Consider the following 115,343-nt stretch of genomic DNA (forward strand, 5'->3'; position numbering starts at 1 on the left):
ATAAAGATGGCAATAAGATTGGTGAGGGCATCGTCAATGATCAAGGTGTCGCTGAAATTACGCCAACTATGCCATTACCTGAAGGTAATATCACAGCCAAAGCAACGGATAATGCTGAAACACCGAATACGTCTGATGCTTCTGACCCAGTTAAATCGAAAGATACAACACCACCAACTAAACCAGTAATCCAAACTGATTTATCTGGCAAAGGTGGTACGAAAGATCCTATTATAGTAAACGCTGAACCAGGTTCTACAGTCGAATTATTTGATAAAGATGGAAACAAAATTGGTGAGGGCATCGCCAATGATCAAGGTGTCGCTGAAATCACACCAACTATGCCATTACCTGAAGGTAATATCACGGCGAAAGCAACGGATAATGCAGAATCACCGAACACGTCGGACGCTTCTGACCCAATCAAGGCGACAGATACAACGGCACCGGTTAAACCTGTTATCACAACTGATTTAACAGGCCAAGCTCATATGACACCAATCATTTCAGTAAACGCTGAACCAGGTTCTAAAGTAGAAATCTTCGATAAAGATGGCAATAAGATTGGTGAAGGTGTTGCTAATGATCAAGGTGTGGCTGAAATCACGCCAACAACACCATTACCTGAAGGTAATATCACAGCGAAAGCGACGGATAATGCGGAAACGCCAAATACGTCTGATGCTTCGGATCCAGTTAAATCGAAAGATACAACACCACCAACTAAACCAGTAATCCAAACTGATTTATCTGGCAAAGGTGGTACGAAAGATCCTATTATAGTAAACGCTGAACCAGGTTCTACAGTCGAATTATTTGATAAAGATGGAAACAAAATTGGTGAGGGCATCGCCAATGATCAAGGTGTCGCTGAAATCACACCAACTATGCCATTACCTGAAGGTAATATCACGGCGAAAGCGACGGATAATGCAGAAACACCGAATACGTCTGACGCTTCTGACCCAATCAAGGTGACAGATACAACAGCGCCGGCTAAACCTGTCATCACAACTGATTTAACTGGTAAAGCTCATATGACACCAATCATTTCAGTAAACGCTGACCCTGGAACTAAAGTTGAAATCTTCGATAAAGATGGCAATAAGATTGGTGAAGGTATCGCAAATGATCAAGGCGTAGCTGAAATCACACCAACAAAACCATTACCTGAAGGTAATATCACAGCCAAAGCAACGGATAATGCGGAAACGCCAAATACGTCTGATGCTTCTGAACCTGTCAAAGCGAAAGATACAACACCACCAACTAAGCCTGTGATTCAAACAGATTTAACTGATAAAGGTGGTACGAAAGATCCAATCGTTGTAAAAGCTGACCCTGGATCTAAAGTTGAAATCTTCGATAAAGATGGTAATAAGATTGGTAAAGGCATCGCTAATGATCGAGGTGTTGCTGAAATCACACCAACTATTCCATTACCTGAGGGTAATATCACAGCGAAAGCGACGGATAATGCGGAAACGCCAAATACGTCTGACGCTTCTGAACCAGTCAAATCGAAAGATACAACGCCGCCTACTAAACCTGTGATTCAAACAGATTTAACTGGTAAAGGTGGCACGATAGATCCAATTGTTGTAAAAGCTGACCCTGGATCTAAAGTTGAAATCTTCGATAAAGATGGTAATAAGATTGGTGAAGGTATCGCAAATGATCAAGGCGTAGCTGAAATCACACCAACAAAACCATTACCTGAAGGTAATATCACTGCTAAAGCGACAGATAATGCTGAAACGCCGAATACATCTGATGCTTCTGAACCTGTCAAATCGAAAGATACAACACCGCCAACTAAACCTGTGATTCAAACAGACTTAACAGGTAAAGGTGGTATGAAAGATCCAATCGTTGTAAAAGCTGACCCTGGAACTAAAGTTGAAATCTTCGATAAAGACGGAAACAAAATTGGTGAAGGTATCGCAAATGATCAAGGTGTCGCTGAAATCACGCCAACAAAACCATTACCTGAAGGTAATATTACAGCGAAAGCAACGGATAATGCGGAAACACCGAATACATCTGATGCTTCTGAACCTGTCAAATCAAAAGATACAACACCGCCAACTAAACCTGTGATTCAAACAGACTTATCAGGTAAAGGTGGTACGAAAGATCCAATTTCAGTGACTACTGACCCTGAAACTAAAGTTGAAATCTTCGATAAAGATGGCAATAAGATTGGTGAAGGTATCGCAAATGATCAAGGCGTAGCTGAAATCACACCAACAAAACCATTACCTGAAGGTAATATCACTGCTAAAGCGACAGATAATGCTGAAACGCCGAATACATCTGATGCTTCTGAACCTGTCAAATCGAAAGATACAACGCCGCCTACTAAACCTGTGATTCAAACAGACTTATCAGGTAAAGGTGGTACGAAAGATCCAATCGTTGTAAAAGCTGACCCTGGAACTAAAGTTGAAATCTTCGATAAAGATGGCAACAAGATTGGTGAAGGCGTCGCTAATAATCAAGGTATCGCTAAAATTACACCGACAAAACCATTACCTGAAGGTAATATCACGGCTAAAGCGACAGATAATGCGGAAACGCCAAATACGTCTGACGCTTCTGAACCAGTCAAATCGAAAGATACAACGCCGCCTACTAAACCTGTGATTCAAACAGATTTAACTGGTAAAGGTGGCACGAAAGATCCAATCGTTGTAAAAGCTGACTCTGGAACTAAAGTTGAAATCTTCGATAAAGATGGCAATAAGATTGGTGAAGGTATCGCAAATGATCAAGGCGTAGCTGAAATTACACCAACAAAACCATTACCTGAAGGTAATATCACGGCTAAAGCGACAGATAATGCTGAAACGCCGAATACATCTGATGCTTCTGAACCAGTCAAATCGAAAGATACAACGCCGCCTACTAAACCTGTGATTCAAACAGATTTAACTGGTAAAGGTGGCACGAAAGATCCAATCGTTGTAAAAGCTGATCCAGGATCTAAAATAGGATTATTCGATAAAGATGGTAATAAGATTGGTGAAGGCATCGCTAATGATCAAGGCGTAGCTGAAATTACACCAACAAAACCATTACCTGAAGGTAATATCACAGCCAAAGCAACGGATAACGCGGAAACACCAAATACGTCTGATGCTTCTGAACCTGTCAAATCGAAAGATACAACACAATCAACTAAACCTGATACTCAAACAGACTTAACTGGTAAAGCTAGTACAAAAGATCCAATTATAATAATATCTAAACCAGGCTATAAAGTAGAAATTTTCGATAAAGATGGTAACAAGGTTGGAGAAGGGATCGCAAATGATCAAGGTATTGTTGAAATTATACCAACAGCACCATTACCTGAAAACAAATATACAGCGAAAGTAACGGGTAAAGCAGAATCACCGATTGCTTCAGATAATTCAAAACTTAAGTTACAATCAAATCCTACTGATATGATTAATAACAAAGCTAAAGATGTAGATAAAAACATGCCTGGCTATGGTGATAATCCGATAAATATTTCACCTGATAAAAGTATTACCATTCCACAAATTGGTGATGGAAAACTGCCTAAAAACACAAAATTCGAAATACCTGGAGCAACAGTACAAAGTAAGTGGGATATAAAAATAAATTCTAAAACTGGTGCGTTATCAGTTACACCTCCAGCAAATGTAATTTCAGGTACTAAGCAAACTATTCCTGTTAAAGTTACTTATCCAGATGGTTCTACAGAAATAGTAAATGTTAAAATAATTGTTAATTCAAAAGAAAGTGGACATGACATGTCAAATTCTAGAAAGACAGAAAATAAAGATTCTGTTCAAACAATTAAATCTCATGAACTTATAGAACCTCATAATCAAAACAAATTGTCTAATAACAAACTAGAAAGTGCTTTAAAAGACACTTCAATAGGCAATGAACAAAATAAAATCACTAAAAATAAAGAAATGAATAATGAAAATGTTTCAAAAACAGAAGTTCTACCTAATACTGGTGAACAACCAATTGAAAACACAACTTTATTCGGTACTTTATTTGCAAGTGTCGGCGCATTATTCTTATTTGGTCGTCGTAAAGATAAAAAAGAAGAGAATTAATAATATATAATGTGTTAAAAAAATCTCCCATTCCTAAAATAATTTTAAGGATTGGGAGATTTTTTCAGTATTAAAAGTTATAATACTTATCTGTTTTAATCATTAATTTTGCCTTTTCTATACATTGACTTTGCAATGTAACCGAATGGTACATTTGATATTGTTGTAAGTAGTTTTAAGAAATATGTTGTAATAAAGATTTCAAATACTACACTATTTGGTAGGTTGCCATAAAATGCAATTAACACAAATATTGCTGTATCAATTATAGAACTGACAATAGTACTACCATATGCTCTTATATAGAATGTTTTATCTGATGAGAACTTATTCTTAATTAAATTAAATAAAAGTACATCTAAATGTTGTCCAATAACATAAGCGATTATTGAACCTAATGCAATTCTAGGTACAATATTAAAAATAGTTTCCAGCGCTTTTTGTGAAACATCATCTTGAGCTGGTATGAATGTTAGCGAACATTGAAGTAAAATAACCATGACGATAACTGATGAAAATCCAAGCCAAACTGCTTTTTTAGCTTGTTTTCTACCATATATATCATTTAATATATCTGTTGCAAGATAAATTGATGCGAACATTACATTTCCAAGTGTTGCACTAACTGAAAATAGTTCTACTGTTTTAATAACCTGTATATTTGCTATAATAGTACCTATAGCAACCCAAACAAACAGGCCAGTTTTTCCAAAGAAACGGTATAGGACTAACATCAATATAAATGTGATGAAGAATGTACCGATTCCTATTAATTCATTATACATAACTTTGTTCCTCCTAAATTTTGATATTGCGGGTGTTTAGAAACCGCGATAATCGAACTTATTTATTATACGGCTCAAAGTTATAAAAATCAACAAGCTTTATCGTAAACAATTCGTATTATGAATGGTATAATAACGGTCTAGTAAGGGAGTGACACTTATTTTAGCTCAAGAAGAAAAAGTAGCAATCAAACAAATAGATCATTTAATGGAAACATACTGCAAAGGGTGTTTACTTAAAACGCATTATAGAGAAACTCAAGGAAAACACCAAGCACATCAATATTGTATATCTGAATGTTCTGTAGGTATACGAATTAAACAACTAGGCAACAAATTGCAATAAGGAGGATATTATGGAAATTGTTAGAGTTGAACCAACACCAAGTCCTAACACTATGAAAATCGTTTTATCATTTAAAAAGGAAGACAGATCTTCAAACACTTATACAGAAGTTAATGATCATAATCCTGAATTCATTAACCGTATATTAAATTTAGAAGGGATTAAATCTGTATTCCATGTAATGGATTTTATTGCCGTGGATAAACGTCCTAAAGAAAATTGGGATACTTTACTAAAAGATGTAACAACTGCAATATCTGGATCAGATCAGGATTCAGACTCAAATAACAATCAAGTAAATGAACATTTTGGTGAAGTAAAAGCAGAAGTCTTAAAATTTAAAGGAATTCCTTACCAAATTAAATTAACAACTCAAGAACAAGAAAAGAGAAAACAATTACCAGAGATTTATATCGATAGTATGTTGAAAGCTACTAAAGACACTGATAATGTTGTATTTTTGAGAAAATGGGAAGATTTAGGCGTTCGTTATGGAGAAGTTGAAGAAGTTCTTGAAACAGTACAAGAAGAATTACTAGCATTATATCCTAAAGCAATTTTAGATGAGCTAGTTGAAGAAGCTTTAACAAGTGATATTACAATTCCTGAAAAACAATTTGTTCATGTCGATAAAGAAACTTTTGAACAAGAGCAAGATTGGAAAGTAAAATTAAGAATGTTAAACGATTTTCCAACTCCTACAGAAGAGGATTATCCATTATTGGAAGTAGCATTACATGATGAGAAACCTCAAGTACGAAGAATGGCGATCGTTTTATTAGGAATGATAGAGCAAAAAGAAACATTACCTTATCTATATGAAGGTATGAAAGATAAAGTTGTTTCTGTAAGAAGAACTGCTGGAGATTGTTTAAGTGACTTAGGTTATAAAGAAGCTTTACCCGTTATGATCGAAGCACTTGAAGATCCTCAAAAAATTGTAAGATGGCGTGCAGCTATGTTTATTTTTGATGAAGGCGATGAAACAGCTTTAGAAGCTTTAAAAAACAGACAAGATGATCCAGCATTTGACGTTAAACTACAAGTTCAAATGGCAATTGAAAGAATTGAAAATGGTGAAGCTGCTTTAGGATCTGTGTGGAAACAAATGGCGAATAGAAAGAGAGAGGAATAATATTATGAATGCATACGAACAATATATGAAAGAATTAGCTCAACCGATGAGAACAGAATTAACAGGACAAGGTTTCGAAAGTTTAGAAACACCTGATGCAGTTAAAGATTTTATGGATAATGTAGATCAAAATGAAACAACGTTTATTGTAGTTAACTCAGTATGTGGTTGTGCGGCAGGTTTAGCTCGTCCGGCAGCTGTCACAGTAGCTCAGCAAAATGATAAGAAACCTGCTAGAACAGCTACTGTATTTGCTGGTCAAGATAAAGAAGCAACAGAAACGATGAGAGCATATATTGCTCAAGTACCATCAAGTCCATCTATGGCTTTATTTAAAGGTAAAGAGCTTAAATACTTTATGCCACGTGAACATATTGAAGGAAGAGATATCCAAGAGATTTGCATGGATATTAAAGACGCTTTTGATGAATACTGTGACTAACGTTAGATTAACAACTGCAGTTAAAGTTAATGCACCTCTCTACAATCAAGTAGAAGATGCATTTGCTATATTATCTAAATTAGAATTTGTGAATGAAGTTAAAACTATCAAACGAAATAAACTAACAATTAAGCAATTATTTCAAAATGATACTACACCGGTCATAGTTTTTGAAAGTAATGGGCCAAAATTATATTTTTCACCGGATACTCCTATTTATTTTCATTTAGATACTGTAAAAGTTAAATTACACATGTTGAAACAAAATAAACAACCTATACTTATAGAAATGCTGAATGATATAACAAGTAATTTATCAACTTTTAATTTCATAGATGGAACAATGGGGTTAGGAAGAGATAGTTACATGACATTGAAGATTTTTAAGCAAGCAAATATATATGCAATAGAGCAAAATCCTCTTATATATTTCGTTATTTCAGAAGGCATGAAAAATTATCTAGAACCAGAAGAATATGAACGCATTCATTTTATAAATGATGATTACAACAATTGGGTTAAGCAAAACACTAAATTAGTAGATGTACTTTATTTAGATCACATGTTTGAACAAACGTTAGTCGAAAACGATAGAATGGGTGAATTGTCTCGAATGACAGATGTAATTCAAAATATAAAACCTATTGAAGATTATAAATATTTAATAGTAAAGGCACATTATAAAAGTCATATCTTTAAAAAATTAAAAGTCACACAATGTTTACGAAAAAGTTCTAAAACACATTATGGACTAAGTACAAAATCAAAATAAAAAATAAAAATTCACCCAATCCGAAAATAAGTCTAACGGATTGGGTGATTTTAGTTAAGAAAGGGATTTAAGTCCCAAGTTCTTTTGCCCCTTTTAAGTACTATTCAGTAATGCACATACTAATCATATAGCTTAATAATAAGAATAACCCTATAACAGCGAATATTTCATTCATTGAAATAGCCTCCTTTGAATTGTGATCTCTTCGTTAATTTAATTCTATTATACATAATTTCAGTGAAAGATTCTATCTTTTATCGATATCATTTTCTATTATATCAGTAGTAAAATATAACGTTTTTCGTTAATATAGATAAGGAAGAATAAAGAAAAAGAGGTGCTCAAATGAATAACTTTGATAAAGCGTATCATGATTTATGTAACAAAGTATTAAACGAAGGTAAAAGTAAAGACGATAGAACTGGTACGGGTACTATTTCTATATTTGGCCACCAAATGAGATTTGACTTGTCTGAAGGATTCCCTCTATTAACAACAAAGAAGGTATCTTTTAAATTAATCGCTACCGAACTTTTATGGTTTATTAAAGGTGATACTAATATAAGATACTTATTGCAATATAAAAATAACATTTGGAATGAATGGGCTTTCAAAAAATGGATTGAAAGTGAAGAATATAATGGCCCTGATATGAATGATTTTGGTCGTCGTGCTTTAGTTGATGACAAGTTTAACGATCAATATAAAGAACAATTAGCTATTTTTAAAAATAAAATACTTAACGACGATGATTTTATGCAAAAATATGGTAACTTAGGTAACGTTTACGGTAAACAATGGAGAGATTGGAAAGATCAAGATGGTCAACGCTTTGATCAACTTAAGACATTAATTGAAAATATTAAGCAAAATCCAAATTCTCGTAGACATATTATTTCTGCATGGAATCCAACTGAAATTGATACAATGGCTTTACCACCGTGTCACACGTTATTCCAATTTTATGTTAAAGATGGAAAATTAAGCTGTCAGTTATATCAAAGAAGTGCGGATATCTTTTTAGGAGTACCATTCAATATTGCTAGCTATAGTTTATTAACACATTTAATTGCTAAAGAATGTAACCTAGAAGTAGGGGAGTTTGTTCATACTTTTGGAGATGCTCACATCTATAAAAATCATATCGAAGCAATTGAAGAGCAACTTTCTAGAGATTCATATTCTGCACCTAAACTTAAAATTAATACTGATAAGTCATTATTCGATATTGAATATGAAGATTTAGAAATAGTAGATTATCAATCACATCCAAGTATTAAAGCACCAATTGCAGTTTAAGAAGGAGTAAATACAATGAAATCAATTATAGTATGTCATGATCAAAACAGAGTAATAGGTTTAGATAATAAAATGCCATGGCATTTACCAAATGATTTAAAAAGAGTAAAGGCATTAACAACGGGTAATACTATTGTGATGGGAAGAAAAACATTTGAATCATTAGCTAGACCACTACCAAATAGAAGAAATGTCGTATTAACTTCAAATCGATCTTTTGAACATGAAGGCGTAGATGTCATTCATTCCTTAGATGAAATTGATCATTTAGATGGACATATATTTATATTTGGAGGACAAGGTCTATACGAGCAAATGATGGATCGCGTCGACGATATGTATATAACTGTTATTGAAGATAAATTCCAAGGTGATGCCTTTTTCCCACCATACGAATTTAAAGATTGGACAGTTATTTCATCTGAAGCAGGTACATTAGATGAAAAAAACACATTACCTCACACATATATGCATTTGGAAAGGAAATAATAGTATGTTAAGAACAGCTAAAACATTTGGCTATATCATTGGATATGCAGCGCTAGTTACGTCACAGTTAAATAAAGTTAAGAAGAAAAAAGTGCTAGTTGATGATATACAAACTCAAGATGAAATGGTTTATTTATATGCTAGAAAATGGGCAACAAGAATTTTGAAATCAGCAGGCGTTCAAACTCATATTACTGGTAACACAAATTCACTAGACGAACCCGTGTTATATATTTCAAATCACGAAGGAAACTTTGATATTCCAGTATTAATTAATCATTTACCACAACCATTTGGTTTTATTTCAAAAAAAGAAGTAGAAAATATTCCATTTTTAAAACCATGGATGGAAGAGATGAATTGTATTTATTTAGATCGCTCAAATAGAAGAGCAAGTTTACAAATGATTAAAGATGGTATAAATAAATTAAAAGAACAACATTCACTGCTAATTTTTCCAGAAGGAAGTCGAAGTAAAGGTGGAGAAATGCAAGAATTTAAAGCAGGATCATTTAAATTGGCGAAATCTGCAAAAGTTAAAATTGTGCCAATCGCAATATATGGAACATCTAATATAATGGAAGCACAAGACTCAAAGAAAATCGTTCCCGGAGATGTTTACGTGCATATTTTAGACCCGATTGATCCTTCAATCTTTGAAGACAAAACAATGCAAGAAGTCAGCCAATATGTTCAAGGGGAAATTAGTAATACTGTTCAATCATTAAAGGAGAATCATTATGTCAAAAATTAAAATCGTCGTTGATTCAACAACTGACTTATCAGCAGATTATCTTAAGGAAAACAATATAACAGTTGTGCCATTAAATATACTTATCGATGGCGTTACTTATGAAGATCAAACTGAAATGAGTTCAACAGAATTCCTTGAAAAAATGAGAGAAGCTAAAAAACTACCGAAAACGAGTCAACCTGCAATTGGTAAAATAGTAGAGACATATGACGAATTAGGTAAAGATGGTTCGGACATTATTAGTATTCATATGACTTCAGAGTTATCTGGAACATTCAGTGCAGCACAGCAAGCAGCACAAATGACTGATAGCAAAGTTACAGTTATTGATAGTAAATTCATTTCTTTAGCTTATGGCTTCCAAATTGAAGAAGTAGTTAAAATGATTAATGAAGGAAAAAATATTGAAGAAATTGTTGAACAACTTGAAGTTATTAAAAATAATTTAAGGTTATTTGTTGTTATAGGTAATATTGACAACCTAATTAAAGGTGGCAGAATTGGGAAAGCTAAAGGGCTTATTGGTTCACTTATGAATATTAAACCAATTGGTGAAGTAATTAACGGAAAAATAGAAATGATGCATAATGCTAGAACTCAAAATGCTGTCATTAAATACCTTATGAAAGAACTTGATGTATTTTTAGAAAAGAAAGAAATCATTAAAATAGGTATAGCAGATGCAAATGCAGAACAACTAGTGAATAAACTTATGAAATCAATTAAAGAAAAGAAAAATATTCAAAAGTTTGATACTGCAGTAACAACACCTGTCGTTTCAACACATACAGGTGAAGGCGCTATAGGCGTGTTCTTTTATGGAAAATAAAAATTGGATGAATCATCGGGCATGGTTTTTTGCTTTTGTTATTCTTATTATTTTAATACTTACAGCCACGGTATATATATTCGTATCTATATCAGATGATAGTAACCATCCAAATAATAATTCTGAAAAAATCGACAAAGATTTCACGATTTCTTTTAGTAATTCTGAACTTGAATCATTAATGAATGCTTCAATTAAAAAGTATAATATTCAATCGAAAATCACAAAAAAATCTTTGTCATTTGATACAAGTACTAAAATATTGGGAAAAGACATTGATATCACCCTTAAAACAAAACCAGTAAAGTTAAATAATGAAACGATAAAATTTGAAATAAAAGCTATTGATATAGGTAAACTGAACATTTCAAACCCATTTGTACTATCACAAATAAAAAAACATAGCGATCTTCCACCATATATTCAAGTAAATCCTAAAGATGAGTCTGTCTATCTCTCTTTAGATCAATTAGATATTGATAACGTTGAATCTATACAAATTCAAACATTAGATATTTCAGCTAAAAAATGGTATTTTGATATTAAGCTAAAGTAATTAATCATCAAAGGAGGTACAACTATGGCATATGCAACATTAGCTGGGGGATGTTTTTGGTGTTTAGTGAAACCATTCAATGAATTTCCTGGCATTATAGAAGTTACTTCTGGTTATAGTGGGGGACATACCGAGAATCCTACTTATGAAGAAGTTTGTACAAATCAAACTGGACATGTAGAAGCAGTTCAAATTGAATATGATGAAGAAGACACAGATTTTGAATCTATTCTTAATATATACTTTAAAACATTTGATCCAACTGATAATAGAGGGCAGTTTTTCGATAGAGGAGAAAGCTACGAACCAGTTATTTTCTATCATGATGAAGATCAAAAAGAAACTGCAATAAATAAAATCAATCAATTAAATGAACAACAAATTTTTGATAAACCCGTCATTACACCAGTTAAACCTTATAAGAATTTTTATCCGGCGGAAGAGCACCATCAAGATTATTATTTAAAAAATCCTGCACATTACCAAGGATATCAACAAGGTTCTGGACGTAAAGCATTTATAGAAAAATATTGGGGGCGCTAAAATGCTAAAAAAAAATAAAGATGACTTAAATGAAATGGAATTTTTAGTTACACAACAAAATGGAACTGAACCACCATTTCAAAATGAATATTGGAACCACTTTGATAAAGGGATTTATATTGATAAATTATCAGGTAAACCTTTATTTACTTCAGAAGAGAAATTTGAATCTGATTGCGGTTGGCCAAGTTTCTCAAAAGCATTAGATGATCAAGAAGTTATAGAACTTGTAGATAAAACTCATGGTATGATAAGAACTGAAGTACGCTCTGAAGATTCTGATAGCCATTTAGGGCATGTCTTTAATGATGGTCCAAAAGAAACAGGTGGTTTGAGATATTGTATTAATTCAGCTGCTGTGCAATTTATACCATACGATAAGTTAGAAGAATTAGGGTATGGAGAATTAGTAAATCATTTTAATAACTAGAGGAGAAGATACTTATGTTTAAAAAATTATTTGGCGGTAACAAATCTAAAGATACAAATGTTGAAGTATATGCACCAATCACAGGAGAATATGTAGCTATTGAAGACATTCCAGATCCTGTTTTTGCTCAAAAAATGATGGGTGAAGGTTTTGGTATTAAACCTTCAGAAGGTGTTGTAGTAGCACCTTTCGACGGCGAAATTGTTAATGTATTTAAACCTTCAAATCATGCAGTAGGTATTAAAGCTTCTAATGGTTTAGAAGTTCTCATACACGTTGGTCTAGAAACTGTACAATTAGGTGGAGAAGGCTTCGAAGCACTTGTAAACACTGGCGACGTAGTAAGTAAAGGTGATGAATTGTTGAAATTTGACATCGAAACGATTGAAGCTAAAGTTAAATCTGTTATTAGTCCTGTTATCATTACAAATACTGATGATGCAGAAAATATTAACATTGAATCATTAGAAAGTTTAGTTAAAGGTGAAACTAAAGCTATTGATGTGAAAATGAAATAAATGAAACAATATTCATTCTATCAATATGCTCTAACGAAACGTAATGAAAATAGTGAAATCGGAAAATTAGCTGATTTAATTTTCCAAGATTTATCATTCCCAAAGTTTACAAATGATTATCATACACTTTCTGACTATTTAGAAACAGAAGCTATGTTTACTCAGCCAATGAGTGTTTTCGATGATTTATTTGATTCATATGAAGAATGGTTGAAATTTTAAATGTTTAACACTTTGGTGTCGAGTGCACCAAAGTGTTTTTCTTTGTATGAATTAACTGTTAAAATAAATTATATTTGACAAGAAAGTTGTGAGTAAATGAAACCATTTAAAAATAAGCAAAAGCAAGAAATTACAATGCCACTATATAAATTACTAATTATATTATTTGTTACTGTACTATTAACATCTGTAGTGACATTCGCCTCTTATAAATTCGGATTAAATTTTGGTAATGACAAACAAAAAAGTCTTAATAAAATTGAAGAAGCATATGAACAAATCGATGAAGACTATTATAAAGACGTTGATGATGATAAATTAACACAAGGTGCCATCGATGGTATGATTAAATCGCTTGATGATCCTTATAGTGAATACATATCTGCTAAAGAAACGACATCTTACAACGAAGAAATCTCAGGTGATTTTGTTGGTATAGGAGCAGAAATGGAAGTACATAAAGGTTTTGTAAGAATTACAAGTCCAATGAAAGGTTCACCTGCAGAAAAAGCAGGTGTACAACCACTAGATATCGTTACAAAAGTTGACCATAAATCTATCAAAAATAAATCATTAAATGAAATTGTTGAAAAAGTACGTGGTAAAAAAGGCACAACTGTCACATTAACTATTAAAAGAGAAGGAAAAGAACCTTTTGATGTAGATATTAAACGAGATAAAATTCATGTTACTAGTGTTGACTATACTAAAAAGAAAGATACTGGCGTAATTGCCATTTCTAAGTTCCAAAATAAAACAACTAAAGAATTAAAATCAGCCCTAAAACAAGCTAAAAAAGATAACGTAAAACACATTGTACTAGATTTAAGAAATAATCCAGGCGGGTTATTAGATGAAGTTGTTACAAGTGTTAATTTATTTGTAGATAAAGGTAAACCAGTTATTTATTTAGAAACTAAAGGTGACAAACCTCAAGCAGTGGAAACTGAAAATAAAAAAATGTCAGGAATTGACGATATGGATTACTCTGTATTAGTGAATAAAGGATCCGCAAGCGCTGCAGAAATATTCGCAGGAGCTTTACAAGATTACAAAATTGCAGACGTCCTAGGCACTACAACTTTTGGTAAAGGGATTGGACAAGTCCATAAGGAATTTAACGATTCAAGTATACTTAAATATACGAACATGAGATGGTTAACACCTAATAAATCATATATCCATAAAAAAGGGATTAAACCTGATAAAAAAATCTCTGCACCAAAATATGAAGAGATAGAAATCATCGATCCAAGTAAAACTTATCAAAAAGGTGATAATTCAAAAGAGATTAAATCAATTAAGATTGGTTTGAAAGCATTAGGGTATAATATTAGCAATGAAAATGGAAAATTCGATAATGAACTAGAAAGTAACGTAAAAGCATTCCAAAATGATCATAAATTAGAATCAAATGGTATCTTTACAGACGACACTACTAAGAAATTCATAGAATTATTACGTAAAAAAATACGTAGTGAAGATAAACAATTAGATGAAGCTATTCAATACATTCATAAGTAGATGGAGGTAAGTAAAAATGAGAACAGCAACACGAGCAGATATACTTCACATAAATAAACTTACAGAGATGGCTAAATCTATTATGTTAGCTGATCAAAATCCACAATGGGATCATCGATATCCTATAGAAAAAGATTTCTATGACGATATTGATAAAGGGCATCTTTATTTACATGAAGTGAATGATGAAATAGTAGGTTACATTTGCATTAATCAAGTACAAGCAGAATGGTATCAACAATTTGATTGGCCAGTAAGCACTGAAAATGCACTTGTTATACACAGAATGGCAACGAATCCTGAGTATAAAGGAATTGCACAAATAATGATGCAATTCGCTCTTGATTATGCTTCAAAAAATGAGCTATCAATCGTGTTAACGGACACTTTTTCACTAAATAAAAGAGCACAAAAATTGTTTCATAAATTTGATTTTATAAAAATGGGTGAATATGAAACAGATGAATTTCCATTTGATAAAAATGCACCATTTTATGCTTATTATAAATTGATAGAAAATGAGGAGAAATAAATAATGAAGAAAATAGCTTTTACCGGTGGCGGTACGATTGGACATGTAGCTGTAAACTTAGCACTTATACCTGAAGCAAAAAAACGTAACATTGAAACGATCTATATAGGTTCCAAAAATGGTATAGAAAGAGAAATGATTACGAATTCTGCAAAACACACTAAATATATTGCTATATCAAGTGGTAAACTTCGAAGATATTTATCTTTTGAAAATTTAAAAGATGTTTTTAAAGTTATGAAAGGTGTATTAGATGCTCGAAAGGTTTTAAAAAAAGAAAAACCTGATCTCGTTTTTTCAAAAGGTGGTTTCGTAAGTGTACCAGTCATTATGGCTGCAAAATCATTGAAAATACCAACAATTATTCATGAATCTGATGTTACACCAGGCTTAGCTAATAAAATTGCTATGAAATTTGCAACAAGAATGTATACAACATTTGAAGAAACATTAAAATATGTCCCTTCTGATAAATCTGATTATATCGGTGCCATTATTAGAGAAGATTTAAGAGATGGCTCTACAGAAGAAGGCTATAAATTAACAGGATTTGATTCGAAACTTCCCGTTCTCTTAATTATGGGTGGTAGTTTAGGTTCAAAAGCACTTAATAAAGCAATTAGAGAAAATCTTGAATATTTAACTAAAAAATATCAAATTATACATTTAACAGGTAAAGGTCATCTTGATGAAACAATCAATAATGAAAATTATGTTCAATATGAATTTGTTTCCAATGAACTGATGCACTTTTATGCTATTACAGATACTGTTATTAGTAGAGCAGGAGCAAATGCAATTTATGAATTCGCAACCTTAAAATTACCAATGTTATTAATACCCCTTGGATTAGATCAATCTCGAGGTGACCAAATTGATAACGCTAAGATTTTCGAGAAAAAAGGCTATGCTAAAGTATTACAAGAAAAAGATGTTAATCAATCAAATTTAGTAAGGCAATTAGACAAATTAGAAAACGAAAGAGATGACATTATTGACAAAATGTCTCATTTCAAAGAAAGTTATACTAAAGAAACATTATTTAATAAAATAGAAGAAGACTTAAAGTAAGGGGGATATCGAATGAGCCAAGCTAATCGTACATTATTAATACTTATTTTCAGTTTGATTTTTGGTGTTATAGCTTTCTTTCATGAATCAAGACTAGGTAAGTGGATTGATAATGAAGTTTATAATTTTATATATTCAACAGAAAGTTTTATCACAACTTCTATTATGCTTGGTTTTACAAAATTAGGGGAAGTTTGGGCAATGATAGCTCTATCCTTGATAGTAATTTGCTACTTGAAATTAAAAAAATATAACATAGAGACATTATTTTTTGCAATTACAATGATATTATCAGGTACTTTAAATCCACTTCTTAAAAATATATTCGATAGAGAAAGACCAACTTTATTGAGACTTATAGATATTTCTGGATTTAGCTTTCCAAGCGGACATGCCATGGGATCTACCGCCTTTTTTGGATCATTGATTTATGTTCTATATAGAATATCCAACAAAACAATGAAACCATATTTAATAGGATTGTGCCTCGTATGTATAGCAATGATCTCTTCATCTCGTGTATATTTAGGCGTACATTATCCAACTGACATCATTGCAGGTATAATTGGTGGCGTTATTTGTATTCTATTAACTCAAAGCATGTTAAGAACTAAGTTATAAAATAGTCTTGAAGATTGAACCACATAAGAAAAAAACACCCAAGTGATTTGGACAGAATCACTTGGGTGTTTTACTTTTATGGGCATAAAAGGGGGTTATAGAAAATGTTCAATCCATACTTAGAGGGGGAACTCTTTTAGTTGATTGATAATCATTTTCAATTACTATTATAACTAAATGAGAATGAATGTCAATTAGTTATTTAAAATTTATACTATTTTAAATGATAAAATAGTTCTGCTCATATATAATGAACTTATTAAACATGAAAATGTTACCTTCTAAATAGAGGGGGAACTCTTTTAGTTGATTGATAATCATTTTCAATTACTATTATACCCAATTGAGAATGATTGTCAATTAAATAGAAAAATTTTTATAAATTATTACGAGGTGCAGTTATGAAAAAAATACTCATCATAGAAGATGAACAAAATTTAGCTAGATTTATCGAATTAGAACTTAAGCATGAAGATTATGAAGTAGAAATATGTAATGATGGAGAAAGTGGTCTTAAGCAAGCTTTATCTGAAGATTATAATTGTATTCTTCTTGATCTCATGTTGCCAAAAATGAATGGATTAGAAGTATGCAGACGTGTTCGTCGTGAAAAAGAAACACCTATTATTATGATTACGGCAAAAGGTGACACTTACGATAAAGTTATCGGGCTTGATTATGGAGCGGATGACTATATTGTTAAACCTTTTGATATAGAAGAATTATTAGCAAGAATTCGTGTGATTATTAGAAGAAACGTAAACACAGAAGATGTGAGTCACACAATAACAGTAAATGATTTAACTATTGATAAAAATGCATTTTCAGTTTCAATTCAAGGTGAAAATGTGGATTTAACAAAAACTGAATACGAATTATTATTATTACTTGCTCAAAATCAAAATTTCGTTCTACAGAGAGAACAAATATTAAATCACGTTTGGGGTTATGAATCTGAAGTTGAAACGAATGTCGTGGATGTGTATATTCGTTATTTACGAAATAAACTTAAACCGTACAAAAAAGAAAACATCATCGAAACGGTTAGAGGAGTGGGATATGTGATTAGATCATGAAACAGCAATCATTAAAAACAAAATGGATGATGCTCACCACGACAATAACCTTTATAATATTCGCTTTATTTAGTATGTTCATTATTTATTTCATAAGCTTATATTTAAAAGATCAAGAAACTAGTGTAGCTACAAGAAGTGCATATGACACAGTTAATTTATTGAAGACTAAAACATTAGGTCAAATAACTTCAAATGATATAAACGCTACAATTACTGATAATCAAAAAATAGTACTTTATGATAAATTTGGCAAACCTATTTTCGAAGAAACACATAATAACAATTTAGACTATACACCGAAATTCGAAAAAGTAAGCCACCATAAACTTTATGAAACGAGCAAAGATAATAGATCTTATATTGTCATTTATACGCCAGTAAACACAAGCTATTTCAGTGGCTATGAAGCTATAATTCATCCACTCGATAATTACAATGCTATTATTAAATTCATGATTATTTTGGCTACAATATTTGGGTTTATTGCTTTATTGTTAATTGCGATTATTAGTTATATATTCTCGACACAAATCACTAAACCAATCACGATTTTATCCGATAAAATGAAGCAAATACGTCGTGATGGCTTCCAAGAAAAACTAGAAGTTCCAACTAACTACGAAGAAACTGATGATATGATTCATACTTTTAACAATATGATGGAACAACTTGAAGTTTCTTTTAATCAGCAAAAGCAATTTGTTGAAGATGCATCTCATGAATTGAGAACACCACTTCAAATTATTCAAGGACATTTAAATCTTATTCAAAGATGGGGTAAGAATAATCCTGAAGTATTAGAAGAGTCTTTAGATATTTCGATTGAAGAAATGACGCGTATTACAAAACTAGTAGAAGAATTACTTTTATTATCAAAAGATGCCCGTTCTAGTACGGGTGATGAAATAGATATTGTAGATATAAATTATGAAATTCGCTCAAGAATTAAATCATTAAAAACATTACATCCAGACTATACATTTAACTTTGAGTCAAATTTCAAAGCAATTAGGATGAATATTAATCGATTTCATTTTGAACAGATGTTATTGATATTTATAGATAACGCTATGAAATATGACACAAAAAATAAAAACATCGAGATTAACACAAATCTTAAAAATAGAAATATCACAATTGATATAATTGACCACGGAATGGGTATACCTAAAAAGGACCTAGATTTTATATTTGATCGGTTTTATCGAGTTGATAAATCACGTTCACGAAAAGAAGGTGGGAATGGCTTAGGACTATCAATTGCTAAGAAATTAGTCAATTTTTATGATGGTACTGTGAAAGTAGATAGTGTCGTAAATGAATACACTAAAATCTCAGTTGTATTTAAAGAATCTTTTATAAATAAATAAGTGTGTTTAATGTCAAATTAGCCTTTAACTCAATACTGTTAAGTGCTAAAATGGAAATGTAAACGGTTTATAATTTTCTTGGAGGGTGGAACATGAAGAATGATAATCATGTCGAAGCACCTGTAAGATTTGGAACTAACTTAGGGTTAATGTTAGAAATGTATGATAATTACGTTAATGATCCAGAGTCAGTACCAGAAGACTTGCAAGTGTTATTCGATGAATTAACTAGTAACAACACAGGCGCTGGCCTACAATCAAGTACTGGGGTGGACAACTCAAGTGTGAAACGTGTAATGCGTTTAATTGATAATATCAGACAGTATGGACATTTAACTGCCGATATTTATCCAGTATACCGTCCAGAAAGAAAAAACGTACCTAAATTAACACATCAAGACTTTGGACTATCAAAAGAAACGCTTGAAAAACTTCCATCTGTAATCGTATCAGATCATTTTGATGGTGAATTTAATAATGCATATGAAGCAATTGAATATATGACTTCATGTTACCAAGGTCCTATAGCTTTTGAATATACACATATCAATAATAATGAAGAACGTGTATGGCTAAAAAGATATATAGAATCAACTAAAACTATTGAAATTACTAAAGAAGAAAAACTTGAATTATTAAAAAGCTTAGCCGAAGTAGAAGGCTTTGAAAAATATATCCATAAAAATTTCGTAGGTGCAAAACGCTTTTCTATTGAAGGCGTGGACACATTAGTACCTATGTTACAACGTGTTTTAAAACGTACAAATGCTGCAAACATACCAAATATCCAAATTGGTATGGCTCATAGAGGTAGATTAAATGTACTAACACATGTGTTAGAGAAACCATATGAAATGATGATTTCTGAATTTATGCATAAAAATCCTTTAATCTTCTTACCTAAAGATGGTTCATTAGAAATTACTGCTGGTTGGACTGGGGATGTTAAGTATCACCTTGGTGGTACTAAAACAACAAGCAAGTATGGAATTGAACAATCTATTACGTTAGCAAACAACCCAAGTCATCTTGAAATCGTTTCTCCAGTTGTACTTGGTAAAGCAAGAGCAAACCAAGATACTACAATCGATGCTGGTAGACCTAGTCAAGATGTAAACAAATCACTAGCTGTATTAATACATGGTGATGCTGCTTTCCCTGGTCAAGGTATTAATTTCGAATCAATGAACTTAAGTAATTTAGATGGATATACAACAGGTGGTTCATTACACATTATCACTAATAATAGAATTGGTTTTACGACTGAAGCAACAGATGGTCGTTCAACTACTTATTCTACTGATGTGGCTAAAGGTTATGATTTACCGATTATCCATGTAAATGCTGATGATGTTGAAGCAACTGTTAAAGCTATTGAAATGGCTATGGACTTCAGAGAAAAATTCAACAAAGATTTTGTAATCGACTTAGTTGGATACAGAAGATATGGCCATAATGAAATGGATGAACCATCCATCACAAATCCAATGATGTATAAAGCAATTAAAGAACATCCTTCTATTGAGTTGTTATACGGAAGAAAACTTGTCGAAGATGGTATCATTTCTGAAGATGAAATGAATCAAATATTTGATGATGTTTCTAAGAGACTAAGAACTGCACACGATAAAATAGATAAAGATGCACAAATGGATAATCCGGAAATGACTTTACCTGACAAAATTAGTGAAGGTCAAGACTATAAGCTTCAAAATGCTACTTTTGAAGAATTAAAAGCTATCAATGAAGCTATGTTTGATTATCCAGAAGATTTCACAGTGTTCAAAAAATTAAATAAAGTATTAGATAGACGCCGTGAACCTTTCGAAAAAGATGGCTTAGTAGATTGGGCACATGCTGAACAATTAGCGTTTGCAACAATTTTACAAAATGGAACACCAATTCGTTTAACGGGTCAAGACTCTGAACGTGGTACATTTGCTCAAAGACATGCAGTGTTACATGATGAAAATGACGGAAAATTATTTATACCACTTCATCACGTGCCAAACGGTCAAGCATCATTTGATATCCATAACTCTCCATTATCAGAAGCAGCAGTCGTAGGTTTCGAATATGGTTATAACGTAGATCATCCACAATCATTTAATATTTGGGAAGCTCAATACGGAGACTTTGCAAATATGGCACAAATGATTTTCGATAACTTTATGGCTAATAGTAATGCTAAGTGGGGTGAGAAGAGTGGTTTAGCGCTATTCTTGCCACATAGTAATGAAGGACAAGGACCTGAGCACTCATCAGCAAGATTAGAAAGATTCTTACAACTAGCTGGTGAGAACAACATGACAATTGCTAACTTAACGAGTGCTTCAAACTATTATCATTTATTAAGAAGACACGCTAAATATTTAAATACTGACAAAATGAGACCATTAGTTTTAATGTCACCTAAGAGCTTGTTACGTAATAAAATTGTTTCAAGACCAATTGAAGAATTTACTAAAGGACAATTTGAGCCTATTTTAGTAGAACCTTTCAAAAAAACTAAAGTTAAAAAAGTTATAATCTCATCAGGTAAAATGTTTATTGACTTAAAAACAGAATTGCAAAAAAATCCTAACGATGAACTTTGTTTAATTGCTTTAGAACAACTTTATCCTTTCCCGAAAGAAGAGATAACAAATGTTCTATCAGAATTTAGAAATCTAGAAACTGTTAGATGGGTTCAAGAAGAAGCGAAGAACCAAGGCGCTTGGTCATTTGTAAGCTTAAAACTACAAAGTATTCTAGAAAATCGTAAAGTAGAACTTGAATATCATGGACGTAAAGTTCGTTCTTCAACTGCAGAAGGCGATGGCGAAATTTATAAAATTCTACAAAGCAAAGTAATCGAAGAAGCTTTAAAACATAATTAGGGGGAAAAGAATAATGTCAGAGGTAAAAGTACCAGAATTAGCAGAATCAATTACAGAAGGAACAATTGCAGAGTGGCTTAAATCAGTTGGTGACCAAGTTGAAAAAGGTGAAAACATTGTTGAACTTGAAACTGACAAAGTAAACGTAGAAGTCATTTCAGAAGTTGCAGGAGTACTTTCTGAAATAAAAGCTGAAGAAGGCGAAACTGTTGAAGTTGGATCTGTAATTGCAGTCGTTTCAGATGGAGAAGCACAACCTGCATCTAATGATTCTAAAGAAACTGAAAAACAGGAAGAATCACCTAAAGAAGATGCTGCTAAAACAGTAGCACCATCTAACAAACAAGAAGTTAAAGAAGAAGAAACTGCTTCATCAAATGATAGAGTTCAAGCAACTCCTTCAGCACGTAAATTAGCACGTGAAAAAGGTATTGATTTAAGTAAAGTTAAAACACAAGCTGGAGATGTAATTAGACCAGAAGATGTTGAAAACGCATCAAAACCTGCTCAACCTAAACAAGCTGAGAAAAGTCAACCTGCACAAGCTAAATCAAATGACAATCCTTCTAAACCAGTTGTCCGTGAAAAATTATCACGTAGACGTCAAACAATTGCTAAAAAGTTATTAGAAGTATCTAATAATACAGCTATGTTAACAACATTTAATGAAGTAGATATGACTAACGTTATGGAATTACGTAAACGTAAAAAAGAAAAATTCCAAGAAGATCATAATGGTACTCGTTTAGGCTTTATGTCATTCTTCACTAAAGCATCAGTAGCTGCATTGAAAAAATATCCAGATGTAAATGCTGAAATTGATGGTACTGATTTAATCTTAAAACAATTCTATGATATTGGTGTTGCTGTTTCTACTGAAGAAGGATTAGTTGTTCCAATCGTAAAAAATTGTGACAAGAAAAACTTCGCAGAAATCGAGCAAGACATTGTAGACTTAGCAGTTAAAGCTAAAGACAAAAAATTAGGATTAGATGATATGATGGGCGGATCATTTACTATTACAAATGGTGGAGTATTTGGTTCATTAATGTCTACACCAATCATCAATGGTACTCAAGCTGCAATTCTTGGCATGCATTCAATCGTAACAAGACCAGTTGCTATCGATAAAGAACGCATGGAAAATAGACCAATGATGTATATCGCTTTAAGTTATGACCATAGAATTATCGATGGTAAACAAGCAGTTGGTTTCCTAAAAACAATCAAAGACTTAATCGAAAATCCAGAAGATTTATTATTAGAAAGTTAATTATAGATAAGGTTGGGGCATAAAACCTAACTCAAAACAAATAAGCATATCACTTAACTGATTTTTAAAGTTTACAGTGATATGCTTATTTTTTATAAAATATTATGATTTTGTACGTGCATTTGCCAGAGGGTATGGTTCGAGCCTGTAGTCTCTCACGCATACTATTCCCTCAGGCGTCCGCACTTACAAAATCGTTATAATTATCAAATAAAAAGTATAAGTACAATTCTAAAGTGTCGTCCGATGTATAAGATTGGTAAGTCATTAATTACTCGGCTCAATCAGAATTTACAAATTGTATCGTAATTATAATTTGATTGATTTGTCATTGTTTCAATATATTTGGTATAATTTACTAGACTTCATAAATGGGAGAGAGATATTCATGAATGGACTTAGAAGTGTGACTTTATCGACTTATAATTTAAACGAAACAGAATCATTCTATAAAAATATTTTAGGGCTTAATACTTTAATCAACAATGAAACAAATATTTTACATGTTGGAGATGCAAATCTTGCACCAGGTACAAGACTTATTTTTAAGCAATACCAAGGTGACCAAGAAAAAATAGATACTCATTTTCACAGTATCGCTTTACGAGTGCCGACTGATTTAGCTTTGTACGAATATAAGCAACAGTTTGATAAACATGAAGTTAATTATGAATCTGTTCAACAACTCAATGGTAAACACTTATTTAAGTTTTATGATAATAATGGACATGCTTTTCATATTATCTCAGACGAACTAAATGCGGGTGTACCACTTGGTACTGCATACGATGATGGTCCTATAAGTCCAATTCATCAAATTCAAGGGATTGGTCCAGTTATGATTAAATCACCTGAAACACAAGCTACTGGCTCACTTTTAAAAAATATTTTTGAGTTGCAATTATTTGCAGAATACAAGACAATAGATGATGAGTCAGCTTTAGTCTTTAAAGTAGGTGCAGGTGGAAATGGTGGGGAACTACATTTAATAGATTATCCAAATGCTATTGAATCTTTAAATCCACCTATTGAAAGAGTTGCAGTTTCTATAGATGATATAGATCATTTTGAAAAAATAGTGAATCACGTTAAAGAAATCGAAATTGAACATCACATCATTCAACATGAAGCAGGTTTAATTTCATTATTTGTACGAGATTTAACAGGTATTATTATTACAATTACATTTGATACAGTGAATTAAAGGAGCGTTTAAAATATGTTACATGAAACTTGGAAAGACAATCACGTTATAAAGAGAGTAGAAGTTACACATACTGATGCAGAAAAGTTCAAAGTTTCTGATATGTTAACTACAGGAAAAACATACGACGTAGTAAATGAAACAGAAGAGTATTATCAAATTATTGATAATTCTGGTCATGTTGGTGGTTATTATAAAACATACTTTAAAGAAGTATAATTTTTAAAATATTAAACTAGAGAAAAGCTCTATAGTAATTATAGAACTTTTCTCTTTTTAGGTTTACTTATAGTAGATTAAAGGAGAACATTATGACAAATTTTAATAAATATTTAAATAACGATGAAACAATATACAATGATGCATTATCAATGATTCAACTTAATAAAAATATCCTTCTAAAAGGTCCAACTGGATCAGGAAAGACAAAATTAGCCGAAACACTTGCAAGAGATTTAAATAAACCTATGCATTCTGTAAACTGTTCAGTAGATTTAGACGCTGAAAGTTTGTTAGGTTTTAAAACTATCGAAACAAATGAACACGGTCATCAAGAAATTGTCTTTATAGATGGCCCAGTTATTAAAGCTATGAAAAATGGTGACATTATATATATAGATGAAATAAACATGGCAAAACCTGAAACATTACCAATTTTGAATGGTGTATTAGACTTTAGAAGAGCTTTAACAAACCCATTTACTGGTGAAGTTGTCCAAGCTAAAGAAGGATTTTCTGTAGTCGCAGCAATCAATGTTGGCTATATTGGTACGCTACCGATGAACGAAGCGTTAAAAAATAGATTCGTTGTCTTAGATATAGATTATATTGATGGCGAAACTTTAAAAATGATTATAAAAGAACAGAGTAAATTAAAAGATGATGAAATAATTGATTCCATTATTCAATTTAATAAAGATTTACGCATTATGTCTAGCCAAGGTCAAATTTCTGAAGAATCAGCAAGTATAAGAGCACTAATCGACCTTGCAGATTTAACTACAGTTATACCAGTTAGACGTGCAATAAAACGCGCAATTATCGATAAAATAGACGATGAAAGAGAACAACAAGCTATACAAAATGCCATTGAATTAATTTTCGAGTAAGGAGAATATCATGAGTGATCGTTTTATATTATTTAATGATGAACAAATCGATGCACAGCAAATTATGATGTTAACAGATCTAGCAAAATTATTACTTGAAGATCCTAATGTTAAAGTATCGTTTCAAAAGTTCCAGCATTACGATCCAATACAAAATACATGTAATGTCAGTTTCACTTGGTTACATCGTCCTGAACATGTAACAAGAGCAGGACTAAAATCTGATATCATGCTAGATACGATTGGCTTTAAACACATTGATCCTTCAATTTATAAAGAAGTATTAGATGAATCATTCGATCATATGAACTTTTTTAAGCAGTTGTTTATGCTCATTGAAGAATATAGATTGTCTAATATTATCATGCAAAAAAGACCTGTAACAAAAAATATATTTAAACATAGATTAGCAGTAAAAGTTAAACAAAATAATAGTCAAATCCATGTATATCAAACAAAAACAACTTATACTGATTTACTATTTTTAGCTATAGAACATGCTATTTTGAACGAAAATTTTATGAATAATATTGCTATACACGAAAATTTTGATGATGCTCTTGTGCAAGTTTTTAATAGATTAACTCAAATTTTTAATTTAAATACGTCTGAAGATAGTTATGATTTAGCTGTTAGCATTATGGTACTTGTAGATTATTTATTAAAAGAAGATATGTTAAATCAGTACTATCATATACCAGAACGAATATACAAAAGTTATGAAGAAGAGTGGTCACTTGAAGATTTAAGTAGACAAGATGCTGCTCAAACTGATCAAAGTAATGAAAAAGAGCACGACCAAGACGAAATTACGACAGAAGAAGCTAAAACAAAAACGGCAGATAGTAAAGCTGATAGTGATTCATATTTAGAAATGGAATTACATGAAGGTGAAAATAGCGATGTACTTTCTGATAACGAACGTGAAGGTGATACATCTGATGATATGACAGATATGATGGAGAAAAAGGGCAAAGGATCAAATGATACGATTGACGATGAAGAAGGCGGAGCACAGGGACTAAACAATCATTATAATTTAAAAGGTGTAAACCAAAATGTTTCATTATCCTTTAATAAACCTGAAATCACACCATCTGATGTTGTTGCTTATAAAGAAGCAGTTGATAGTGTACAGTTTGAAATTAAAGACTTAACGAGCATAATTCAAAAATCTATGAATCATCAATATAGTGATTTAAGAGAAAACTTGACTAAAGGTAGACTACAAAAGAACTTATTAAACTGGTTTATTGATGATCAGTATAAATTATTCTTTAAAAAAGATGCTTTTAGTAGAAAACTAGATGCTACATTTACGTTATTAGTCGATGCTTCAGCAAGTATGCATGACAAAATGGAAGAAACTAAAAAGGGTGTTGTGTTATTTCATGAAACGCTTAAAAATCTTGATATAAAACATGAAATACTTGGTTTCAGTGAAGATGCGTTTGATTCTGATAAGCAAAATCAACCTAATACGTTAGAAGAATTAATTTTATATAACGAATCTACACTAAAACAAAATGACGCTAGAATTATGACACTCGAACCTCAAGATGATAATCGTGATGGCGTAGCGTTAAGAGTTGCTACACAACATTTACTACAAAGATCTGAGGCACAAAAATTCTTGATCGTGTTCTCTGATGGAGAACCGTCAGCCTTTGATTATGCAGAAGATGGTATTATTGATACACATGAAGCAGTCATTGAAGCTGACAAACAAGGGATTTACGTGTTCAATGTTTTTCTTAATCAAGATGTAATTGATGAAAGTATCAAACGGACTGTTCATAATATTTATGGTAAGCAAAGCCTATTTATAGAAGGTGTTGAGAATTTACCATATCAACTGGCTCCGTTACTGAAAAAATTATTGTTACAATCTATATAAATGAATTTGAAAATATTTACATTCTTTTTTTAATTTTCAGAAATTTCATATGGACGAAAACTTTCTCCAATGATAAAATATAGATTATTGTAAGACGTAAAAGGAGTAAAATATATGAATAAGAATATTTTTGTAGTAGGATTTATGTTATTTGCGATTTTCTTTGGGGCAGGGAATTTAATTTTTCCACCTGCACTAGGATTATCGAGCGGCAATTTCTTTTGGCCAGCAATATTTGGGTTTGTTATAACGGGAATAGGTTTGCCTTTAATTGGTGTAATCACAGGATCAATCGAAGAGAAAGGGTACAGAGTATCATTAGGGAAGATACATCCTGTATTTGCAGTTGTGTTATTAGTTGCTATTTCTTTAACAATTGGACCGCTATTTGCTATACCACGTACGGCAGCAACATCATTTGAGATGGGAATAACTCCGATATTTGAAACAACGAGTTCAATGTCTTTATTTATTTTCACACTCATTTACTTTATTATTGTATTTTACTTAAGTTTTAACTCAAGTAAAATGGTAGATAAAGTTGGGTCAATTTTAACTCCTTTACTGCTAATATCAATCACAGCTTTGATTGTTAAAGCATTCATTACTTTAAGTGGTGAATCTACTGTATCAGGAGATCCTGCTGTATATAGTAGTAGTGGAACTAGCTTTGGTAAAGGTTTTGTAGAAGGTTACTTAACAATGGATGCAATTGCTGCCATTGCTTTCTCTATGATTGTTATTACTGCAATTAAGAGTAAAGGTGTAACAAAAGAAACTGGATTATTTAAACAAACTATTTTTGCAGGAATTATTGCTGCAATAGCTTTAGGTTTCATTTATATTTCATTAGGCTGGATCGGAAATCATATGAATGTTTCAGCTGAAACGATTAAAGAACTGAATGCTAACGGTCAAAATATCGGAACATACTTACTAACATCTGCAGCAAATTTAGCATTTGGTGAATTTGGTAAATATTTAATCGGTATAATCGTAGCATTAGCTTGTTTAACAACAGCTACAGGCTTGATTGTTTCTGTAAGTGAATTCTTTAATGAATTATTACCTAAAATTTCTTACAAATGGTTTGTAGCAATCTTTACTTTAATTAGTTTTATCCTTTCAAATCAAGGTTTAACAACTGTAATTAAAGGTTCTTTACCAGTATTACTTGTGCTATACCCAATTGCAATTACTGCAGTGTTATTAATTTTATTAGCTAAATATGTTAAAACACCACCAATTGCACAACAATTGGCTGTAGCATTCGTTACAATCATTTCATTTATATCAGTATTTAATCAAATGGAGTGGGCAACAATTGGATTTATTAGTAAATTACCTTTAGCTCAATATCAAATGGAATGGATACCATTTGCAATTGTAGGATTTATTATTGGATTCATCATTGGTAAAGTGAAAAACCAAGCACCAATAGAATATAGCTAAATTATACGAGGCTGAGACAAATTAATTGTCTCAGCCTCTATTCATAATATTTTAAGTAAAAATAAAGGGGCTGATTTAATGTATTTAAATGCAATCATCAATAAGGATGAAACATGGCTTTTATGGGCTATATTAGTTAGTATTGCTGCACTCAGTATTTTCTTAGAACAAAGATATGCCTTTGCATCTAAAATTACTGGTGCCATTATAGCGTTAATTGGTGCTATGTTATTATCTAATCTTAATATCATCCCAATAGCATCTCCAGTTTACGATCAAGTTTGGAACTATGTTATACCTTTAGCAATACCATTACTGTTATTTAGATCTAACATCTTTAAAATATGGAAAGAAAGTAGACGTTTGTTATTTATTTTCTTAATTAGTTCAGTAGGAACAGTAGTAGGTGTTACAATCGCATTTTTATTATTGCATCAATTTATACCTGAATTAGATAAAATAGGTGCTATGATGACAGGTAGCTACATAGGAGGCGGCGTGAATTTCGCAGCACTTAGCACTAAATTTGAAACGCCTGGTGAGCTTGTTTCCGCCACAGTCGTAGCAGATAATAGTGTAATGGCGTTTTATTTTATAGTACTCATTACATTACCTAATCTAAAATTTGTAAAAAAATATTTTAATAGATTGAGCACTGATAATAAAGATACAGAGGGAAATAATGCAGAAACATACTGGAAAAGAAATGAAATTAGTTTAAAAGATATTGCTTATTCATTAGCAATTGCATTCGTTTTAGTTGCTATAAGTTTTAAAATCTCAGAACTTATCAATGCAATTGTACCTAAAAGTAATCCTTTTTTAGAGATTTTAGTAAGTATTATAGGAGATCAATTTTTACTATTAACAACATTGACACTTATTGCAGTAGCAGTATTTAGTAAATTCTTTGAAAATTTAAATGCTTCAGATGAGCTTGGTACATTTTTAATATATATTTTCTTTGTGGTAATAGGGGTGCCAGCTTCAATTCCAATTATCATAAAAACTGCACCATTATTATTTATATTCGTAGCAATTATTTTAATATTCAACTTAGCAATTACACTTTCATTCGGAAAATTGTTTAAGTTCAATATTGAAGAAATGATTCTAGCTAGTAATGCTAATGCAGGAGGACCTACTACAGCAGCTGCCTTAGCAATTTCAAAAGGTTGGCATAGTCTCGTTGGTCCAATATTAATTATAGGTACACTAGGTTATGTCATTGGAAATTATATAGGCACAATGATGGGGTATTTCTTAAGTCAATTTATGTAATCTATAGAAAAAAGGAACTTCGTTAACGAAGTTCCTTTTTATGATTTAAACGAATTTCTCAATTGATGTTGTTCATCTTTGAGTTGTAAAAGTTTTGTCTTTAAATCTTCTTCAAGTGTTTGTAATTCTTGCTCTGCTTGTTGACGTTTTCTTGTACCATCTTCTTGTATACGAAGTGTTTCTTGAATTGTATCTACTATATTCGTTTGCGTTGTCTTCAAAGTTTCAATATCTACAATACCACGTTCATTTTCTTCAGCCGTTCTGATTGCATTTTGTTTTAGCATTTCAGAATTTTTTAAGAGTAATTCGTTTGTTGTATCTGTAACTTTCTTTTGTGCTTCAGAAGCACCTTGTTGTCTTAACAATGTTAAAGCGATAGCCATTTGATTTTTCCACAATGGAATACTTGTCAAAATAGAACTTTGAATTTTTTCTGCCAATGTCTGGTTAATATTTTGTATCATTCGAATTTGTGGGGCTGATTGCAACGTAATTTGTCGTGATAGTTGTAAATCATAGATTCTTTTTTCAAGACGATTTATATATTGCTGTAAATCTGCTAATTCTTGTACATCCATTTGATTATTAGATGATTTAACTTTATTCTCTAGCGCTACTAGTTCGTTTCGTTTTAATTCATCTCGTTTTTTCTCAGCTGCTGCAATATAAATGTTTAATGCATCGAAATAGGCTTTGTTTTCTTCGTATAGTTGATCCAGCAATCCAACATCTTTCATTAGCATATTTTGAGATTTTTGTAATTCAACTGATATACGGTCAACTTGAGCACCAACTGATTGATATTTACTGAACATTTCATTTACAGAACGTTCAGCTCTTCTAAATATTCTTTTTAGTCTAGATTTATTTTGTTTCTGTAATTCATCAGGATTTACTTCTTTTAATTTGTTCATTAAATTTCTTAATGAAGAACCAATTGGACCGACATCTTTAGATTGCACTTGAGTCAACATTTGATGAGAGAACTGTGATAATTTATTTTGAGCTTGCTGTCCATACAATAGTAAGCCATCATTATCTAATGGTTTAATTTGTTTAGCAATTTCGTCAATTTTACGCTGATCTTCATCAGAAAACGATTTTTCATATGTTGATGTCACATCAGATTGTCCTTGTTGTTCTGAAACTTCTGCTTTTTGTGGTGTTAATTCATTTGATGAATCTTTAAATGGATCATCAATAAGGTCGTCAAATAGGTTTTTATTTGTTTCAGTCATCGTTACGCTCCATTTCATATTCGTATTTTTTTGCCTTTTTTCTTAAATTCACTTTTTCTTTTGTCGATTCAGGAATAGCTTGCGTATAATTATTTCTATCTTTAGCTATATCAGCAAGTTCCATTTCAATATCTAATTGATGATAGCTAGATTCGTTTAGCTGTTTCAAATCTGCTACTAAAGTTCTTTTGTTTTCATCAATAGTTAGTTTCGTTTGTTTCAATTTAGCTTTTTCTTCTTTAGACTTATTAGGCATGCGTTGTAGCATTGTATAATTTTCAATTAAATTCACCGTATTGTCTAAATGAGAATAGAAGAAACTCTCAACTGTGTAAAATTTTTCAGGCGATTGTTTGACTGCATTATAAATTGTACGCGCCAATTTAGCGACTTCATTTAAATTCTTAAATTCGCTATATGATCTTACACGCATATAGTTCTTATAAAGACGCTTCAGTTTTGGTTGAGCATCGTTTAATTGTTTTCTTATAAAATGAAATTCACGTCGCGTTAAGCCCATCTCTTTTAAATATTTTCTTGAGCTATACCATTGAATAGGTAAAAAGCTTAATACATATGAACCAGCAAATACTGTCATATCAATAATAAAATTTAAATCCAATTGAAAAATACTAAATAAAAATGCGATAAATGATATAGGTACAGCTAGTAGTGCACCTAATACATATGATAAATTATATTTCATTGTCATCTTCCTAATTTATAACGTTTTGAAGTGCTTTGTTTTCTCATCTAATGTCGTATCATCAATTGTATAATTTTCAACAACTGAAGCTGGTGCTGCTCCCTGAATAACACCATTTATAAATTGTTCTAAGTTATCATCATTGCCACTAGCATATATCTCTACATAGTCGCTAACATTTTCAACGCTACCAACAATTTTATACTTTTTAGCAAGTTGTGCTGTAAAAAATCTAAAACCAACACCTTGTACTCGTCCAAATACTTTAATATGTTTTCCGTTCATTTTTATCACCTCATATATCTATTATAAAGGGTTATGTATAAAAAAACTAATAATTAGAAACATGCACACAAGCTATTTTCTTGATTTAATTGGTAATAAGATTTAAATTTATTTTAGGGCAATTTTCTAAATAGGGGAGTTTTTTAGATGTATAAAATCGTAACAATCCGAGCAGATTATGAGGGATGGTGGCTGTTTGACGATTGGAAAGATAATATTATTAAAGAAATAGAATGTGTTGATTATGATGAAATGATTACGCAATATAAAAACTTACTTGAAAAATACCAAATTAAATTTACTAATGAACTCGTAGGCAAGCATAATATACATGCATTTTATAATAATTGTGATTTGTCATATTGTGAAGACTGTGAAGAAGACTTACAAATTTTTTATAGTATACTTGTATTAAATGACAATTCTATTTATACACCTTTACCAAATTAATAAAATCTGAAAATATCTCAAATGGTATTGCATTTGAATATTTAGTGACGTATAATAAGTAATAGCAATATCGTTATTCCATATTGCAAATGACATATTTATATTAATTGTGTTTTTTGTAATATGCGAATATCGCATATTGAATTTTAGTCTTGGAGGTTTCACATTATGAAACAAGGTACAGTAAAATGGTTTAACGCAGAAAAAGGATTTGGCTTCATCGAAATTGAAGGAGAAAATGACGTATTCGTACATTTCTCAGCAATTAACCAAGAAGGTTACAAATCTTTAGAAGAAGGTCAAGCAGTAGAATTCGAAGTAGTTGAAGGCGACCGTGGCCCACAAGCTGCAAACGTTGTAAAACTATAATATATATGAATTTGAAAGACTAGAAAGAAACCCTAACATTGTTAGGGTTTCTTTCTGCTTTAAGATAATATTTAATGGCAGTATTATTTGAGACATGTTATAACTTTTATATATAAAGCACCTCGTTAATTTGATTTTTATTGTAATTAATTAAATTATACGAAAGTGCTTTATTTTTTTGTATACAACTTGATATTGTTAACGATTTTGTAAAGTGCTGACGCCTGAGGGGAAAGTATGCGTGAGAGACTACAGGCTCGAACCATACCCCTAGGCAAGCATGCACGTACAAAATCGAAAGATTTTATATAAATAGATATTGTTAACGATTTTGTAAAGTGCTGACGCCTGAGGGAATAGTATGCGTGAGAGACTACAGGCTCGAGCCATACCCTAGGCAAGCATGCACTTTACAAAATCGTAAGATAAAAAAAAGCATATCACTGTAAAACTGAAACGATCAGTTGAGTAATATGCTTATTTATTTTGAGTTAAGATATATGATCCAAGCTATTTTAGTTTATTTCACGTCATTCAAAATTAATTGTTTCAACGTTTGTCTTTTTATTACTTCTCTTGCTTTACCATCTTTAACAAAAAGCACAGATGGTTTTAACATTTGGTTATAATTAGAACTCATAGAGTAGTGATATGCTCCAGTAGAAAGTACTGCTATATAATCACCAATTTTCGTCGATTTAGGTAATTTCATGTCTCTTCCGATTAAATCTCCAGATTCACACAATTTACCAGCAATTGTTACTTCGTGCGTATCCTCATCATTTCTGTTTACAAGCAATGCTTCATACTGTGCATCATACAAAGCTGTTCTTATATGATCACTCATGCCACCATCAATTGAAACATAAGTATTCACATTCGGTATTTCTTTAATTGTACCAACTTGATATAGCGTAATTCCCGCTTCACCAACTATTGAACGACCTGGTTCTATAGATATTTCTGGTATAGCCATTTCATATTTCTTACTATTTTCTTTGATAGCATCAGTTATAAGTTTAATACCTTCTTCTATAGGATAACTTTTATCCGCTTCTGTATATTGAATACTAAAGCCACCACCTAAATTCAAGATATCAATTTGTATATCATTCGTCTTTAACCATTCAAACACGATTTGTATAGTATTAATCGTTCCATCTGCTTCAAATATTTGTGATCCAATATGAAAATGTATACCTTTAAAATCTATTTTTTCAGATGCTTGTAAAGCACGCACACCTTCTATTGCAGTACCATGTTTAATTGACAAGCCAAATTTACTATCTTCTTGGCCAGTTTGAATAAATTCGTGTGTATGTGCTTCAACACCTGGATTAACTCTTAAAACAGCTTTAATTGGCTTAGAGGCAACACGATTAATACGGTCGATTTCATCTAAAGAATCTATTACAAAGTATTCAACACCACTTTCAATAGCATACTCGATTTCTTCATTTGTTTTATTGTTACCATGGAAGTGTATTTTACTCGGATTGAAGCCACTCGCTAATGCTGTAAATAATTCTCCTTCAGAAACAACATCTAAGCCCATTTGTTCTTCATCCATTAATTTAAATAACTGTATACTGCTAAAAGCTTTAGATGCATAAGAAATATTATAAGACAATTCACTTTCTTTAAAAGCTTCATGAAATCTTCTACATTGATTTCTAATTTGTTCTTCATCGTATACGATAGTAGGGGTACCAAAGCTTGCAGCTATTGTCTTTAATGAAACATTACCCATTGTTAGAACACCTTGTTCATTATATTTTACTGTCATGATATAATCTCCTTTATTAATGAATGATGATTCAAAGCACTAATTTGTTCGGAATTAGCACCGACACCTTTAAACGTAAATTCATCTATTCTTATTTTATCACTATACATCGTTACTGTATCGCCGCTTTGTACAGATTCATCTACTTCAACAAACATATGACTCATCATTAAACCACGTATTGGATAGCGCTTTTGATTTATGAGTGCATCATGTTTAGCTCTTGTCTTCAGTATTCCATCCCCATATCCAATATCCACTACAGCAATGTTACAATCCTTTTCAGCAGTAAATTGAAAGCTATATCCGCATGTTTCTCCTTTTTTAATAGGGCGAACTTGTATTACATTTGCTGTTACAGAAAAATTTTGTTTAGTTACTGTAGTAGGTAAGGTACTATACGGTCTTGATCCATATAAAATAATCCCTAATCGGGCATGTGTATGTTGATCTAGTAAACGATCTTCACGAACATAACTTGCACTATTTTGTGAATGGATAAATTCAAATGTATAACCTTCGTTAAGAACATGCATTAAACATTTTTTCCAAGCGTCTCTTTCTATTTCGTATTCATTACCATCAAATTCATCAGCATAACCAAAATGCGTCCAAATGCCTTCGATAAGTGATTGATTATCTTTAGAGAGACTTGCATTGTGTTCTAATACTTGTATCATTTCATATTGATCTTTTAATCCAGAACGATGTAATAAATTTTCAAATTCTAAATGTAATTTAATGCCTGATAATGATTCTAAATGTTCATGATAAAATTTTAAAGAGGGCAATGTCATCGCTATATCATATTGTTTCAATTTTTCAAATTCTATGGACGGATTCATCAAAAAGATATTTACATGTGGATCTATTTTACGTATTCTTATTGCTTCATATAAAGAAGTAGTACTAAAAGTACGAATACCTGCTTTCATAAATGACTCTACAGCAAATTCTAGACCGAAATGATAAGCATCGTTCTTAACGACTGCCATAACGTCATTATCTTGAATGACGTGTTTCACATTGTTTATAAAATTTTGTTCTTCAAATGTTATACGTGCTACCATTAATCGATCTCTCCTTGAGTTAATAATGCTGTATAATAATCAGCGACACTTATTAATACTTCTTCATCAAAATTTAATTTATTTGTATGAAGTCCATATATATAATCTTTTTGTATGTTTCGTGTACCAAAAAATACAAAATAACTTGGTGCTATATTGCGATAAAAGCTAAAGTCTTCACCAAACAAATATGGTTTTTCTAATTCATGTTGTGTTAGGTTTAGTTTAGTTAGAGCTTCTTTTACGTTTTTATAAAGCGTAACATCATTTGTAGTAGGTGGATAACCTTCAGCAAATTTAACAGAACAAGTTACACTAAATAATAATTCTACGCTTTCTGCTATTTTATGCATTTGATCTTTAACAATTTGAAGATCATTTGTATCATATGTTCTAATCGTACCTTCTAAATAACCATTTTGTGGAACAGTATTTATTGCTTCTCCCACATTAAATTGTCCAATATGTACGATATTACGGTTTAAACCATTTAAATGAAATTGCTGTATTTGTGAAACTTGCGATAATATATGCATCATTGCTTCTGAAGCTGCTTTGCCTTCTTCTTTACTTGCCACATGACTAGATAGACCATTTAAATAAAATCTATATTCAGTAGCACTAGCTGTGATTTCGTCATTTTTAAACGCTACAGTTCCAACATCTTCAAAAGGCATGATATGTATGCCGTATATTTTATCTATATTGTATTTATCGAATACTTTAGATTGAATCAATTGATTCGCACCAGCTTCTGTTTCTTCAGAAGGTTGATAAATAAATACAACATTATGAGGTAATTGTCCTTTGTCATATAGTGCTTTACAACGTTTTGTAAAAAGCATTAATGCTGTTGTATGACCATCATGTCCACAAGCATGCATTACATTATCTACTATACTTTTATAAGAAATTTCATTCACTTCTTGAATTGGTAATGCATCTATATCTGCTCTATAAGCAATCGTTTGATTTGAATTACCCTTTAAATATCCTATAACACCTGTTGAAATAGGGCGTTCATATGGAATATCTAGTTCATTTAAAAATGATTCAATATATGCCGTTGTTTCATATTCTTGCATACTTAATTCAGGATGTTGATGCAAGTATCTCCTTGTATTTTTAACAAATTCTAATTCAGACATTAAACTCAGTCCCTTTATAGTATGTATAGAAAACGCCAATCAATTTGATTGGCGCATTCATTTTATATTGTGTATAAATTTTATTGATTTAAATTACGTAATGCCGATACAATTTCTTTTTTGCCATCTTGAACATCTGCTGATTGTTTAATTACTTTAGCAGGTGTACCAGCAACGACTGCACCTTCAGGAACATCTTTCGTTACAATAGCACCAGCTGCTACAATTGCACCTTTACCAACTCTAACACCTTCAAGAATGACAGCATTTGCACCAATTAGTACATCATCTTCAATGATAACAGGAGATGCACTTGGTGGTTCTATTACACCAGCTAATACTGAACCTGCACCAACATGAACATTTTTACCTGTTGTAGCACGTCCACCTAAAGTAGCATTCATATCTATCATTGTTCCTTCTCCAACAACTGCACCAATATTTATTGTTGCTCCCATCATAATCACTGCGCCGTCTTCAATAACTGCATGTTCTCTTATGAAAGCACCTGGCTCTATACGTGCATTTGTATTTGTTAAATCTTTTAATGGAATTGCAGAGTTACGACGATCATGTTCAATTTCTAAATCAGTAAATGCTGATTTGTTTTCTTCATAGAAACGAGTCCAATCTTTAGCATCACAAAAAATTGTTTTTGATGACTCTGAACCGAATACTTTAAATGACTCTGGAAATTCAACATTATCAAATTGACCATTTACATAAACTTTTAATGGCGTAACTTTCTCCGCCTCACTAATATATTGAATAATTTCTTCTGCTGTAAAATCTTTAACCATGTTAATTTCTCTCCTCATTTAAGTTATTGTATGTGTAATATCCATTTTCTTTATTTACTAGTACTTCAGCTACATTAATAGCACCATTTGCAAAGATATCTTTTGATTGAGCACGGTGTGTAATTTCTATTGTCTCATCATGCCCTGCAAACAATACTTGATGCTCTCCAACAATTGTACCACCACGTTGAGAGCTAATACCAATTTCTGCTGCATCTCGTTTAGACGATGACTCATGTCTATCATAAACTGGCACTGATTGCGCTCTTTTTTCTTTAATTGCATCATATAATTGTACAAGTGTTCCACTTGGTGCATCCACTTTCTTGTTATGATGCTTTTCGATCATTTCAATATCGAAGTCTTCTAAAAGTGGTACTGCATATTGAATAATTTCTTTAAGTATATGAACACCATAACTCATATTAGCACTAAAGAATACTGGCATATTTGCCGATTTCACTTTTAGTTGTTCAATTATTTTTTCCTTGTCACCAGTTGTTGCAATAACTAAAGGTAATTTAAAATCTTCTTCTAATAAAGGTAATAATAATTCTGGATTCGAAAAATCAATCGCAACATCCGCTTCTGGAGCTTTAGATATAGAATTGAAAGCAGGGTAGGGGTATTGTTTGGATGGATCCTTGACAACAACGCCTACAATCTCATTATCTCTTTCTGTTGCTAATCTTGCGACGCGCTCATTCATTGCGCCATAACCAATTAATAATATTTTCATTGTTTTACACCATCTTTGAAAGTATTAAATGCTTCGCTTAAAACTTTTCTTTCTTCTTCATCTAACGTCACAAGTGGCAATCTTACTTCATAATTTCCAAAGCCTAATTCCGAAGTTAATAACTTAATTGGAATTGGATTGACATCAACACTTAAATGATTTAATAAAGTTACAATATCCTCATTTAAAGTAGTAGCTTTATCAAGTTGATCATTTGAAACATAATCATATAATTGTTGAGTTTCATTTGGAATGACATTGGCAACTACTGAAATCAAACCTTCGCCACCTAAGCGGTAATAATCAAACATATTGTCATCATTACCACTATATAAAGCAAAGTCACTAGGTAACTGTTCTTTTAACGATTTAGCATATTCCAAATCTCCTGTCGCATCTTTAAGTGCAACTATATATGGATTTTCACTTAATTTAAGAACAGTATCAATTTCTATTGTCATGTTCGTTCTTGAAGGCACATTATATAATACAACTGGAAGTTCAACTTCATTAGCAATTTTAGTGAAATGTGCAATTAAACCACGTTGACTCGTTTTATTATAATAAGGTGTGATTAACATAATTGCATCTGCACCTAATTCTTTCGCTCTAATTGACTCATCAATAGAAGCCTGAGTGTTATTCGTTCCAGTGCCAGCAATGACAGGAACGCGTCCATTCACTTTTTTAATTCCCCATTCTAATAGCGTTTTTCTTTCTTCGGCAGTTAATGTTGGATTCTCAGCTGTTGTACCGTTGATAATAATACTTTTAACGCCATTATCTATTAAAAATTCTATATGGTTTTCAAATGCTTCGTAGTCTACATCCTCATTTGTAAATGGTGTTGTAAGGGCAACGCCTACACCTGTAAAAATATGTGACATACTTAACACTCCTTGTTTTATTTATTTAATTGCATAACTTGTTCTAGTACTTGAACGGCATTTAAACTTGCACCTTTTAGTAAATTATCTGAAGTACACCAAATATGGAAAGTATTATCTAAAGAATCATCTTTACGAATTCTTCCAACAAATACTTCATCTTTACCAGTAGAGTGTATAGCTAATGGATATTCATTTTTTTCAACATTATCTACCAAAACTACACGGTCATCTTCATTAAATAAATTTTTAATATCTTCAACTGTTGCTTCTTTATCTAAAGTAACGTTGATGTGCACACTGTGGCTATCTTGAACAGGTACACGTACACATGTTGCTGTAACATTAAGTGTCGGTTGATCTAATATTTTTCTTGTTTCTTCGATCATTTTTTGTTCTTCTTTTGTATAACCATCTTCTAAAAATACATCTATATGTGGTAATACATTATTATAGATTGGGTGAGGGTAGTTCTTAGGTGCTTCACCTTTCTCACCATTAGACAAATCTTCGCGTCCGGCAAGTCCTGAACCTGATACTGCTTGATATGTTGTATAAGCAACTCTTTTCAAACCAAAAGTATCTAATAAAGGTTTTAATGGAACGACTGATTGTATTGTTGAACAGTTAGGATTTGCAATGATTTTTCGATTTAACTTAGGTGTATTAACTTCTGGAACTATTAAATCTATCCCTTCATGCATTCTCCATTGACTAGAATTATCTATTACAATAGCACCATGCTCTTCAAATAGTGGGGCAAAAGTTTTACTTGTACCTCCGCCAGCGCTCATAATAACGTAATCGAATTGTCCATTTGTTTTCTCTTCAGTTAATGCTTCAACAACATAAGTTCTACCTTGAAATGCCACTTCTTTACCTGCTGATCTAGGTGATGAAAATAATACAAGCTCATCAAATGGTATATTTTTTCTATCTAATACTTCTAATACTTTTTCTCCTACTAAACCTGTTGCACCAACAACTGCTAATTTTGTCATTTTTTTCACTCCATCATCAATTATATATTAAATGCTTCACTTAAAATTCGAACGGCATTTTCGCCTAAATCACGATCAACTACATAAGAAATACTTATTTCTGACGTGGTTGTTTGATAAAAATGTATATCATTAGTAATCAAAGTACGGAAAGCTTTAGATGCTATTCCTGACATATCTCTCATGCCCGTTCCAATTACAGAAAGTTTAGCGTAATTATCTTTCATTTTATAACGTAGGTGAGGGTAATCCTCTGTTATGCTAACTATAATTTCCTCTATTTGATTGACATCGGAATCTTTAATCGTAAATGAAAGTTGTAAGCCTTGTTGATTTTCGATTTGCGAAATCATATCAACATTCATAGATTGTTCTTCTAATGAATCAAATAATTTTTGTAGTAAAGCAAAATTTTGCATAGGATATGTTAAAGTAACATGAATCATATGTGTATCTAATGCTACTCCTGTGACTGCTTTCTTCTCTAAAATTTCTGCTTGTGGCATAATCCATGTTCCTTTCACATTTGATAATGTTCTTCCAAGATATAAAGGTATGTTATAATTTTTAGCAATTTCAACACTTCTTGATTCTAAAACTCCTGCACCTAATGCACTCATTTCCATCATTTCTTCATAAGAAACTTCATTGAGAAGGTGTGCTCCTTTATATATTCTAGGATCTGTTCCATATACACCATCTACATCAGTATATATTTCACAAGACGTATCTATACTTGCAGCTATTGCTACTGCGGTAGTATCTGAACCTCCACGTCCTAGAGTCGTAATCTCAAGATGATCATTTACACCTTGAAAGCCTGCAACTACAAGTATGTCATTTGTTTCAAAAGCTGTTTCAAATCGATTAGCATCAATTTCAGCAATTTTACTCTTTAAATGATGACCGACTGTCTTAATTCCAGCTTGATAACCTGTCATTGCTTTCGTTTGAACACCTATATCATTTAATACCATTGAAAGATATGAAATGGTCTGTTGTTCACCGGTTGTTAGAAGCATTGCTAAATGCTCATCTTTAGGTTGAGAGGTAAGTGTGCCAATATTTTCGAGCAAAGAATCTGTCGTTTTGCCCATAGCACTTACTACCACTACTAATTGTTCTCCATTATCAATGCGAGACTTCAACATATACGCGATATTTTTAATCTTGTTAAAATCACCGACGGATGTACCGCCAAACTTTAATACACTTTGAGCCAAAATAATTCCTCCTGTAAATCAGAGGTCAACGCCTTAATATAAACAAAAAAACAAGTTCGGCATCCGAACTTGTTTTATTATATATATACAAGTGATGCACTCCATTATTCCTAAGATAATGACAGACACTTAGCTCTTAACCTAAATGTCCAACGTAATATCTCTGCAAAAACATTACGTTTCGGCATCGCACCCTTTCACTCCTTAAAGATTGCAGTCTAACAGGGGAGTTACTAATGATTGATGCGCCTCATCAAAAACATATTCAATTGGTATGCATTCATTATACATAGAAAGAATATTGATGTAAAGAGAGAAAACAGATAAATTCAAAAGTTCTAACTATTTAAACAATTAATGGAAAAACATGGTTTTTAATAGATATACAACTTAATTCGTTTTTATATTAAAAGAAGCTTCAATTCGGCAAAAGTCGAATTGAAGCTTCTCAATATAAATATTAGTTATAAACGCCTTGATCTCTCAAGTATTCATCATAAGTGATTTCTTTAGAAATTGCGCCGTCTTCTTTAAGTTCTATAACTCTATTTGCAATTGTGTTAATAAATTCGAAGTCGTAAGATGTGAAAATTAGAGAACCTTTGAAGTTCTTTAATCCGTCATTTACAGCTGTAATACTTTCTAAATCTAAGTGGTTAGTAGGCTCATCAAGTAATAATACATTAGAGCTTGATAACATCATTTTACTTAACATACATCTAACTTTTTCTCCACCTGAAAGTACACTTGCTTTTTTCTTAACTTCTTCACCACTAAATAACATACGTCCTAAGAATCCTCTTAAGAATGTTTCTGTTTGTTCTTCTGGTGGTGCATATTGTCTTAACCAGTCAACTAAGTTCATATTAATTCCTTCAAAGAATTCTGAATTATCTTTAGGTAAATATGATTGACTTGTTGTAACGCCCCATTTAACTGTGCCTTCATCTGGTTCAATTTCACCAGCTAATATACGTAGTAGGGTAGTTTTAGCGATTTCACTTTCTCCTATTAATACTGCTTTATCATTAGGGTTCATAGTGAAAGATACATTATTTAATACTTTATTACCTTCGATTGTTTTAGAAAGACCTTGAACTTGTAATAACTCATTACCAATTTCTCTTTCAATATTGAAATTAACAAATGGGTAACGTCTAGATGACGGTTGAATATCATCAAGTTCAATTTTATCAAGCATTTTCTTACGACTTGTAGCTTGTTTAGATTTAGATGCGTTAGCACTAAATCTAGCAATAAAGTCTTGTAACTCTTTAATACGTTCTTCTTTTTTCTTGTTTTGGTCTTGAGCCATTTGAGAAGCAAGTTGACTTGATTGATACCAGAAGTCATAATTCCCAACAAACAATTTAATTTTACCGAAATCTAAATCGGCAATATGAGTACATACATTGTTTAAAAAGTGTCTGTCATGTGAAACAACAATTACAGTATTTTCAAAGTTAATTAAGAAATCTTCTAACCAAGCAATCGCTTTAATATCTAAACCGTTTGTAGGTTCATCTAGTAAAAGAACATCGGGATCACCGAATAAACTTTGTGCAAGAAGCACTTTAACTTTTTGGTTGTTTTCTAACTCAGACATTTGTTTGTCATGTAATTCATCTTTAATTCCTAAACCTGAAAGTAAAACAGATGCATCCGCTTCAGCATTCCATCCATTCATTTCAGCAAATTCACCTTCAAGCTCTGCTGCACGCATACCGTCTTCATCAGAGAAATCTGGTTTCATATAAATTTCGTTCTTTTCATTCATAACTTGCCATAATTTTTCATGGCCTTTTAAAACAACATCGATTACTTTTTCATCTTCGTGAGCAAAGTGATCTTGTTTTAAAACTGCTAAACGTTCATCTTTACCAAGTGAAACATGACCAGATTGAGAATCTAATTCCCCTGATAAGACTTTTAAGAACGTTGATTTTCCTGCTCCATTGGCACCTATAAGTCCGTAACAGTTACCTGGTATAAACTTAATATTTACATCTTCAAATAGTTTACGATCACCAAATCGTAAACTTACATCAGTGACTTGTAACATTAAATGACTCCTTTTCATTAATACTTCTACCGATGAATTATATCATAAATAACACAAAAAAGGGCAAGAGATTGAACAGTCGTTACACGAAGAAAAATACATGTTATAATGAATAAACGAAAAACATAAGAATGGAGAATGACATGGCACAAGATAAAGATACACTTGTAGGTCGTATTGACTTTTTAAAAGTGGATAGATTGGAAGGTTCAACATACCATCTACTTGGACCAAGTAGTGAACGAATTAAAATGAATGCTTCAGAAGTTGACGAGGATGATCAATTAGAAGTTGGAGAAGATTATAGTTTCTTCGTATATCCAAGTCGATCTGGAGAACTATTTGCTACTCAAAATATGCCTACAATAACGAAAGATCGTTATGATTGGGTAAAAGTACTAAGAGTAGATAGAGAAGGTGCAGCAGTGGATGTAGGATTGCCTAGGGAAGTATTAATACCTTGGGAAGATCTACCAAAAGTAAAAGAATTATGGCCACAAAATGGTGACATGATTTTCTGTACACTTAGAATAGATAGTAATAGTCAGATGTTCGCAAGATTAGCGACTGAAACAATCGTTGATACAATGTTTAAAACTGCTGAAGAATCAACATTACATCAGCATGTTAAAGCTAGACCTTATAGATTATTAAGAGTTGGAACATTCTTATTATCTGAAGAGGGCTATAAAATATTCGTACACGAATCAGAACGTCGACACGAGCCAAGACTTGGTGAAGAAATGGACGTTAGAATTATTGGAGTAAAAGAAAATGGAGAACTTAACGGTTCATTTTTACCATTAGCTCACGAACGATTAGATGAAGACGGTCAAGTTATATTCGATTTACTAGTAGAATATGATGGAGAATTACCATTCTGGGACAAGTCAGATCCAGAAGCTATAAAAGAAGTATTTAATATGAGTAAAGCTAGCTTCAAACGTGCAATCGGTAGATTATATAAACAAAAACTCATCACAATAGAGACAGGTAAAATCACAATCACTCAAAAAGGTTGGTCTCAAGTAAAAAAAGAAGATTAATATAAAATTTAACCCGCCTTCACTTGTGAAGGCGGGTTTTTAGTTTGAAAATATATAATAATTTATTCTATTTCATCAGTTAACTGTTCTAGCTGATCAATCAAATTACCAATATATTCGATAGTTTCTTTTAATGGTTTATCCGTTGTGACATCTATACCAGCTAATTCAGCGAGTTCAACTGGTGATTTTGAACCTCCTGATTTTAAAACGTTTAACCAATCTTCAACTGCGGTTTGTCCTTCTTTTTCAATGCGCTGACTCATTGCTGTACCAATTGTAAGTCCTGCAGAATATGTGTAAGGGTATAATCCCATATAATAGTGGGGTTGACGCATCCAAGTTAATTCTGCGCCTTCAGTTATTTCTACTTCATCTCCCCAAAAGTCTGAAATAACTTGTTTTTTAATTCCATTTAAAAGTGGGGCAGTTAAAGCTTCACCTTTATCCACATGTCTATATACTTCTCTTTGGTATTTAGCTTCTAAAAGATGCGTAACCATATTATGATAATACGTTCTTGAAATGATAGAACTAATTACCCAACGTTTAAATTTTGGATCGTCTGATTTTTTCAATAAACTATTTGCCATAAGCATTTCATTCATTGTAGATGGTGCTTCTACAAAATACATAGAACAATCAGCTTGATATACATTTTGATGAGCATTTGCTAAATTAAAGTGTCCTGCATGTCCTAATTCATGAGCTAATACAAATACTTCAGTCATTTTACTTGTCCATGAAATAAAAATAAATGGGTTAACGCCATATGGACTTGCACAATAAGCTCCTGTTTGTTTTCCTTTATTTTGAGGAAAATCAATCCAACGTTTATCATAACTATCATTTACCATTTTCATATAGTCTTCGCCTAGAACACTCAACGCTTCTTTAATATATTCTTTAGAACCTTCTATAGAAACATCTGGTTCATAAGTTGGATCTAACGGTATACGTAAATCTTCAAATTTTAGTTTATCTAAATTATTTGTGCGTTTTAGTAATTTGGCATATTTTCTCATATGAGGTGCCAATTCTTCAGAAATAATATCAATTTGTCTATCATACATATCTCTCGTAACATCTTGAGGTTCTAATAAGAAATCTATCACTGAATCATATCCGCGTAATTCAGATTCTATTTTCTCTTTCTGAACATGTGCATTGTAAGTTGCAGCTGTCGTATTTTCATAACGACGTAAAGCTTCACTGAATTTTTTAAAGGCATTTCGTCTTATTTCAGTATTTGAAGCTACTTCGTAATCACCTTCAAATGAAACGTAATCCAATGGAATACTTTCTCCATTCGCTTCAAAAGTACCAAATTCAATATCAAGCATTTTAGTAATTCCATACATTTCATATGGCGCACCAAAAGTAGGCGAGAATGAAGCGAGTGTTTTTTCTACTTCAGGATGTAATGTATGTGCTTTTTGACGTTTCAATAAAGATAAATATTTAGGATATTCAGATTGCTTAATTAAAGCATTAAAAGCTTCTTCATCTAACTGTAAAATTTCTGATTCAACGAAAGATAAAAGACCAGCAATTTTACCATATGTAGTTGAGAATTGAGCAGCTACTTTTTGACTTTTCTCATTTGATGTATCAGTAGAATACAATAATTCTGCATATGTACTTAAATGTATAATACTGATGATAATGTCAGCTTGTTCATTTAAAGCTGATTCTATAGTTGAAATTTCATTTAATTGATTAACATACTTTTCATTAAATGTAGTGACTGTCTTTACTAACTCTTCTAATGAACTATAAAAAGCATCATTATTTTCAAATAAACTTGTAAGATCCCATGTTTCTTGAACAGGAACTTCATTTCTAAGCATTTGTCCCATTTAATTAATCATCCCTTTATATAAAATTTGCAATGTTCTAAAAGTTACTTATTCTTATTATAGTATTAATCATTTTATAGTACAATTTTCAAACATACATACCATTTGTTTAACTTATTTAACAAAAAGATTATTATTATATTAAAAAATATAATTAATATAATAATAATCGGGTATAATTATAATCAGCGAGATAAAGGAGGCGTTTACCTTGAACATATTCGATTTTCCAAATTATTTATGGATTTCTTTTGTAGTAGTTATAGTTTTTTCATTATTATCTTCATTAATTCTTAAAAAGCACTTTATTAGTGCAATATTAACATTTATTGTATTAGGTATTATTGCTTTCGTATTACCTAATTTTTATGACATTACATATGAACCATTACTAGGGTATGCTGCTTTTATGGCTATAATTAGTTTAATTGTATGCTTATTTACATGGTATTTAATGAGAAAAAATAGAAAAAGAAAAGCTGAGAAACTTAGTCAAAAAGAAGACTTTGAGGATGGACGCAAATTTAACAAATTAAAAAGAAGTGATAAATAAATTCGGGTCATAAATGTCCTAGAATTTTATAAAAATCATTTTGGAAGCTCATGAAGCTACCATAAGAGTGTCAGCAAAGTATTAGACTTTGTTGGCATTTTTTATGCACATGCATTACCCGGGTGCTTTTAAGAGTTACAGTATAAGCAAGTTTCAGCGAACTTGCTGATAAAAGTACCAGTATCAGCAGGTTTCAGCAAAATTGCTGATAAGAGTGCCAGTATCAGCAGGTTTCAGCGAAATTGCTGTTAAGAGTAGCAGTATCAGCAGATTTCAGCAAAATTGCTGATAAGAGGTGTGTTATAAGCAGGTTCTACCAAAATTGCTGTTAAGGAGTCCGTTATAAGCACTTTTGAATACAAAAAAGCAGCCTAATGAGAAATCTCATAAGACTGCCATGGTAGGCTTGTATGAACAGTTTATTAAAATTGATTCTTACTCATACTTTTTATAAAAAAACTGATATTTATAACGATTTTGTAGTGCTGACGCCTGAGGGAATAGTATGCGTGAGAGACTACAGGCTCGAGCCATACCCTCTGGCAAATGCACGTACAAAATCGTAAGTTACTATAACAAACAAGCTCCATTATTTAAAATAAACAGGTGTTGTAATTGCATATAATGCTTCGTTAATTAATTTTGATTGATCGGCACTTAAATCTGAATTCTTCAATGTACCTTCACGTTCGAAACTACATCTTTCTATTGTGTCGATACTTTTAACATTTTTAACATCAATATATGCTTCAATTCTAGCAAATTGGTGTGTATCAATTAGATATCGTGTAATATATTGGATTGCTTCAGTCATGTAGCCTTTGCCTTGTCCAGAAACTACAGTCCAATATCCAATTTCACAAGATGGTAATCTCAAATCAATATCTTGTAATACTAATGAGCCAACAAAAGTATTCGTTTCTTTATCAAACATAAAATATCTTAAAAACTGTTTGTTAAAACTCATATCAGTTGTTTTATCGATAAATTCTGTTGCTTTAGCTTTATCAAAGTTATAATTAAAAAATGATACCCATTTTTTTAAAGAATCAGCTGAATTGAGCAATTCATCAGTGATCGTTTTTTTATACGCTAATACTTGTTCTCCTGCCATTAGTATTAAACGTGGTGTTTCTAAAGTTAAATCATATTGAGGTTCTTTGTTCATTTTAAATCTCCTGTCTACCATAATTATCGTATATATACTATAACATGTATTAATCGAACATATTTTCAAAATTTTAAATAATATTAGTTGTTGACTCTTACGTTACGTAAGACTTTATAGTCAATATATGAGGAGGTTAAGTAAATGGAAATGTCAGTTAAAGAATTAGCAAACATTGTAGGAATAAGTGTGCGCACACTTCACCATTACGATGAAATAAACTTATTAAATCCATCAAAAATTTCAGAAGCAGGTTATAGATTATATTCTGAAGCTAATTTAGATAGACTACAGCAAATTTTATTTTTCAAAGAGCTTGATTTCCCTCTAAAAAAGATCAAACAAATTCTAGATAATCCATCATTCAATAAACAAGAAGCATTGCAATTGCATAAGAAAATGTTAATGGATAAAAGGAATCACATTGATCAAATGATACAAACTATTAATCAAACAACAAAACATTTTAAAGGAGAAATAAATATGACAAATGAAGAGAAATTTAAAGGGTTCGACTTCAATAAAAATGAATATGAACAAGAGGCACGTGAAAAGTGGGGCGGAAAGACAGTTGATAAAGCAAACGAAAAATTATCAAATATGCCTAAACAAGAAAGATTCGAAAAAGAAAACGAAATGAACAACATATTTAGATCATTAGCTTCCGTTAATAATGAAGAGAAATCACCAGCATCAGAAGAAACACAACAACTTATTCAAGATTGGTATGATTTCTTAAACGATAATATCAATTATGAGTATTCATTAGAAGTATTTAAAGGTTTAGGTGAATTATATATAGCTGACGAACGTTTCACTAAAAATATAAACCAATTTGGTGAAGGATTAGCTCAATATATGCATGAAGCAATTAATATATACGTAGAAAATCATCTATAAGAGAAACACAGCAACTTAAAACGTTATTATGACGATTTGAGTTGCTGTGTTTTATATTGTCTAATCATAATTAAAATAGTATATTTCAAGCTGAACAATTAATACCTGTATTAGCAAACCTTAATATTGATCAAATATATTTAAGTAATATCAAATAGATGTTATTACAGATTCAAGACTCAATGAACGTCAATTAAGCGACATATCGTTAAATAATTGGTTAAATGAGCTTAAATACACATATGAAGACTTTGATTATCGTATACATAATGGCGAATCAAGTTCAGAAGCTCAAAAAAGAATTTTAAGCGTATATGATTCCATTAATCATTCACATAACAGTTTAATCGTTACACACGGGTATATAATGATATTGCTATTAAATCATTTTAATCGTGAGATTGGATTTGAAGAATGGATATCATTAAAAGATCCAGATTTAAATAGTATAGATGAACATAACAACGATAAACATATCAATATACTAGTAAACGAATAGAAAAGGGTCCCCTAATGACAATATACTTAACTTCCTATAATATATATTATGTAAACTAATTTGACAATTATCATATTTTGCAAGTCACGCCCAAGTAATTCCAATTAACATTCAACTTTCTAGTCTCGACTTATTTGAATGTTAGCTTTTAATTATCACTCTCTTTTTTTGATTTTGATTTTAAAACATTAGCAAATAAGCTTATAGAAATAACACCTAAAATTATACTTAAAATAGCAACAATATATATATTAGGATTTGAAGATTGATTATATGTTATTAAACTAATTGCTATTAAGACCAAAAAAGAACTAAACAAAGCTAAACTACTTAGTTTCATAATATGATTCAACCTCCTTATGTAGTAATAATCCTCCGCCTATGGCAGCATCAGCGCCAACTATTACATCTGCTCCCATAGTCCATTCATTATTCAAATTTTTAGTTTGAACTCCTTTGAATTTCAGCATTTAATCATCACTCCTCCTTGTTATAATTTTAGTAGAACGATATTTTTTATAGATAATATAGATTACTTTAATATTTAATAGTGAATATTACCTATAATTTTATTATAAATGTAAATATATGGTAATAAAAGGAAAGTTTTCAACATTTTCAAATAGTAAAAAAGAGGTATTAGCATGATAATATTTTATTTATTTTATTTATTTTATTAACATCATTAACTAGTTATTTTTTAATAATTTTTATATTTAACAGTAAGCATCTATATAATAAATAAAAAACCTGGAACAAATTTGTCCCAGGCACGTTTTGCTATCTTTTAATTTTTGATCTAACTTTTTGTATTGTGTTGTATAAGAAGTATTTCTTTTTATTAATTGGTTTATAGAAGTCTCCAATTAATTCTTCTATTTGCACATTAAATCCACGTTTAAATCGGTAAACACCATAGTCTTCACTATTTTCAGTAAAGTCTCCTGATAGTCCATAGAAGTTATATCTATCAAAACCATTTTCGAAACAATAATTAATCATATGCCAATGCATCATATATGGTCCCATAAAGTGGTTGTATTTTTCACTTGATCCACCTGAGAAGTAATTTATTTCATATGCATTCTCAAAGAATACACCTGCAGCTAAATTCAATACTTCTCCATCAGTTTTGATAAGTTCACTTGTTTCTAGTAATTCTTTTTGTGCGTGATCGATTTGTCTGTCAGTTTCAGCAATTTTCTTAATTTGCTTTTCTGATTTATTTTCTTTTGCCATCATTTGATCGCGTTTTGTTTCTAGTTCGTTTAAGTTTTCTTGTGTTGTTTTGATATATTCATTTAAATCCACATATGCTAAAGGTACAAGTGCTTTAGATCCATATGTATCGATAAAGTTTAAGAAATATTCATCTGTTTTTGAAATAAATCCTGCTCTTTCTTCAGTTTCTCTATATAGTTTGAAGAATATATCAAGTTCATCTCTTTCAAGGAAACGTACTTTAACACCATAATTATGTGCTTTATTAACATTACGTTTACGTTGGCTATCGAACCCTTTTTTAATTTCTGCTAAAGTTTTGTCTTTTAAATTTAATACACCCATCCATCTAACTTGGCTTGATGGGTCATATTTAGTTGTAAAACCATGATGATCATAACCTAAAGATTTAATGAGGTTAATGATTTCATCGTTTGCACCATCTTCTTTAATTTGTTTAATATCTTTATCATAAACATTATAAATCCAATAAGGGTCTACTTTTACGTATAGACATTGGTGTTGTTTTAAATATTTTTCAAGTGCTTTAAAATAATATTCTACTAAATCTAGATTGCTATAATCCATTACTGGTCCACGATTTGAATAATATACATAGCTACCCATTGTAGGTATTTTAGAGAATAAACTTGCAGCAACTACTTGATTATTTTCATCTTTAACCCCTAATAATACAACTTGAAAACCATCATTTTCCCTAGTCTTGATGTTTTCTTTTACTTGGAAGTAGTGACTTTCATATTGACTGTCTGATACGAAATCATCATATTCAGTAACCGTTAATTCTGTAAATTTCATATTATCTAAATTCCTCTCTTACTGAAAATCATTATTTTTTTAAAACTTTTTTTATTGTTGTATATGCTTTGTACGCTGGTTTATTAATTGGTTTAACAAAATCTCCAATGTATTCATAAACATCTGCATTATAACCTTTTTTAAATTTAATAACTCCCACATCTGGTGCATCTTCAGAAAAGTCACCACTAATACCATAGAAATTGTAACGATTAATATTATTGTCTAATGCGTATTTAATCATTTCCCATTGTATAGCATAACTTCCCGCAAAATGACGGTATTCATTAGATGAACCACCTGCATAATATACTACTTCAAATGGATTTATAATGAAGAAACCTGCAGCTATCGGTAATGTATCACCATGTTCTTTTCTTAGTTGTTGTGCTTCTTCAAGTTTAGTTTCATTTGCTTCCTTTTGTTGTTTAAGGTTGTCGATTTTATTAATCGTTTTTTGATTATCTGGCTTTTTCTCTAATTCTTTTTCTGCTTTAGAGATATCTTTATTATATTGTTCATGATCTTTTTCTAGTTGTGGAATATAAGTTTCAAAATCAATATATGCTAAAGGTATTTTAACGTTTTCAAAGTATTTTAACCTATTGTAATAAAAGTCGTCCCCACGGTCGTTAAAATCTTTTTTCTCAGTTGTATCTTCCATAAACTGACGGAAAATAGGCATTTCCTCTTTTGATAAGAAGCGTACTTTAACACCATTTTTTTGAACTTTCTTAGTATTACGCTTTCTTAAACTGTCCATATTCTTAATGAGTGTTTTTTCATCCATGTCTTCTAAATCAAGTACTGAATGCCATCTAATTTGGTGGATTGGGTGGAAACCGGTTGTGAATCCTTGATGTTCATAGCCCAATGATTCAAATTGTTCTATTAAACCATCACGATTAAATGATTTTTTGATATTACCATCATGGTCTCTTAATTGATACGGTAAATAAGGATCGATTCTAAAGAATAAACCTTTATTATTTTTTAAATAAGGAACAATTTCTTTGAAGAAAAAGTCTACAAGTTCTTTATTATCGTAATCCATTACTGGACCTCTGTTTGAGTAGAAGTAATTAAATTTTTTCATGACTGGAACACTTGTTAATAGACAAGCTGCTTGTACTTCGCCCTCGTCATCTTTAACACCCACTAAATGTGTTGAAGTGCCTTCTGATGTTTTTAATTCATAGTTACCTACAGTTTGTGTGAAATGCGCATATGGCATTTTATTTGTAAAAGCTTCAAATTCACCAGTTGTTAAATTTGTAAATTTCATGTATACAATACTCCCAATCTCTTATTTATGTATTTGTTACAATTATACAATATTTTTTCTTTATTCTAAAACAATACTCATTACTATATCATTATTTCATAAAGAAAAACCTACCAAATGGCAGGTTTTTCCCTTTTAATTCTCATTATTTTAATACATTTACAAATTTTTCTGCTACTTCTTGACTTGAATTTGGATTTTGACCAGTAACAAATTTACCATCTGCAACTGTATGAGAATCAAAGTCAGAGCCTTTAACAAATCTTGCACCTTGCTTCTCTAATTGTGTTTGAAGTAAGAATGGTACATCTTGATCAAGATTCATTGCTTTTTCTTCGCTATCTGTAAATGCTGTTAATTTAACGTCATTAACTAAAAAGTTTCCATCAGGAAGTTTTGCACCCACAAAGGCGCTAGGACCATGGCAAACAGCACCAATTACTTTATCGTTATTTTTGTAATAAGCTAACATATTTTCTAAATCTTTATTATTAGGAAAATCGAACACAGTACCATGTCCACCAGGTAAGAATATACCTTCATAATTTTCGAAAACGATATCTTTTATGCTATTTGTTTGTTGTAATTTTTCTAATACATCATGATATTCTTTTGTTTCATTATTTTGTGTTGAATTAGGATCAATTGGTACAGTACCACCTTTTACAGATGCAATGTCAACTTCTAATCCATTTTTAATGAATACTTTGTAAGGAATTGCTGCTTCTTCTAGCCATAACCCAGTAGGTTTACCATCTTTAAATTGAGATTCATTTGTAACAACTATGAGTACTTTTTTGCTCATTAGAAACACTCCTTTTCATTTGTTACTGTCGATTATACATGATGTAAGTTTCTTTTTCTTCCAAGAAGGGTTTTGTTTATTTAATCTTTATCTAATGCAGTTCTAATAGATTTTAAATAATCTATTGTTTGTTGTTTAGAATCATTTTCTAAACGTTTAACTATTTCACTGCCAATAACTACACCATCACTAAATGATTTTATTTCTTTTACATGATTTACTGTTTTGATACCAAAGCCGCAAACCACTGGAACATTGGCATGTTGTTGAATAAATTGAATTTTGTCTTTTAATCCTACATGGAATCCTCTACCATCGCCAGTTGTTGCATTCATTGTTACTGTATAAATAAATCCTTCTGCATGTTCTGCAATTTTTTTAATTCTTTCATCACTAGATGTCATCGCAATTAAAGAAATTAATTTAATATTTTTATGTTGTAACTTTTCTTTAAAACGTTCACCTAATTCAAATGGTAAATCCGGAATAATTAATCCAAATACATTTGCTTCAGCTATTCTTTCAATAAATTGTTCAACACCATATGAATCAATCAAATTGTAGTATGTCATAAATAAATAAGGTGTTTGTATATTATTTTTATGTTGAATTAATTGATCAATAATTTTATTTACCGTCATGCCTTGTTTAATAGCTTCTTGACCTGCTTTCATAATTGTAGGTCCATCAGCAACTGGATCAGAGAAAGGTAAGCCGATTTCAATATAGTCTGCACCATTTTCATCCATTAATTTAACTGAATCTATAAAATTTTCATTACCCATTATGTAAGGGATAAATAATTTATTCATTTTGATTCCCCTCCTCACCTTGCATATATTTTCTAATTGTTTCCATATCTTTATCACCTCGACCAGAAACAGTTACAACGATAATTTCATCTTCATTCATAGTTGGTGCTAATTTTTCAACATAACTTAAAGCATGTGCGCTCTCTATTGCAGGTATAATACCTTCTAATTGTGTAAATTTAATTAATGCGTCCATCGCTTCTTTATCACTTGCATTCGGATATTGTACGCGACCAATATTATTATAATAACTATGTTCCGGCCCTACTCCAGGATAATCTAACCCTGCTGAAATAGAATGTGCAAGTTCAATTTGTCCATTATCATCTTGAATTAAGTACATTCTAGAACCGTGTAATACCCCTGGTTTACCTTTATTAATAGCAAGGGCGTGCTTAGTAGTGTCTACACCTTCACCAGCAGCTTCTACACCATACAATTTAACTGTTTCATCATTAATAAATGGATAAAATGTACCAATAGCATTTGAACCGCCACCAATACATGCAACAACTGCATCCGGTAGTCGATTTTCTTTTTCTAAAATTTGGGTTTTAATTTCTTTCCCTATTACACTTTGTAAATCTCTTACAATTGTTGGAAATGGATGTGGACCAAGTGCAGAACCTAATAAGTAATGTGTATCATCAACATTTGACACCCAATATTGCAGTGCTTTATTTACAGCATCAGAAAGTGTACCTTGACCATCTGTTACAGGAACAACTTTAGCCCCTAATAACTCCATTCTAAATACGTTTAATGCTTGTCTTTCAATATCTTCTTCACCCATAAATACAATGAGTTCCATATCAAATAATGCCGCAATTGTTGCACTTGCTACACCATGTTGACCTGCACCTGTTTCAGCAACAAGTTTACGTTTCCCCATCTTTTGAGCAATTAAAGCTTGCCCTAATGCATTATTTATTTTATGAGCACCAGTATGGTTTAAATCTTCACGTTTTAAATATATTTTAGCGCCACCGAGTTCTTCAGTATAACGTTTAGCATATGTTAAAGGTGTTTCTCTACCAACATAGTCTTTTAAATAAGCATTCAATGTTTTATGAAATTCTGGGTCATTTTTTAACTTTTGATACGTATCATTTAATTCTTGAACAGCAGGCATTAATGTTTCAGGAACATATTGTCCTCCAAATTCACCAAAGAAACCTAATTCATCTGCTTCTAATTGTATATTGCTATCCATAACTATCATCCCTTTACATAAGTTAGTAATGCTTTTATTTTGTCTGAATCTTTTTTACCATTTGTTTCAATACCACTTGATATATCATAACCAGCGTTATTTAAATTCAATAATTCTATTTGTTTAATTTTTTCTTTGTTGATACCACCTGCTATTAAAAATGGTGTATCTTTTATTTCATTTAATAAAGACCAGTCATAAGAAATACCCGTTCCTCCATAATTTTGAGATGGCGTATCAATCAACAACAAATCGACATCATTTTGAAATGTTTTAATTTTATTTTCTAATTCCTCATTGGCTGGTAAAGCTTTATAAATTTTAATTTGAGGATATTTTGCTTTTACAGTTTTAATAAAATCAAGTGACTCATCACCATGAAATTGGATCGTATTAATAGAAGTATTTACCACTAACTTTTCAATTTCTTGTAATGATAAATTCACTACCACTGCAACTATGTCTATAAAATCAGGTATATCTTTGCTTAGCATTTCAATTTCTTCTACAGTTACGTAACGTTTACTTTTTGGATAAGTAATAAATCCAATAGCATTTACATTATTTTTTACTGCTGTTGCAATAGAACCCTTATCTTGGAATCCACAACATTTAATAAACATGTTGATCACCTTGCTTTTGTAATCGTAAACTTGGTAGAAATTCATCTAAGTTTGGGTGTTTCATTAAGGATTCTCCAATAAGTGCACCATCAATACCACTATCAATAATACTTTCAACATCTTCTATAGTACGTATACCACTTTCTGAAATGTATTTGACATTAGGTTTAATTGTTGTCAATATTTCATTCGTATGTTTAACATCTGTAACAAATCTTTTTAAGTCTCTATTATTCACACCGATTAATTCAGCATTAATTTCATGTGCTATTTCAAGTTCTGCTTTGTCATGGACTTCGACGAGAACTTCTAAACCTTTACTTGTTGCATAATCATATAAATTTTTCAGCTCTGCTTTCGATAATATATTAACAATCAATAATACGATAGAAGCACCAGCGTGTTTTGCTAAATCAATTTGAATTTTATCAATTATAAAATCTTTACATAATATTGGTAGTGTTGTTTTTGTAGTCAAACTTTGTAGTCTTTCATAACTACCATCAAAATATTTTTCATCAGTTAAAATAGATATTGCAGATGCACCATATTGTTCATAAAGTTTAATTTGAGTTGCCATATCTCGTTTAGGAATGTCTGATACAGTTGGACTTTTTGCTTTTAATTCAGCTATGATATTTAACCGATCATCATTATTTATACGACTTATAAATGAAGTTTTATGCTGAACATCTACTTTTTCTAATGTTTCTAATTTTTGTTCATAATAGTTGTCATTAAGTAAACCTTTTTTATATTCTACGATTTCATCCAATATTGTCATATACTTTTCCTCCTACAGATTCTAAAATATTCAATGCTAACTTTTCATCTATTATTTCTTCTGCTAACTTGACACCATTCTGTATAGAATTAACTTTGCCACCAACATATAATGCAAGTGCTGCATTTAATACAACAACATCTCTTTTCGGACCTTGATCATTACCAGTCAGAATGTTTAATGTAATTTCTTTATTGTCTTCAGGTGTACCACCTTTTAATTCTTGATTGTTTGCTGTTTGAAGACCATAATCTTTCGCATTGACTTTATAATGTATAATGCCTTTTTCTTGTGAAATTTCATAAATAGTATTGTCACCAGAAAGCGTTGCTTCATCCATTCTGCCTGCTCCATGTACGACTATCGCACGTTTACGACCTAACTTATATAATGCTTCAGCTATGATATCAAGCTTAGTATCATCATAAACACCCATTACTTGATAATCTAATTTATAAGGATGTATCATCGGTCCTAGTAAATTAAATGTAGTTGGAGTTGGTATTGACTTTCTAACTGGTTGAACAATTTTCATAATAGGGTATGTTTCTGTAGCACTTAAAAATGCTAAGTTTGTTTCGTTCACTCTACTAGTTGCTTCACTAATTGGTGTTGTATGAATATTTAAAGCGGATAAAATATCAATACTTCCCGTTTTAGACGTAATACTTTTATTTCCGTGTTTCAAAACTTTCAACCCAGCTGCTGCAACTACAAATGAAGCGGTAGTTGAAATATTAAAGCTTCCTGAATGATCTCCTCCAGTACCACATACACAAATACTATCTTTTATATATGGTCTTTGTTGATATGTTGTTTCTATTAAACTTTGAGTTAAATTAGAAAGTTCATCAGATGTTTCGCCTTTCATACTTAAAGCGACTAAATGTGCAACTTTTAATGAAACGTCTGCCTGTTCATTCATCATAAGTTCTACGAAACCCTTCATTTCATTTTGTGATAAATTACGATATTGAATAAGTTGTTTGAGCGTATCCATTGTTTTCACCTTCCTTTGTAGTATTTACAAATGCTTTTATAATTTCATTACCATATTCCGAAGCAAAAGACTCTGGGTGATATTGTATACCGAAATGTGGTCTTGTTATATGTTCAAATGATTGAATTGCGTCAATTGTTCGTCCTGTGACTTTTAAACATTTTGGAAATGTCGATTCATCACTTATTAAAGAGTGATATCTCATAATATTAAAATTTTGGTTACATTCTTTATACAGTACTGATTGCTCTAATAAGTTAATTTGATCAACTTTTCCGTGTTTAACTTCTTTACCTACTATTACTTTGCCACCGTAGTATGTAGTAAGTGCTTGTGCACCTAAACATATGCCTAAAATAGGTTTATCACTATAAGCATCGATTATTTTTCTTAATTCATCCGTATCATCAGGATGTCCTGGACCTGGAGATATTACTAAACCATCAATTTTCAAATCTAATGGTGTTTCATCAGGGTGGTGAATAACAACTTCATCAAATTGTTCAATCAAGTCTACTAAGTTATAAGTGAATGAATCATAATTATCGATTACTAGTATCATGGTGTTACCTCCAATAAGCTTTTAGCTTTAATCATTGTTTCTTTTAATTCTTTTTTTGGATCTGAATCATAAACAACACCGCATCCAGCTTCAACATTTACATATTCTTTATCAACAACCATCGTTCTTATCGTCAATGCGAAGTCTAAATCATGATTGCAATTAATGTATCCAACTCCACCAGCATAAATACCACGTTTTTGTTTTCTACTCTCATATATTCTAGTGATTGCTCTTGTTTTTGGTGCACCGGATACAGTTCCAGCAGGTAATAAAGCTGTTATCATTTGAAGCGGTGTTACTTCTGGTTTGATTTTTCCTTCAACAATCGTAACGATGTGCATCACATGTTCAAATCTTTCAATAGTCATCAGCTTCGGCATGAATACTGAACCTGTTTGAGCAATGATATTTAAATCGTTCCTTCCTAAATCAACTAGCATACGATGTTCAGCCAATTCCTTTTCATCTGTTAATAATGCAATTTCATTTTGTTTGTCATCTTCTTCCGTTTGACCTCGCTTATTCGTACCTGCTATTGGATTTGTTGTAATCACTTCGCCTTGTTTTTTTATAAAGCTTTCAGGAGAAGAACCAATAATTGTTCTATCTTCATCATCTACGTAGTACATATAAGGACTTGGGTTTTGTCTTTTTAAATTTTTATAAATTTGAAGTTTTAAATTTTCTCTATTGTTATCATCAAAATAATGTTTGTACTTATATATTCTTGAAGGCACTACTTGAAACATGTCGCCTTTACTAATTAATGATTTGTAATATTCTACTTCTTTAATAAAATCTTCTTCCGTAATATTTGTTTCTAACTCACCTCTTAATGGGTGTTTCATTTTATTTTGGAAAAGTGAAACATTTTTTAATTCATCTGTCATATGCTCAAGTTCTTTATCCATATCTTCTTCATTTTTATTGCTGAATAAATTAGAAGTAATAATGAAAAGTTCTTCTTTAAAATGATCAAAAATGTAAACAGATTCAACTAAATTAAATGATACATCTGGAATATCTGACTTCACTTTTAATTGTTGTAATAATTTATTTTGATATCTCACTAAATCGAAACTACAATATCCAATCATTCCTGAAATAAAAGGTAAATGTTTAAGTTCTTCTGGTATTTCTTCATGTTTCATATCGTTTATAAAAGTTTCTAACGAGTCATATGGCGTATCTCTGTAAATTTGTACTTCATTATTTAATAGCACTTGGAAGTGTGTATCGTATAAATTAACTTTACCAATTGCATCAAAGGCTACAATTGAAAATCGACCTTTCATTTGATCTGTACTAGCACTTTCAAGAATCATTTTCTTGTTTTTTATTTGCCCTAACGTTTCTGGGGTAATATCAGCATTTAATTTTTTAAATTTTATATTCATGATTATCCTCCTTAATTAAAAAAACCGCGCATAAACATCCTAAATTAACAGGACGCTTATGCGCGGTACCACCTTGATTAATAAGTTTATAACTTATTCACTCATTAGTTATTTAATTTTCACTACATGATCCCCATTTCAAATTTAAAGTGTGTTAGTTCTCATCAACCACTAACTTTCTATTTGCTACTTACTTTAAATTTTACTCATGATCACTGAAATTTATATACAAAAAGACACCACAGTATACGCAATCTGTAAGGACGCGTTACCGTGGTGCCACCTTAGTTAACATTTAAAAATTATGTTCACTTTAAAAATCATTCAATTTAAAATTTGAAAGCCCAATTCTCTCATTGTGGATAGTGCTAATTTACATCAAACATTAGCTTTCTTTTTGCTACTATCATCACGAGATACTTATCTTTCAAATCCCGAATAACTTCTTCGGATTAATTAAATATCACTATACGAGATTATATTTTAAAAGTCAACCTATAAAATTTAATTAACTGTTAATATTGGATAAACAATAAGCTCTTAAAAGCTTTTCACTTTCTAAAATTGAATCTTCATGTGTACGTTCTAATGCATGTGATGATTCGATACCTGCACCAAATAAACCGTGTCTAATATCTGCGCCAGCGCTTAATGCTGCAGAAGCATCTGAAGCATAATAAGGATAAATATCTAATTTATAATTAATATCATTTTCTTTACATAATTCAACAAAATGATTTCTTAAACCAACATGATATGGTCCAGAACCATCTTTTACGCAAATTGAAACAGTATATTCATCGGATGCCTGTCCATCACCAAGTGCTCCCATATCAAAAGCAATGAATTCAACGACCTTCTCAGAAATATTAGAATTTGCACCATATCCAATTTCCTCATTATTAGAAATATAGAATTTAGTAGTATGAGGCAATTCAACATTTTCTTCTTTAAGATATTTTAAAAATTGTAAAATCATAGCAACACTAGCTTTATCATCTAAGTGACGAGATTTTACAAACCCTGATTCAGTATGTATAAACCTCGGATCAAAACTTACTGCATCTCCAATTTCAATTCCTAACGCTCTAGTATCTTCAGGATTAAATGTTTTCTCGTCTATTCTGACTTCCATATGCTCAGCATCTCTAGGAATTTTTGAAGTATTTTTATAAACATGGACACTTGTTTCATGTAAACAAATTGTCCCAGTAATTTCTTTACCACTTTGAGTAGTTACTGTACAATATTCCCCTTCAATCGCATTCCAACTAAACCCCCCAATTAGATCTAGTTGTAATCTACCATCTTCTTTAATATCTTTAACGATTGCGCCAAGTGTATCTACATGTGCAGTAATAAGTCGTTGTTGATCATCATTTTTACCGGGAACTTCAATTAATAGTCCACCTTTATGTGTTACACTCGTATCATAATTTAATGATTCGGCAATTTTTTTACAATATTCAATTGCAGGATCAGCAAATCCAGATGGACTATTAATTTGAACAAGCTCTTTTATAGTTTCCACTGTTTCATTTACATTAATTGTCATTGTACCACTCCTTTTGCATTTATTTTCATTCTATACTTTTTAAAAAATAAAGCAATAACACTTGATTTCATACACTAACTTACTTTAAACTATTAAAGTATTGGAGGGATTTTATGCAACGCATATTTATAGTAGGACTAGGCTTAATCGGGGGAAGTTTAATTCAAAATATTAAATTTCATCACCCTAATATACATATAACCGGTTACGATTATTTTGAAAAATATTCGGATATCGCATTATCAATGAAAATAATCGATGAAATAGCAATCGATTTTGATTCTAGTGCAAGTGAAGCAGATTTAATTATTCTAGCTACTCCGGTACAACAATCAATTGAATACGGTAAAAGATTATTAGAAATTAATACGAAACCTGGTTTAATTGTTACGGATACAGGCAGCACTAAATTAGGATTAAGTTCATTAGAATCAAAATTACTAAAGAAAGATATCCATTTAATTGGCGGTCATCCAATGGCTGGTAGTCATAAATCTGGGGTAATTAATTCTAAAAAACATTTATTCGAAAATGCCTATTATGTGTTAATTTATGATGAAGACGAAAACGAAGCTGCTTATAGTGAAGTGAAAAATTTATTTGAACCCACTAAAGCAAAATTTATCAAAATGTCGGCAAAAGAACACGATTATGTAACTGGTGTAGTCAGTCATTTCCCTCATGTAATAGCTTCAAGTTTAATTCATATGAACGAAGAAAATACACAAGTTTCTGAATATGTAAAAACATTAGCAGCAGGTGGTTTTCGTGATATCACACGTATAGCAAGTAGTAATGCTGATATGTGGCGAGACATCACTTTAGAAAATAAAAAGCATCTCGTAACTTTAATGGAAAATTGGATAGAACAAATGGAACAAACAAAAGAATTGATTCAAGAAGGTAATCCAGCATTAATTCACGACTTTTATCAATCAGCGAAAACATATAGAGACCAATTACCAATAAAAGAACAAGGTGCACTAACATCCACATTTGATTTGTATGTAGATATCCCCGATAAACCAGGTATGATCAGCGAAGTCACAAGAATATTAGGACAAAGTCATATCTCAATAACAAATATTAGAATACTAGAAGTACGCGAAGATATAATGGGTGCTTTAAGATTAAGTTTTAAATCAAGTAATGATAGAGACCGAGCAATTGAAGCATTGAATACCTTTGACACTTACACATTGTAAAAGTTGCTAAATAAAAATGAAAAGTGAATTTAGGTGTTCTTAGATACACTTCTCCCGACTTGTGTGAATATAGCTGTCCTTGATTACACTTCTTCCGACTTGTGTGAATATGGATAGCCTTAGTTACACTTCTCTCGACTTGTGTGAATATGGATAGCCTTGCTTACACTTCTTCCGACTCGTGTGAACATGGATAGCCTTGCTCACACTTCTTCCGACTTGTGTGAATATGGATGCCCTTGCTTACACTTCTTCCGACTTGTGTGAATATGGATAGCCTTGCTTACACTTCTACCAACTTGTGTGAATATAGCTGCCCTTGTTTACACTTCTACCAACTTGTGTGAATATAGCTGCCCTTGTTTACACTTCTGCCGACTTGTGTGAATATAGGTGTCCTTAGACACAATTCTTATAAAAAAAGACCTGATCCTATATAGGACCGGGTCTTTTTTTATAAAGTTTCTGAAACTTTTTTAGTGAAGTACATTGTATTAACTAGATATAAGATAATTAATAATGATACGCTGAAAAATTGATTATTATTAGAACTTATTGAAAATATTGATGCTAGTGCAATAAATCCTATGATCAATTGTTGATTTAAAGTGTATGTTTTTTGTAAAGCTAGTAAAGTGATATATTGCTCACCACTATCCATCATATCTACTATTTTTTCATTTAATTTTTTATCTCCTGCTTTTGGATAATGACGTTCTGGGTATAATTTTCTTAAATTCGATAAATGCATATAAGATAATGGTGCAGTTATAATTAAAGATAATACTGCTATAATTAACGATAAAATGCTTGGATCTTCTGATAAATTTAAAACAAGATTTAGTATTATTAAGCCAAGTGTAGTTATTAAGCCTAATAGTACAGGTGGAAAAATTAATGTTTTTTCTAATTGTACTTCTATATCATCCTCATTGTCTGAATCTGTTTCTAACTTTCTATAGTTTTTCGCTTTTTTATAAACATTCATTAATATAACAACTAATATAATGATAAATATTGCTAAAATAATAGTTATAATATCTGTTTGTGTTTTTGTTAATTGTATTTCTAAAAGCTGATGATTAGCCCCAAACAAGGTTGTTAATAAACCTCCAACTAATCCACCTATAAGCATATATAAAATAAGGTTACCTATTAACATAATTTTATTTTTTTTCATAATTCATCCTCCTCGAATATGAAAACATCTTCAACATTTTCTTTGAGTATTCTAGCTATTCTTACCGCAGTCAATACTGATGGCATGAAGTTATTACGTTCTATTAATGAAACTGTTTGTCTCGATATACCTGCTCTTTTTGCCAACTCAGTTTGATTAAATCCTTCTCTAGCTCTCAACTCTTTCACCCTGTTCTTCATTTGACCACCACCTACGATTACTAATATACACTATTATTGTCGTTATGACAAATATAGTTGTCATTTTTATAACTATCATTGTCAACAATAGATGTATAGGTATACAATTTTATGATTGTTTATTAATCTTTTATTTACTAATTACAAATTATATGTAATGATTTAAATTATTACATCATTCAGAAAATTTTTAAGGGAGGTTGTCTATTATGGATAGTTTTGGCTTTTGGTCAATTATTCCACCCATTATCGCCATCATAATGGTCTTATTAACACGAAGCGTAATTGTCTCTCTGTTCTTAGGACTTTTTTCCGGGATATTATTATTAACAAGTTTCAACCCTATTTCTTCTTTAAAAAAGTTGTTAGGTGACTATTTATTCGTTACGGTTGCTGATGAATATAATGCAGGCATACTTATATTATTAGTATTTATAGGTGGGTTTGTTGCATTGCTTGAAAATTCAGGTGGTGCTAAAGCTTTTGCGAATCACTTTATTTCTGGTACAAAGAGTAGAATTAAAATTCAATTAGCAGCGTGGTTTAGTGGTATTATCATTTTCTTCTCTGAAATGGGAACGCCACTTATAGTTGGCCCAATATATGAAAGTTTATTTGATAAGGCTAAAATATCTCGTGAAAAATTAGCATGGATTATTGATTCAACAGCTTCTCCTGTATCTGTGATGATTCCTTTTATAGGCTGGGGTGTTTATATAATGGGATTAATCGATACAGAATTTAAACGTTTAAGTATAGATATGACTTCATGGGATGCTTTTATCACTTCTATACCTTATTTCATTTATCCTGTACTAGCTGTATTAATTGTCCCTTTAATCATTTTATTAAAATTAGATTTTGGTCCAATGAAAAAAGCCGAAGATCGAATTATGAATACAGGTGAAATTTATTGGGAAAATGCCAAACCTTTAAGAGAAAGTGTTGATACAGATAAAGATGTTGAAAACAAAAGCAAACCAATACTTATTTGGTTACCCATTCTTATATTAATCATCTCTTTATTTTCTTTATTAGCGCCAAAAGGTTTTCCATTCCAAAGTGTTGAAGGTAAAGATTTTAGAATAGCGTTAAGTTTATCTTATTTCTTTGCTGCTATTTCAATCATTATTTTGATGTTAATATATAAAGTGAAAACAATTAGTCAATCATTAAATATATATACATCAGGTATGAAAAACATGACTGATATTTTAATCATACTAGTATTGGCATGGTCGCTTGGAAGTGTCCTAGATAAATTAGGAACAGCTAACTATATCGTGCAAATTATAGATGGCACAATCCCTCCTGTAATTGTACCTGCGCTCATCTTCCTTGTCGGTGCATGTATGTCATTTGCAAATGGTACTTCATGGGGAACATTTGCAATAATGCTACCATTAGCTATACCACTTGGCTATCACTTAGATTTGCCGTTAACAGTATGTATTGGAGCAGTAATTTCTGGTGGCATATTTGGTGACCATAGTTCTCCTATATCAGATACAACTATTCTTTCTTCTACTGGTGCCGGAGCTGATCATAAAGATCACAACAAAACACAAGTTCCAATTGCACTATTTAATGGTATAGTTACAGCTATCGCATTACTTATTACAAGTATAGTTGGCTTCAAGTTCACACTTATAGTAGCAATAGTGTTTATGATAATTGGTGTTCTTATAATAAATAGAATTCAAAAATATAAATACAGAACTTAAAAAAAGCAGTATGGTTACGAAATCAACCATACTGCTTTTTCTTATTTATTAATCATTTTTATCGTTCTAAATATTTGTTCAGTTTGTTGTTCTATTAAACAACTACTATTCTGCATAGCTTCTTCTAAATTCATTGGACCATTAGTAATACTATATGCAGCTGTTAGACCTTGGTTATATAGCTCAGATAAATTCCCTTCAACACTTCCGCCAAGAGCTATAATTGGTATTCCATATTCATGTGCCTTTTGACACATACCAGATATCACTTTTCCACCAGCTGTTTGTCCATCTATTTTGCCTTCACCCGTTATAATCAAATCAAAGTTCTCTTGTTTTAACATTTCATTTAATTCTACAAAGTCTATAACAAGTTCAATTCCTCTTTTTAAATTTGCATTTAAAAACGCAAACATACTGCCAGCTGTACCACCTGCTGCACCAGCCCCTTCAATCTGATGAATAGAAAGATTTTTTTGTTGCTCAATTATATTCGCAAATTGCTCTATAGCATTATCAAGAATTTTAACAACCTCAACTGAAGCACCTTTTTGAGGTCCGAATATGTAACTAGCGCCATTTGTTCCTATAAGTGGATTTGTAACATCACATGCAATTTCAAAATTCGCTTCTTTCATTAATGACATAACATTAGAATCATCAATCGTGACAATATCTTTGATATATTGTCCACCAAGATTTATATCAAGTCCATTTTTATCCAAAAATCTGAATCCCAATGCTTGTAACAAACCAACACCAGCATCATTTGTAGCACTACCACCTAAACATATAATGAAATGTTTAATATTTCGTTCTAGAGCATCTTTAATAAGCATTCCAGTACCATACGTTGTTGTTTTTAACGGATTAAGCTCTTCAGCATTAAGAAGATCTATGCCAGAACTAGTTGCGAGTTCAATAATTGCGGTCTTACCATCACCAGAAATGCCGTATTTAGATTCCATTTGTCTACCTAAAGGATCAACACTATTTGCTGTCACCACAGTACCATTAGTAGCCTGAACCAAATTTATCATCGTACCCTCGCCACCATCAGCCATTGGTAGAATAACAGTTTCAGATTTAGAATCTACTTTTAATATTCCATTTTGCATAGCATGAGCAACAGTTAAAGCATCCGAACTCCCTTTAAAAGAATCTGGTGCAATCAACACTTTCATATATTACGCCACCTTTATAATAGGTTATCTCAGTTTATTTTACCATTTTTTAATTCTCTAAAATATATAAGGATAGAGGCTGAGACAAATAATTGTCCCAGCCTCTATCCTTATATATTATTCTTGATGTGTATAACTTAAATCCCAACCTATACCAAATTTATCTATAACTTTAGCATATGTTTGTCCCCAAAAAGTTTTACCTAGTTCCATTTGAACCTGGCCACCTTCTTTAAATATATTATACACTTCATTTATCTTATCTTCTGTTTCAAATTCTATAACAATGTATACGTTATGGTTTTGACTCAATGAGTCATCATCATTCGGTATATCTGAAAACATAAATAAATGACCATTCACTTCTAATTGTGCATGAATAATTCTATTAGAATCTTGTGCCGCATCCACACCTGCGTCACCATACGTTTGTGATTCTCTTACACTTCCATCTAGCGCTTCACTATAAAATGCCAATGCTTCTTCGCAAGTTCCGTTAAAGTAAAGATAAGGTGTAACTTGTTTAATCACCATGCACCACTCCCCATATTTGAATGTCAGTCAAAATAAGTATATAAATGTGATTAAAGTTTGTCAAATGTTAATAATATTTACATTATATACACAAAGGAGAAATATAACTACTTTCGTTTATAAGTTGATTTAGATTATTTGATCGTTAATTAAGTTTCTGTCCCAATTTATTTCATTAATTAATAATTCAAGTCCTTCATTTCTTAATCTTTCAAATTTTTCTATAAACATATTAAGTTCACGAGCTCTTTCAGGTACAAAATTATTAAGTGAGATATTTAATTCATTATATTTTTCTGCTTTATCACATAGTTGTTCAGAAAAACTCCATATAACTCTAAATATATCCATAGCTATATTTGTGCCATCTTTTAAAGTATATTCTTTTGAGATTCCATCACTTTGATCATTTTTCAAAGAAAATGAAATAGTCTTTACTAATAAATTTCTTGATCTTAATTGTTTGGTTAAACTTTCCACTGTTTCAAGTATGATACTTTTCATTTCAAAATATTGATAGTTCTGCGAAAGTTTTAAATTATATTTTATTTTTGGTTTAATTATATTGTGAATGTCTTGAACCTTGTTTAAGTCTATACCATTACTGTTAAGATGCAAATCCTGGCTTATTTCTCCATATGATTTCTCTAATTTTTTTAAAGGATAGTGCGCTAAATCTCCAACTGTGTATATTCCTATTTCATTTAAGTCTTTCTCAACCCGTTGATTAATTCCCCACATTTTATTTAATGGATGTATTGGCCACAACTTTGAAGGTATGTCTTCATATTTCCATTCAGCAATTAACTGTTTATTATTTTTCGCTTCTATATCTAATGCAGATTTACTCAGAAACATATTTGGACCTATTCCAATTGAATATTTCATATGCATTTGTTCTTCTATTTCTCTCTTCAACATACTTGCAAAGTCAAATGGTGTTGAACAATAATATTTAAATACTTTAGTTATGTCAATAAATATTTCTTCAACATTATACTGTTGAATATCTTCAAATTCTACATATTTAAGTAAAATTTTATATATAGCAATTGATTGATTGATATAGTGATTCATATTGGGATTAATAATGTAAATATCATTTCTTTGAGGAATTTCAAATAACCTAGCACCCGTATCTATACCTAACTTTTTCAATGGTTCAGTAGCAGATAAAATAATCGCACCTTTCCTTTTAGTATCTGAAATAACTGCCAATTTATTCTCATCAGGATTTATACCTTTACTCATACATGACACGTTCGCAAAAAAGCTATTCTGATCTATGCATAAAATATGTCTCTTCTCATATAAACGGTAATCATACATAAAATCACCTTCCATCGTCGTATTAAATATATTTTCATTATATACGAACATACGTTCTGTTTCAAGGTATATATTTTAAAGAGTAACAATAAAAGCAGTTCTCAGTTAAAGTGCTTATAAGGATAGCCATAAAAGTTCATTTGATTACAAAATAGGAGGTTGAGACAATTAATTTGTCTCAACCTCCTATTTAAGTACTAAACCTATTTCACGTTCTATCTAACTATTTCTAGTCTTTCTTCATCATCAGCGCCAACTGATTGTTCTATATGGACGTGTGTCTTTAAAAAGATTTCTTCAGGCTCACCTTTAAATTCAATTTGCTCTAATTTGAACTCAAATTCATATTCTTGATGATCTTTCTTTTTAATTAAAAAGGATTTATTTACTTTGTGCTTATGCAATTCATAATCAAATTCTGAAAAATCACTGTCCTCATTCTGATTATTAACACGTTCAATTAACGACAACATAATGTATTCAACTTTTAAATCACATGTTCCACCTTTAAATATTACTTTTCCTTTAATAGGTTCTTCTTCATTAAAAGTTGTTTTTTCTAGTCGTGTATCGATTGTTAGATTACCGATACCTATAGAGGTAAGTAATTTTTCAAACATAATTCAAATCCCCCTTAAACTTCATTAAGGCTAGTTTAACCCGATTAAACTAAAATTTAAAGAGAATTTATGAATATTTTTTTATTTCCTAATAAAAAATAAAACATAAGTAACATACCTATGTTTTATTTCTTAATTATTTATATAAACCTAATGCTTTTGATGTGGATGTATTTATCTCATTAAATAAATCTGGATGTTCAGATAAATTTAAACCAAATGAAGGTATCATCTGTTTAATTTTATCTTCCCATTTTGTAAAGTTATCAGGGAAACATTTTTCTAGCAACTGAATCATAACATGTACAGCTGTTGATGCACCTGGTGACGCTCCAAGTAAAGCTGAAATTGAACCATCTTCACTTGTTACGAGTTCTGTACCAAATTGCAATGTTCCTTTACCGCCTTCATTAGTGTCTTTTATTACTTGAACACGTTGACCTGCGATAACGATATCCCAATCTTCTAACTTAGCAGTTGGTATAAATTCTTTAAGATCTTCTAATCTCTTTTCATCAGATAAAAGTACTTGTTCAACTAAATACTTTGTAAGTCCCATTTCCTTTAAACCTGCAGATAACATTGTAAAAACGTTATTAGGTTTAACTGAACCAAATAAATCTAAATTTGATCCTGTTTTTAAGAATTTAGGTGAAAACCCTGCGAACGGTCCAAATAACAACGTTCTCTTACCTTCTATATATCTTGTATCTAAATGTGGTACAGACATAGGTGGCGCACCTACTTTGGCTTTACCATAAACTTTTGCTTCGTGTTTCGCAATAACTTCATCGTTATTACAAACCATAAATAAGCCACTTACAGGGAAACCACCAATGTTTGAAGCTTCTTTAATACCTGTTTTTTGAAGAAGAGGTAAACTTCCTCCACCAGCGCCTATAAATAAGAATTTAGTATTATGGTATTCTACTTTTTTAGTTTCACCATTGTAAATCTTTAATTGCCATGTATTATCTTCGTTTCGACGAATATTTTGTACAGAGTGATTGTAGTTTAGTTCAACACCCTTCTCATTTAAATCATCTAGTAAAGAACGTGTTAAATTACCAAAGTTAACGTCAGTACCTGATTCAATCTTAGTTGCAGCAATTCTGTCATCAGCTGGACGTCCTTCCATCATAAGAGGCATCCAATGTTTCAATGTTTCAAAATCATCCGTGAAAGTCATACCTGGGAATAGCGGATTACTTGATAACGCATCACAACGTTTTTTAAGAAACTGAACGTTCTTTTCCCCGTATACAAAACTCATATGTGGCACAGGACGAATAAAAGTTTCAGGATTAGGTAAGCTTCCTTTATTAACTAAATAAGTCCAAAATTGTTTTGATAATTGAAACTGCTCATTTATTTGAATTGCTTTATCAATATTTACAGAACCATCCGCCTCTTCTTTTGTATAGTTCAATTCGCATAATGCCGAATGACCTGTCCCAGCGTTGTTCCATTCATTAGAACTTTCTTCGGCTGGTTTTGATAATTTTTCAAATAATTTAACTTCTAAGTTTGGTGATAGTTCTTTAAGCATCATACCTAAAGTAGCACTCATGATACCCCCACCAATTAATATTACATCTGTTTTCTTATGTAATGAATTCATAATTAACTACAGAGCCCCTTTCAATATTAACCTATTTGACTATATATTAATGTCCATAAAAAATATACAAATTAATAATTTTATTTGAAATAATCTATGTATTATCTCTATTATAAACCTATTAGATTCATTTAAAAAGTGACAACAAGTACACATAGTGTAATATGTATTTTTTAATAGGATGTTACATTAAAATAGTCCGAAATTAGTATAACCTAATTACTATATCAATATAAATAGTATAACATATTCCTTAATTAATAGTTTTAAAAATTCCAATAATACAAATAGTTTACATAATATAATTATGATTATTATAAAATAAATGCTTATTTATTATTAAAATGTGGTATTTAAATGATATAATCATAACAATCTAATTTTAAAGGAGTAATATATGAAAGATTTTCTGAATATACTTAAAAAAGGAAGCAAGTCTTCTCTATCTGCTGCAGTAGTTAATTTTATTCTTGGTTGTTTAAAGCTACTTGCCTTTATTTTTACAGGAAACATCGCTATGTTTGCAGAAATGATGCATTCATTTGGTGACTCAGCAAATCAACTATTTGTATTTATAGGTTCTGCTTTTTCTAAAAGAAGCCCAAATCAAAAGTTCCCATTAGGCTATGGCAGACTAATAAACCTTGTTTGTTTAATTGCTGTAATCATTGTTGGTATTCTTTCTTACGAAACGATAAAAGAAGGTTTTCACCACATTATTCATCCAAACAGTACAGATGGCCCGTTACTATTCTTTTGGATAAACATCGGCGTTTTAGCAATTGGTATTGTACTTGAAGCCGTTGTTTTAAGAAAAGCTGGTAAAGAAATATTAGAAGAAGCCGGCGAAAGCAGTAAAGGTCTGCTATCTCCATTTACAAAAAGTTATTTATTTATAGGTAAAGCAAAGCCTGCAACAAAGTTAGTATTTATGGAAGATACTGTTGCAACTGGTGGTGGTGTTATTGCCGTTATATCAATAATCATTGCACGCTTAACAGGATTAGGCATGTTAGAAGGTATCGCATCAGTAATCATAGGTGTAATGATGTTTATTATTGTAGGTATTATTTTTATAGAAAATGCTCAAGGCGTATTAGGCATTGCTGATCACGAATCAGAAATCCATGCTTCTAGAGTGATTTTAGATGATAAGTCTATTGCTGATATTAAACGTTTAGCAGTCATAAAAGAAGGAGAGGCACTTCATATAGAATGTTTATTAGAGGTAAATCAAAACTTTACACTGAAAGAGTTGTCAGAAATAAGAAAACGGATTATATTAAAACTGTTAGACTTATCACATGTTGAAGACGTGAATATAGAATTCATTGAAGATGATGGTCAAACAGACTGGAATGGAGATTCAGGTCCTTCAGCAAATATTCAATATGACAAGGAGCGTTAAATATGCCAATCGTAAACATTAAGTTAATTGAAGGTAGATCAGACGAACAATTAAAGGGTCTTGTAAAAGATGTAACTGAAGCAGTTCATCAAAATGCTAAAGCACCGAAAGAAAATATTCATGTAATCATTGAAGAAATGAAACCTGAGCATTATGGAGTTGCAGGCGTACGTAAATCTGATTCATAATCTTCGAATAAATAAAATATAAAAAAGCATTAAATGATCAATTTGATCATTTAATGCTTTTTTTGTTTCCTTAAAATAGTTACTCGTTAAGAAATTTTTTAATTGCTTCTTTATTTTTCTCTTTATCAATCTTAAGAACAGCGCCATTTTCAACATCATTTGCATTTGTATATGAACCTTTTACTGGTACTGTTAATGTTTTTATATCTTTATCGCCTCTAGCTATAAAACTAGCTCCCGTTTTGTATATTGTTGGATCATCTAAATTAGTATTCACATATCCTCTAGCAATTCCAGCTAATTTAGGTGCTTTCATTACAGAGTCTACACTTAATAATTCAGATTTAAGCCCTGTCATTACTTGTTGTTGCCTTCTAACTCGTCCAAAATCGCCTTCTTCGTCATTTCTATACCTTGCATAACCTAGTAATTCTTTCCCGTTTAAGTTATGTTGACCTTTTTTCAAAGAAACGCCGATTTTTTCAGACATATCTTTTTCAACATTGATTGGAACACCTTTTGGCGATATTTCATCAACCATTTGTTCAAATCCATCAAAATCAATGATTGCATAATATTCAGGATCAATATCAAGATTCTTTTTCAATGTCTTACGCAGTAATTCAGGTCCCCCTAGTGAATACGCTGTATTAATTTTATAATTGCGATAACCACCTGGAATTTCTGAATAAATATCTCTCATGACTGATACAATTTTAAGATCTTTCTTTAAATAATCATATTGAACAACCATAATTGAATCTGTTCTTGGTTGTGAATTATCTACTTTACGATCTTCCCCTAACACGAGAACATTTACTTTACCATCATTTCTTGTTGTACTATGGAATTTATGCAATTCATTCTTTTTCCCATGATCAGAAGAAACCTTTAAGCCTGATTTATAAGAAGCATTAATATAAAATCCAAGAGCAACTAATAGTAAGATGATACCTAAGATAATAAAAGGTCTTTTTTTAATTCTACGCTTTTTATTTCTTTTTGGTACATTCGTTTGACGATTGTCATCTGTTTCTGATTGATTTTGCGAAGTCATTGTTACCAACCTTTTATCTTCAAAATTGAGACTAATTATATTATAATGAGACTCATACATTAAGTTAAACAATTTCTCAATTAAAAATCAAGAAAAATTGCGAACCTAATTAAAAAATAAGACTTGAGACTGAATAAAGGATGGTAAAAATATAATGAATATGAATAAAGCGTATTTTGCAGGTGGATGCTTTTGGTGTATGGTTAAACCATTCGACGAATATGAAGGAATTGATAAAGTAACTTCTGGCTATATGGGCGGAACAACTAAAAATCCTACGTACGAAGAAGTTAAACAAGGACATACTGGTCATTTAGAAGTAGTAGAGATCCAATATGATGTTGCTTTGTTCTCATATAACAGATTATTAGAAATTTATTTCGCAATAATAGACCCTACTGACGCAAATGGACAATATCAAGACCGTGGTACACAATATCAAACAGCTATTTTCTATACAAATGAAGATCAGAAGAAATTAGCTGAACAATATATTGAAGAATTGAATAAAAAGTTACCTGGAGATAAGTCAGTTGTGACTAAATTATTGCCTTATCAACCTTTTTACGAAGCTGAAGATTATCATCAAGATTTCTATAAGAAAAATCCAGCTCGTTATCAAGAAGAACAGGAAATCAGAAGAAGTTTAAAATAATAATGTGCTAAATTAACAACATATAATGATGTTATACTGCTATTTTTATGTAGCAATATTGTCAATTCATATATAATAGAGGAGCATGTCATGGAACATTGGATTACTGAATTTATGACACAATATGGCTATATTGGTGTCTTTATCCTAGTATTTTTAGAGTATGTTATACACCCTTTCCCATCAGAAATCATCTTAACTTTTGCAGGTTTTATGACTTCTCAATCAAATTTAAATATTTTCATCGTATGTTTAATTACAGTAATTGCAGCAGTACTTGGCGCACTTGTGTTATACAGTATCGGAGCCTTTATAGGTGAAGAGCGATTATATAAATTTGTAGATAAACGTGGAAAATATATAGGTATCAAAACTCAAGATTTAGATAAAACTATTAAATGGTTAGAAAAATATGGACATTGGGCAATCTTCATTGGCAGATTTATACCAATCGTCAGAACATTAATATCTTTACCAGCTGGAATTACTAAAATGAACTTACCAGCCTTTATATTATTAACAGCAATCGGAACTGGTATATGGAACATTTTTCTTATAATGTTAGGTAAAACTTTAGGAAGCCATTGGCATGAAATTTTACTTTATGTAGGCATGTACTCTAAAGTGTTTATTATTGTTATAGCAATAGCTGCACTTTATGTGATTTATTTATGGTATAAGAGAATTAAAACAACACGTGCTAATTAAATAATAAAAAAAGAGCAGAATTTCATTTTTACAATGAATTTCTGCTCTTTTTAATTTTTTAAGACATTCATGTCCAGACTCTTTTTTTACTTGTGGTTTATCGTTAATGACACTCTAACTAAATTCCATAATAACGAACTATATTTTCTATAAACTAAATATCTTGGTTCCCAATCTGGAGCGAATTTTTGTTTATAGTTTCGTAATCCTTGAAAGCTATATAAACTGTTCATATTCTCGAATACTTTTGCAGCAAATTTCTCTCTTAAATAAGCATGTTTATTGAGTCCAACATTCGACAGTGTAGCCATTCCCATATTAAACTGTTTGTATCCTTCTTCTTTTGCCCACAACAACATATGGATATATAAAGCATCCATCATAGAAATATCTATATCTTTATTCCATCTTATTAAATCTATAGAAACAGATTGATTATAATTCGTATACATTAATGTACAAAATCCTACTATTTCATTACTTACGTTTCTAATTACCGCAATCGGTGCTTTATTTAAATAGTCTAAATTAAATGCACCGACTGAGAAATTCATTTCTTTCTTTTCTCCTAACCAACTATCACTAATTGTTTGTAACATTTTAATATCTTCTTCGGAATATGGCGTGTTTATTATTTCAAATTGATAACCTTCTGATTCCAACTTATTATAAGTTGCACGCATTCCACGTTTTTTCTTTCCAGATAAACTGAAAGCATTTAAATCTATCAAGGCTTCTTCTCCTAATTTGAAAAAGACATTTCCATAATCATGATATAAAGATAATAATTTACTTTGTACTTGATAGAAAATGATGTCATACCCTAAGTAATACATTTGATCATAAAAGGCATTTAATGTTTCATTGAATTTATCTTTATTACCTATTGGGTCTCCAAGTACAATCACTGCATTCATAGTATAGCGATACATAATAAATACATCTTCATCTTTATTTACAAAAAATGATTTATCTCCCGTAAATGCTAAATGACTTACGTAAGATCCTTCATGATTATTGATTATATTGTTTATTGTTTCATAACTTGAATTTGTTGATAAAGATTTCTGATATTTTTTGGAAAGCATAAATGTGATGCATACACCAATTAAACATAAAATTGCAAGCACAATCCAAAACATCGTAAACACTGCATATTTATCAAATTTAGTAACTTCATGTGGATATAAATTTAAATAATTCACCGAAACGATTCGATTAAATATAAACATAGTAAAGATAAGGACACCACTTAAAACAATTTTGATAGGTGTCATATTTTTCTTTACGACAATAGCTTTTTTATACCCAATAAATAGCAATACAAGCAAAATGGCTAACCATAAAAAGGCAATAATGGTACTATTTGATAATATACATACAATCAACATTACAATAACAGAAATAATGCTCATTAACGTAGATCTCATAGTTCCTGACATCACACCTTTTGCACATATAAGCAACATTAGTGTTGATGCTGTATGCAACGCTAATATAATTGAATAAAACATGAAATGATGAGAATAAATCGCATCATACAATATTAGTATATGATTAAAATATAATACAAAACCTGTAATGCCTGAAAGTAATCCTAATGATAATGAAGGGATTTTCGCCATAAAATCACTTTGAACAGATTTAATAAACGATGTTGTATCCATAGCAGGTGTATAAAATTTACTTTCTTCGATATATTTTTTAGCTATGCCTCCAAACTCAATTGTTGATAGCCCTAGTGCAATTATAAATGGGAAGAAATAGTAAGCTACTCTATACAACAGCAATGCTAGTAATACTTGTTCTTCTGGCACGCTTAGTGATTTAATACCGAGTAAAATAACTAAGTCAAAAGCACCAAATCCACCTGGTATCATACTAATTAATCCAGATAATGCTGCAATTACAAATATTCCAACTAAATGAGCATAATCAATATTTATATGAAGTGCTTTTAAAATAATAAATAATAGAAAACTTGCAGCTAACCACTCTAAAGCTGATACTATTGTAAACTTTACCCCAAGAAATCTATCTCTTCTAATCGATGGTTTTAAAAAAGAAAATATAATAAACAATGGTAAAAATAAACTGCCTATATATAATACAATTTTTGCCCAATATATATTTGCCAATAAAGTATCAGCATTAAAAATACCTAATACAATTAACACACATAGCAAGCTTAACCCACTAAGCATTGATAATAGTAATAATGAAACGCTTTTAATTAATTCTTTTTTATCATTTACATCATTTCGATAAGAATAGATCCTTAAACCAGCTCCAATTAACCCACCAAATCCTAATATGCTATTAAATGTGTTAATAATGTAGCTTATAGATAAAATTTTGTGTATAGGCAAACTAATTTTTAATGATTGCTTTAGCATGATGTCATATAAGGATAATACTGAGACTGAAAGTACGCCTAACAATATAATGCCTACAAAATATGCTGTATTCATTTCTCTAAATAATACTATTGTTTTTTTAAAGTCTATTTTTCCAATTTCATTATGTAAAACATAGATAACGACACATAATATCGTACAAATAAACAAAAGCTTTACTAAAGAAAAAATTTTTTTACGTTTTAATATATTCATATATCAACCTTCTCTTACTTTATTCTCCCAAATAATACCATATAATGACATAAAATAGAATTCATTCATCGTTAAGCATTAATTAAAATAAAAATTAATAAATAAATAAACTGCCTCAAAGCTGTACTTTGTAGGCAGTTTTAAAATTAATTTGAATTTTATTGTTCTCTATCAGGTAAAACTTCATCATCATTAAATTCGTATGGACCTGAATCGTTTTGATAATATTTATTATATCTACGTTTAAATAATGTAAATACATGTGATACAGCTACTTTAATAATTGCATATGCTGGAATACCAAGGATTACACCTAATACTCCTGCTAAATTACCTGCACATAATAATACAAAAATAATTGTTAATGGATGAATTTGCATTGTTTTACCCATAATATTTGGTGAAATAAAGTGACCTTCTAAAAATTGTACAGCTGCCCATACTATAGCAAGCTTTAACAGCATAAATGGTGAATCAATAGCTGCTAATACAATTGCAGGACTTATGGCAATCATTGGTCCTAAATAAGGTACTACGCTCGTAACAGCAGCAATACTTGCAAGTGTTAAAGCATATTCCAGACCAATGATTGAATAACCAATAAATAATAATACACCAATACAGAATGCAACTATCATTTGACCTTGAATATATGAACCTACTTGTACATTCATTTTATCAATTAAATCATGTGTATCTTTTCTAAATTTTGGTGGCATAATACTAATAAAATAGTTTCTAAATTTTCCACCATCTTTAAGTAAGAAGAACAAGACAAATGGGAATGTAATAATGATCACAACTACATGTGTAATCGTAGATACAAATGATTGAAACTTATTACCAAAATCTCCTAATGAGTTAGATATTTTTTTAGGAATATCACTAAAGTTTTGTTGTACCCAAGTTTGAGCTTGAGCATAATAATCAGCTACAAAAGAATTTTGAGAAAGTTTTTGAATCCTATTACTAAATTCTTGTACATATGATGGTAAATTTTTCGAAAAACTTTCAACTTGATTTTGAACTACAGGAATCAATAAAGTCACAACAAGTGTTAACGCTCCTATAATAGCAAGTAATAAAATGATAATACCCCATAATCTTGAGATATTAAATTTTTCCATAAAATTAATAATTGGGTTAAATAAATAAAACGCAACAAATGCAACAATAATTGGGCCAACTAAAGTTGTTGTAATTGTTACTAAAGGTTCAAAAATGAACGATACGTTTTGAAAAATAAATATCGTTAAACCTATCAAGATCAATAATCCTAAAATAAAATATATATCTCTACCGCCAAAAAACTTCATAAATCTAGAGATTTTATTATGAGAATTATTGGATTTTGTTTCTCTTTCCAAAAAAAGCCCTCCTTCTAAAAGTTTATAATCCATTATACCCTAATCGTATTACTTTAAAAACTAAAAACTTACAAATATAGTTTACATAATATAATTATATTTGTTTTATCTAAAAATAGTTATTTCTACCGATTTTGTAAAGTGCTGACGCCCGAGGGAATCGTATGCGTGAGAGACTACAGGCTCGAACCATACCCTAGTCAAGCATGCACGTACAAAATCGTAAGATTTAAAAAATAAATACTGCTAACGATTTTGTAAGTGCTGACGCCCGAGGGAATAGTATGCGTGAGAGACTACAGGCTTGAACCATACCCTCTGGCAAATGCACGTACAAAATCGTAAGATTTAATAAAAAATAAGCACATCACTGTAAACTTTAAAAATCAGTTACGTGATATGCTTATTTATTTTGAGTTAGGACTTATATCCCAATCACATTTTAAAAATTCATTTAAACTTATTTAACGACTAAAATTTTATCGCCTTGTTCAACTTTACCAGTAACTAATGTTTCTAAAGTTGAGTCATTTAAGTTTGTAATAACAATAGGAGTAACTGTACTATCTGCATTTTCTTTAATGAAGTCTAAATCCACTTTCATTAAAGCTTGTCCCTTAACAATGTCAGTATCAGCTTCTGCTAAAATTTCAAAACCTTTACCTTCAAGCTTAACTGTTTCTAATCCGAAGTGAATTAATAATTCAACACCTTCATTAGATTCTAAGCCGATTGCATGTTTTGTAGGGAATGTCATTTTCAATTTACCATCAAATGGAGCAACTACTTCTCCAGTTTCTGGCATAATTGCAATACCATCACCCATCATTTTTTCAGAGAACACTTTATCTGGTACTTCAGAAATATTAATCACTTCACCTTTAATTGGAGAATAGATTGTAGCGCCACCTTCAGCAAGAATTGCAGCACTTTCTGCATCACCATCTTCAGTTACAGTTGTTTCAGTTGGTTTAGAAATTTCTCCAGAAATAATACGTGCCATATCATGTTTAATTTGATCTGACTTAGGACCAAAGATTGCTTGAATATTATTTCCTACTTCAAGTACGCCAGAAGCACCTAAACTTTTTAATTCATTTTTGTTAACTTCTGATTTATTTAATACTTCTACACGAAGTCTCGTAATACAAGCATCTAAATGCTTGATGTTTTCTTTACCACCCATTGCGTCTAAAACATCGAATGGTAATTCTGCTACTGAACTATTACGTGTTTCAGTTTCTTTATCTTCTCTACCAGGTGTTTTTAAATTAAATTTCTTGATAGCGAATGTAAATAAGAAGTAATAAACAAGAGCATATATAATACCTACTGGAATAACTAATAGCGCGTTTGTTCTATCCCAGTTTAATAATCCGTATAATACATAGTCTATAAACCCACCTGAGAATGTCATACCTATTTGAATATGTAACAAGTGCATTACTAAGAATGATGTACCTGCTAAAATTACGTGAATTCCATAAAGTACTGGTGCCACGAATAAGAATGAGAATTCTAAAGGTTCTGTAATACCAGTCAAGAATGATGTTAAACCTGCAGATAGCATTAAGCCACCAACAACTTTTTTACGTTCTGGACGAGCTTGACGATAAATCGCATAAGCTGCTGCTGGTAAACCGAACATCATAAATGGATATTTACCAGTTGTAAATGCACCAGCTGTAAATGGTACACCATCTTTAACTTGTGCCATAAAGATTCTTTGGTCACCACGTACTAACTCGCCAGCAGAGTTAACATAGTTACCGAACTCAAACCAGAATGGTGAATAGAATATATGATGCAATCCGAAAGGTATTAAAGCACGTTCAATAATACCAAAGATAAATGTAGTTAACGCTAAGTTTTTATCCAATAAGAATGTAGATAAATTATTTAATCCATCTTGTATTGGTGGCCAAGCAAATGAAAGAATAATACCTGCCACAATTGCAACAACTGATGTAATAATTGGTACAAATCGTTTACCTGCAAAGAATCCTAAGAAAGGTGGTAAATTAATATTATAATATTTGTTATAGCACCATGCAGCAAGTGCCCCCATTATAATACCACCGAACACACCAGTTTGAAGTGTCGGAATACCTAATACTAATGCATGTGCAGGATCTTTAGCTGTTTGCCCTAAAGTTTTAGCACCTTCAGCATAACTATAGATTTCATCAATTGAGATACCTTTTACAACACCCATGGTAGTATTCATAATCAAATAACCAACAAGAGCTGCTAATGCTGCTACGCCATCTCCTCCTGCTAAACCTAATGCGGTACCGAGTGCGAATAGTAATGGTAAATTATCAAAAATAATTTGACCGGATGACTCCATTACTGAAGCTACCATAACTATAGCATCAGTTTTTAACCAAGGTGCAATTTCAACGAACTGATCATTCTGCATTGCATTCCCGAATGCAAGTAAAATACCCGCTGCTGGTAGAATCGCAACTGGTAACATTAATGCTTTACCAATACGTTGCAATTGACCAAAGAATTTCTTAAACATATTTAATACCCTCCTATTTGTTTAACTTTATAAATTACGGCATGAAAAAAGGCATGAGCAAAGAAACTTACCATATTGGTAAAGTCTATTTGCTCATGCCTGATCGTATCAGTAACACGCAATTTATAAGTTATTATTAAAGTGTTGGATGTGCATTGTTAAATATGCCAATTCAGATTGATAAACTGGTTTCTTTAACTGTGTTTGCATCATCTTCACTATCTTTACGGATATATTATAGCACATTGGATATTGCGCTTTCAATAGCATTTCGATATTAGTTGCATCTGGTATTCTTTCATCGGCTAAAACTCTTTGTATCGCAAAGTGAAGATGCCTTACAAACCGGCTATAATTAATACTATTTTTATTAACATTAACTTCAAGGCCTTCTTCTATTATAATTATAGCTTTCTGAATAATTTCTTTTATATTGTGAATATCATGTATTGAATGATTAACTTCTGCTGAATGAATATGTAAAGCTATGAAGCCAGCTTCTGATTCAATAAATTGCAAATTTAATTTTTCATTCAACGTTTTAACAGCTTTTTCTGCTATTTGATATTCCCTTGGATAAAGAAGTTCTGTTTCTTTTAAAAATGGATTATGAACATGTATACCTTCTTTAATACGTTTGATTGCAAATATGATATGATCTGTTAATGAAATTAAAGTTTTTTCACTTACACTTCCACCTAATTGTTTATCAATACCATTTACTACTTCTAATACAATATTAAAGATTTGTTCATTTGTGCCATCTAATAATTGCTTGTATTTATTTTTATCATTTTCAGATTCAAGCAAATAAACTTTCTCTATTAAATCTGTATTAATTTCTTCACCTTGTTTTTTACCAAAACTAATCCCCTTACCTACTAATATGACTTCATTATCATAATAGTTAGCAACTAACACATTATTATTTAACGTTTTTTCTATAATGTATTTTCCCATATCTCAAACCTCATTCTGAAGACCTATTACATATTATACAATTGATGATAATATAATGATAGATATTTTTAATATCAATAACATTGAGGATGTGCAAACATATGAAGAACATGAAACTATATATATTAAGTATTTTATCTGTTTTACTACTTTCAACAATTTTATATCCGAAACACCAAGCTCAAGCTGTAACTGAGGAAGCATGGAATAATGCGGTTACTGTTTATGGAGCAGCTTTAGAAAATAATCCATCTGCTAAAGATACAACATCAAACTTATTAGGTTCTAAAAACAGTGATAAAACAACTTACGTTAATGCTGATGATTTAAATAAGTATTTAAATATGCAATCATCGAATGATGTTTTAAAATCAAGTATCCGAATTACTAAAACATCAAAAGGTAGTGGACTAAACTTAAACATAAATCAAGATCAAGGAAAAATCACAAAAGTCACAGAAGATACTTATAAAAATGCTTTAATGACTGCTGGTATCAAGGATGCTGACGTTACAATCGCTTCAAGTGAAGATGTAACAGGTGAGAGTGCTCTAGCAGGTGTTTACAAAGCCTTTGAAGCACAAGGAGAATCAGTCGATTCAAGCAGAACTCAAGTTGCTCAAGAAGAATTATCTACTATTAATCAAATATCTGATGAAAATAGCAATCAAGAAGGTTTTTCACAATCACAATTAAATAAGACGATTGCAGAATCTAAACAAGCTGTAGCAGAAAAATCAGGGAATGTTACAGTGAATGAAATTACAAATATCGTAAATCAAAAAATTGAAGACAATGGTTTAACTAATATTATTAGTGACAATCAAATAAACATGATAGTAAACGTCATTGATAAAGCGCAACAAGATGGTGTCTTTAGTGGTGAAAATGCAAAAGACTTTATCAATAACTCAAAAGATTATGTTAATGATCTAGTTAAATCAGATGATTTTAAAAATGCAAAAAAAAATGCAGAAGATCTAGGTAATAATATCAAAGATAAATTACAAGATGAAGGCTTCTGGGATAAAATAGTAAATGCAATTAAAGATATCTTTAATTCTTTAACTAACCTTTTCAAATAAAAAAAAGCACAATTCAAAATGAATTGTGCTTTTTTTTATTATTGTTATTTATCTTTATTATCATAGTCATCATCAATATTTTCAAAAGTATTTTCTTTAGGTTCTTCATACTTTGTATCAATATCTGATGTTTCTTGCTTTCTTACTTTTTTATCTTTTTTTGTTTCTTTTTTGTAAGGATTATCTCCCCATGCTTCAATATTACTAAAGTTTGCACTTAAATTTTCAATTTTAAATACAGGATTTAATTTGCGTTTTCTTTGTGCTCTATAGTCTTTTGCAACTTCAAACACAACTGTAGCAAGTCCGAATAATGCAACTATATTAATAATTGCCATTAATCCCATAAATAAATCAGCTGTATCCCAAACTGTTTGAACTTGAATAACTGATCCTACAAACACCATTCCTACAACTAATATTCTAAAAATAAACATGATGATTTTATTTTTAGTTAAATATTCAATGTTTGATTGACCGTAATAGTAGTTACCTATTATTGAAGAAAATGCAAACATAAATACTGCTATTGTAAGGAATATACCACCAAATTCACCTACATGAGTTGTAAGTGCTTGTTGAGTTACTGCTACACCTTGTTCTGCATCTGGACCAAATTGTAAGTCTGTGTATAGTAACAACATTATAGCTGTTGCTGTACAAATAACCATAGTATCGAAAAATACACCTAATGATTGGATTAAACCTTGTTTAACAGGATGACTTACTGCTGCTGTTGCTGCTGCGTTTGCCGCAGAACCCATACCTGCTTCATTTGAGAATAAACCACGTTTAATACCTTGCATAATAGCAAAGCCCATAGCTCCACCGAATGCTGGATGAAGACCGAATGCACTTTTAACGATATTTTGTATCATTGGCCAAACTTGATCTATATTTATTACTAAAATATAACCAACTAATATGATGTACCCAATTGCCATAATTGGAACAATAAATGAAGATACAGTAGCGATACTTCTAACACCGCCAAATATTACTAATGCTGTAATGACAGCCAAAATAATACCAGTAATGACGTTAGAAAATTCATATTGTTCGTTTAAAGATGCTGCTATAGTATTAGATTGAACTGTATTGAATACAAATGCAAAAGTGACTGTGATTAGTACTGCGAATAAAACACCTAACCATTTTTGTCCTAATCCATGTTCTATGTAATAGGCTGGTCCACCTCTATAGCCGCCTTCTTTATCTTTAACTTTATATACTTGAGCTAATGTTGCTTCAAAGAATGCACTTGCTGCACCAATAAAAGCAATGACCCACATCCAAAATACTGCTCCAGGGCCACCTAAAACTATTGCTGTAGCAACACCAGCAATGTTACCAGTACCAACTCGTGAGGCTGCACTAATCGCGAAAGCTTGGAAAGAAGAAATACCTTTTCTTCCATCTTCTAGTGTTTCGGGTTTTTCAAAAATCACTCTAAACATTTCTGGTAACCATCTTAGTTGTACAACTTTAGAACTTATTGTAAAGAAGACACCAGCTAGTAAGAGTAAGAAAATCAAGTTTTGAGTCCAAATTAAATCATTACCCCATTGCACAAAGTCATGAAACCAACTTGGGATATAACTATCAAAATTCTTCAAAGAAATCCCTCAATTCTAATTAATATAATCATAATAAATCGCTATCATGATTTTACCATGTGCGATTAATTATGACTATATATTTTTATTCGATTGCTTTTTCTTCAAAATAAGCACCAATGACTTGTCCAAAATCATTTTCATCAACAATAAATCTACCGTTTGTATATCTTTCACTATAGTTAAAATCTTTCATATTAACTTTCACACGATCTTTTTCTGATAAAATGACACATGATTCATCTTCTGAACTTGTCAGTGCATTGATAATTGAATGTGATTTAGATTTTAATTCTTTTAATATCATTAAACCACGTTGGGCTCTTTTGGCTGGTACAAATTGATCAGCTTTCATTCTTTTCACTGAACCACGATTCGTAATGATTAATACCGATTGATTATCTGGTAATGTATCTGTCATAACAACATTATCATTTTCTTTTAAATTTATAGATTTAACGCCTGCTGCTTTTAATCCAATATCAGACAATTCGTCAGTATCATAAGTTAAACTCATTCCTTTTTCTGTTATAACTGTAATAAGTTCATCTTCAGTAATTTTCAATACAGATACGACCTCATCGTCCCCTTTAAGCTTAATTGCAACTAAAGGTCTCGTAATTCTTGAAGCTTTAAATTTATCATTTGTTGATTTCTTAATCATACCGTTTTTAGTAGCAATAATATAATTAGAATCCTGTTTGAAATCTGTTTCTTTATAAACAGAAATTACTCTCTCATCATCACTTATAGGAATCATTTGTGATATATGTTTACCTAAATCTTTCCATTTTAAGTCAACAATTTCATGTACAGGTATAAATAAATAATTACCTTGAGATGTGAATACAATTAAAGTATCTTGAGTATTCATCTTTTCGTGCATTAATAAGTAGTCTCCATCTTTAAGACCCACTTCTTCAACTCCACTAGCAATATAACTTCTGTTAGATGTACGTTTAATATAACCATCATGTGTTACTGAAACAATTGTTTCTTCGCTAGGAACGAGTATTTCTTTTTCGATTTTAATTTCTGAAATTTTTTCTTCGATTACAGTTAAACGATCATTAGCAAATTCTTTGCGAACAGCTCTTAATTCATTTTTAATAACTTTTAATAGTGTTTTTTCATTTTGAAGAATATCATTAAGTCTCTCTATAGTCTTCTGTAATTCATCAAATTCGTTTTCAAGTGAAACTATATCTGTGTTTGTAAGTCTATATAATTGTAGCATTACGATTGCTTCAGCTTGTTCTTCAGTAAAATCATATTTTTCTATTAAATTTTCTTTAGCGTCACGTTTATTTTTTGATGCCCTAATTGTTTCTATTACTTCGTCTAGAATAGATAATGCTTTAATCAAACCTTCTACAATATGCATTCTCTTTTCAGCTTGTGATAATTCATATTGTGAACGTTTAGTCACAACTTCTTTTTGGTGTTCTACATAACTTTCTAGTATTTGTTTTAATCCTAGTAATTCTGGACGTCTCTTATTAATAGCTACCATATTGAAATGATATAGAACTTGTAAATCAGTATTTTTATATAAGTAATTTAATACACCTTCACTGTTTACATCTTTCTTAAGTTCAATTGCTATCCTTAAACCGTTTCTGTCTGTTTCATCTCGAACTTCAACTATACCTTCAATTTTCTTATCTGCTCGTAGCTCATCTATTTTCTTAACAAGTGTTCCTTTGTTTACTTCAAAAGGTACTTCAGTGACAATGATTTGTTCACGTCCACCTCTAATCGTTTCAATTTCAACTTTACTACGAACTACTATTTTACCTTTACCTGTTTTATAGGCTTTTTTTATACCATCTAATCCCTGTATAATACCACCTGTTGGGAAATCTGGACCTTTAATATGTTCTATTAATTCATCTATTGTTGTACTAGGTTTATCAATTAATTTCAATGTTGCATCTATTACTTCACCTAAATTATGTGGTGGAATATCCGTTGCATACCCGGCTGAGATACCAGTTGAACCATTTACTAATAAGTTAGGGTATCTAGCTGGTAACACCATTGGCTCCATTGCAGTATCATCAAAGTTTTGTATATGATCTACTGTTTCTTTATCTATATCTTGTAAAAGAACTTCAGCCAACTTACTTAATTTTGCTTCTGTATAACGCATTGCTGCTGGAGGATCATTATCAATACTACCGTTGTTACCGTGCATTTCTATTAGAACATGTCTTAATTTCCAATCTTGGCTCATACGAACCATTGCTTCATAAACAGAAGTATCACCATGTGGATGATAATTACCAATAACATTACCAACAGTTTTAGCACTTTTTCTAAAGTTTCTTTCAAATGTATTGCCGTCTTTATACATTGCAAATAAAATTCTACGTTGTACAGGTTTTAAACCGTCACGTACATCTGGAAGTGCACGGTCTTGGATAATATATTTACTGTATCTACCAAATCTATCACCTATAACATCTTCTAAAGGAAGGTTTTGAATTTGTTCAACCATTAATTAACTTCCCCCTCTATTGATTCTACCTCGTCATCTAATACTTGAATATCATCACTTTCAAGTATACTTTGGTCTTCTTGCATACCAAATTGAACATGTCTTTCAATCCATTCTCTACGTGGTTCTACTTTATCACCCATTAATGTTGTAACTCTACGTTGTGAGCGAACTTCATCATCAATACTCACTCTTATTAATGTTCTCGTTTCTGGGTCCATTGTAGTCTCCCATAATTGATCGGCATTCATTTCACCTAAACCTTTATAACGTTGTAAAGTGAATCCTTTACCAATTTTTTTCATTAATACTTCTAAATCCTCGTCTGTCCAAGCGTACTCAATCTGCTTACTTTTCCCTTTACCTTTTTCTAATTTATATAAAGGAGGTAATGCGATATAGACTTTTCCAGCTTCTAATAACGGTCTCATATATTTAAAGAAGAATGTAAGTAATAACACTTGAATATGGGCTCCATCAGTATCTGCATCGGTCATTATAATTATTTTATTATAATTACTGTCTTCAATACTGAAATCAGCGCCGACTCCGGCTCCGATAGTATGAATAATCGTGTTAATTTCTTCATTTTTAAAAATGTCATCTAATTTAGCTTTTTCAGTATTAATTACTTTACCTCTTAAAGGTAAAATTGCTTGGAATTTACGATCTCTACCTAATTTAGCTGAACCACCTGCTGAATCACCCTCAACAAGATAAAGTTCATTTTTCTCAGTGTTTTTACTTTGAGCTGGTGTTAATTTACCAGACAACAATGTTTCTTTACGTTTATTTTTCTTTCCGTTTCTTGCCTCTTCACGTGCTTTTCGAGCTGCTTCACGTGCTTGAGAAGCTTTAACAGCTTTTTTAAGCAATGATTTTGATAGTTGCCCTTTTTCTTCTAAATAGAAAGGAAGTTGATCAGACATTACTGAGTCCACAGCAGCACGGGCTTCAGTAGTACCTAACTTAGATTTAGTTTGTCCTTCAAATTGTAATAAATCTTCAGGAATTCTAACTGATATGATAGCGGTTAAACCTTCACGAATATCACTACCGTCTAAGTTTTTATCTTTTTGTTTAAGTTCGCCAATTTTACGAGCATATTCATTAAATACTCTTGTAAAAGCTGTTTTTAATGCTGTTTCATGTGTACCACCATCTTTAGTACGTACATTATTAACAAAGCTCAAAATCGTTTCAGAATATTGATCATTGAATTGAAAGCTAATATCTACTTCTATTTGATTAGATTCACCACTAAACATTGCTACATCATGAAGTACATCTTTACCTTCATTCAAATATTTAACAAATTCTTTAATACCATCTTCATAATGGTAAGAAATTTCTCTTGGCTCATCGCCTCTTAAATCGCTTATTTTAATTTTCAATGCTTTCAACAAGAATGCAGACTCTTGTAATCTCTCGCACAGCGTATCAAAATTATAATGTGTAGAAGTCTTAAAGATTTTAGAATCCGGTTTAAAATGAACAGTTGTACCAGTTTTACGTGTTTTCCCCTTTTTCTCTAATGTTGTAACTGGTATCCCACCGTCTTTAAATGTTTGCTTATAAATATAACCTTCTCTATATATCGTTACTTCCAACCATTCACTTAAAGCATTAACTACTGATGCACCTACACCGTGTAAACCACCAGATGTTTTATATCCACCTTGGCCAAATTTACCCCCAGCATGGAGTACTGTAAAAATAACTTCTGGAGTTGGTTTACCAGTCTTATGTAATCCTGTTGGCATACCTCTACCATTATCCGACACAGATATACTATTATCTTTATGAATTGTCACTTCTATTTCAGTTCCAAATCCATTTAAAATTTCATCAACAGAGTTATCTACTATTTCATATACTAAATGGTGAAGTCCTCGAACATCTGTTGAACCAATATACATTCCGGGTCTTTTTCTAACTGCTTCTAACCCTTCAAGTACTTGTATTGAATCTTCACCATATTGAACTTTTGCTTGTTTATTCAATATTTCTCCTCCTACAAACGTACGTTCGTTTCTTTTACTATACATTAGTTATTTTGTTATAAATCCCTAGAAAATGCAAGCCCTATCCCAAATAGTGGTACAATTTCACTTTACATTATGACCACATTAGCATATTTTTAAATAGTAACCGATAATCAGTTATGGTAAACTATTAGTACCTGCTATCAAAGGAGTGTTTCAATAATGACATTTGTTGTTATTATACTTAGCTACTTAGTTGGATGTTTCCCAAGTGGCCTCGTGTTAGGTAAATTATTTTATAAAAAAGATATTCGACAATTTGGAAGTGGCAATTTAGGTGCCACAAATACATTTAGAGTATTAGGGAAAAAAGCTGGATTTCTTGTTATGTTTTTAGACATATTCAAAGGTTTCATTGTAGTTTTCTTTCCATTATGGTTTAATGTAGATATTCCTAGTATATTCATAGGTATTTGTGCAGTTATCGGTCATGTATTTCCTATCTTCTTGAAATTCAAAGGAGGTAAGGCTGTTGCCACAAGTGCTGGCGTCATTCTTGCTGTGCACCCATTATTACTCATAACACTAGCATTTATATTCTTTATAATTTTATATTTAACAAAATATGTATCATTATCTAGTATCTTAGCAAGTGTATGTTGTGTAATTGGCGCAATATTCATAGGTGACTTAACTTTCTTCATCGTATCAGTTGTCATCATGATTATTCTACTCGTTAGACATCAATCTAATATCGTAAGAATATTCAAAGGAAATGAACCAAAAATCAAATGGATGTAAAGGAGAATGCACTATGAATTTAGAAATTACTGATAAAGCAATCGAATGGTTTAAAGATGAATTAGAATTCGGTGACAATCAAGCATTAAGATTTTTCGTTCGCTATGGCGGTGAATTTCAATTAAAACAAGGCTTCTCACCAGCTTTTACTGTAGAACCTTTAAGTTCTTCAGAAATAGGCTTTAAAGATGTTAAAAATGACATTCCGTTTTTTATTGATGAAAAAGATTTATGGTACTTTGAAGGTAACGATTTAGTAATTGATATAAACGATAATGGAGAAATTAAATATGAAGTTAAAACTTCAAGATAAACTATAAAAAGCAGATGTATTTCGTTAATCAAGCGAAACACATCTGCTTATTTTTATAACTTACGATCAATACCTTTTTCAGTTTCTTCATGAATTTTCATATACGCTTCATGCCACTCAGGAAAACTTTTATCTAATCTAATCGGTCTATTTGATCCTTTTTTCAAGCAAACATGTGTTGTTGACCCAGTAGAAACAACTTCTCTATTCTCATTTAAAATCTCATAAGAATATATGGATCTGATTGGTGAATAATGTGAAATCCAAGTTTTAATAATAACTTTTTCAGGATAAGTTATTGATTGTTTATACTTAATATTCAAGTCTACTACAGGTGAAATAATACCTGCCTTTTCCATATCTGCATAACTAAAACCAGCTTTATAAATATAGTCTGTTCTTGCAACTTCAAACCATATTGCATAATTGGCATGGTATACAACACCCATTTTATCTGTTTCTGCATATCTTACATCTATTGGTGTTTCACTATAAATCATACTTCTATCCCTCTTTCTAAATTCCTTAACCTAATCATAACACAAATAGAAAAACAACTACCTAAATAAATAGGCAGTTGTTTGAAATTATTAAGCTAATTTGTTTCTTAATACCATTTGTAAAATGCCACCGTGTCTATAGTAATCAATTTCAACTTCTGAATCGAATCTTGCTAAAGCTTCGAATTCAGTTACTTTACCATCTTCACTAGTTGCAGTAACTTTCAGAATATCACGAGGTTTAACACCTTCATGAATATCTACTGATACTGATTCTCTACCTGTTAAACCTAAGCTATCTGCTGATTCACCTTTTTTAAATTGTAAAGGTAATACACCCATCATAACTAGATTTGAACGGTGAATACGTTCGTAACTTTGTGCGATTACTGTTTTAACACCTAAAAGATTAGTACCTTTAGCTGCCCAGTCACGAGAAGATCCCATACCATAGTCATTACCAGCAAATACACATAAGCCAACGCCATTTTCTTGATATTTCATTGAAGCATCAAAGATAGGCATAACTTCTTCTGTTGGCCAATAAGTTGTATATCCACCTTCAGTACCTGGAGCTAATTGGTTTTTGATACGAATATTAGCAAACGTACCTCTCATCATTACTTCATGGTTACCACGACGAGAACCATATGAGTTAAAGTCTCTTATCGCAACGTCATGATCTTGTAAGTACTTACCAGCTGGTGTATCTTTACCAATCGCACCGGCAGGAGAAATATGGTCTGTTGTTACTGAATCTCCAAATTTACCCATTACTCGTAAATCACTTAAAGGTTGAATATCTTCTGGTACTTTAGATAAACCTTCAAAGAATGTTGGGTTTTGGATATAAGTTGAAGTTGGATCAAAGTCATATAATGGTTGATCTGTTGTTTCAATTTGATTCCAAACTTCATTTGATTCAAATACTGATTTGTATTCTTCTCTAAATAATTCAGGTGTAACTACAGAAAGAACTGTATCTTTAACTTCTTCAATTGATGGCCAAATATCTTTTAAGTAGACATCTTCGCCATTTTTATCTTTACCTAATGGATCTTTTTGTAAGTCAATATTTACTGTTCCAGCTAATGCATATGCTACTACTAATTGTGGTGAAGCTAAGTAGTTTGCTTTAACTAAAGGATGAATACGACCTTCAAAGTTACGGTTACCTGATAATACAGAAGTAACAAGTAAATCTTCATCAGCAATTGCTTTTTCAATTTCTGGCAATAATGGACCTGAGTTACCAATACAAGTCGTACAGCCATAACCTACAAGGTTAAAACCAAGTTCATCTAAATATTGTTGTAAACCAGCATCTCTTAAATAACCAGTTACAACTTTTGAACCAGGTGCTAATGATGTTTTAACGTAATCAGGCACTTTTAATCCTTTATCAATTGCTTTTTTAGCTACTAAACCTGCACCTAACATAACATATGGGTTTGAAGTGTTCGTACATGATGTAATCGCTGCAATAGCAATATCACCAGTAGTCATAGAAGTCTTCTTACCATCTGCTAATTCGATGTCTACAGTTTTGTCGAATTCTGATTTATCAAATCCGTGACCTTGGTTACCTGCTGGAGCAGTAACTGAATCTACGAATGATTCTTTCATATTGCTTAATTTAATTAAATCTTGTGGACGTTTAGGTCCTGATAATGAAGCTTCTACAGTAGATAAGTCTAAATTCACAACATCAGTATATGTTGGTTCTACTTTTTCAGCTTTGAAGAACATATTATTTTCTTTTAAATATTTTTCTACAACTTGTACTTGTTCTTCAGTACGACCAGTTAAACGTAAATAACTTAATGATTCTTCGTCTACTGGGAAGAAACCACATGTTGCACCATATTCAGGCGCCATGTTAGCAATTGTTGCTCTGTCTGCTAAAGGTAATTTTTCAACACCAGGACCAAAGAATTCTACAAATTTACCTACTACGCCTTTTTTACGTAATTCTTCAGTAACACGTAAAGCTAAGTCAGTAGCTGTTGTACCTTGAGGCAATTCGTTAGTTAATTTAACACCAATTACTTCTGGAACTGGGAAGTATGAAGGTTGTCCTAACATACCAGCTTCGGCTTCAATACCACCAACACCCCAGCCAAGTACGCCGATACCATTAATCATAGTAGTATGAGAGTCAGTACCTACTAAAGTATCAGGATATGTTACAAGTTCATTATTTTCTTCTCTTACATGTACAACATTTGCTAAATACTCTAAGTTAACTTGGTGAACAATACCTGTAGCTGGTGGAACAGCACGGTAGTTGTCAAATGACTTCGTTGCCCAGTTTAAAAACTGATAACGTTCAATATTACGTTCAAACTCTAATTTCATATTCATTTCTAATGAATTAGGTAAAGCGTAACTATCAACTTGTACAGAGTGGTCAATTACTAAATCAACAGGAACTTCAGGGTTAATTTTAGAAACGTCTCCGCCAACATCATCCATCGCTTTACGTAATGAAGCTAAATCTACTACTGCAGGTACACCTGTGAAATCTTGTAAAATAACACGTGATGGTTTAAATGGTACTTCTGCATTTTCATCGTTAGATTTACCCCATTTAGCTAAATTCATGATGTGTTCTTCTTTTATTACACGTCCGTCAAATTGTCTTAATACTGATTCTAATAATACGCGGATAGAATATGGTAATTTATCAACATTAGATAATCCTAATTCGTCTAACGTATTCAAGCTATAAAACGTGTAAGTTTTACCGTTCAATTCAAAAGACTTTTTAGATTGTTCTTTTAAACTTGAGCTCATTTTTGTTCCCCCTTTAAAATTGTGCAAGTTAATGCTTCATATACAATTGTATAATCAATACTTTAGTAAAACAATACATTACACTTAAAAATAAGTATATTTATCATTCAAGTTTATGATATGGAACTATAAGTTTTACTTATGTATATTTAATTATACATAATAATTAGTTATTAAATGATAATGATTATCAACTATAGTCGAATATAAGTAATCGATTTCATTATATATATAAAATTCATTTCCATATAAAAAAGCTTCAAAGTCATAATACTGACTTTGAAGCTTTTCTTTTACGTTATATGAGAAGTGTATAACTTAATCTTCCATTTCTCTTTCTAAACGTCTTTGTTCTTTTAATTCTTGTTCATACTCACGTTTAGATTTTTCTACATATTCTTTCATACGATGTTTGTTAGGCGTGATAGATAATCCAAGATATTTTCTTTCTTGGTTAGCATCTTTATAAAACGCAACGATCATCATTATTATTATGAAACTGAATGGGAATGCCGATATAATCGCGGCGGATTGTAAAGCACCTAATCCTGTATCTCCACCAGAAAGTAATAAGATAAATGCGATTAAAGATTGAGCAATACCCCATACGATTTTCACTGTTCCAGATGGTTCTAGTGATCCGTATGTTGTTTGCATACCTAATACGAATGTAGCTGAATCGGCAGAAGTTATAAAGAACGTACAGATTAAAGCTAATGCTATAACTGATAAGATTGCACCCATTGGTAATTCATTGAATACACCAAAGAGTTGCGTCTCTGTCGTCATTTCGAATACTTTTGGTGTTGACTTACCTACTTCAATACCTGTAACGCCAAATACACTAAACCAGATAAAGCTAATAATCGTTGGAACAAGCATAACACCTGAGATAAATTCACGAATAGAACGTCCTTTAGAAACGCGCGCTATGAATATACCTACGAATGGACTCCAACTCATCCACCAACCCCAATAATATAAAGTCCATGTATTTAACCATTCACCTTTTTGAGGATTAAGTGGTGCTACATCGAAACTGTTGAATAAGAATGTATCTAATAATGCACCTGTTGAAGAAGTAAACATATTTAATATAAGTATTGTAGGTCCAATTATTAATGTAACGATTAATAATAATGACGCTAATACAATATTTAAGTTACTTAAATATTGAATACCTTTACTCAAACCACTCCATGCACTCATTAAGAATAAAATTGTAACGATGACAATAATAATACCTTGAATGACAATATTATTTGGAACTCCAAATAAATATTCTAAGCCACCATTGATCTGTAAAGCACCCATACCTAGTGAAACTGCAACCCCAACTACTGTTGCAAATACTGATAACACATCAATGATTACTCCTATAGGTCCATCAACTTTATTACCTAAAATAGGTCTTAATGTTTTTGATAATAAACCTGGTTCACCTTTTCTAAATTGAGAGTATGCTAATGCTAAAGCTACTACTCCATAAATTGCCCATGCATGAAAACCCCAATGTAAGAACGTAGATCTCATTGATTCAGTCATTGCAGCTTTTGTTTCTGGATCTGCATTTGGTGGTGAAACAAAGTGAGACATAGGTTCTGCTGCACCATAGAACACTAGTCCTATACCCATACCAGCACTAAATAACATTGCAAACCATGAAATTGTGTTAAATTCTGGTTTGTCATGAGGTTTCCCTAGTTTTAGTTTACCGATAGGGCTAAAGATAATAAATACACAGAAAAATACCATTCCGATAGTAATAATCATGTAATACCAACCGAAATATTTAGATATCCATGCACTTATGTCCGCTGTAATACTTCCAAATTGAGTTGGAAATATAGCACCGAGTGCAACAATAATTGCTACAACAATTGCACTAATAGTAAATACATTAGAAACTTTTTTACCATTTGGGTGTGTTGGAACATTTGACATTAAAATTCTCCTTTCGAATTTACAAACTCGTAATTATGTATTCCCGTTTTAACTGTTTGTAATCCATTTAATTTAAATAAATTAATATTTAGAAAACAGCAACATTCATCACTTTAACAAATATTACACTTAAAATCAAATTGACTATTTCAATTTTTTACAGTTTAATGTATGATAATGTCGATGAGGAGGTGTTTAATATGTCATTATTAAAGGAATTTAAAGACTTTGCTTTGCAAGGTAACGTTCTAGATTTAGCAATCGCCGTTGTTATTGGTGCTGCCTTTAACAAAATTGTTACGTCATTAGTAGAAAACGTCATTATGCCACTTATTGGTTTAATTTTCGGAGAAGTAGACTTTGCTGAAAAATGGTCTCTTATGGGAATTAAGTATGGTTTATTCATACAATCAATCATAGACTTCATAATAGTTGCTTTCGCTTTATTCATCTTTATCAAAATTGCAAATACTGTAATGAAAAAAGGTGAAGAGGAAGAAGAAATTGACGAGCAAACTGTATTACTTACAGAAATTCGCGATGCATTACGTGAAAAATAAGTTCTACATATTACCAATTAAAAACCACACATTTATCGAAATGTCTCGATAAATGTGTGGTTTTCTTAATTATAGTTAATCTTCAATTGGACCTTCTTCAACTAAAGTCTTCACATCTGCTACTATTTCTGATTTAGGAAACTTTTTATCCCCTGCATCTTGACCACTATATGATTTAATTATCTTACCATTTTGATCAATTAAATAGAAACTCGTACCATGTGTTACTTGTGTACTCCCTTTTGGAGGTGGTGCTACTATCGATTTAAAGTTATCTTCTGCATATTGCTTAATAAACTTGAAATCGTAATTTGTAAGTAATGTCCATTTATTGGCAGGTACATTATATTGTTTAATATATTCTTTCAGCTTCTTAGGTGTATCATTCTCAGGATCTACACTAAAACTAATTACACCATAATCCTTTACCCCATCTTTTTCTAATTCATCTATAACTGTGCTCATATTATATGACATAGGTGGACAAACTGTTTCACAATTTGTAAAAATAAAATCAGCTATATAAACTTTACCCTTCATGTCTTTCTGTGAAAATTTATCCCCATTTTGGTCAGTAACATTAAAAGACTGCATTTTATTGCCAAATTGACTGTCTGGCTCAATTGCATTATTACTACATGCACTCGTAATTAGCATAATACTTGCAATTAAGCACAAAAATATTCCCTTTTTCATCGTAACACTCCCATAACTCTGTTAGTTAAAATATATCAAATAAAATTCTTAACTTAAATACGTATTTTGAACTATTTATGTCTTTGATGTGTCAATTAGTTTTCATTAAAGGATGTAGTACTTAAAAATCCATTCTTATTAACATTTAAAATTGTTGGTATTCTCGTCTTTAATTCTGAAACATGTGAAATGATTCCTACTAATCTTCCAGACATTTGTATATTCACTAAAGTATCTAAAGCAGTTTCTAAAGTTTCAGAATCTAATGTGCCGAATCCCTCATCAATAAACATAGATTCCAAATGTATTGCACCCGCTTCTTGTTGTACAACATTAGACAACCCTATTGCTAATGATAACGAAGCTTGAAAAGTCTCACCACCTGATAAGGACGTAATATGCCTAGTTCTATTTGAAAACCTATCAAACACTTCTATCTCCAAACCACTTAGTCCTTGTGACTTTTCTTTTTTACGTACAAGTTGATATCTATTGTTAGTCATTTTAAGAAAATGTCTATTAGCATTATCTAAGATATGATTTAAATAATAAATTAATACATAGTTTTCTAAAGACAGTTTCTGACTATTTTTACCGTTCATTATTCTTGAAAGTTCAATTAATTCTTCTTGATCTTGTAAATCATTTTCAATTTTCTCAACAACTTGTCGAATAGCAATTATTTTTTGCTTGTTTTGATCAATTTTCAGTTGAAGCTGATTCATCTGTTTAACAATAACTGTTAATGCTTCTTTAGCTTCAGTTAATTTACTTTCTGTTTCTGAAGTATCTGCTCTTTCTTTATCTTGAACTTTTTTACTTAATTCCTTCACTATCGCTTTTACTTCTATATATCTTTTGTCATATTGATTAATTTTTTCTTCATACTCGTCAATATGCTTAACTTGTTGAAGTAATTCATCTAATTGTTCATACGATGCAATATTATGTTTGGTCATCTCAGTATTTAAATAATCCGTTGCTAATTTAATTTGTTCTTCAATCATAGATTTACGTTCACTAACAGTTGCTATTTTCATTTGAAGATTTTGCTTTTCTTCATTAAATTTTTCAAGTTGAACAGTTAATTGATTCAACTCATTATCATAAGCCTTAATTTCTATTGCATAAAAGTCTGATTGCTTCTCAAATTTATTTACAGTATCAAATCCAGTTTCTTGTTTAAAGTAAGATAAATCATTCTCATATTTAGATATTAGATGCTTTATGTTGTTTAATTGTAATTCATTATTTGTTATTTTCTTTTCAACATCATATTTGTCATTTTTAAATCTTTGTATTTGTTGCTTTGTCTCTCTATAAATTTGTAACTCATTTACTAATTTATCAATATGTTCAGTTGTATGATTTATTTCTGTTTGAGTATCTGTAATATTTTCTAATTTATTCAATTGTTCGTTGGTTATATTTAATCTTTCGTTATATGATGTTATCTTATTGTTGATTGCATGTAGATTACGTTCAACTTCTAATTGTTGTTCTCTTTCTTTTTTCAAACTATTAAAATCAATATTTCCATTAATAGACTCTATGATTGATCCACATATAGGACAATCATCACCTTGATGGACATGTTTTTGTATTTTTAAAATTTCATCTTCAACATTTAAAATATCAAACTGTGACTTTTCATTCAACTTTACTTCAAATTGTGTTTTTTCTTTTTCTAGATGAGTTAATTGACTAGTATATTCTTTTTGTTTATCCAACAACTCCAACTTTTCACTATATTGCTTTTGTTTAGTTTGTAGTTCTTGTAAGTTAAGCTTCAATGTTTCTTGTTCTTTAATTTTATCTTGTTCTTCCGACTCATCGTAATGAGTACTTTCTAGTTTACTTTTTAATGTTTCGATTTCGTGCTTATCTTTATCTATTAACTTATTCAAATTCTTTTGTTCTTCTATTATGTTTGGAAATTTAGTTTCCGCTTCTATATATTTATTTAAACTTAATTTAATATGATTTGTATTTTGAACAAATTGACGAAACTCGTTTATTCTCTCACTATTTCTGTTTAGTTGTTCAATTCTTTCAGTTATCTCATTTAAGTTAGTTGTGTTCGATTCTATGCTTTGTTGAATTTCTTCTTCTTGTTTTACTTCATTATTTAAAGAATGTTCTTTATCTCTCAATTGATTATACTGGTACGTCATATTTTGAACAGTCTTTAAATACTTTAATTGTTTTCTAAGATCATTTATTTTTGACTCATCTTTTTTTAATTCATCTAATATCTCTTGTTTTTCAAGTAAAGTATCAAAGGTTTCATTTAATGCTTTATCTTGTTTTAATATTTTTTCTATTTCATTAACTTGTTGTTCCTGTTTACCTTTCTCTACCATTGATACTTCTAAATTTTCATGTCCGACTTTTTCATATAAATCTAATGAGTTTAATATCACCTCATAGCGATGTCCTTCAATTGTCTTTATATCTATAAGTTGTTCATTTTCAAAGTCATGCATGTCATTCATATATTGTGATATTTTTTGATAATGGCTTTCTATTAATGCTAATTCTTTTTTCATTTCTAATTCTAATTGATCTTGTAATTCTTCAAATCTATCACTATCAAATAACGTTCTAAGTATACTCCGTTTATCTGTACTATTTGATACTAAAAACTGTTTGAATTCTCCTTGTGGAAGTATGAGTATTTGTCTAAATTGCTTCACATTCATATGTAATAACTGTTTCAAGTAATCATTACTTGTATTTATAGACTTCGTTTCTAAATTCCATTTATCATCTATTTTTTTGTACACTTCTACAGTTGCATTCGAAGGATTTTTATTGCCTTCTTTTATATATTTTACCGTTCTAGTAATAAGATACTCGTCACCTTTAATTTCAAATTCAAATTGTACCTTAGTTGGTAACTTCGGATCTGCAAAGTGACTTCGTAAATCTACTTCTTCTCTAGATTCTGTTGATGTTTTGCCAAACAGTGCATAAACCATTGCATCGAAAATCATCGTTTTACCTGATCCTGTCTTTCCACATATCAAGAAAAGCTGAGATTTAGATAAATGTCTAAAGTCTACTTTCTCATCTATAAATGGCCCGAAATATTGCATATTTAATGATAAAGGTCTCATATTATTCATTCGCTCCTTTATTCAGATGACTTTCTAACAGCTGAATGACTTTATCTTTCTTAATTCCTTCTAACGTTTCTTCAGTCACATGTTTATAAAATGATTCAATAATTTCAATATCGCTTAATGTATGTACATCCACATCTATCTCATCTTGCGCAACTTCATAATCTATTCTTGAAATTTGTAATGTATTTGGATAAATATTTCTAATCTTCATAAGAGGATCAGTAACATGGTCCATATCCGTTAATTTAAAATGAAAATAATCCTCATTATTTTTAACTTCAATTTTCTCATGAATCACATCTTCGTATCTTGCCTTAATGACATGAAATGAGCGTCTTGGTTCAATCGGAATAAATTTCTGTTTAAATGCTTTGTTATCAATCTCAAACAAACGATAACCTTTTGCTTGATTTGCCTCTGAAAATGAATATTGCATTGGCGTGCCTGAATAAAATATGAAATCTGATTTGATAGCAAATGGATGGTGCAAATGACCGAGTAGAACTGCGTCAAAAGCATTAAATGTATTTGCAGTAACTGTTTCAATCGTACCTATTGAGAGCGGTCTTTCAGAGTCTGATGATTCACCACCTGCTACGAATAAATGTCCAACTAATATATTGGTCTCATCTTTGTTCATAACTTGTTCCATTTCACTCATAATATATTCAGTCGCTTCTTGATGCGTATGGATAGTCTTAACATCAAATACATGCTTTACATCTGCTGGTGTAAAATAAGGCATAACATATATATTGATACCCTCAATAGAAATAGGTGTCATTAAGTCGTCATATCCCGTAATGATTTTTAATCCTGTTTTTTCAAACCATCTCTCACCATAGTTAAGACGTTCTTTGCCATCATGATTCCCACTTATCGCAATAATTGGTATTTTAAGTTCTAAATTAATCATCGATAAAGCATCTTCAAGAACAACCATTGCTTCTTTATTAGGATAGTGTAGGTCGTATAAATCACCACTAATCACAACTACATCTGGATCGTGTTCTTTAATTGCATCAAATAATTTATTGAGGATAAACTTTTGGTCTTCTATTAATGATTGGCCATTGATTATTTTGCCTATATGCCAATCAGCAGTATGTAATATTTTCATTATATTGCTCCTTTGCAAATATTTGTTAGACAGGTTGAAAAGCTTCATTTATACTTAGTTTAAGGAGTGATTTCATTGAGTAGCCCATTTATATTTTTTATAGTATTATGGTGCATTGTATTTATATCGTTACTTGCAATCGGTGGATTCTTTATGTTTCGTAAATTCTTAAAGCGCATGCCTAAAGATAACGGTATGAGCGAATTAGATTGGCAAGATTATTATATTCATAAAGCCCTTCCTTTATGGAATGACGAAGCTCGTAGTTTATTAAATGAATTAGTTTCACCAGTACCAGATTTATTTAGAGATGTTGCTAAAGAAAAAATAGGTGGACGCATATCTAAAATAGCTTTAGAAGAACATGCTACAACAATTGAACTCGATCATATTATGCGAGGTTATATCATAGCAACTCCGAAAAGAGATCACAAATTTATGAAGAAAAAACTAACAGAACTTAATATTGATTATACACCATATTTAAATTTGTTCGAATTAGCAGATGATGAAAAAAACAAATTTTCAATCTTTGATCATAAAGAAGAAATCTCTAAAGCAAAAACAAAAACGCACACTCAGTAATTGAGTTGTGCGTTTTTTTAATTAACTAAAGTCTTTTGATCTCTTAGTTTTTTATATTTTACAAACATTGCTATTCTCCATGGCACAATCATGCTAAATGCCAACAAGAAAAACATGCCCGCTAATTGACCTGGGTCAATAGAATCACTCAAAAAGAATTTCCCTACACTTCTGATTATCAGTAAAGTAATTAAAATAACAGGGAACAGTTTAGAGCGTTTCATATATATTTCTGATCCTTTAATCTCAAAATTGGATGTAAAAATAAGAAACAATGAAAAGAATAAACCAACTAAAATGGCTTCTATAATTTCTTGACCATTCAATCTAAAATATGGAACAACATACATTAGAGCACCTGTAGCCATAAAAAATGGCGGTAGTACAATTTTTTTAGTGTTAGTCGGATAATTTTGAGCTTTCATTCTAACAACTATAACTGCTAAACCCATTAAAGCTGCTATTATAAATGAAAAAAGCAAATACATATCTAAAACCCCTTATTAGTACGAAATATCATTTATGGTTATTCCAAACCTAAAGATTGGAAGAATATCGTTATCTCTGTTAATAAATCAAAGAATAACAGAATCCCCATAATTATCATAATTATACCACCAAACTTCATGATAGCAACATTGTACTTTTTAATAATTTGTAATTTTGTTATAAAGAAAGTTAGTATAAAGAATGGAATACTAAATCCTAGTACATATAGTAGCATATATAATAATGCTTGTGATGAATTAGTAGCTGCCAATGTTCCAATCGCTGCGATAATTGGTCCGTTACATGGTGTCCAACCTGCCGCAAATGCCATACCAATTAAAAACGTACCAACAAAACCTGAAGGCTTCGCTTTAAAATTAATTTTACGATCTTTCATTAAAAATTGCGGTTGGAATACGCCTAATATAATAAGTCCAAATACAATTATTACAATTGCACCAATTTGTCTTATTAAAGTTTGATAATTTATTAACATACCTGATATGTAACCTATGCCCATTCCTAATATCATATAAATACAACTAAATCCTAATAAAAAGATGATTGTATGTAATATTGCATTTCGGCTAAGTCCTTTATTCTTCAAATCATCATAACTCATTCCAGTTATATATGAAACAAATGCAGGATAGATTGGCAATACACAAGGAGAAACAAAACTTAATATGCCTGCACCAAATGCTACAAATACTGTTAATTCCACAATAGCTCTCCCCCTTACTCTTAATTCTATTTTATCAAATAACAAATAAGTTAAAACACTTTTATTTGAACAATCAGTGAAAACTCAAGATAAAAAGCCAATTACACAATCAAAGTGTAACTGGCTTTTAAAAATATCACGATTATACGTTTTATTTTTACTTATGATTAATATAAGACTATTTAATTTTTTGATCCATATTCTTATTCATCATTGTCATCATTTGGTTGATTTTCTTTTGAGATGGTTTTTGACCCATTTGCATCATCATCATACGTAGCATTTCTTCGTTAATTGGTGGGTTCTTTTTCAAGTAATCCATCATATATTTACGTGCAAGGAAGAATCCAATTGCAAGCCCACCGATTAATGCCACGATGATTAATAATATAGCTAACCATGTTGCCATTATTTCACCCACTTTCTGTATCCTATAAAAGTTTACTAAATTCATTACATTTTATCAAGACGAAACTTAATGTTTCAAAATAAAAAGCCTCAGCCAAATTTCTTGGATGAGGCTTTTGTTGAATAATTAGAAGCTTAATACTTGGTTTAATACATTTTCTTTAGTAAATCCGTATTTTTCTACTACTAAGTCACCAGGAGCACTAGCACCGAATGTATCGATACCAATTACTTTACCTTCAAGACCTACATATTTATGCCAACCTAGAGAAGATGCCATTTCAATAGCGACACGTTTAGTGATTGAAGGAGGTAATACAGAAGATTTATATTCTGCATCTTGTTGATCGAATGCATTCCAGTTCGGTAATGATACTACTTGTACACCTTTACCTTGTGCTTCAATATCTTTTGCTGCATCTACAGCAAGAGAAACTTCTGAACCAGATGCTATTAATAAGTACTCAGGCTCAATTTCAGAGCGATATACTACATATCCGCCTTTACGAACGCCTTCTTCTACTACTGATTCTTCAACATCTAAAGCTGTTAAGTTTTGTCTAGTTAAAACTAATGCTGTAGGAGTTGAATCTGATTCTAGTGCAACTTTCCATGCTACTCTTGTTTCGTTACCATCTGCTGGACGAATTAAATTCAAGTTAGGAATTGCTCTTAAACCTGCTAATTGTTCAACTGGTTCATGTGTTGGTCCGTCTTCACCTACTGCGATTGAATCATGTGTGAATACGAATGTTGAAGGTACTCCCATGATTGCTGAAAGACGAACTGCTGGTTTCAAGTAATCACTGAATACGAAGAATGTCGCACCATATGGTTTAACACCACCATGTACTGCCATACCATTGACTGCTGCAGCCATTCCAAATTCACGAACACCAAACCAGATGTTACGACCTTCTGGAGTTTCGCTATCAAAATCAGCCTCATCTTTAACGTTTGATTTATTTGATGAAGCTAAATCAGCTGATCCACCGAAAAATGCAGGAACTGATTTACTTAATGCTTGAATTACTTCTCCAGAATCAGCACGTGTAGCACTACTATTACCAGGTTCATAAACAGGTAAATCTTTAGCGTAGTCTGCAGGTAATTCATTAGAGATAGCTTGTTTAAATGCTTCACCTAATTCAGGATGTGCGTTTGTATACGCTTCAACTAATTTATCCCATGCTGTTTCAGCTTCGTTAGCACGAGTTAACATTGTTTCACTAAATACATCGTAAACATCTTGTGGCACATTAAATCGTTTTGAAGGGTCTAAACCATATGATTTAAATGCAAGTTCGCGTTCTTCTGCACCTAATGGGTTACCGTGAACACCATTAGTACCAGCTTTATTTGGAGAACCATAACCAATAATTGTTTTTACTTCAATCATTGTAGGACCATCTAATTTTTTAGCTTTAGTTATAGCTTTATCAATTGCTTCTAAGTCATTACCATCTTCGACTAAAATATAACTCCAGCCGTATGAAGTAAATCTTTCTTTAACATTTTCAGAAAATGCTTTATTTAAATCACCATCTAATGAAATATCATTAGAGTCATATAATGTAATTAATTTATCAAGTTTTAAATGACCAGCTAATGAAGCAGCTTCATGAGAAACACCTTCCATTAAATCGCCATCACTTGCTAATACATATGTGTAATGATCTACTACATCATATTTTTCTTTATTGAATTTACCAGCTAAATGTTTTTCAGCCATTGCCATACCAACACTCATAGCAAAACCTTGTCCTAATGGTCCAGTTGTTACTTCAACGCCATCAGTATGGTTAAATTCTGGATGTCCAGGTGTTTTTGAATCCCATTGTCTAAAGTTTTTCACTTCTTCAAGTTCTAAGCTACCTGAAACATGTAATAAACTATATAATAATGCTGATCCGTGTCCTGCAGATAATACAAAACGATCTCTATTAAAGTAATTCTTAGACTGAGGATTAAAATTTAAATGCTTAGTCCATAATGTATATGCCATTGGTGCAGCACCCATAGGTAAACCAGGGTGTCCTGAGTTAGCTGCTTCAATAGCATCTATACTTAAAGCACGAATTGAATCTACTGCAAGTTGATCTTTTTCATTAAACATAAATGTAGTCTCCTTTATTCTTGTAATCCCTTTTCATTATACATGAAAAAAATTCGAAAATTAATTATTATCTCTTAATTTATATTTATTTCCTAATATTATTATTTTTTTGAATTTCTTTCACTTTATCTGGCGTAACATCATTACCTTCTGGATCGATAATTTTTGTACTTTCTATCGTACTTTTAAAGTTACCTCGAAAAGCTTGTAAATATTCAGCTCGCAATTTAGTCTGTTCTTTCGCTTCTGATTCCGACAAACCTTCTGTCTTCTTTTTATTAGCGAGTTCATTGATTCTATCTATTTTTGCTTTATCTAACATATTATCCCCACTTTCTACATACATAAAAGATACCAAAAAATACGAGTAAATCCAAATGGATTTACTCGTATTTTTCAATTATTCTATAGACCCTATTAATGTATTTGAATTAGTTAAATGATTAGGTTGTTTATCTTCATGTTGTTTAATTTGATGATCTGTCATCTCGTACGTCTGTTCTGTTGTATAGATATCACTCGACTGTGCTAAATATAAATATCCTATTAATAGAGTCATTAAGAATACTGCCAAATATACTAATACCGTCTTCTTTATTGTAATTGTCATACTCAATTCCTCCTAGAACGTTTGTTTGTATTTTTATAATAACAGAACAACTGTTCGTAGTCAATAAAAATACGAACAAATGTTTGTTCGAAGGAAACGTATGTGCTATAATATGGTTAAATAATTAATTGGGAGCGTGCGACTATGAAAGAATTAACTAAACGTCAATCTGAAATATATCAATTCATCAAACATATAGTACAAACGAAAGGGTATCCACCTAGTGTTCGTGAAATTGGTTTAGCAGTTGGCCTTGCATCAAGTTCTACAGTACATGGTCATTTATCTAGATTAGAAGAAAAGGGATATATCAAACGTGACCCAACTAAACCTCGTGCAATTGAAATAACTGAAACTGTTGGAGAGAACATCAATCAAGAGAATACAATTCACGTACCAGTTATAGGTAAGGTTACAGCAGGTATTCCAATTACAGCTGTTGAAAATGTCGAAGAATACTTCCCATTACCTGCACATTTTACTTCTACACATAATAGCAACATCTTTATTTTAGATGTAATTGGCGATAGTATGATAGAAGCTGGCATATTAGATGGAGATAAAGTTATTGTTCGTAGCCAATCCATTGCTGAGAATGGCGATATCATTGTCGCTATGACAGAAGATGATGAAGCAACTGTTAAACGCTTCTATAAAGAAGAAAAGAGATATAGACTTCAACCTGAGAATAATACAATGGAACCAATTTACTTAGATAATGTAACAGTATTAGGTAAAGTAGTAGGATTATTTAGAGAAATGTAATAATACAAAAAAGGAGATGCAAATGCATCTCCTTTTTTTCATATTCCCGTTATCGAGTTCTTTTTGCTAATGTCATATTATTTATGAAACATCTTTTTTATTTAATAATTCTTTAATACGTTCTAATACATCTAAATCTTTACGTTTTATTTCTTTACTTTCCATGTAAAACTTCCCCTTTAATTGTTATTCCACCAATCAAATTATTAGAAACAACATGTGTTAAACATTTAAGGAAATATGAAATAATGACTTATCTCGATATAATTATATCAAAGTTGCTAAGATAAAATCTGCTTTTATCTCTGTTCTATTGCTGTGTGATGTAGTTTTCCGTCCAATAAGGCTGTAAATCTTCGCCTATATCAACACCTACACCTAACTCTTTATAATCTTTATTTAAAATGTTCTTTCTGTGTCCCAGTGAATTCATAAGACCATGATGTGCATAAACACTACTTATTTGACCATATGCTAAGTTTTCACCAGCTGTTATATAATCAAAGCCATCATTGTCTAATCTGTCAAATGGAGATAAACCTTGTTTATTTGTATGATCAAAATAATCATTATCAACCATATCTTGACTATGCTTTCTTGCAGTCTGACTCACATTTTCATTATAAGATAATGTAGGTAAGCCAAATTGAACACGTTCAGCATTAACAAGATCAAAGTTTTGTAATTCTAATGCGCTTTTATAATCATCAGATGCTGCATGATATTGGTTCGTACGTTTATCTTCAGTTGATGATGCAATTTGCATTATACCTTTAATTTGATTATTCTCATGTTTATCATAAAAAACGGTTGTATAGATATTATCAAATTTGAAAACATCGTAATCTTCATCATTTTGAATGAGCTTCACTTTATCTTTATTTATTTCTTTTTCTGGTTCACCAAGAATCGAACGAACCTTTTCCTTGTTCATTTTACTTGTGATACCTTTTTGGGATGTTATTAAGTCTTGGTTCGTATATAAACCTGTTACTTTGTCATTATCATAACTTACCATTACAAATTCATGATAATCATTATGATATACATGCCATTTCTCGTTATACTCATTAGCGGTTATCCGCTTAGGTTTGCCAAGTTTCTTTTCAACTTCACTTTTTGTTTGATTGATTTGAATATTATTAATCGCAAACTCTTGGTCATTTGGTGTCTTAAGTTCAACTTTGCTTGTTGACTGTTCATGTTGCAGTCCTTGTTGAACATTTAATACATTCTGTTGAATTTGTCTAGATAAATCTGATTCAGGGACAGGCTTGATAAGTGTTATAAATAACAATAATAAAAATAAATAAAATACTTTTTTCAAGTCGTCACCTCACCTATATTTAGTCGCGGTCACCATTAAATATTGAATTTCGAACAATTACGTAATCCACTTTAGTGATAGAATGCAAGTCTTTTCCACCTGCATATGAGATTGAACTTTGTAAATCTTGTTCTATCTCTACTAAAGTATCTTTTAAAGAGCCTTTATGTTCTACAAACATTTTTTTACCCTCAACGTTTTTACGTTCACCTTTTTGAAATTCTGATGCACTACCAAAATATTCTTTATATAATTTGCCTTCTAATTCAACTGTTTCACCTGGTGATTCTTCATGTGCAGCAAACAATGAACCAACCATTACCATGCTTGCACCAAATCTAATTGATTTTGCTATGTCACCATTTGTTCTAATTCCACCATCAGCAATCATAGGTTTTCTAGCAGCTTTACTACATGAATTAATAGCAGCTAATTGCCATCCACCAGTGCCGAATCCAGTTTTAATTTTAGTGATACATACTCTTCCTGGTCCGATTCCTACTTTAGTAGCATCAGCGCCAGCATTTTCTAACTCACGAACACCTTCAGGAGTACCTACATTACCAGCAATTACAAATGTTTCTGGTATATGTTGTTTGATGTGTTTAATCATTCTAATAACTTGTTCAGAATGACCGTGTGCTATATCTATTGTTATATATTCAGGAACAAGTCCCTCATTAGATAGTTGTTCAACAAAAGTATATTCAGTGTCTTTTACACCTACAGATATAGATGCAAATAAGTTTTGACTTTGCATTTTTTTGATAAATGGAATACGTGCTTCCTCATCAAAACGATGCATGATATAAAAATAATCATTACTAGCAAACCACTCAGCTAGTTCTTCATTCATAACTGTTTGCATGTTAGCGGGTACTACCGGTAATTTAAATGTTTTTGGACCGAATTTAACAGTAGTATCGCATTCTGAGCGACTTTCTACTATACATTTATTTGGTATTAATTGTACATCTTCATAATCAAAAATTTTCATATCAATGACCTCTTTCAAATCTATTAATAATAATCCAATAGTTACTATACATGGTTAGTTGGTAAAAGTAAACGAAAACTGACTATATTTATTATTTATTTAATGCTTTATCAAGCGTTTTTATATTTTTCTCCATTAAAGTTTGGTACGAAATATTTTTCTGCTTATTTTCTTTTTTAGTTAACACTTCTAAATTGTGGAATTTCAGCGGTTTACTATTAGTATCTTTCTTTATTATATCTGTAATTTTAGAACTTACATTTTGCTCATACAATATATATGGTGTTTTTGCTTGATTAATATTTTTTATAATTTCCAAAATTTCTTTTTGACTTGGTTCTTCATTATTCATACCTGTTACACCCGTTTGTTTAAAATGGTATCTATTTGCTAGGTAACCTAAAGAATCATGAGAGATAAATATTGTATCTCTTTTCGGACTTTCCGTAACGGTCTTTAATTTATGATCTATTTCTTCAATATCCTTAATTAACTTCTTATAATTATTCTCATAATCATTTTTATGGTCTGGATCTTTTTGGACAAGCTTATTCTTAATCGATTTAGCTGCTTCTTTATTTGCAATTGGATCTAGCCAAATATGTGGGTCCTGCTTATTTTCTGGTTCTTCTTTATGGTTATGTTCTTCCCCATGCTCGTGATGATGTTCTAAAATATCATTACCTTTTAAATTTGGAATAGCTTCTAATTTATAATCTTTATTTTTAATGGTAGAACTTATCTTTTTTGCCACAGGATCAAGTTCTTTAGAAGAAAATATAAAAAGGTCACTTTTAGCAACATTGATCATTTCTTTTTGAGTTGGTTCATAATTATGTAAATCTGTACCACTTGGATATATTGAATCTACTTCAACATGTTCTCCTCCAATTTGTTTAGCAAAACTTTCATATGGATAATTTGTAGCATAAATTTTTAATTTATCATTTTTAGAGTTTTGATTCCCACAACCTGATACGACTACCAAAATTGCAAGCATCATAAAAATCATTTGATATATTTTTTTCATCTAATAACTCCTAAATAAGTATTTTCATTAATTATAACAATATACGCTTTTAAACATAATATCGCAATCTTACTGAAACGAAATTTTACATATTGATAACAAATTTAAAATATGATAAAGTTATAAAGCGTAATGATTACTAAATAGAAAGGCTGATGAACATGCGTGTTAATATCACGTTAGCATGTACTGAATGTGGCGATAGAAATTATATTTCTACTAAAAACAAACGTACTAACCCTGAACGTATTGAAATGAAAAAATATTGTCCAAGATTAGGTCGTCACACTTTACATCGTGAAACTAAGTAATTTCTTATTTTAATAAGAAGATATACGACACAAAAAGTCATTTCTTTGAAATGACTTTTTTATTTATAAATACATTTTATCACTTTAAAGCATTTATGCGTTAAAATTTATGTTGCTTATTTCATGAATTACTAATAAAATATAATGTATATTTTAATTTCAGAATAATCGTAAATGTAGAAAGTATGGTGAACTATATGGAAGAAATGAAACGTGGATTAAAGACAAGACATATATCAATGATTGCCATCGGTGGATCAATTGGTACGGGATTGTTTATGGCAAGTGGTGCTGTCATTACTCAAGCTGGACCTGGTGGTGCACTAATAGCATATTCTATTATTGGTGTTATGCTTTACTTTTTAATGACCGCAATTGGAGAATTAGCAACTTTTTATCCAGTGTCGGGATCATTTAGTGCTTATTCTAGTCGATTTATTGATCGCTCTGCTGGTTTTACAGTTGGTTGGCTATATTGGATTATATGGGCACTCGTTACAAGTGTAGACATTTTAACTGCTGCAAAAATCATTACTTATTGGGAAGTCTTCCAAAATGTAAACCCATTTATATGGAGCATTATTTTTCTAGTTATTTTATTTTTACTCAATGCCTTTACTGTTAAAGCTTTCGGGGAAGCTGAATATTGGTTAAGTTTTATTAAAGTTGCAACTATTATTATCTTTTTAATTGTAGGTGTACTTGTAATCTTCGGTATTTTAGGTGGTAATGAACCACTTGGATTATCAAACTTCACTTATAAAGAAGCACCATTTGTAAATGGTATTTCAGGATTTTTAGGTGTACTTCTTGTTGCAGGATTTAGCTTTGGTGGTACAGAAGTTGTTGCAGTAACTGCCGGAGAATCTGAAAATCCAAAAGAATCAATGCCTAAAGCAATTAGACAAGTATTTTGGAGAATCTTATTGTTTTATATTTTAGCAATTGCAGTAATTGCAGCAATTATTCCGTATACTGACCCATTATTATTAAATAAATCAAATACAGTAACACAAAGTCCTTTTACTATTGTTTTTGATAGAGTTGGTATTGCGTTTGCAGCTTCAATTATCAATGCTGTAATCTTAACAGCGCTTATTTCTGCGGGTAATTCAGGATTATATGCTACTAGTAGATTACTTTATTCATTAGCACAACATAAACAAGCACCAAAATTCATTAATAATTTAAACAAAAATAACATGCCTTTTATATCATTATGTGTAACTATCGCTTTAATCTTCATATCAATCATTTATGCAACTATTAACACTGATGGCTATTACAGATTATTAAATATGTTAGGTGCGCTCGTAACACTCGTTTGGTTAATGAGTATCATTAGTCATATTAGACTAAGAATGGCTATTAAAAAACAAGGACAATCAGCAACTGATACTTTAGAGTATAAAGCACCATTATATCCGTTAGGACCGATTATTGTTATTGCTGTCATTGCTTTCTTATTAATCGGACAATCCTTTGACAGTATAATGACTTTAAATTATCCTGTATTAATTGAATCGTTCTTACCAATTATTTTAGGAATTATTGTTTACTTCATTCATAAATTTGTAACGAAATCTAAAATTATCAAACTTGAAGATATAGATTTAACTAAACATAATTATGATAATAAATAGTAATCGTTTAAACACCCACTCATTTATATTTTGAGTGGGTGTTTTTTTATATTTCAAATACCAACTTCTTAAATTTTATTGAACTTTTTCATATCACAACATATATAGTATAATGAATATAAATAATTAATAATGATAAAAAGAAGGTGTAATAATGGCTGGCCAAACTAATTTATTTGATGACGTTATGAAACAAGATGAGCGCTTTGTAATTGTGGTTCAAAGTATTTATGACAAACAACCTCAACTCGTTAAAAAAACATTAAGAGAATATACAAGTTTAACAAGAGAACAGATGCAATCCTTATTTGATCATCTGAAAGATTTATATTTGAATGAACCATTTGAGGACAACCAAGCATTCTTTGACATTACTGTTTATACAAATCAAGACTATGCAGCAGACCAAATATATGCGCATATAAAAAGAAAAAAACATAGTCATGAATGGACACATACAAGCAAATAAAGGAGTAATGATATGTCCCACGTAAGCAAAGTTTTTCCTTTAGATAATGAGCAACAAGTTGAAGTAAAGGTCGTAAAAAATAGATTCGATTTTGAAATTGACGAAATGTTAGCAATAACTCAAGAAGAACAATCAGATTTCCCTTTTATCCCTGTATCACCTTGTTTAGGTTATTCTAGAGGGCTATATCCTGAACACCCCTTACTTATTGGTTTATTACTAGGCTTTTTATATCATGAATCTTTAACTGGTGAAACAGATGAACGTATTCATAATATAGCTAAAGCAATCAATAGTAAAAATCGTGGCAAAATGATTCAAGCTTTAAACACAGTAGAAGCGAACAAACTCGGTCACTATCCGCCGACACGCTTCCTTGGATTAAGTGAACGTGCAGTGAATTTAGGGCAATCCATTTTCAGTTTATTCGAAGACGATGTCATGTTTTTAGCATCAACAAGAGATAAGATCATATCACATCCACCTTTATTAGATCATGATGATATAGTCGATCCACTTGAACGTTTATTTTTCTATACAAAAGATAAAGACTTTTTTGATAATGATGAACGAATTGCAATTATTGATAACCATTTATTAAATGGTTTATCCGTATTAAACCTAATTAAAAAGATTTATGATAAATACCCTGAAAGAGAAACATTCACTGTTTTAACCCCTATAGATTTAAGATCAGCAAGTGTAAAAGAAGCTTTCTCTAGTCTCGAAAAGTCTTTAAATATAAAAATCAATATTATATCGCTTATGACTTTCAATGTAGAAATACAAGAAAAAGATAATTCAACAGAAAATTTAATTCAAAACCAACTTCTTAAAAATGAACAACATGAAACTAAAGTACAATATCATTCTTTAAGAAATGTTATTAACGATCATTTTATCGTAAAAGCACAAAACATGTTACGTGATGGTACGATACATGACAATCCATACTTTATTTCAACAGGTAGATTTACATTAACCGGTAAAGAACAACAAATCTCTGAAGAGCTATTTCAACGAATGGGAGAATTATTAAACGATTTATTAGATGATTCACCGAAACTTGTTATCGGTGTTGGTGAATTCTTGTATATCCCATTACAGATTGCTCGTTATTTACCTGGTAAAAATATAAATGTTCAAGGAACAACAAGGTTTAATTTTGATTTAAGTACATTGAAACATTCAAATAAAAAAATAAGCTTTATGTCTCCTTTAGAAAGAACAATTACACATTACCTTTATAATTTAAATATTGATCAATATGAAGAAATAATTGTTTTTGTAGAAAGACTTAGACATAAAACTGAAATTGATGATTTAGTACAACAACTAAAAATACTTGGTGCTAAATCTATCC

Annotated in this window: 108 protein-coding genes and 1 riboswitch (1 of these 109 running past the window's edge); of the genes, 50 read left to right on the forward strand and 58 right to left on the reverse strand. The window is 31.1% G+C overall.

The genetic code is table 11. The features are described from left to right. Positions 1–4,100: Rib/alpha-like domain-containing protein (locus LQ609_RS00005; RefSeq protein ID WP_239734197.1), on the forward strand; the 4,100-nt coding region annotated here is incomplete at its 5' end. A 95-nt stretch (positions 4,101–4,195) separates the two neighbouring features. Here the strand turns inward: LQ609_RS00005 and LQ609_RS00010 are convergent. Next, positions 4,196–4,885: a queuosine precursor transporter gene (locus LQ609_RS00010; protein WP_115337446.1), complete on the reverse strand. Its 690-nt coding sequence runs from the start codon at positions 4,883–4,885 to the stop codon at positions 4,196–4,198. Positions 4,886–5,036: 151 nt separating this feature from the next. Here LQ609_RS00010 and LQ609_RS00015 point away from each other — a divergent pair, with 151 nt between their 5' ends. The 27 genes from LQ609_RS00015 to LQ609_RS00145 all read left to right on the forward strand — a co-directional run bounded on the left by LQ609_RS00015 (position 5,037) and on the right by LQ609_RS00145 (position 30,512). Beyond that, the gene (locus LQ609_RS00015) at positions 5,037–5,231 is read left to right on the forward strand and encodes a zinc-finger domain-containing protein (protein WP_078358180.1); all 195 of its coding nucleotides are present in this window, start codon (positions 5,037–5,039) and stop codon (positions 5,229–5,231) included. 10 nt (positions 5,232–5,241) lie between these two features. Next, positions 5,242–6,366 (forward strand): virulence factor, encoded by a 1,125-nt coding sequence (locus LQ609_RS00020; RefSeq protein WP_107509856.1) that lies wholly within the window; start codon positions 5,242–5,244, stop codon positions 6,364–6,366. 4 nt (positions 6,367–6,370) lie between these two features. Continuing rightward, on the forward strand, positions 6,371–6,808 hold the full coding sequence (locus LQ609_RS00025) for a BrxA/BrxB family bacilliredoxin (protein ID WP_078358178.1): 438 nt from the start codon (positions 6,371–6,373) through the stop codon (positions 6,806–6,808). Beyond that, the gene (locus LQ609_RS00030) at positions 6,792–7,580 is read left to right on the forward strand and encodes a class I SAM-dependent methyltransferase (protein ID WP_239734198.1); all 789 of its coding nucleotides are present in this window, start codon (positions 6,792–6,794) and stop codon (positions 7,578–7,580) included. Before LQ609_RS00025 ends, LQ609_RS00030 begins: the two co-directional genes overlap by 17 nt. A gap of 345 nt (positions 7,581–7,925) precedes the next feature. Beyond that, positions 7,926–8,879 (forward strand): thymidylate synthase, encoded by a 954-nt coding sequence (locus tag LQ609_RS00035; protein WP_239734199.1) that lies wholly within the window; start codon positions 7,926–7,928, stop codon positions 8,877–8,879. 15 nt (positions 8,880–8,894) lie between these two features. Continuing rightward, positions 8,895–9,368 carry a dihydrofolate reductase gene (locus LQ609_RS00040; protein WP_203153274.1) on the forward strand — a complete coding sequence of 158 codons (474 nt, stop codon included), beginning with the start codon at positions 8,895–8,897 and terminating at the stop codon, positions 9,366–9,368. Positions 9,369–9,372: 4 nt separating this feature from the next. Continuing rightward, the gene (locus LQ609_RS00045; RefSeq protein ID WP_119634464.1) at positions 9,373–10,122 is read left to right on the forward strand and encodes a lysophospholipid acyltransferase family protein; all 750 of its coding nucleotides are present in this window, start codon (positions 9,373–9,375) and stop codon (positions 10,120–10,122) included. Continuing rightward, a complete protein-coding gene (locus LQ609_RS00050) occupies positions 10,109–10,951 on the forward strand; it encodes a DegV family protein (protein WP_078358169.1) in 843 nt (280 codons plus the stop codon). The genes LQ609_RS00045 and LQ609_RS00050 overlap by 14 nt, the downstream gene beginning before the upstream one ends. Next, a complete protein-coding gene (locus tag LQ609_RS00055; RefSeq protein WP_078358168.1) occupies positions 10,941–11,507 on the forward strand; it encodes a DUF2140 family protein in 567 nt (188 codons plus the stop codon). The genes LQ609_RS00050 and LQ609_RS00055 overlap by 11 nt, the downstream gene beginning before the upstream one ends. A gap of 24 nt (positions 11,508–11,531) precedes the next feature. Beyond that, positions 11,532–12,050 (forward strand): peptide-methionine (S)-S-oxide reductase MsrA, encoded by a 519-nt coding sequence (gene msrA / locus LQ609_RS00060; RefSeq protein WP_078358167.1) that lies wholly within the window; start codon positions 11,532–11,534, stop codon positions 12,048–12,050. Between the two features lies 1 nt (position 12,051). Further along, complete coding sequence (gene msrB, locus LQ609_RS00065) at positions 12,052–12,480, forward strand: peptide-methionine (R)-S-oxide reductase MsrB (RefSeq protein WP_078358166.1); 429 nt, start codon at positions 12,052–12,054, stop codon at positions 12,478–12,480. A 14-nt stretch (positions 12,481–12,494) separates the two neighbouring features. Further along, complete coding sequence (locus LQ609_RS00070) at positions 12,495–12,998, forward strand: PTS sugar transporter subunit IIA (protein ID WP_078358165.1); 504 nt, start codon at positions 12,495–12,497, stop codon at positions 12,996–12,998. Beyond that, positions 12,999–13,220: a YozE family protein gene (locus LQ609_RS00075; protein ID WP_078358163.1), complete on the forward strand. Its 222-nt coding sequence runs from the start codon at positions 12,999–13,001 to the stop codon at positions 13,218–13,220. A gap of 96 nt (positions 13,221–13,316) precedes the next feature. Continuing rightward, on the forward strand, positions 13,317–14,744 hold the full coding sequence (locus tag LQ609_RS00080) for a S41 family peptidase (RefSeq protein ID WP_208143816.1): 1,428 nt from the start codon (positions 13,317–13,319) through the stop codon (positions 14,742–14,744). A gap of 16 nt (positions 14,745–14,760) precedes the next feature. Continuing rightward, the gene (locus LQ609_RS00085) at positions 14,761–15,276 is read left to right on the forward strand and encodes a GNAT family N-acetyltransferase (protein WP_239734200.1); all 516 of its coding nucleotides are present in this window, start codon (positions 14,761–14,763) and stop codon (positions 15,274–15,276) included. A 3-nt stretch (positions 15,277–15,279) separates the two neighbouring features. Then, on the forward strand, positions 15,280–16,347 hold the full coding sequence (locus LQ609_RS00090) for an undecaprenyldiphospho-muramoylpentapeptide beta-N-acetylglucosaminyltransferase (protein WP_239734201.1): 1,068 nt from the start codon (positions 15,280–15,282) through the stop codon (positions 16,345–16,347). Between the two features lie 12 nt (positions 16,348–16,359). Next, a complete protein-coding gene (locus LQ609_RS00095) occupies positions 16,360–16,968 on the forward strand; it encodes a phosphatase PAP2 family protein (protein ID WP_078358158.1) in 609 nt (202 codons plus the stop codon). 401 nt (positions 16,969–17,369) lie between these two features. Beyond that, positions 17,370–18,044: a response regulator transcription factor gene (locus tag LQ609_RS00100; RefSeq protein ID WP_107509846.1), complete on the forward strand. Its 675-nt coding sequence runs from the start codon at positions 17,370–17,372 to the stop codon at positions 18,042–18,044. Then, positions 18,041–19,417: a HAMP domain-containing sensor histidine kinase gene (locus LQ609_RS00105; protein ID WP_078358153.1), complete on the forward strand. Its 1,377-nt coding sequence runs from the start codon at positions 18,041–18,043 to the stop codon at positions 19,415–19,417. The genes LQ609_RS00100 and LQ609_RS00105 overlap by 4 nt, the downstream gene beginning before the upstream one ends. 92 nt (positions 19,418–19,509) lie before the next feature. After that, positions 19,510–22,296: a 2-oxoglutarate dehydrogenase E1 component gene (locus LQ609_RS00110; RefSeq protein ID WP_078358152.1), complete on the forward strand. Its 2,787-nt coding sequence runs from the start codon at positions 19,510–19,512 to the stop codon at positions 22,294–22,296. Positions 22,297–22,309: 13 nt separating this feature from the next. After that, on the forward strand, positions 22,310–23,569 hold the full coding sequence (gene odhB, locus LQ609_RS00115) for a 2-oxoglutarate dehydrogenase complex dihydrolipoyllysine-residue succinyltransferase (RefSeq protein WP_078358151.1): 1,260 nt from the start codon (positions 22,310–22,312) through the stop codon (positions 23,567–23,569). A 388-nt stretch (positions 23,570–23,957) separates the two neighbouring features. Continuing rightward, positions 23,958–24,773: a VOC family protein gene (locus LQ609_RS00120; protein ID WP_078358150.1), complete on the forward strand. Its 816-nt coding sequence runs from the start codon at positions 23,958–23,960 to the stop codon at positions 24,771–24,773. 15 nt (positions 24,774–24,788) lie between these two features. Then, positions 24,789–24,992 carry a DUF6501 family protein gene (locus LQ609_RS00125; RefSeq protein WP_078358149.1) on the forward strand — a complete coding sequence of 68 codons (204 nt, stop codon included), beginning with the start codon at positions 24,789–24,791 and terminating at the stop codon, positions 24,990–24,992. Between the two features lie 92 nt (positions 24,993–25,084). Further along, entirely contained in the window at positions 25,085–25,882 is a 798-nt protein-coding gene (locus LQ609_RS00130; RefSeq protein WP_239734202.1) for an ATP-binding protein, read from the forward strand. Positions 25,883–25,892: 10 nt separating this feature from the next. Next, a complete protein-coding gene (locus tag LQ609_RS00135; protein WP_239734203.1) occupies positions 25,893–27,779 on the forward strand; it encodes a vWA domain-containing protein in 1,887 nt (628 codons plus the stop codon). A 114-nt stretch (positions 27,780–27,893) separates the two neighbouring features. Further along, positions 27,894–29,231: a branched-chain amino acid transport system II carrier protein gene (gene brnQ, locus LQ609_RS00140; RefSeq protein WP_078358145.1), complete on the forward strand. Its 1,338-nt coding sequence runs from the start codon at positions 27,894–27,896 to the stop codon at positions 29,229–29,231. Positions 29,232–29,309: 78 nt separating this feature from the next. Beyond that, the gene (locus LQ609_RS00145) at positions 29,310–30,512 is read left to right on the forward strand and encodes a DUF819 family protein (RefSeq protein ID WP_239710228.1); all 1,203 of its coding nucleotides are present in this window, start codon (positions 29,310–29,312) and stop codon (positions 30,510–30,512) included. A 38-nt stretch (positions 30,513–30,550) separates the two neighbouring features. On the opposite strand, the gene LQ609_RS00150 is transcribed toward LQ609_RS00145, so the two are convergent. Genes LQ609_RS00150 through LQ609_RS00160 form a run of 3 tightly spaced genes read right to left on the reverse strand, consistent with a single transcriptional unit; the run spans position 30,551 to position 32,744 of the window. Further along, the gene (locus LQ609_RS00150) at positions 30,551–31,753 is read right to left on the reverse strand and encodes a toxic anion resistance protein (RefSeq protein ID WP_078358143.1); all 1,203 of its coding nucleotides are present in this window, start codon (positions 31,751–31,753) and stop codon (positions 30,551–30,553) included. Then, entirely contained in the window at positions 31,746–32,459 is a 714-nt protein-coding gene (locus LQ609_RS00155) for a 5-bromo-4-chloroindolyl phosphate hydrolysis family protein (RefSeq protein ID WP_078358142.1), read from the reverse strand. Before LQ609_RS00155 ends, LQ609_RS00150 begins: the two co-directional genes overlap by 8 nt. A 15-nt stretch (positions 32,460–32,474) precedes the next feature. Next, positions 32,475–32,744, reverse strand: coding sequence for an acylphosphatase (locus tag LQ609_RS00160; protein WP_078358140.1), 270 nt, complete (start codon positions 32,742–32,744; stop codon positions 32,475–32,477). A gap of 147 nt (positions 32,745–32,891) precedes the next feature. Between LQ609_RS00160 and LQ609_RS00165 the strand changes: the two genes are divergently transcribed. After that, on the forward strand, positions 32,892–33,194 hold the full coding sequence (locus tag LQ609_RS00165) for a DUF1033 family protein (RefSeq protein WP_078358139.1): 303 nt from the start codon (positions 32,892–32,894) through the stop codon (positions 33,192–33,194). Between the two features lie 168 nt (positions 33,195–33,362). Continuing rightward, positions 33,363–33,563, forward strand: a complete 201-nt coding sequence (gene cspA / locus LQ609_RS00170) for a cold shock protein CspA (RefSeq protein WP_016912585.1) — start codon at positions 33,363–33,365, stop codon at positions 33,561–33,563. 520 nt (positions 33,564–34,083) lie between these two features. Here the strand turns inward: cspA and lysA are convergent. The 9 genes from lysA to LQ609_RS00215 form a co-directional block, all read right to left on the reverse strand. Beyond that, positions 34,084–35,349, reverse strand: a complete 1,266-nt coding sequence (gene lysA / locus LQ609_RS00175; RefSeq protein ID WP_208143822.1) for a diaminopimelate decarboxylase — start codon at positions 35,347–35,349, stop codon at positions 34,084–34,086. Next, positions 35,346–36,419, reverse strand: coding sequence for an alanine racemase (gene alr / locus LQ609_RS00180; RefSeq protein ID WP_239734204.1), 1,074 nt, complete (start codon positions 36,417–36,419; stop codon positions 35,346–35,348). The genes lysA and alr overlap by 4 nt, the downstream gene beginning before the upstream one ends. Then, positions 36,419–37,567, reverse strand: coding sequence for a M20 metallopeptidase family protein (locus tag LQ609_RS00185; RefSeq protein ID WP_078358132.1), 1,149 nt, complete (start codon positions 37,565–37,567; stop codon positions 36,419–36,421). Before LQ609_RS00185 ends, alr begins: the two co-directional genes overlap by 1 nt. Positions 37,568–37,647: 80 nt before the next feature. After that, the gene (gene dapD / locus LQ609_RS00190) at positions 37,648–38,367 is read right to left on the reverse strand and encodes a 2,3,4,5-tetrahydropyridine-2,6-dicarboxylate N-acetyltransferase (RefSeq protein ID WP_078358131.1); all 720 of its coding nucleotides are present in this window, start codon (positions 38,365–38,367) and stop codon (positions 37,648–37,650) included. Position 38,368: 1 nt separating this feature from the next. Beyond that, a complete protein-coding gene (dapB, locus tag LQ609_RS00195) occupies positions 38,369–39,106 on the reverse strand; it encodes a 4-hydroxy-tetrahydrodipicolinate reductase (RefSeq protein ID WP_107509951.1) in 738 nt (245 codons plus the stop codon). Continuing rightward, positions 39,103–39,993 carry a 4-hydroxy-tetrahydrodipicolinate synthase gene (gene dapA, locus LQ609_RS00200; protein ID WP_078358129.1) on the reverse strand — a complete coding sequence of 297 codons (891 nt, stop codon included), beginning with the start codon at positions 39,991–39,993 and terminating at the stop codon, positions 39,103–39,105. The genes dapB and dapA overlap by 4 nt, the downstream gene beginning before the upstream one ends. 17 nt (positions 39,994–40,010) lie before the next feature. Then, on the reverse strand, positions 40,011–40,994 hold the full coding sequence (locus LQ609_RS00205; RefSeq protein ID WP_078358128.1) for an aspartate-semialdehyde dehydrogenase: 984 nt from the start codon (positions 40,992–40,994) through the stop codon (positions 40,011–40,013). Between the two features lie 20 nt (positions 40,995–41,014). Then, on the reverse strand, positions 41,015–42,217 hold the full coding sequence (locus LQ609_RS00210; RefSeq protein ID WP_078358127.1) for an aspartate kinase: 1,203 nt from the start codon (positions 42,215–42,217) through the stop codon (positions 41,015–41,017). Between the two features lie 86 nt (positions 42,218–42,303). Further along, positions 42,304–42,479, reverse strand: a riboswitch (Lysine riboswitch). Between the two features lie 198 nt (positions 42,480–42,677). Continuing rightward, on the reverse strand, positions 42,678–44,279 hold the full coding sequence (locus LQ609_RS00215) for an ABC-F family ATP-binding cassette domain-containing protein (protein ID WP_239734205.1): 1,602 nt from the start codon (positions 44,277–44,279) through the stop codon (positions 42,678–42,680). 143 nt (positions 44,280–44,422) lie between these two features. On the opposite strand from LQ609_RS00215, the gene LQ609_RS00220 reads away from it, so the two are divergent. Next, positions 44,423–45,325 (forward strand): CvfB family protein, encoded by a 903-nt coding sequence (locus LQ609_RS00220; RefSeq protein ID WP_078358125.1) that lies wholly within the window; start codon positions 44,423–44,425, stop codon positions 45,323–45,325. Positions 45,326–45,387: 62 nt separating this feature from the next. On the opposite strand, the gene pepF is transcribed toward LQ609_RS00220, so the two are convergent. Then, positions 45,388–47,184, reverse strand: a complete 1,797-nt coding sequence (gene pepF, locus LQ609_RS00225; RefSeq protein ID WP_078358124.1) for an oligoendopeptidase F — start codon at positions 47,182–47,184, stop codon at positions 45,388–45,390. Between the two features lie 211 nt (positions 47,185–47,395). Here pepF and LQ609_RS00230 point away from each other — a divergent pair, with 211 nt between their 5' ends. Further along, positions 47,396–47,737, forward strand: coding sequence for a hypothetical protein (locus LQ609_RS00230; protein WP_078358123.1), 342 nt, complete (start codon positions 47,396–47,398; stop codon positions 47,735–47,737). 589 nt (positions 47,738–48,326) lie between these two features. Here the strand turns inward: LQ609_RS00230 and LQ609_RS00235 are convergent. After that, positions 48,327–48,905: a GNAT family N-acetyltransferase gene (locus tag LQ609_RS00235; protein ID WP_119634594.1), complete on the reverse strand. Its 579-nt coding sequence runs from the start codon at positions 48,903–48,905 to the stop codon at positions 48,327–48,329. Between the two features lie 144 nt (positions 48,906–49,049). On the opposite strand from LQ609_RS00235, the gene LQ609_RS00240 reads away from it, so the two are divergent. Both LQ609_RS00240 and LQ609_RS12660 read left to right on the forward strand, forming a co-directional pair. Next, positions 49,050–49,805 carry a MerR family transcriptional regulator gene (locus tag LQ609_RS00240; protein WP_239734206.1) on the forward strand — a complete coding sequence of 252 codons (756 nt, stop codon included), beginning with the start codon at positions 49,050–49,052 and terminating at the stop codon, positions 49,803–49,805. Positions 49,806–49,968: 163 nt separating this feature from the next. Next, complete coding sequence (locus tag LQ609_RS12660; protein WP_325883269.1) at positions 49,969–50,304, forward strand: histidine phosphatase family protein; 336 nt, start codon at positions 49,969–49,971, stop codon at positions 50,302–50,304. A 148-nt stretch (positions 50,305–50,452) separates the two neighbouring features. Here the strand turns inward: LQ609_RS12660 and LQ609_RS00245 are convergent, their stop codons facing one another. From LQ609_RS00245 to LQ609_RS00305, 13 genes are all read right to left on the reverse strand, one after another. Continuing rightward, positions 50,453–50,644 carry a hypothetical protein gene (locus tag LQ609_RS00245; RefSeq protein ID WP_078356368.1) on the reverse strand — a complete coding sequence of 64 codons (192 nt, stop codon included), beginning with the start codon at positions 50,642–50,644 and terminating at the stop codon, positions 50,453–50,455. Next, positions 50,631–50,774, reverse strand: coding sequence for a hypothetical protein (locus LQ609_RS00250; protein WP_158079017.1), 144 nt, complete (start codon positions 50,772–50,774; stop codon positions 50,631–50,633). Before LQ609_RS00250 ends, LQ609_RS00245 begins: the two co-directional genes overlap by 14 nt. Before the next feature lie 310 nt (positions 50,775–51,084). Further along, positions 51,085–52,344, reverse strand: a complete 1,260-nt coding sequence (locus LQ609_RS00255; protein WP_115337477.1) for an aminoacyltransferase — start codon at positions 52,342–52,344, stop codon at positions 51,085–51,087. Between the two features lie 31 nt (positions 52,345–52,375). Then, positions 52,376–53,629 carry an aminoacyltransferase gene (locus LQ609_RS00260; protein ID WP_203154165.1) on the reverse strand — a complete coding sequence of 418 codons (1,254 nt, stop codon included), beginning with the start codon at positions 53,627–53,629 and terminating at the stop codon, positions 52,376–52,378. A 145-nt stretch (positions 53,630–53,774) separates the two neighbouring features. Continuing rightward, positions 53,775–54,434: a type 1 glutamine amidotransferase domain-containing protein gene (locus LQ609_RS00265; protein WP_107510108.1), complete on the reverse strand. Its 660-nt coding sequence runs from the start codon at positions 54,432–54,434 to the stop codon at positions 53,775–53,777. Positions 54,435–54,514: 80 nt separating this feature from the next. Continuing rightward, positions 54,515–55,246, reverse strand: a complete 732-nt coding sequence (gene trpA / locus LQ609_RS00270) for a tryptophan synthase subunit alpha (RefSeq protein ID WP_078356364.1) — start codon at positions 55,244–55,246, stop codon at positions 54,515–54,517. Further along, positions 55,239–56,459, reverse strand: a complete 1,221-nt coding sequence (trpB, locus tag LQ609_RS00275) for a tryptophan synthase subunit beta (RefSeq protein ID WP_078356363.1) — start codon at positions 56,457–56,459, stop codon at positions 55,239–55,241. The genes trpA and trpB overlap by 8 nt, the downstream gene beginning before the upstream one ends. A 5-nt stretch (positions 56,460–56,464) precedes the next feature. Then, positions 56,465–57,082, reverse strand: coding sequence for a phosphoribosylanthranilate isomerase (locus tag LQ609_RS00280; RefSeq protein WP_078356362.1), 618 nt, complete (start codon positions 57,080–57,082; stop codon positions 56,465–56,467). After that, positions 57,072–57,866, reverse strand: a complete 795-nt coding sequence (gene trpC / locus LQ609_RS00285; RefSeq protein WP_239734207.1) for an indole-3-glycerol phosphate synthase TrpC — start codon at positions 57,864–57,866, stop codon at positions 57,072–57,074. The genes LQ609_RS00280 and trpC overlap by 11 nt, the downstream gene beginning before the upstream one ends. Then, positions 57,850–58,866: an anthranilate phosphoribosyltransferase gene (gene trpD / locus LQ609_RS00290; RefSeq protein ID WP_239734208.1), complete on the reverse strand. Its 1,017-nt coding sequence runs from the start codon at positions 58,864–58,866 to the stop codon at positions 57,850–57,852. The genes trpC and trpD overlap by 17 nt, the downstream gene beginning before the upstream one ends. After that, the gene (locus tag LQ609_RS00295) at positions 58,832–59,428 is read right to left on the reverse strand and encodes an anthranilate synthase component II (RefSeq protein WP_239734209.1); all 597 of its coding nucleotides are present in this window, start codon (positions 59,426–59,428) and stop codon (positions 58,832–58,834) included. Before LQ609_RS00295 ends, trpD begins: the two co-directional genes overlap by 35 nt. Further along, positions 59,425–60,828: an anthranilate synthase component I gene (locus tag LQ609_RS00300; protein ID WP_239734210.1), complete on the reverse strand. Its 1,404-nt coding sequence runs from the start codon at positions 60,826–60,828 to the stop codon at positions 59,425–59,427. The genes LQ609_RS00295 and LQ609_RS00300 overlap by 4 nt, the downstream gene beginning before the upstream one ends. 508 nt (positions 60,829–61,336) lie before the next feature. Continuing rightward, positions 61,337–62,383, reverse strand: a complete 1,047-nt coding sequence (locus tag LQ609_RS00305; RefSeq protein ID WP_078356357.1) for a M42 family metallopeptidase — start codon at positions 62,381–62,383, stop codon at positions 61,337–61,339. A gap of 113 nt (positions 62,384–62,496) precedes the next feature. Between LQ609_RS00305 and LQ609_RS00310 the strand changes: the two genes are divergently transcribed. After that, entirely contained in the window at positions 62,497–63,588 is a 1,092-nt protein-coding gene (locus LQ609_RS00310) for a prephenate dehydrogenase (protein ID WP_078356356.1), read from the forward strand. Positions 63,589–64,042: 454 nt separating this feature from the next. Here LQ609_RS00310 and LQ609_RS00315 read toward each other — a convergent pair whose 3' ends face one another. Then, entirely contained in the window at positions 64,043–64,768 is a 726-nt protein-coding gene (locus LQ609_RS00315; protein ID WP_239734211.1) for a DUF443 family protein, read from the reverse strand. Then, entirely contained in the window at positions 64,765–64,968 is a 204-nt protein-coding gene (locus LQ609_RS00320) for a helix-turn-helix transcriptional regulator (RefSeq protein ID WP_078356354.1), read from the reverse strand. Before LQ609_RS00320 ends, LQ609_RS00315 begins: the two co-directional genes overlap by 4 nt. A gap of 209 nt (positions 64,969–65,177) precedes the next feature. Here LQ609_RS00320 and LQ609_RS00325 point away from each other — a divergent pair, with 209 nt between their 5' ends. Next, entirely contained in the window at positions 65,178–66,692 is a 1,515-nt protein-coding gene (locus LQ609_RS00325) for a Na+/H+ antiporter NhaC family protein (RefSeq protein ID WP_239734212.1), read from the forward strand. A gap of 41 nt (positions 66,693–66,733) precedes the next feature. On the opposite strand, the gene LQ609_RS00330 is transcribed toward LQ609_RS00325, so the two are convergent. From LQ609_RS00330 to mqo, 5 genes are all read right to left on the reverse strand, one after another. Next, positions 66,734–67,876, reverse strand: coding sequence for a glycerate kinase (locus LQ609_RS00330; RefSeq protein ID WP_119634570.1), 1,143 nt, complete (start codon positions 67,874–67,876; stop codon positions 66,734–66,736). A gap of 117 nt (positions 67,877–67,993) precedes the next feature. Further along, positions 67,994–68,410 (reverse strand): VOC family protein, encoded by a 417-nt coding sequence (locus tag LQ609_RS00335; protein ID WP_174221864.1) that lies wholly within the window; start codon positions 68,408–68,410, stop codon positions 67,994–67,996. 129 nt (positions 68,411–68,539) lie between these two features. Beyond that, positions 68,540–69,790 (reverse strand): Y-family DNA polymerase, encoded by a 1,251-nt coding sequence (locus tag LQ609_RS00340; RefSeq protein WP_115337481.1) that lies wholly within the window; start codon positions 69,788–69,790, stop codon positions 68,540–68,542. A gap of 164 nt (positions 69,791–69,954) precedes the next feature. Beyond that, the gene (locus tag LQ609_RS00345; RefSeq protein WP_078356350.1) at positions 69,955–70,359 is read right to left on the reverse strand and encodes a sporulation protein; all 405 of its coding nucleotides are present in this window, start codon (positions 70,357–70,359) and stop codon (positions 69,955–69,957) included. A 136-nt stretch (positions 70,360–70,495) separates the two neighbouring features. Continuing rightward, positions 70,496–71,980 carry a malate dehydrogenase (quinone) gene (mqo, locus tag LQ609_RS00350; protein WP_078356349.1) on the reverse strand — a complete coding sequence of 495 codons (1,485 nt, stop codon included), beginning with the start codon at positions 71,978–71,980 and terminating at the stop codon, positions 70,496–70,498. Between the two features lie 397 nt (positions 71,981–72,377). On the opposite strand from mqo, the gene LQ609_RS00355 reads away from it, so the two are divergent. Further along, entirely contained in the window at positions 72,378–73,388 is a 1,011-nt protein-coding gene (locus tag LQ609_RS00355; protein ID WP_078356348.1) for a cation diffusion facilitator family transporter, read from the forward strand. A gap of 2 nt (positions 73,389–73,390) precedes the next feature. After that, positions 73,391–73,576: a 2-hydroxymuconate tautomerase gene (locus LQ609_RS00360; protein ID WP_078356347.1), complete on the forward strand. Its 186-nt coding sequence runs from the start codon at positions 73,391–73,393 to the stop codon at positions 73,574–73,576. Positions 73,577–73,655: 79 nt separating this feature from the next. Here LQ609_RS00360 and LQ609_RS00365 read toward each other — a convergent pair whose 3' ends face one another. Beyond that, positions 73,656–74,633, reverse strand: coding sequence for an LCP family protein (locus tag LQ609_RS00365; RefSeq protein ID WP_239734213.1), 978 nt, complete (start codon positions 74,631–74,633; stop codon positions 73,656–73,658). Between the two features lie 154 nt (positions 74,634–74,787). Here LQ609_RS00365 and msrA (LQ609_RS00370) point away from each other — a divergent pair, with 154 nt between their 5' ends. Continuing rightward, positions 74,788–75,288: a peptide-methionine (S)-S-oxide reductase MsrA gene (gene msrA / locus LQ609_RS00370; RefSeq protein WP_239734214.1), complete on the forward strand. Its 501-nt coding sequence runs from the start codon at positions 74,788–74,790 to the stop codon at positions 75,286–75,288. A 90-nt stretch (positions 75,289–75,378) separates the two neighbouring features. Further along, positions 75,379–75,996 (forward strand): DedA family protein, encoded by a 618-nt coding sequence (locus tag LQ609_RS00375; protein ID WP_239734215.1) that lies wholly within the window; start codon positions 75,379–75,381, stop codon positions 75,994–75,996. Positions 75,997–76,082: 86 nt separating this feature from the next. On the opposite strand, the gene mprF is transcribed toward LQ609_RS00375, so the two are convergent. From mprF to glcT, 4 genes are all read right to left on the reverse strand, one after another. Then, positions 76,083–78,608 carry a bifunctional lysylphosphatidylglycerol flippase/synthetase MprF gene (gene mprF, locus LQ609_RS00380; RefSeq protein WP_239734216.1) on the reverse strand — a complete coding sequence of 842 codons (2,526 nt, stop codon included), beginning with the start codon at positions 78,606–78,608 and terminating at the stop codon, positions 76,083–76,085. A 158-nt stretch (positions 78,609–78,766) separates the two neighbouring features. Next, positions 78,767–80,008: an AI-2E family transporter gene (locus LQ609_RS00385; protein WP_078356342.1), complete on the reverse strand. Its 1,242-nt coding sequence runs from the start codon at positions 80,006–80,008 to the stop codon at positions 78,767–78,769. Between the two features lie 427 nt (positions 80,009–80,435). After that, the gene (ptsG, locus tag LQ609_RS00390) at positions 80,436–82,502 is read right to left on the reverse strand and encodes a glucose-specific PTS transporter subunit IIBC (RefSeq protein WP_107510097.1); all 2,067 of its coding nucleotides are present in this window, start codon (positions 82,500–82,502) and stop codon (positions 80,436–80,438) included. Between the two features lie 123 nt (positions 82,503–82,625). After that, complete coding sequence (gene glcT / locus LQ609_RS00395) at positions 82,626–83,462, reverse strand: glucose PTS transporter transcription antiterminator GlcT (protein WP_078356340.1); 837 nt, start codon at positions 83,460–83,462, stop codon at positions 82,626–82,628. A gap of 101 nt (positions 83,463–83,563) precedes the next feature. Here glcT and LQ609_RS00400 point away from each other — a divergent pair, with 101 nt between their 5' ends. After that, the gene (locus LQ609_RS00400; RefSeq protein ID WP_208143835.1) at positions 83,564–84,547 is read left to right on the forward strand and encodes a DUF1002 domain-containing protein; all 984 of its coding nucleotides are present in this window, start codon (positions 83,564–83,566) and stop codon (positions 84,545–84,547) included. 44 nt (positions 84,548–84,591) lie between these two features. Here LQ609_RS00400 and alsT read toward each other — a convergent pair whose 3' ends face one another. The 3 genes from alsT to parE all read right to left on the reverse strand — a co-directional run bounded on the left by alsT (position 84,592) and on the right by parE (position 90,666). Next, on the reverse strand, positions 84,592–86,163 hold the full coding sequence (gene alsT / locus LQ609_RS00405; RefSeq protein WP_078356338.1) for a glutamine transporter AlsT: 1,572 nt from the start codon (positions 86,161–86,163) through the stop codon (positions 84,592–84,594). A gap of 85 nt (positions 86,164–86,248) precedes the next feature. Then, complete coding sequence (gene parC, locus LQ609_RS00410) at positions 86,249–88,663, reverse strand: DNA topoisomerase IV subunit A (protein WP_119634341.1); 2,415 nt, start codon at positions 88,661–88,663, stop codon at positions 86,249–86,251. Further along, positions 88,663–90,666, reverse strand: a complete 2,004-nt coding sequence (gene parE, locus LQ609_RS00415; RefSeq protein WP_208143839.1) for a DNA topoisomerase IV subunit B — start codon at positions 90,664–90,666, stop codon at positions 88,663–88,665. The genes parC and parE overlap by 1 nt, the downstream gene beginning before the upstream one ends. Before the next feature lie 201 nt (positions 90,667–90,867). On the opposite strand from parE, the gene plsY reads away from it, so the two are divergent. Beyond that, positions 90,868–91,449, forward strand: a complete 582-nt coding sequence (gene plsY / locus LQ609_RS00420) for a glycerol-3-phosphate 1-O-acyltransferase PlsY (protein WP_239700417.1) — start codon at positions 90,868–90,870, stop codon at positions 91,447–91,449. Between the two features lie 13 nt (positions 91,450–91,462). Continuing rightward, the gene (locus LQ609_RS00425) at positions 91,463–91,762 is read left to right on the forward strand and encodes a HesB/YadR/YfhF family protein (RefSeq protein ID WP_078356334.1); all 300 of its coding nucleotides are present in this window, start codon (positions 91,463–91,465) and stop codon (positions 91,760–91,762) included. A 53-nt stretch (positions 91,763–91,815) separates the two neighbouring features. Here LQ609_RS00425 and menI read toward each other — a convergent pair whose 3' ends face one another. From menI to LQ609_RS00440, 3 genes are all read right to left on the reverse strand, one after another. Next, positions 91,816–92,262, reverse strand: a complete 447-nt coding sequence (menI, locus tag LQ609_RS00430) for a 1,4-dihydroxy-2-naphthoyl-CoA hydrolase MenI (protein WP_078356333.1) — start codon at positions 92,260–92,262, stop codon at positions 91,816–91,818. 90 nt (positions 92,263–92,352) lie between these two features. Then, positions 92,353–95,058 carry an aconitate hydratase AcnA gene (acnA, locus tag LQ609_RS00435; protein ID WP_078356332.1) on the reverse strand — a complete coding sequence of 902 codons (2,706 nt, stop codon included), beginning with the start codon at positions 95,056–95,058 and terminating at the stop codon, positions 92,353–92,355. Between the two features lie 318 nt (positions 95,059–95,376). Continuing rightward, complete coding sequence (locus LQ609_RS00440; RefSeq protein WP_078356331.1) at positions 95,377–97,002, reverse strand: glycine betaine uptake BCCT transporter; 1,626 nt, start codon at positions 97,000–97,002, stop codon at positions 95,377–95,379. Positions 97,003–97,202: 200 nt separating this feature from the next. On the opposite strand from LQ609_RS00440, the gene mscL reads away from it, so the two are divergent. Then, on the forward strand, positions 97,203–97,562 hold the full coding sequence (gene mscL / locus LQ609_RS00445) for a large conductance mechanosensitive channel protein MscL (RefSeq protein WP_078356330.1): 360 nt from the start codon (positions 97,203–97,205) through the stop codon (positions 97,560–97,562). A gap of 75 nt (positions 97,563–97,637) precedes the next feature. Here the strand turns inward: mscL and LQ609_RS00450 are convergent, their stop codons facing one another. From LQ609_RS00450 to sbcD, 3 genes are all read right to left on the reverse strand, one after another. Further along, positions 97,638–98,258 (reverse strand): SCO family protein, encoded by a 621-nt coding sequence (locus LQ609_RS00450; protein ID WP_078356329.1) that lies wholly within the window; start codon positions 98,256–98,258, stop codon positions 97,638–97,640. 95 nt (positions 98,259–98,353) lie between these two features. Continuing rightward, positions 98,354–101,377, reverse strand: a complete 3,024-nt coding sequence (gene sbcC, locus LQ609_RS00455) for an exonuclease subunit SbcC (protein ID WP_325883065.1) — start codon at positions 101,375–101,377, stop codon at positions 98,354–98,356. Position 101,378: 1 nt separating this feature from the next. After that, on the reverse strand, positions 101,379–102,506 hold the full coding sequence (gene sbcD / locus LQ609_RS00460; RefSeq protein ID WP_208143841.1) for an exonuclease subunit SbcD: 1,128 nt from the start codon (positions 102,504–102,506) through the stop codon (positions 101,379–101,381). Positions 102,507–102,581: 75 nt separating this feature from the next. Between sbcD and LQ609_RS00465 the strand changes: the two genes are divergently transcribed. After that, positions 102,582–103,091 carry a DUF2621 family protein gene (locus LQ609_RS00465; RefSeq protein WP_208143842.1) on the forward strand — a complete coding sequence of 170 codons (510 nt, stop codon included), beginning with the start codon at positions 102,582–102,584 and terminating at the stop codon, positions 103,089–103,091. Between the two features lie 17 nt (positions 103,092–103,108). On the opposite strand, the gene LQ609_RS00470 is transcribed toward LQ609_RS00465, so the two are convergent. The 6 genes from LQ609_RS00470 to sosA all read right to left on the reverse strand — a co-directional run bounded on the left by LQ609_RS00470 (position 103,109) and on the right by sosA (position 107,438). After that, positions 103,109–103,579, reverse strand: coding sequence for a CcdC family protein (locus tag LQ609_RS00470; protein WP_107509813.1), 471 nt, complete (start codon positions 103,577–103,579; stop codon positions 103,109–103,111). 38 nt (positions 103,580–103,617) lie between these two features. Further along, positions 103,618–104,307, reverse strand: coding sequence for a cytochrome c biogenesis CcdA family protein (locus LQ609_RS00475; protein WP_133165629.1), 690 nt, complete (start codon positions 104,305–104,307; stop codon positions 103,618–103,620). Positions 104,308–104,482: 175 nt separating this feature from the next. Then, complete coding sequence (locus tag LQ609_RS00480; protein WP_174221866.1) at positions 104,483–104,713, reverse strand: YneF family protein; 231 nt, start codon at positions 104,711–104,713, stop codon at positions 104,483–104,485. 126 nt (positions 104,714–104,839) lie between these two features. Next, positions 104,840–106,828 carry a transketolase gene (gene tkt, locus LQ609_RS00485; protein WP_239734218.1) on the reverse strand — a complete coding sequence of 663 codons (1,989 nt, stop codon included), beginning with the start codon at positions 106,826–106,828 and terminating at the stop codon, positions 104,840–104,842. Positions 106,829–106,913: 85 nt separating this feature from the next. Continuing rightward, positions 106,914–107,150 carry a DUF896 domain-containing protein gene (locus LQ609_RS00490; RefSeq protein WP_078356322.1) on the reverse strand — a complete coding sequence of 79 codons (237 nt, stop codon included), beginning with the start codon at positions 107,148–107,150 and terminating at the stop codon, positions 106,914–106,916. Between the two features lie 78 nt (positions 107,151–107,228). Further along, a complete protein-coding gene (sosA, locus tag LQ609_RS00495; protein WP_078356321.1) occupies positions 107,229–107,438 on the reverse strand; it encodes a DNA damage-induced cell division inhibitor SosA in 210 nt (69 codons plus the stop codon). Between the two features lie 144 nt (positions 107,439–107,582). Between sosA and lexA the strand changes: the two genes are divergently transcribed. Continuing rightward, the gene (gene lexA, locus LQ609_RS00500; RefSeq protein WP_078356320.1) at positions 107,583–108,203 is read left to right on the forward strand and encodes a transcriptional repressor LexA; all 621 of its coding nucleotides are present in this window, start codon (positions 107,583–107,585) and stop codon (positions 108,201–108,203) included. 310 nt (positions 108,204–108,513) lie between these two features. On the opposite strand, the gene LQ609_RS00505 is transcribed toward lexA, so the two are convergent. From LQ609_RS00505 to LQ609_RS00515, 3 genes are all read right to left on the reverse strand, one after another. Continuing rightward, positions 108,514–109,530 (reverse strand): CAP domain-containing protein, encoded by a 1,017-nt coding sequence (locus tag LQ609_RS00505; RefSeq protein WP_239734219.1) that lies wholly within the window; start codon positions 109,528–109,530, stop codon positions 108,514–108,516. Between the two features lie 19 nt (positions 109,531–109,549). Further along, positions 109,550–110,527, reverse strand: coding sequence for a GMP reductase (gene guaC / locus LQ609_RS00510; protein ID WP_078356318.1), 978 nt, complete (start codon positions 110,525–110,527; stop codon positions 109,550–109,552). Positions 110,528–110,618: 91 nt separating this feature from the next. Then, on the reverse strand, positions 110,619–111,557 hold the full coding sequence (locus LQ609_RS00515) for a metal ABC transporter solute-binding protein, Zn/Mn family (RefSeq protein WP_078356317.1): 939 nt from the start codon (positions 111,555–111,557) through the stop codon (positions 110,619–110,621). A gap of 161 nt (positions 111,558–111,718) precedes the next feature. Here LQ609_RS00515 and rpmG point away from each other — a divergent pair, with 161 nt between their 5' ends. The 4 genes from rpmG to LQ609_RS00535 form a co-directional block, all read left to right on the forward strand. Then, on the forward strand, positions 111,719–111,868 hold the full coding sequence (gene rpmG, locus LQ609_RS00520) for a 50S ribosomal protein L33 (RefSeq protein ID WP_078356316.1): 150 nt from the start codon (positions 111,719–111,721) through the stop codon (positions 111,866–111,868). A 197-nt stretch (positions 111,869–112,065) separates the two neighbouring features. After that, the gene (locus LQ609_RS00525) at positions 112,066–113,511 is read left to right on the forward strand and encodes an amino acid permease (RefSeq protein ID WP_078356315.1); all 1,446 of its coding nucleotides are present in this window, start codon (positions 112,066–112,068) and stop codon (positions 113,509–113,511) included. A gap of 154 nt (positions 113,512–113,665) precedes the next feature. Next, positions 113,666–113,980, forward strand: a complete 315-nt coding sequence (locus tag LQ609_RS00530; RefSeq protein ID WP_078356314.1) for a hypothetical protein — start codon at positions 113,666–113,668, stop codon at positions 113,978–113,980. Between the two features lie 12 nt (positions 113,981–113,992). Next, positions 113,993–115,343, forward strand: the 5' portion of a protein-coding gene (locus LQ609_RS00535; protein ID WP_078356313.1) for a phosphoribosyltransferase domain-containing protein. 47 nt of this gene lie beyond the right edge of the window; the window shows 1,351 of its 1,398 coding nt (coding positions 1–1,351); it begins with the start codon at positions 113,993–113,995; its stop codon lies off the right edge, out of view.

This window comes from Mammaliicoccus sp. G-M28 (assembly GCF_022386595.1).
GTDB lineage: Bacteria > Bacillota > Bacilli > Staphylococcales > Staphylococcaceae > Mammaliicoccus > Mammaliicoccus fleurettii.

Coding starts and splice junctions, on each gene's coding strand:
- LQ609_RS00010 (WP_115337446.1), bottom strand. CDS start 4,885: ATGTATAATGAATTAATAGGAATCGGTACATTCTTCATCACATTTATA.
- LQ609_RS00020 (WP_107509856.1), top strand. CDS start 5,242: ATGGAAATTGTTAGAGTTGAACCAACACCAAGTCCTAACACTATGAAA.
- LQ609_RS00025 (WP_078358178.1), top strand. CDS start 6,371: ATGAATGCATACGAACAATATATGAAAGAATTAGCTCAACCGATGAGA.
- LQ609_RS00030 (WP_239734198.1), top strand. CDS start 6,792: ATGAATACTGTGACTAACGTTAGATTAACAACTGCAGTTAAAGTTAAT.
- LQ609_RS00035 (WP_239734199.1), top strand. CDS start 7,926: ATGAATAACTTTGATAAAGCGTATCATGATTTATGTAACAAAGTATTA.
- LQ609_RS00040 (WP_203153274.1), top strand. CDS start 8,895: ATGAAATCAATTATAGTATGTCATGATCAAAACAGAGTAATAGGTTTA.
- LQ609_RS00045 (WP_119634464.1), top strand. CDS start 9,373: ATGTTAAGAACAGCTAAAACATTTGGCTATATCATTGGATATGCAGCG.
- LQ609_RS00050 (WP_078358169.1), top strand. CDS start 10,109: ATGTCAAAAATTAAAATCGTCGTTGATTCAACAACTGACTTATCAGCA.
- LQ609_RS00055 (WP_078358168.1), top strand. CDS start 10,941: ATGGAAAATAAAAATTGGATGAATCATCGGGCATGGTTTTTTGCTTTT.
- msrA (WP_078358167.1), top strand. CDS start 11,532: ATGGCATATGCAACATTAGCTGGGGGATGTTTTTGGTGTTTAGTGAAA.
- msrB (WP_078358166.1), top strand. CDS start 12,052: ATGCTAAAAAAAAATAAAGATGACTTAAATGAAATGGAATTTTTAGTT.
- LQ609_RS00070 (WP_078358165.1), top strand. CDS start 12,495: ATGTTTAAAAAATTATTTGGCGGTAACAAATCTAAAGATACAAATGTT.
- LQ609_RS00075 (WP_078358163.1), top strand. CDS start 12,999: ATGAAACAATATTCATTCTATCAATATGCTCTAACGAAACGTAATGAA.
- LQ609_RS00080 (WP_208143816.1), top strand. CDS start 13,317: ATGAAACCATTTAAAAATAAGCAAAAGCAAGAAATTACAATGCCACTA.
- LQ609_RS00085 (WP_239734200.1), top strand. CDS start 14,761: ATGAGAACAGCAACACGAGCAGATATACTTCACATAAATAAACTTACA.
- LQ609_RS00090 (WP_239734201.1), top strand. CDS start 15,280: ATGAAGAAAATAGCTTTTACCGGTGGCGGTACGATTGGACATGTAGCT.
- LQ609_RS00095 (WP_078358158.1), top strand. CDS start 16,360: ATGAGCCAAGCTAATCGTACATTATTAATACTTATTTTCAGTTTGATT.
- LQ609_RS00100 (WP_107509846.1), top strand. CDS start 17,370: ATGAAAAAAATACTCATCATAGAAGATGAACAAAATTTAGCTAGATTT.
- LQ609_RS00105 (WP_078358153.1), top strand. CDS start 18,041: ATGAAACAGCAATCATTAAAAACAAAATGGATGATGCTCACCACGACA.
- LQ609_RS00110 (WP_078358152.1), top strand. CDS start 19,510: ATGAAGAATGATAATCATGTCGAAGCACCTGTAAGATTTGGAACTAAC.
- odhB (WP_078358151.1), top strand. CDS start 22,310: ATGTCAGAGGTAAAAGTACCAGAATTAGCAGAATCAATTACAGAAGGA.
- LQ609_RS00120 (WP_078358150.1), top strand. CDS start 23,958: ATGAATGGACTTAGAAGTGTGACTTTATCGACTTATAATTTAAACGAA.
- LQ609_RS00125 (WP_078358149.1), top strand. CDS start 24,789: ATGTTACATGAAACTTGGAAAGACAATCACGTTATAAAGAGAGTAGAA.
- LQ609_RS00130 (WP_239734202.1), top strand. CDS start 25,085: ATGACAAATTTTAATAAATATTTAAATAACGATGAAACAATATACAAT.
- LQ609_RS00135 (WP_239734203.1), top strand. CDS start 25,893: ATGAGTGATCGTTTTATATTATTTAATGATGAACAAATCGATGCACAG.
- brnQ (WP_078358145.1), top strand. CDS start 27,894: ATGAATAAGAATATTTTTGTAGTAGGATTTATGTTATTTGCGATTTTC.
- LQ609_RS00145 (WP_239710228.1), top strand. CDS start 29,310: ATGTATTTAAATGCAATCATCAATAAGGATGAAACATGGCTTTTATGG.
- LQ609_RS00150 (WP_078358143.1), bottom strand. CDS start 31,753: ATGACTGAAACAAATAAAAACCTATTTGACGACCTTATTGATGATCCA.
- LQ609_RS00155 (WP_078358142.1), bottom strand. CDS start 32,459: ATGAAATATAATTTATCATATGTATTAGGTGCACTACTAGCTGTACCT.
- LQ609_RS00160 (WP_078358140.1), bottom strand. CDS start 32,744: ATGAACGGAAAACATATTAAAGTATTTGGACGAGTACAAGGTGTTGGT.
- LQ609_RS00165 (WP_078358139.1), top strand. CDS start 32,892: ATGTATAAAATCGTAACAATCCGAGCAGATTATGAGGGATGGTGGCTG.
- cspA (WP_016912585.1), top strand. CDS start 33,363: ATGAAACAAGGTACAGTAAAATGGTTTAACGCAGAAAAAGGATTTGGC.
- lysA (WP_208143822.1), bottom strand. CDS start 35,349: ATGACAGTAAAATATAATGAACAAGGTGTTCTAACAATGGGTAATGTT.
- alr (WP_239734204.1), bottom strand. CDS start 36,419: ATGGTAGCACGTATAACATTTGAAGAACAAAATTTTATAAACAATGTG.
- LQ609_RS00185 (WP_078358132.1), bottom strand. CDS start 37,567: ATGTCTGAATTAGAATTTGTTAAAAATACAAGGAGATACTTGCATCAA.
- dapD (WP_078358131.1), bottom strand. CDS start 38,367: ATGGTTAAAGATTTTACAGCAGAAGAAATTATTCAATATATTAGTGAG.
- dapB (WP_107509951.1), bottom strand. CDS start 39,106: ATGAAAATATTATTAATTGGTTATGGCGCAATGAATGAGCGCGTCGCA.
- dapA (WP_078358129.1), bottom strand. CDS start 39,993: ATGTCACATATTTTTACAGGTGTAGGCGTTGCCCTTACAACACCATTT.
- LQ609_RS00205 (WP_078358128.1), bottom strand. CDS start 40,994: ATGACAAAATTAGCAGTTGTTGGTGCAACAGGTTTAGTAGGAGAAAAA.
- LQ609_RS00215 (WP_239734205.1), bottom strand. CDS start 44,279: ATGTTACAAGTCACTGATGTAAGTTTACGATTTGGTGATCGTAAACTA.
- LQ609_RS00220 (WP_078358125.1), top strand. CDS start 44,423: ATGGCACAAGATAAAGATACACTTGTAGGTCGTATTGACTTTTTAAAA.
- pepF (WP_078358124.1), bottom strand. CDS start 47,184: ATGGGACAAATGCTTAGAAATGAAGTTCCTGTTCAAGAAACATGGGAT.
- LQ609_RS00235 (WP_119634594.1), bottom strand. CDS start 48,905: ATGAACAAAGAACCTCAATATGATTTAACTTTAGAAACACCACGTTTA.
- LQ609_RS00240 (WP_239734206.1), top strand. CDS start 49,050: ATGGAAATGTCAGTTAAAGAATTAGCAAACATTGTAGGAATAAGTGTG.
- LQ609_RS00245 (WP_078356368.1), bottom strand. CDS start 50,644: ATGAAACTAAGTAGTTTAGCTTTGTTTAGTTCTTTTTTGGTCTTAATA.
- LQ609_RS00250 (WP_158079017.1), bottom strand. CDS start 50,774: ATGCTGAAATTCAAAGGAGTTCAAACTAAAAATTTGAATAATGAATGG.
- LQ609_RS00255 (WP_115337477.1), bottom strand. CDS start 52,344: ATGAAATTTACAGAATTAACGGTTACTGAATATGATGATTTCGTATCA.
- LQ609_RS00260 (WP_203154165.1), bottom strand. CDS start 53,629: ATGAAATTTACAAATTTAACAACTGGTGAATTTGAAGCTTTTACAAAT.
- LQ609_RS00265 (WP_107510108.1), bottom strand. CDS start 54,434: ATGAGCAAAAAAGTACTCATAGTTGTTACAAATGAATCTCAATTTAAA.
- trpA (WP_078356364.1), bottom strand. CDS start 55,246: ATGAATAAATTATTTATCCCTTACATAATGGGTAATGAAAATTTTATA.
- trpB (WP_078356363.1), bottom strand. CDS start 56,459: ATGGATAGCAATATACAATTAGAAGCAGATGAATTAGGTTTCTTTGGT.
- LQ609_RS00280 (WP_078356362.1), bottom strand. CDS start 57,082: ATGTTTATTAAATGTTGTGGATTCCAAGATAAGGGTTCTATTGCAACA.
- trpC (WP_239734207.1), bottom strand. CDS start 57,866: ATGACAATATTGGATGAAATCGTAGAATATAAAAAAGGTTTACTTAAT.
- trpD (WP_239734208.1), bottom strand. CDS start 58,866: ATGGATACGCTCAAACAACTTATTCAATATCGTAATTTATCACAAAAT.
- LQ609_RS00295 (WP_239734209.1), bottom strand. CDS start 59,428: ATGATACTAGTAATCGATAATTATGATTCATTCACTTATAACTTAGTA.
- LQ609_RS00300 (WP_239734210.1), bottom strand. CDS start 60,828: ATGAATATAAAATTTAAAAAATTAAATGCTGATATTACCCCAGAAACG.
- LQ609_RS00305 (WP_078356357.1), bottom strand. CDS start 62,383: ATGACAATTAATGTAAATGAAACAGTGGAAACTATAAAAGAGCTTGTT.
- LQ609_RS00310 (WP_078356356.1), top strand. CDS start 62,497: ATGCAACGCATATTTATAGTAGGACTAGGCTTAATCGGGGGAAGTTTA.
- LQ609_RS00315 (WP_239734211.1), bottom strand. CDS start 64,768: ATGAAAAAAAATAAAATTATGTTAATAGGTAACCTTATTTTATATATG.
- LQ609_RS00320 (WP_078356354.1), bottom strand. CDS start 64,968: ATGAAGAACAGGGTGAAAGAGTTGAGAGCTAGAGAAGGATTTAATCAA.
- LQ609_RS00325 (WP_239734212.1), top strand. CDS start 65,178: ATGGATAGTTTTGGCTTTTGGTCAATTATTCCACCCATTATCGCCATC.
- LQ609_RS00330 (WP_119634570.1), bottom strand. CDS start 67,876: ATGAAAGTGTTGATTGCACCAGATTCTTTTAAAGGGAGTTCGGATGCT.
- LQ609_RS00335 (WP_174221864.1), bottom strand. CDS start 68,410: ATGGTGATTAAACAAGTTACACCTTATCTTTACTTTAACGGAACTTGC.
- LQ609_RS00340 (WP_115337481.1), bottom strand. CDS start 69,790: ATGTTCGTATATAATGAAAATATATTTAATACGACGATGGAAGGTGAT.
- LQ609_RS00345 (WP_078356350.1), bottom strand. CDS start 70,359: ATGTTTGAAAAATTACTTACCTCTATAGGTATCGGTAATCTAACAATC.
- mqo (WP_078356349.1), bottom strand. CDS start 71,980: ATGAATTCATTACATAAGAAAACAGATGTAATATTAATTGGTGGGGGT.
- LQ609_RS00355 (WP_078356348.1), top strand. CDS start 72,378: ATGAAAGATTTTCTGAATATACTTAAAAAAGGAAGCAAGTCTTCTCTA.
- LQ609_RS00360 (WP_078356347.1), top strand. CDS start 73,391: ATGCCAATCGTAAACATTAAGTTAATTGAAGGTAGATCAGACGAACAA.
- LQ609_RS00365 (WP_239734213.1), bottom strand. CDS start 74,633: ATGACTTCGCAAAATCAATCAGAAACAGATGACAATCGTCAAACGAAT.
- msrA (WP_239734214.1), top strand. CDS start 74,788: ATGAATATGAATAAAGCGTATTTTGCAGGTGGATGCTTTTGGTGTATG.
- LQ609_RS00375 (WP_239734215.1), top strand. CDS start 75,379: ATGGAACATTGGATTACTGAATTTATGACACAATATGGCTATATTGGT.
- mprF (WP_239734216.1), bottom strand. CDS start 78,608: ATGAATATATTAAAACGTAAAAAAATTTTTTCTTTAGTAAAGCTTTTG.
- LQ609_RS00385 (WP_078356342.1), bottom strand. CDS start 80,008: ATGGATTATAAACTTTTAGAAGGAGGGCTTTTTTTGGAAAGAGAAACA.
- ptsG (WP_107510097.1), bottom strand. CDS start 82,502: ATGTTTAAGAAATTCTTTGGTCAATTGCAACGTATTGGTAAAGCATTA.
- glcT (WP_078356340.1), bottom strand. CDS start 83,462: ATGGGAAAATACATTATAGAAAAAACGTTAAATAATAATGTGTTAGTT.
- LQ609_RS00400 (WP_208143835.1), top strand. CDS start 83,564: ATGAAGAACATGAAACTATATATATTAAGTATTTTATCTGTTTTACTA.
- parC (WP_119634341.1), bottom strand. CDS start 88,663: ATGGTTGAACAAATTCAAAACCTTCCTTTAGAAGATGTTATAGGTGAT.
- LQ609_RS00425 (WP_078356334.1), top strand. CDS start 91,463: ATGAATTTAGAAATTACTGATAAAGCAATCGAATGGTTTAAAGATGAA.
- menI (WP_078356333.1), bottom strand. CDS start 92,262: ATGATTTATAGTGAAACACCAATAGATGTAAGATATGCAGAAACAGAT.
- acnA (WP_078356332.1), bottom strand. CDS start 95,058: ATGAGCTCAAGTTTAAAAGAACAATCTAAAAAGTCTTTTGAATTGAAC.
- LQ609_RS00440 (WP_078356331.1), bottom strand. CDS start 97,002: ATGTCAAATGTTCCAACACACCCAAATGGTAAAAAAGTTTCTAATGTA.
- mscL (WP_078356330.1), top strand. CDS start 97,203: ATGTCATTATTAAAGGAATTTAAAGACTTTGCTTTGCAAGGTAACGTT.
- LQ609_RS00450 (WP_078356329.1), bottom strand. CDS start 98,258: ATGAAAAAGGGAATATTTTTGTGCTTAATTGCAAGTATTATGCTAATT.
- sbcC (WP_325883065.1), bottom strand. CDS start 101,377: ATGAGACCTTTATCATTAAATATGCAATATTTCGGGCCATTTATAGAT.
- sbcD (WP_208143841.1), bottom strand. CDS start 102,506: ATGAAAATATTACATACTGCTGATTGGCATATAGGCAAAATAATCAAT.
- LQ609_RS00470 (WP_107509813.1), bottom strand. CDS start 103,579: ATGTATTTGCTTTTTTCATTTATAATAGCAGCTTTAATGGGTTTAGCA.
- LQ609_RS00480 (WP_174221866.1), bottom strand. CDS start 104,713: ATGGCAACATGGTTAGCTATATTATTAATCATCGTGGCATTAATCGGT.
- tkt (WP_239734218.1), bottom strand. CDS start 106,828: ATGTTTAATGAAAAAGATCAACTTGCAGTAGATTCAATTCGTGCTTTA.
- LQ609_RS00490 (WP_078356322.1), bottom strand. CDS start 107,150: ATGTTAGATAAAGCAAAAATAGATAGAATCAATGAACTCGCTAATAAA.
- sosA (WP_078356321.1), bottom strand. CDS start 107,438: ATGACAATTACAATAAAGAAGACGGTATTAGTATATTTGGCAGTATTC.
- lexA (WP_078356320.1), top strand. CDS start 107,583: ATGAAAGAATTAACTAAACGTCAATCTGAAATATATCAATTCATCAAA.
- guaC (WP_078356318.1), bottom strand. CDS start 110,527: ATGAAAATTTTTGATTATGAAGATGTACAATTAATACCAAATAAATGT.
- LQ609_RS00515 (WP_078356317.1), bottom strand. CDS start 111,557: ATGAAAAAAATATATCAAATGATTTTTATGATGCTTGCAATTTTGGTA.
- rpmG (WP_078356316.1), top strand. CDS start 111,719: ATGCGTGTTAATATCACGTTAGCATGTACTGAATGTGGCGATAGAAAT.
- LQ609_RS00525 (WP_078356315.1), top strand. CDS start 112,066: ATGGAAGAAATGAAACGTGGATTAAAGACAAGACATATATCAATGATT.
- LQ609_RS00530 (WP_078356314.1), top strand. CDS start 113,666: ATGGCTGGCCAAACTAATTTATTTGATGACGTTATGAAACAAGATGAG.